At 63.6% G+C, this 111341-nt stretch carries 116 protein-coding genes and 6 pseudogenes (1 of these 122 running past the window's edge); 74 read left to right on the forward strand and 48 right to left on the reverse strand.

From position 1 onward, the window contains the following. From ACUCV3_RS14015 to ACUCV3_RS14025, 3 genes are all read left to right on the forward strand, one after another. On the forward strand, nucleotides 1–1203 hold a 1203-nt coding region (locus tag ACUCV3_RS14015; protein ID WP_482240692.1), incomplete at its 5' end, for an AAA family ATPase. 47 nt (nucleotides 1204–1250) lie between these two features. Beyond that, entirely contained in the window at nucleotides 1251–2264 is a 1014-nt protein-coding gene (locus tag ACUCV3_RS14020) for a ParB/RepB/Spo0J family partition protein (protein ID WP_284114506.1), read from the forward strand. Between the two features lie 64 nt (nucleotides 2265–2328). Continuing rightward, nucleotides 2329–2679 (forward strand): hypothetical protein, encoded by a 351-nt coding sequence (locus ACUCV3_RS14025; RefSeq protein WP_017183653.1) that lies wholly within the window; start codon nucleotides 2329–2331, stop codon nucleotides 2677–2679. 44 nt (nucleotides 2680–2723) lie between these two features. On the opposite strand, the gene ACUCV3_RS14030 is transcribed toward ACUCV3_RS14025, so the two are convergent. The 3 genes from ACUCV3_RS14030 to ACUCV3_RS14040 form a co-directional block, all read right to left on the reverse strand. Beyond that, the gene (locus tag ACUCV3_RS14030) at nucleotides 2724–3407 is read right to left on the reverse strand and encodes an RES family NAD+ phosphorylase (RefSeq protein WP_284114387.1); all 684 of its coding nucleotides are present in this window, start codon (nucleotides 3405–3407) and stop codon (nucleotides 2724–2726) included. After that, on the reverse strand, nucleotides 3407–3805 hold the full coding sequence (locus tag ACUCV3_RS14035; RefSeq protein WP_017183655.1) for an antitoxin Xre-like helix-turn-helix domain-containing protein: 399 nt from the start codon (nucleotides 3803–3805) through the stop codon (nucleotides 3407–3409). Before ACUCV3_RS14035 ends, ACUCV3_RS14030 begins: the two co-directional genes overlap by 1 nt. A 96-nt stretch (nucleotides 3806–3901) precedes the next feature. Beyond that, the gene (locus ACUCV3_RS14040; protein ID WP_284114386.1) at nucleotides 3902–5068 is read right to left on the reverse strand and encodes a hypothetical protein; all 1167 of its coding nucleotides are present in this window, start codon (nucleotides 5066–5068) and stop codon (nucleotides 3902–3904) included. A gap of 151 nt (nucleotides 5069–5219) precedes the next feature. Here ACUCV3_RS14040 and ACUCV3_RS14045 point away from each other — a divergent pair, with 151 nt between their 5' ends. Both ACUCV3_RS14045 and ACUCV3_RS14050 read left to right on the forward strand, forming a co-directional pair. Further along, on the forward strand, nucleotides 5220–6467 hold the full coding sequence (locus ACUCV3_RS14045) for a hypothetical protein (RefSeq protein ID WP_188084253.1): 1248 nt from the start codon (nucleotides 5220–5222) through the stop codon (nucleotides 6465–6467). A gap of 2 nt (nucleotides 6468–6469) precedes the next feature. Further along, complete coding sequence (locus ACUCV3_RS14050; protein ID WP_313326435.1) at nucleotides 6470–7702, forward strand: tyrosine-type recombinase/integrase; 1233 nt, start codon at nucleotides 6470–6472, stop codon at nucleotides 7700–7702. Between the two features lie 175 nt (nucleotides 7703–7877). Here the strand turns inward: ACUCV3_RS14050 and ACUCV3_RS14055 are convergent, their stop codons facing one another. Next, a complete protein-coding gene (locus tag ACUCV3_RS14055) occupies nucleotides 7878–8111 on the reverse strand; it encodes a GDCCVxC domain-containing (seleno)protein (RefSeq protein ID WP_465270290.1) in 234 nt (77 codons plus the stop codon). Beyond that, nucleotides 8098–8466 carry a mercuric reductase gene (locus ACUCV3_RS14060; protein WP_188084251.1) on the reverse strand — a complete coding sequence of 123 codons (369 nt, stop codon included), beginning with the start codon at nucleotides 8464–8466 and terminating at the stop codon, nucleotides 8098–8100. The genes ACUCV3_RS14055 and ACUCV3_RS14060 overlap by 14 nt, the downstream gene beginning before the upstream one ends. Nucleotides 8467–8539: 73 nt before the next feature. On the opposite strand from ACUCV3_RS14060, the gene ACUCV3_RS14065 reads away from it, so the two are divergent. After that, nucleotides 8540–8956, forward strand: a complete 417-nt coding sequence (locus tag ACUCV3_RS14065) for a MerR family transcriptional regulator (protein WP_188084250.1) — start codon at nucleotides 8540–8542, stop codon at nucleotides 8954–8956. A gap of 23 nt (nucleotides 8957–8979) precedes the next feature. On the opposite strand, the gene arsH is transcribed toward ACUCV3_RS14065, so the two are convergent. From arsH to ACUCV3_RS14095, 6 genes are read right to left on the reverse strand one after another with little or no spacing between them, the layout of a single operon-like run. Next, the gene (arsH, locus tag ACUCV3_RS14070; protein ID WP_188084249.1) at nucleotides 8980–9720 is read right to left on the reverse strand and encodes an arsenical resistance protein ArsH; all 741 of its coding nucleotides are present in this window, start codon (nucleotides 9718–9720) and stop codon (nucleotides 8980–8982) included. Further along, on the reverse strand, nucleotides 9720–10151 hold the full coding sequence (gene arsN2 / locus ACUCV3_RS14075; RefSeq protein WP_188084248.1) for an arsenic resistance N-acetyltransferase ArsN2: 432 nt from the start codon (nucleotides 10149–10151) through the stop codon (nucleotides 9720–9722). Before arsN2 ends, arsH begins: the two co-directional genes overlap by 1 nt. Next, nucleotides 10148–11224: an ACR3 family arsenite efflux transporter gene (gene arsB / locus ACUCV3_RS14080; RefSeq protein WP_188084247.1), complete on the reverse strand. Its 1077-nt coding sequence runs from the start codon at nucleotides 11222–11224 to the stop codon at nucleotides 10148–10150. The genes arsN2 and arsB overlap by 4 nt, the downstream gene beginning before the upstream one ends. Next, complete coding sequence (gene arsC, locus ACUCV3_RS14085) at nucleotides 11221–11652, reverse strand: arsenate reductase (glutaredoxin) (protein WP_188084246.1); 432 nt, start codon at nucleotides 11650–11652, stop codon at nucleotides 11221–11223. Before arsC ends, arsB begins: the two co-directional genes overlap by 4 nt. Next, nucleotides 11652–12179 (reverse strand): arsenate reductase ArsC, encoded by a 528-nt coding sequence (locus tag ACUCV3_RS14090; protein ID WP_237366402.1) that lies wholly within the window; start codon nucleotides 12177–12179, stop codon nucleotides 11652–11654. The genes arsC and ACUCV3_RS14090 overlap by 1 nt, the downstream gene beginning before the upstream one ends. An 11-nt stretch (nucleotides 12180–12190) precedes the next feature. Then, nucleotides 12191–12523, reverse strand: coding sequence for an ArsR/SmtB family transcription factor (locus ACUCV3_RS14095; RefSeq protein ID WP_237366403.1), 333 nt, complete (start codon nucleotides 12521–12523; stop codon nucleotides 12191–12193). 107 nt (nucleotides 12524–12630) lie between these two features. On the opposite strand from ACUCV3_RS14095, the pseudogene ACUCV3_RS14100 reads away from it, so the two are divergent. The 4 genes and pseudogenes from ACUCV3_RS14100 to ACUCV3_RS14115 all read left to right on the forward strand — a co-directional run bounded on the left by ACUCV3_RS14100 (nucleotide 12631) and on the right by ACUCV3_RS14115 (nucleotide 14619). Continuing rightward, nucleotides 12631–12907: pseudogene (locus ACUCV3_RS14100) on the forward strand (metal/formaldehyde-sensitive transcriptional repressor). Between the two features lie 10 nt (nucleotides 12908–12917). After that, a complete protein-coding gene (dmeF, locus tag ACUCV3_RS14105; protein ID WP_188084242.1) occupies nucleotides 12918–13838 on the forward strand; it encodes a CDF family Co(II)/Ni(II) efflux transporter DmeF in 921 nt (306 codons plus the stop codon). A 10-nt stretch (nucleotides 13839–13848) separates the two neighbouring features. Beyond that, on the forward strand, nucleotides 13849–14031 hold the full coding sequence (locus ACUCV3_RS14110) for a DUF1289 domain-containing protein (RefSeq protein ID WP_188084241.1): 183 nt from the start codon (nucleotides 13849–13851) through the stop codon (nucleotides 14029–14031). A 183-nt stretch (nucleotides 14032–14214) separates the two neighbouring features. Continuing rightward, entirely contained in the window at nucleotides 14215–14619 is a 405-nt protein-coding gene (locus tag ACUCV3_RS14115) for a MerR family transcriptional regulator (protein WP_188084240.1), read from the forward strand. 70 nt (nucleotides 14620–14689) lie between these two features. Here the strand turns inward: ACUCV3_RS14115 and ACUCV3_RS14120 are convergent, their stop codons facing one another. From ACUCV3_RS14120 to ACUCV3_RS14140, 5 genes are all read right to left on the reverse strand, one after another. After that, nucleotides 14690–17923, reverse strand: a complete 3234-nt coding sequence (locus tag ACUCV3_RS14120) for an efflux RND transporter permease subunit (protein ID WP_313326442.1) — start codon at nucleotides 17921–17923, stop codon at nucleotides 14690–14692. A 3-nt stretch (nucleotides 17924–17926) separates the two neighbouring features. Further along, on the reverse strand, nucleotides 17927–19090 hold the full coding sequence (locus ACUCV3_RS14125) for an efflux RND transporter periplasmic adaptor subunit (protein WP_188084238.1): 1164 nt from the start codon (nucleotides 19088–19090) through the stop codon (nucleotides 17927–17929). Between the two features lie 4 nt (nucleotides 19091–19094). Further along, nucleotides 19095–20348, reverse strand: coding sequence for a TolC family protein (locus ACUCV3_RS14130; RefSeq protein ID WP_188084237.1), 1254 nt, complete (start codon nucleotides 20346–20348; stop codon nucleotides 19095–19097). A gap of 68 nt (nucleotides 20349–20416) precedes the next feature. After that, on the reverse strand, nucleotides 20417–20758 hold the full coding sequence (locus ACUCV3_RS14135) for a hypothetical protein (protein WP_188084236.1): 342 nt from the start codon (nucleotides 20756–20758) through the stop codon (nucleotides 20417–20419). Between the two features lie 83 nt (nucleotides 20759–20841). Continuing rightward, on the reverse strand, nucleotides 20842–21501 hold the full coding sequence (locus ACUCV3_RS14140) for a cation diffusion facilitator family transporter (protein WP_188084235.1): 660 nt from the start codon (nucleotides 21499–21501) through the stop codon (nucleotides 20842–20844). 75 nt (nucleotides 21502–21576) lie between these two features. On the opposite strand from ACUCV3_RS14140, the gene ACUCV3_RS14145 reads away from it, so the two are divergent. From ACUCV3_RS14145 to ACUCV3_RS14160, 4 genes are read left to right on the forward strand one after another with little or no spacing between them, the layout of a single operon-like run. Further along, nucleotides 21577–21975 carry a MerR family transcriptional regulator gene (locus ACUCV3_RS14145; protein ID WP_188084234.1) on the forward strand — a complete coding sequence of 133 codons (399 nt, stop codon included), beginning with the start codon at nucleotides 21577–21579 and terminating at the stop codon, nucleotides 21973–21975. Nucleotides 21976–22030: 55 nt separating this feature from the next. Then, nucleotides 22031–22666: a cation efflux transmembrane domain-containing protein gene (locus tag ACUCV3_RS14150; RefSeq protein ID WP_188084233.1), complete on the forward strand. Its 636-nt coding sequence runs from the start codon at nucleotides 22031–22033 to the stop codon at nucleotides 22664–22666. Then, nucleotides 22663–23307 carry a class I SAM-dependent methyltransferase gene (locus ACUCV3_RS14155; protein WP_188084232.1) on the forward strand — a complete coding sequence of 215 codons (645 nt, stop codon included), beginning with the start codon at nucleotides 22663–22665 and terminating at the stop codon, nucleotides 23305–23307. Before ACUCV3_RS14150 ends, ACUCV3_RS14155 begins: the two co-directional genes overlap by 4 nt. Before the next feature lie 12 nt (nucleotides 23308–23319). After that, entirely contained in the window at nucleotides 23320–23865 is a 546-nt protein-coding gene (locus ACUCV3_RS14160; protein WP_188084231.1) for an MAPEG family protein, read from the forward strand. Here ACUCV3_RS14160 and ACUCV3_RS14165 read toward each other — a convergent pair. Further along, nucleotides 23851–25728: an FTR1 family protein gene (locus ACUCV3_RS14165; protein ID WP_482240693.1), complete on the reverse strand. Its 1878-nt coding sequence runs from the start codon at nucleotides 25726–25728 to the stop codon at nucleotides 23851–23853. The genes ACUCV3_RS14160 and ACUCV3_RS14165 overlap by 15 nt on opposite strands. A 231-nt stretch (nucleotides 25729–25959) precedes the next feature. Here ACUCV3_RS14165 and ACUCV3_RS14170 point away from each other — a divergent pair, with 231 nt between their 5' ends. Next, on the forward strand, nucleotides 25960–26430 hold the full coding sequence (locus ACUCV3_RS14170) for a hypothetical protein (protein WP_313326448.1): 471 nt from the start codon (nucleotides 25960–25962) through the stop codon (nucleotides 26428–26430). 102 nt (nucleotides 26431–26532) lie between these two features. After that, on the forward strand, nucleotides 26533–26871 hold the full coding sequence (locus tag ACUCV3_RS14175; RefSeq protein ID WP_482240694.1) for a hypothetical protein: 339 nt from the start codon (nucleotides 26533–26535) through the stop codon (nucleotides 26869–26871). Between the two features lie 313 nt (nucleotides 26872–27184). On the opposite strand, the gene ACUCV3_RS14180 is transcribed toward ACUCV3_RS14175, so the two are convergent. The 3 genes from ACUCV3_RS14180 to ACUCV3_RS14190 all read right to left on the reverse strand — a co-directional run bounded on the left by ACUCV3_RS14180 (nucleotide 27185) and on the right by ACUCV3_RS14190 (nucleotide 30929). Next, complete coding sequence (locus tag ACUCV3_RS14180; protein ID WP_026109405.1) at nucleotides 27185–27571, reverse strand: MerR family transcriptional regulator; 387 nt, start codon at nucleotides 27569–27571, stop codon at nucleotides 27185–27187. Next, on the reverse strand, nucleotides 27568–29937 hold the full coding sequence (locus tag ACUCV3_RS14185; RefSeq protein ID WP_482240695.1) for a heavy metal translocating P-type ATPase: 2370 nt from the start codon (nucleotides 29935–29937) through the stop codon (nucleotides 27568–27570). Before ACUCV3_RS14185 ends, ACUCV3_RS14180 begins: the two co-directional genes overlap by 4 nt. A gap of 104 nt (nucleotides 29938–30041) precedes the next feature. Next, nucleotides 30042–30929: an NAD(P)/FAD-dependent oxidoreductase gene (locus tag ACUCV3_RS14190; RefSeq protein ID WP_026109407.1), complete on the reverse strand. Its 888-nt coding sequence runs from the start codon at nucleotides 30927–30929 to the stop codon at nucleotides 30042–30044. A 241-nt stretch (nucleotides 30930–31170) separates the two neighbouring features. On the opposite strand from ACUCV3_RS14190, the gene ACUCV3_RS14195 reads away from it, so the two are divergent. Further along, nucleotides 31171–31515, forward strand: a complete 345-nt coding sequence (locus ACUCV3_RS14195) for a flagellar biosynthetic protein FliQ (RefSeq protein WP_017502270.1) — start codon at nucleotides 31171–31173, stop codon at nucleotides 31513–31515. A gap of 85 nt (nucleotides 31516–31600) precedes the next feature. Beyond that, nucleotides 31601–32899, forward strand: coding sequence for a hypothetical protein (locus tag ACUCV3_RS14200; RefSeq protein ID WP_037522285.1), 1299 nt, complete (start codon nucleotides 31601–31603; stop codon nucleotides 32897–32899). A 7-nt stretch (nucleotides 32900–32906) separates the two neighbouring features. On the opposite strand, the gene copD (ACUCV3_RS14205) is transcribed toward ACUCV3_RS14200, so the two are convergent. Beyond that, entirely contained in the window at nucleotides 32907–33842 is a 936-nt protein-coding gene (gene copD / locus ACUCV3_RS14205) for a copper homeostasis membrane protein CopD (RefSeq protein WP_017502271.1), read from the reverse strand. Nucleotides 33843–33846: 4 nt separating this feature from the next. Beyond that, nucleotides 33847–34239 (reverse strand): copper homeostasis periplasmic binding protein CopC, encoded by a 393-nt coding sequence (copC, locus tag ACUCV3_RS14210; RefSeq protein WP_051035789.1) that lies wholly within the window; start codon nucleotides 34237–34239, stop codon nucleotides 33847–33849. 211 nt (nucleotides 34240–34450) lie between these two features. Between copC (ACUCV3_RS14210) and ACUCV3_RS14215 the strand changes: the two genes are divergently transcribed. From ACUCV3_RS14215 to ACUCV3_RS14340, 26 genes are all read left to right on the forward strand, one after another. After that, nucleotides 34451–35047, forward strand: a complete 597-nt coding sequence (locus ACUCV3_RS14215) for a c-type cytochrome (protein ID WP_017502273.1) — start codon at nucleotides 34451–34453, stop codon at nucleotides 35045–35047. A gap of 135 nt (nucleotides 35048–35182) precedes the next feature. Beyond that, nucleotides 35183–35464: a hypothetical protein gene (locus ACUCV3_RS14220; protein ID WP_017502274.1), complete on the forward strand. Its 282-nt coding sequence runs from the start codon at nucleotides 35183–35185 to the stop codon at nucleotides 35462–35464. Next, the gene (locus ACUCV3_RS14225; RefSeq protein ID WP_017502275.1) at nucleotides 35461–35898 is read left to right on the forward strand and encodes a periplasmic heavy metal sensor; all 438 of its coding nucleotides are present in this window, start codon (nucleotides 35461–35463) and stop codon (nucleotides 35896–35898) included. The genes ACUCV3_RS14220 and ACUCV3_RS14225 overlap by 4 nt, the downstream gene beginning before the upstream one ends. Continuing rightward, nucleotides 35895–36467, forward strand: a complete 573-nt coding sequence (locus tag ACUCV3_RS14230) for an RNA polymerase sigma factor (protein WP_021243451.1) — start codon at nucleotides 35895–35897, stop codon at nucleotides 36465–36467. Before ACUCV3_RS14225 ends, ACUCV3_RS14230 begins: the two co-directional genes overlap by 4 nt. Before the next feature lie 93 nt (nucleotides 36468–36560). Next, nucleotides 36561–38456 (forward strand): copper resistance system multicopper oxidase, encoded by a 1896-nt coding sequence (locus ACUCV3_RS14235; protein WP_021243450.1) that lies wholly within the window; start codon nucleotides 36561–36563, stop codon nucleotides 38454–38456. Further along, nucleotides 38453–39718 (forward strand): copper resistance protein B, encoded by a 1266-nt coding sequence (locus tag ACUCV3_RS14240; RefSeq protein ID WP_482240696.1) that lies wholly within the window; start codon nucleotides 38453–38455, stop codon nucleotides 39716–39718. Before ACUCV3_RS14235 ends, ACUCV3_RS14240 begins: the two co-directional genes overlap by 4 nt. A 23-nt stretch (nucleotides 39719–39741) precedes the next feature. Next, the gene (locus tag ACUCV3_RS14245; RefSeq protein WP_026109409.1) at nucleotides 39742–40434 is read left to right on the forward strand and encodes a PepSY domain-containing protein; all 693 of its coding nucleotides are present in this window, start codon (nucleotides 39742–39744) and stop codon (nucleotides 40432–40434) included. A 42-nt stretch (nucleotides 40435–40476) separates the two neighbouring features. Next, a complete protein-coding gene (locus tag ACUCV3_RS14250) occupies nucleotides 40477–40923 on the forward strand; it encodes a DUF305 domain-containing protein (protein ID WP_017502281.1) in 447 nt (148 codons plus the stop codon). 71 nt (nucleotides 40924–40994) lie between these two features. Then, nucleotides 40995–41390, forward strand: coding sequence for a DUF305 domain-containing protein (locus ACUCV3_RS14255; RefSeq protein WP_017502282.1), 396 nt, complete (start codon nucleotides 40995–40997; stop codon nucleotides 41388–41390). A gap of 45 nt (nucleotides 41391–41435) precedes the next feature. Next, entirely contained in the window at nucleotides 41436–41879 is a 444-nt protein-coding gene (locus tag ACUCV3_RS14260; protein ID WP_017502283.1) for a DUF411 domain-containing protein, read from the forward strand. A 193-nt stretch (nucleotides 41880–42072) separates the two neighbouring features. Next, nucleotides 42073–42300: a hypothetical protein gene (locus ACUCV3_RS14265; RefSeq protein WP_234781450.1), complete on the forward strand. Its 228-nt coding sequence runs from the start codon at nucleotides 42073–42075 to the stop codon at nucleotides 42298–42300. Between the two features lie 523 nt (nucleotides 42301–42823). Beyond that, entirely contained in the window at nucleotides 42824–44053 is a 1230-nt protein-coding gene (locus ACUCV3_RS14270; protein ID WP_017502287.1) for a TolC family protein, read from the forward strand. Beyond that, a complete protein-coding gene (locus ACUCV3_RS14275; RefSeq protein WP_017502288.1) occupies nucleotides 44050–45543 on the forward strand; it encodes an efflux RND transporter periplasmic adaptor subunit in 1494 nt (497 codons plus the stop codon). Before ACUCV3_RS14270 ends, ACUCV3_RS14275 begins: the two co-directional genes overlap by 4 nt. Beyond that, nucleotides 45540–48680, forward strand: a complete 3141-nt coding sequence (locus tag ACUCV3_RS14280; RefSeq protein ID WP_017502289.1) for an efflux RND transporter permease subunit — start codon at nucleotides 45540–45542, stop codon at nucleotides 48678–48680. The genes ACUCV3_RS14275 and ACUCV3_RS14280 overlap by 4 nt, the downstream gene beginning before the upstream one ends. Before the next feature lie 11 nt (nucleotides 48681–48691). Further along, entirely contained in the window at nucleotides 48692–49084 is a 393-nt protein-coding gene (locus tag ACUCV3_RS14285) for a copper-binding protein (RefSeq protein ID WP_017502290.1), read from the forward strand. Nucleotides 49085–49209: 125 nt separating this feature from the next. Next, nucleotides 49210–49425, forward strand: a complete 216-nt coding sequence (locus ACUCV3_RS14290; protein WP_017502291.1) for a YgjV family protein — start codon at nucleotides 49210–49212, stop codon at nucleotides 49423–49425. Then, on the forward strand, nucleotides 49377–49784 hold the full coding sequence (locus ACUCV3_RS14295; RefSeq protein ID WP_009824019.1) for a YgjV family protein: 408 nt from the start codon (nucleotides 49377–49379) through the stop codon (nucleotides 49782–49784). Before ACUCV3_RS14290 ends, ACUCV3_RS14295 begins: the two co-directional genes overlap by 49 nt. A 791-nt stretch (nucleotides 49785–50575) precedes the next feature. Next, a complete protein-coding gene (locus ACUCV3_RS14300; protein ID WP_009824018.1) occupies nucleotides 50576–50935 on the forward strand; it encodes a hypothetical protein in 360 nt (119 codons plus the stop codon). Between the two features lie 138 nt (nucleotides 50936–51073). Further along, nucleotides 51074–51553, forward strand: coding sequence for a heavy metal-responsive transcriptional regulator (locus ACUCV3_RS14305; protein WP_004213016.1), 480 nt, complete (start codon nucleotides 51074–51076; stop codon nucleotides 51551–51553). After that, complete coding sequence (locus ACUCV3_RS14310; RefSeq protein ID WP_004212658.1) at nucleotides 51550–51771, forward strand: hypothetical protein; 222 nt, start codon at nucleotides 51550–51552, stop codon at nucleotides 51769–51771. The genes ACUCV3_RS14305 and ACUCV3_RS14310 overlap by 4 nt, the downstream gene beginning before the upstream one ends. A 60-nt stretch (nucleotides 51772–51831) precedes the next feature. Further along, nucleotides 51832–52152: a hypothetical protein gene (locus tag ACUCV3_RS14315; RefSeq protein WP_009824017.1), complete on the forward strand. Its 321-nt coding sequence runs from the start codon at nucleotides 51832–51834 to the stop codon at nucleotides 52150–52152. A gap of 23 nt (nucleotides 52153–52175) precedes the next feature. Continuing rightward, a complete protein-coding gene (locus ACUCV3_RS14320) occupies nucleotides 52176–54086 on the forward strand; it encodes a 2Fe-2S iron-sulfur cluster-binding protein (RefSeq protein WP_004213019.1) in 1911 nt (636 codons plus the stop codon). Further along, entirely contained in the window at nucleotides 54086–54814 is a 729-nt protein-coding gene (locus tag ACUCV3_RS14325) for a hypothetical protein (RefSeq protein WP_017503491.1), read from the forward strand. Before ACUCV3_RS14320 ends, ACUCV3_RS14325 begins: the two co-directional genes overlap by 1 nt. Next, the gene (locus ACUCV3_RS14330) at nucleotides 54811–55533 is read left to right on the forward strand and encodes a hypothetical protein (protein ID WP_004212662.1); all 723 of its coding nucleotides are present in this window, start codon (nucleotides 54811–54813) and stop codon (nucleotides 55531–55533) included. Before ACUCV3_RS14325 ends, ACUCV3_RS14330 begins: the two co-directional genes overlap by 4 nt. After that, nucleotides 55520–55963 (forward strand): DUF1622 domain-containing protein, encoded by a 444-nt coding sequence (locus ACUCV3_RS14335; protein ID WP_004212663.1) that lies wholly within the window; start codon nucleotides 55520–55522, stop codon nucleotides 55961–55963. The genes ACUCV3_RS14330 and ACUCV3_RS14335 overlap by 14 nt, the downstream gene beginning before the upstream one ends. Before the next feature lie 14 nt (nucleotides 55964–55977). Further along, nucleotides 55978–56418: a four-helix bundle copper-binding protein gene (locus ACUCV3_RS14340; protein ID WP_026109687.1), complete on the forward strand. Its 441-nt coding sequence runs from the start codon at nucleotides 55978–55980 to the stop codon at nucleotides 56416–56418. Between the two features lie 146 nt (nucleotides 56419–56564). Here the strand turns inward: ACUCV3_RS14340 and ACUCV3_RS14345 are convergent, their stop codons facing one another. The 4 genes from ACUCV3_RS14345 to ACUCV3_RS14360 form a co-directional block, all read right to left on the reverse strand. Then, a complete protein-coding gene (locus ACUCV3_RS14345; RefSeq protein ID WP_004213020.1) occupies nucleotides 56565–57311 on the reverse strand; it encodes an HAD-IIB family hydrolase in 747 nt (248 codons plus the stop codon). Further along, the gene (locus ACUCV3_RS14350; protein ID WP_231729621.1) at nucleotides 57308–57454 is read right to left on the reverse strand and encodes an HAD hydrolase family protein; all 147 of its coding nucleotides are present in this window, start codon (nucleotides 57452–57454) and stop codon (nucleotides 57308–57310) included. Before ACUCV3_RS14350 ends, ACUCV3_RS14345 begins: the two co-directional genes overlap by 4 nt. Nucleotides 57455–57704: 250 nt before the next feature. After that, nucleotides 57705–59171, reverse strand: coding sequence for a multicopper oxidase family protein (locus ACUCV3_RS14355; RefSeq protein WP_482240697.1), 1467 nt, complete (start codon nucleotides 59169–59171; stop codon nucleotides 57705–57707). Nucleotides 59172–59793: 622 nt separating this feature from the next. Continuing rightward, a complete protein-coding gene (locus ACUCV3_RS14360) occupies nucleotides 59794–60015 on the reverse strand; it encodes a hypothetical protein (protein ID WP_169863481.1) in 222 nt (73 codons plus the stop codon). Nucleotides 60016–60413: 398 nt separating this feature from the next. Here ACUCV3_RS14360 and ACUCV3_RS14365 point away from each other — a divergent pair, with 398 nt between their 5' ends. Next, nucleotides 60414–60815 carry a hypothetical protein gene (locus ACUCV3_RS14365; RefSeq protein ID WP_017501289.1) on the forward strand — a complete coding sequence of 134 codons (402 nt, stop codon included), beginning with the start codon at nucleotides 60414–60416 and terminating at the stop codon, nucleotides 60813–60815. A 156-nt stretch (nucleotides 60816–60971) separates the two neighbouring features. Here ACUCV3_RS14365 and ACUCV3_RS14370 read toward each other — a convergent pair whose 3' ends face one another. Beyond that, entirely contained in the window at nucleotides 60972–61217 is a 246-nt protein-coding gene (locus ACUCV3_RS14370; protein WP_482240698.1) for a hypothetical protein, read from the reverse strand. A gap of 326 nt (nucleotides 61218–61543) precedes the next feature. Here ACUCV3_RS14370 and ACUCV3_RS14375 point away from each other — a divergent pair, with 326 nt between their 5' ends. The 7 genes from ACUCV3_RS14375 (at nucleotide 61544) to hutC (ending at nucleotide 69453) form a co-directional block, all read left to right on the forward strand. After that, a complete protein-coding gene (locus ACUCV3_RS14375; RefSeq protein WP_017501291.1) occupies nucleotides 61544–63064 on the forward strand; it encodes an aldehyde dehydrogenase family protein in 1521 nt (506 codons plus the stop codon). 26 nt (nucleotides 63065–63090) lie between these two features. Further along, nucleotides 63091–64116, forward strand: coding sequence for an alcohol dehydrogenase AdhP (gene adhP / locus ACUCV3_RS14380; protein WP_017501292.1), 1026 nt, complete (start codon nucleotides 63091–63093; stop codon nucleotides 64114–64116). Nucleotides 64117–64141: 25 nt separating this feature from the next. Further along, nucleotides 64142–65848, forward strand: a complete 1707-nt coding sequence (locus ACUCV3_RS14385) for a copper resistance system multicopper oxidase (RefSeq protein ID WP_017501293.1) — start codon at nucleotides 64142–64144, stop codon at nucleotides 65846–65848. Beyond that, on the forward strand, nucleotides 65845–66831 hold the full coding sequence (locus tag ACUCV3_RS14390) for a copper resistance protein B (RefSeq protein WP_026109204.1): 987 nt from the start codon (nucleotides 65845–65847) through the stop codon (nucleotides 66829–66831). Before ACUCV3_RS14385 ends, ACUCV3_RS14390 begins: the two co-directional genes overlap by 4 nt. Then, on the forward strand, nucleotides 66825–68066 hold the full coding sequence (locus ACUCV3_RS14395; protein WP_017501295.1) for an MFS transporter: 1242 nt from the start codon (nucleotides 66825–66827) through the stop codon (nucleotides 68064–68066). The genes ACUCV3_RS14390 and ACUCV3_RS14395 overlap by 7 nt, the downstream gene beginning before the upstream one ends. Before the next feature lie 68 nt (nucleotides 68067–68134). Then, on the forward strand, nucleotides 68135–68572 hold the full coding sequence (locus tag ACUCV3_RS14400) for a DUF411 domain-containing protein (RefSeq protein ID WP_017501296.1): 438 nt from the start codon (nucleotides 68135–68137) through the stop codon (nucleotides 68570–68572). Between the two features lie 191 nt (nucleotides 68573–68763). Further along, complete coding sequence (hutC, locus tag ACUCV3_RS14405; RefSeq protein ID WP_230588639.1) at nucleotides 68764–69453, forward strand: histidine utilization transcriptional repressor HutC; 690 nt, start codon at nucleotides 68764–68766, stop codon at nucleotides 69451–69453. 3 nt (nucleotides 69454–69456) lie between these two features. Here the strand turns inward: hutC and ACUCV3_RS14410 are convergent, their stop codons facing one another. From ACUCV3_RS14410 to ACUCV3_RS14420, 3 genes are all read right to left on the reverse strand, one after another. Further along, entirely contained in the window at nucleotides 69457–70191 is a 735-nt protein-coding gene (locus ACUCV3_RS14410; protein WP_004213137.1) for a PepSY domain-containing protein, read from the reverse strand. Beyond that, nucleotides 70188–70892, reverse strand: a complete 705-nt coding sequence (locus tag ACUCV3_RS14415) for a PepSY domain-containing protein (protein WP_004213138.1) — start codon at nucleotides 70890–70892, stop codon at nucleotides 70188–70190. The genes ACUCV3_RS14410 and ACUCV3_RS14415 overlap by 4 nt, the downstream gene beginning before the upstream one ends. Nucleotides 70893–70955: 63 nt before the next feature. Then, nucleotides 70956–73604, reverse strand: coding sequence for a TonB-dependent receptor plug domain-containing protein (locus tag ACUCV3_RS14420; RefSeq protein WP_482240699.1), 2649 nt, complete (start codon nucleotides 73602–73604; stop codon nucleotides 70956–70958). Nucleotides 73605–73821: 217 nt separating this feature from the next. On the opposite strand from ACUCV3_RS14420, the pseudogene ACUCV3_RS14425 reads away from it, so the two are divergent. From ACUCV3_RS14425 to ACUCV3_RS14435, 3 genes and pseudogenes are all read left to right on the forward strand, one after another. Continuing rightward, a pseudogene (locus tag ACUCV3_RS14425) lies at nucleotides 73822–74031 on the forward strand (MFS transporter); the annotation flags it as partial. A 96-nt stretch (nucleotides 74032–74127) separates the two neighbouring features. Next, nucleotides 74128–74565 carry a DUF411 domain-containing protein gene (locus ACUCV3_RS14430; protein WP_185706855.1) on the forward strand — a complete coding sequence of 146 codons (438 nt, stop codon included), beginning with the start codon at nucleotides 74128–74130 and terminating at the stop codon, nucleotides 74563–74565. A 418-nt stretch (nucleotides 74566–74983) separates the two neighbouring features. Beyond that, nucleotides 74984–75670, forward strand: coding sequence for a magnesium and cobalt transport protein CorA (locus tag ACUCV3_RS14435; protein ID WP_482240700.1), 687 nt, complete (start codon nucleotides 74984–74986; stop codon nucleotides 75668–75670). 61 nt (nucleotides 75671–75731) lie between these two features. Here ACUCV3_RS14435 and ACUCV3_RS14440 read toward each other — a convergent pair whose 3' ends face one another. The 9 genes from ACUCV3_RS14440 to ACUCV3_RS14480 all read right to left on the reverse strand — a co-directional run bounded on the left by ACUCV3_RS14440 (nucleotide 75732) and on the right by ACUCV3_RS14480 (nucleotide 83406). Continuing rightward, nucleotides 75732–76139 (reverse strand): response regulator, encoded by a 408-nt coding sequence (locus ACUCV3_RS14440; protein ID WP_482240701.1) that lies wholly within the window; start codon nucleotides 76137–76139, stop codon nucleotides 75732–75734. A gap of 81 nt (nucleotides 76140–76220) precedes the next feature. Further along, nucleotides 76221–76844, reverse strand: coding sequence for a response regulator transcription factor (locus tag ACUCV3_RS14445; RefSeq protein WP_185706857.1), 624 nt, complete (start codon nucleotides 76842–76844; stop codon nucleotides 76221–76223). Further along, nucleotides 76834–78369 (reverse strand): PAS domain-containing sensor histidine kinase, encoded by a 1536-nt coding sequence (locus ACUCV3_RS14450; protein WP_482240702.1) that lies wholly within the window; start codon nucleotides 78367–78369, stop codon nucleotides 76834–76836. Before ACUCV3_RS14450 ends, ACUCV3_RS14445 begins: the two co-directional genes overlap by 11 nt. 59 nt (nucleotides 78370–78428) lie before the next feature. Continuing rightward, entirely contained in the window at nucleotides 78429–78902 is a 474-nt protein-coding gene (locus tag ACUCV3_RS14455) for a DUF305 domain-containing protein (protein ID WP_026109206.1), read from the reverse strand. A gap of 90 nt (nucleotides 78903–78992) precedes the next feature. Beyond that, nucleotides 78993–80141 (reverse strand): copper resistance protein B, encoded by a 1149-nt coding sequence (locus ACUCV3_RS14460; RefSeq protein WP_017501303.1) that lies wholly within the window; start codon nucleotides 80139–80141, stop codon nucleotides 78993–78995. Beyond that, the gene (locus tag ACUCV3_RS14465) at nucleotides 80141–82066 is read right to left on the reverse strand and encodes a copper resistance system multicopper oxidase (protein WP_482240703.1); all 1926 of its coding nucleotides are present in this window, start codon (nucleotides 82064–82066) and stop codon (nucleotides 80141–80143) included. Before ACUCV3_RS14465 ends, ACUCV3_RS14460 begins: the two co-directional genes overlap by 1 nt. A 67-nt stretch (nucleotides 82067–82133) precedes the next feature. Then, the gene (locus tag ACUCV3_RS14470; RefSeq protein ID WP_482240704.1) at nucleotides 82134–82700 is read right to left on the reverse strand and encodes an RNA polymerase sigma factor; all 567 of its coding nucleotides are present in this window, start codon (nucleotides 82698–82700) and stop codon (nucleotides 82134–82136) included. Then, nucleotides 82697–83134: a periplasmic heavy metal sensor gene (locus ACUCV3_RS14475; RefSeq protein WP_029547545.1), complete on the reverse strand. Its 438-nt coding sequence runs from the start codon at nucleotides 83132–83134 to the stop codon at nucleotides 82697–82699. Before ACUCV3_RS14475 ends, ACUCV3_RS14470 begins: the two co-directional genes overlap by 4 nt. After that, entirely contained in the window at nucleotides 83134–83406 is a 273-nt protein-coding gene (locus ACUCV3_RS14480; RefSeq protein WP_482240705.1) for a hypothetical protein, read from the reverse strand. Before ACUCV3_RS14480 ends, ACUCV3_RS14475 begins: the two co-directional genes overlap by 1 nt. A gap of 132 nt (nucleotides 83407–83538) precedes the next feature. On the opposite strand from ACUCV3_RS14480, the gene copC (ACUCV3_RS14485) reads away from it, so the two are divergent. The 5 genes from copC (ACUCV3_RS14485) (at nucleotide 83539) to ACUCV3_RS14505 (ending at nucleotide 88454) form a co-directional block, all read left to right on the forward strand. Then, a complete protein-coding gene (gene copC / locus ACUCV3_RS14485) occupies nucleotides 83539–83916 on the forward strand; it encodes a copper homeostasis periplasmic binding protein CopC (RefSeq protein ID WP_007406420.1) in 378 nt (125 codons plus the stop codon). 4 nt (nucleotides 83917–83920) lie between these two features. Next, nucleotides 83921–84865 carry a copper homeostasis membrane protein CopD gene (gene copD, locus ACUCV3_RS14490; RefSeq protein ID WP_007406374.1) on the forward strand — a complete coding sequence of 315 codons (945 nt, stop codon included), beginning with the start codon at nucleotides 83921–83923 and terminating at the stop codon, nucleotides 84863–84865. Nucleotides 84866–84901: 36 nt separating this feature from the next. Beyond that, nucleotides 84902–85576 carry a class I SAM-dependent methyltransferase gene (locus ACUCV3_RS14495; protein ID WP_482240706.1) on the forward strand — a complete coding sequence of 225 codons (675 nt, stop codon included), beginning with the start codon at nucleotides 84902–84904 and terminating at the stop codon, nucleotides 85574–85576. A gap of 107 nt (nucleotides 85577–85683) precedes the next feature. Then, nucleotides 85684–88041, forward strand: a complete 2358-nt coding sequence (locus ACUCV3_RS14500) for a heavy metal translocating P-type ATPase (protein WP_004206948.1) — start codon at nucleotides 85684–85686, stop codon at nucleotides 88039–88041. Next, nucleotides 88038–88454, forward strand: coding sequence for a MerR family transcriptional regulator (locus ACUCV3_RS14505; protein WP_010336581.1), 417 nt, complete (start codon nucleotides 88038–88040; stop codon nucleotides 88452–88454). Before ACUCV3_RS14500 ends, ACUCV3_RS14505 begins: the two co-directional genes overlap by 4 nt. Nucleotides 88455–88695: 241 nt before the next feature. Here the strand turns inward: ACUCV3_RS14505 and ACUCV3_RS14510 are convergent, their stop codons facing one another. Then, nucleotides 88696–89811 carry an IS110 family RNA-guided transposase gene (locus ACUCV3_RS14510; protein ID WP_004206949.1) on the reverse strand — a complete coding sequence of 372 codons (1116 nt, stop codon included), beginning with the start codon at nucleotides 89809–89811 and terminating at the stop codon, nucleotides 88696–88698. A gap of 738 nt (nucleotides 89812–90549) precedes the next feature. On the opposite strand from ACUCV3_RS14510, the pseudogene ACUCV3_RS14515 reads away from it, so the two are divergent. Next, nucleotides 90550–90705: pseudogene (locus ACUCV3_RS14515) on the forward strand (recombinase family protein); the annotation flags it as partial. A 63-nt stretch (nucleotides 90706–90768) separates the two neighbouring features. Next, nucleotides 90769–91574: pseudogene (locus ACUCV3_RS14520) on the forward strand (transposase); the annotation flags it as partial. Nucleotides 91575–91784: 210 nt separating this feature from the next. Here ACUCV3_RS14520 and ACUCV3_RS14525 read toward each other — a convergent pair. After that, nucleotides 91785–93081: pseudogene (locus tag ACUCV3_RS14525) on the reverse strand (IS110 family RNA-guided transposase). Nucleotides 93082–93234: 153 nt separating this feature from the next. On the opposite strand from ACUCV3_RS14525, the pseudogene ACUCV3_RS14530 reads away from it, so the two are divergent. Together ACUCV3_RS14530 and ACUCV3_RS14535 are read left to right on the forward strand one after the other, a co-directional pair. Continuing rightward, nucleotides 93235–93582: pseudogene (locus ACUCV3_RS14530) on the forward strand (integrase core domain-containing protein); the annotation flags it as partial. Between the two features lie 58 nt (nucleotides 93583–93640). After that, a complete protein-coding gene (locus ACUCV3_RS14535; protein ID WP_482240707.1) occupies nucleotides 93641–93925 on the forward strand; it encodes a recombinase family protein in 285 nt (94 codons plus the stop codon). Between the two features lie 59 nt (nucleotides 93926–93984). Here ACUCV3_RS14535 and ACUCV3_RS14540 read toward each other — a convergent pair whose 3' ends face one another. From ACUCV3_RS14540 to ACUCV3_RS14560, 5 genes are all read right to left on the reverse strand, one after another. After that, nucleotides 93985–94455, reverse strand: a complete 471-nt coding sequence (locus ACUCV3_RS14540) for a MerR family transcriptional regulator (protein WP_017503287.1) — start codon at nucleotides 94453–94455, stop codon at nucleotides 93985–93987. An 81-nt stretch (nucleotides 94456–94536) separates the two neighbouring features. Continuing rightward, complete coding sequence (locus ACUCV3_RS14545; RefSeq protein WP_284114337.1) at nucleotides 94537–96198, reverse strand: long-chain-fatty-acid--CoA ligase; 1662 nt, start codon at nucleotides 96196–96198, stop codon at nucleotides 94537–94539. 14 nt (nucleotides 96199–96212) lie between these two features. After that, complete coding sequence (locus tag ACUCV3_RS14550) at nucleotides 96213–97520, reverse strand: OmpP1/FadL family transporter (protein WP_036526777.1); 1308 nt, start codon at nucleotides 97518–97520, stop codon at nucleotides 96213–96215. Nucleotides 97521–97552: 32 nt separating this feature from the next. Continuing rightward, nucleotides 97553–97957, reverse strand: coding sequence for a DUF2147 domain-containing protein (locus ACUCV3_RS14555; RefSeq protein ID WP_026109759.1), 405 nt, complete (start codon nucleotides 97955–97957; stop codon nucleotides 97553–97555). Nucleotides 97958–98168: 211 nt separating this feature from the next. Beyond that, nucleotides 98169–98813 carry a DUF3422 family protein gene (locus ACUCV3_RS14560; protein ID WP_099233883.1) on the reverse strand — a complete coding sequence of 215 codons (645 nt, stop codon included), beginning with the start codon at nucleotides 98811–98813 and terminating at the stop codon, nucleotides 98169–98171. 282 nt (nucleotides 98814–99095) lie between these two features. Here ACUCV3_RS14560 and ACUCV3_RS14565 point away from each other — a divergent pair, with 282 nt between their 5' ends. The 10 genes from ACUCV3_RS14565 to ACUCV3_RS14610 all read left to right on the forward strand — a co-directional run bounded on the left by ACUCV3_RS14565 (nucleotide 99096) and on the right by ACUCV3_RS14610 (nucleotide 109413). Then, nucleotides 99096–100232 (forward strand): thiolase family protein, encoded by a 1137-nt coding sequence (locus ACUCV3_RS14565; RefSeq protein ID WP_004206969.1) that lies wholly within the window; start codon nucleotides 99096–99098, stop codon nucleotides 100230–100232. Continuing rightward, nucleotides 100229–102580 (forward strand): 3-hydroxyacyl-CoA dehydrogenase/enoyl-CoA hydratase family protein, encoded by a 2352-nt coding sequence (locus ACUCV3_RS14570; RefSeq protein WP_025290591.1) that lies wholly within the window; start codon nucleotides 100229–100231, stop codon nucleotides 102578–102580. Before ACUCV3_RS14565 ends, ACUCV3_RS14570 begins: the two co-directional genes overlap by 4 nt. A 45-nt stretch (nucleotides 102581–102625) precedes the next feature. Next, complete coding sequence (locus ACUCV3_RS14575) at nucleotides 102626–104416, forward strand: acyl-CoA dehydrogenase C-terminal domain-containing protein (RefSeq protein ID WP_025290592.1); 1791 nt, start codon at nucleotides 102626–102628, stop codon at nucleotides 104414–104416. Then, on the forward strand, nucleotides 104413–105321 hold the full coding sequence (locus ACUCV3_RS14580; protein ID WP_025290593.1) for an NAD(P)H-dependent flavin oxidoreductase: 909 nt from the start codon (nucleotides 104413–104415) through the stop codon (nucleotides 105319–105321). Before ACUCV3_RS14575 ends, ACUCV3_RS14580 begins: the two co-directional genes overlap by 4 nt. A gap of 9 nt (nucleotides 105322–105330) precedes the next feature. Further along, nucleotides 105331–106074: an electron transfer flavoprotein subunit beta/FixA family protein gene (locus ACUCV3_RS14585; RefSeq protein WP_004206977.1), complete on the forward strand. Its 744-nt coding sequence runs from the start codon at nucleotides 105331–105333 to the stop codon at nucleotides 106072–106074. A gap of 115 nt (nucleotides 106075–106189) precedes the next feature. Beyond that, nucleotides 106190–107116 (forward strand): electron transfer flavoprotein subunit alpha/FixB family protein, encoded by a 927-nt coding sequence (locus ACUCV3_RS14590; RefSeq protein WP_004206978.1) that lies wholly within the window; start codon nucleotides 106190–106192, stop codon nucleotides 107114–107116. Nucleotides 107117–107124: 8 nt separating this feature from the next. Then, complete coding sequence (locus ACUCV3_RS14595; RefSeq protein ID WP_004206979.1) at nucleotides 107125–107550, forward strand: PaaI family thioesterase; 426 nt, start codon at nucleotides 107125–107127, stop codon at nucleotides 107548–107550. A gap of 14 nt (nucleotides 107551–107564) precedes the next feature. Beyond that, the gene (locus tag ACUCV3_RS14600; RefSeq protein WP_004206980.1) at nucleotides 107565–107864 is read left to right on the forward strand and encodes a polyhydroxyalkanoic acid system family protein; all 300 of its coding nucleotides are present in this window, start codon (nucleotides 107565–107567) and stop codon (nucleotides 107862–107864) included. Between the two features lie 102 nt (nucleotides 107865–107966). After that, entirely contained in the window at nucleotides 107967–108206 is a 240-nt protein-coding gene (acpP, locus tag ACUCV3_RS14605; protein ID WP_004206981.1) for an acyl carrier protein, read from the forward strand. 478 nt (nucleotides 108207–108684) lie between these two features. Beyond that, nucleotides 108685–109413, forward strand: a complete 729-nt coding sequence (locus ACUCV3_RS14610; protein ID WP_482240708.1) for an alpha/beta hydrolase family protein — start codon at nucleotides 108685–108687, stop codon at nucleotides 109411–109413. A 163-nt stretch (nucleotides 109414–109576) separates the two neighbouring features. Here ACUCV3_RS14610 and ACUCV3_RS14615 read toward each other — a convergent pair whose 3' ends face one another. Both ACUCV3_RS14615 and ACUCV3_RS14620 read right to left on the reverse strand, forming a co-directional pair. Next, nucleotides 109577–110707, reverse strand: a complete 1131-nt coding sequence (locus tag ACUCV3_RS14615; RefSeq protein WP_004206985.1) for an ABC transporter permease — start codon at nucleotides 110705–110707, stop codon at nucleotides 109577–109579. After that, nucleotides 110704–111341: the 3' portion of an ABC transporter permease gene (locus ACUCV3_RS14620; protein WP_482240709.1), read on the reverse strand. It continues 526 nt past the right edge of the window; 638 of the gene's 1164 nt are visible here — the last part of the coding sequence; its start codon lies off the right edge, out of view — the gene reads right to left on this strand; it ends in the stop codon at nucleotides 110704–110706. Before ACUCV3_RS14620 ends, ACUCV3_RS14615 begins: the two co-directional genes overlap by 4 nt.

The raw sequence follows: 111341 nt of genomic DNA on the forward strand, positions 1-111341 counted from the left end.
TTGGCTGCATCACTCGATATTGAGGGCACGCAGGATCTGCTGTCCGTCTCAACGCTTGCACAACGGACCAGCTCTGTTCTCGAGCGGCTTCGCGACTCTGCGCGTAGCGCCCGGGCGGACGAACGGCGCGAGCCCACCTTCCCGATCGGTAAAGCGGCCGAACTGGTCGGCCGGACCGCGGCGGCCATTCGCGAGGCCGAGAAGGACGGCCGCTTGCCGCCGCCTCCGCGAACCGAAAATAATCGGCGCGTCGGTTATACCCTGGCTCAGCTCAACGACATGCGGGGATTGTTCGGCACCCGGCCCTGGCGGGCTGCCAACGACCCCTGCTGCGTCATCGCGGTGCAGAACTTCAAGGGCGGGGTCGGGAAATCGACCCTGTCGGTGCATCTGGCCCAATATCTCGCGATCAAGGGTTACCGGGTGGCCCTCATAGATTGCGACAGCCAGGCGTCGGCAACGACCCTGTTCGGCTATGTTCCCGACCTCGACCTAACCGAGGAGGACACGCTCTATCCGTTCCTGCGGCACGACGACATGGAGTCGCTCGATTACGCCCTGCGCAAGACTCACTTCGACGGCCTCGAGCTTGTCCCGGCTAATCTGCGGCTCTTCCAGTCGGAATATGAAATCGCGGCGCGTATGGCGCGCGGGCAGGGGAACCTGATCGACCGCATGGCACAAGGCATTGCGAGCATAGCCGATCGGTTCGATGTCGTCGTTCTCGACCCGCCGCCGGCGCTCGGCGCGATCTCGCTTTCGGTGCTGCGTGCGGCCAATGCGCTGGTCGTGCCGGTCCCGCCGACGGTGATGGACTTCTCGTCGACTGCAGCCTTCCTCGCCATGCTCGACGAGACCATCGAGACGCTGGCCGATCGCGGCTTGGCCCCGTCGCTGCAGTTTCTGCGCTTCGTCGCCTCCAAGGTTGACGAGAACAAGTCGATGCAGAAGGAATTGCTGAACCTGATGCGGACCCTTTTCGGCCACGCGATCGTGCGCACACCGCTCAAGGATTCGGCGGAAATCGACAATGCGACGGCGCGGCTAATGACCGTCTATGAGCTTGACGGACCTGTCACCAGTTCGGCGGTGCGCAACCGCTGCCTCGCCTATCTCGACGGCGTGAACAGTGAAATCGAGGTCGACATCCGGTCGATGTGGCCCAGCCATCTGGCGCGTTTGCGCAAGGAGGGCCTCGCCTGATGCGAGCAAAATTGCACCGGTGCAATTCTGGGTAGAAGGGGTGGATGATGAGCAAGAAAAACGCCAACTTCGCGGCTGATCTGGTCGCCGGAATCGACCCGGGGGCGCAAGCCCCAGCGGCGCGGCGCCCTGGCATCGGTGCGAGCGTCCTGGCGGGTCGAGAAAGCCGACTTGCCGAATTGGCGACGGGCAGTGTCGTCTCACGCACACATGAACTCGTTGATCCGGCACGCTGCCGGATGTGGGTCGGCCATAACCGCGAATATGCGCTGCTTAACGAGGAGCGGTGCGCCGATCTCATCGAGAGCATCAAGGCGCAGGGTAAACAGGAAATGCCCGCCATCGTTCGCCGCGTGAAGGACGACCCTGCCTTCGATTTCGAGGTGATTTGTGGCGCGCGCCGGCATTGGACGATCAGTTGGCTGCGCGCCCACAACTATCCGGATTTCCGCTTTCTCGTCGATATCCGCAGCCTTACCGACGAAGAGGCTTTCCGGCTTGCGGACCTGGAAAACCGGGCGCGCGACGACCTTAGCGATCTGGAGCGCGCGCGCGATTATCTGCGCGCGCTCGACGCCTATTATGAAGGTCGCCAGAAGGTCATGGCCGAGCGGATCAACGTCACGGAAAGCTGGCTCAGCCGCTATCTCGACCTTGCCCGACTGCCGGCAGAACTGATGGCGGCCTTTGCCATCCCACAGGATCTCAGGATCAAGCATGTCACCGCGATCAAGCCTCTCTTGAAACCGGAGGACCGGCGGCAGCGTGTGTTCGCGGAAGCGGGACGTCTCGCTCAGGTGCAGTCCGACCGCGCAGCACCGATGCCGGTTCCCGATATCATACGCGCTCTCGCTCTGGCCGCCGATCCCCCCAAGAGGTCAGGATCCCCCAAGAAGTCAGGAAAGCCAGAAACGATCGTGTCCGAAGGGGGGAAACCATTGCTGAAAGTGGAGGGGGTGGATCGCAAGGGGCTCAAACTGACCTTGCTCCCGCATGCCGGTGGTACGCGGGCTGAAGCGGAGGCCGCGTTGAAAGCCCTGCTCGATCAGCATTGGAGCTAGGACAATCTTCAGCGGTTCTGAGATGTGAGAGTTTTGTCTTCACATGTTGAATATGGACTGCCCAATGACTGCAGCCTTCCAGGATGACATTCGCGAGAATGAGATCATCGCGCCCCGTCGTCTGGCGGAGCGCCTGCGCTTCTCCATGGCGCATTTGGCTCGCGTTGCTCGCCTGGATCGTAAGGCCATGACTCTGTATCCCTCCGCCCCGACCGTGCAGATTAAACTGGAGGAAATAGCCCGAGTTATAACGCGAGCGGCAGAGCTCGCAGGCGAAGAAGGCAAGGCGGTTATCTGGTTCAAGCATCAACCCCTTTCTGGAGTTGGGAAAACGGCTGCGGAATTGGTTGCGAATGGCGATATCGATATCGTCATGGAAGATCTCGATCGTATGGCTGCCGGGGTCTATTCCTGACAGGCGTCACTCGATGCCGAAAGGCTAGCTTGTCCACAGGATCTTTAGGTGAATGTCTTCTTCTCGTAGACGGTGACAATCGCCTGGCCATCCCAAACGTAGCACAGGTGCCGCTCCTGTCGGCAGTTTGCGAGTAGGCGAGGGCGGAACACCGCGGCGCACTCGCCGTCGGTGTCGCGCACGCTTTGGTATACGATGCCATCCGAACCTTGCTCACGCAGGTGTCGGCCAAGCGCCTGGCCGGCGGCATAACTGTCCGGGGCGTAGAGGGCAGGGCGTTCATCGCGCAGGCCGCGAATATCGTGGAGCATGGCTTCCAAGTCGACCGCGTAGACGCGCATGTCGAGTTCCTGCGCCGGTTCGTGGGTGTACGCCATGAAGCGGGTTCGGTGATGGCTCGTCTCGGCAACCGCTGTCTCGATGGTGTTGGCAGCATAGAACAACCCGAAACTGCCGTCACAGAATCGGCTGCCATCTGGATTGAGGTGGGTGAAGGCTGCCATGATTGCCGATGTCCCGGGTCCCGATACGCGGTCCTCCGATGGGACGAGCGCGAGGTCCCCGACCTCGTCGCGAAGCCGGTCGTTGGTCATCGCCTCGATCGCATAGACCGCTTCTAAATCGGCCGGATCCGCTACGTCTTCAAACAGCGATATGGGCGGGAACCGGCTTGCGACGATCCGATAGCACGGTTGCCACCGCACTTGCGTCGTCGCAATAGCATCCATCAGCCGCGCTGCGCGTCGATATATTGGCGCACCACGTAGAGATCGGCGACATTGCCCGAGGCCATCCGCTCGATCGCCGGGCGTCCGGCGAACAGCGGCGCCTCATTGGGTTTGCGTACCCATTCGTTGGCGGTACGGGGCAGGAGCATCTTCAGCCCCTTGTAGATCCCCATGACATAGGAGATGCGCTCCAGCGCATCCTTGGGAATCGCCGCGACGGCGCCGCGCTTCCAGGTCTGGAAGGTCGAGCGGCTTTCGAGCCCGAGAAGCTTCATCTGCTCGGCTTCCTTAAGGCCCCAGGCGTCGGCAATGCGGAAAAAGGTGCGCAGCGCCGGACCGCTCAGATCCTTGCGGCTAGGCGCTTTGGCGGGGACGCCGGAATGTGCAGCTGTGGCCATTGGCCATCTCCTTCTTTCTCTGTCTATGTATGATATCTGTACATAACGTCAAGAGGAGATCAGTTTTCATACACGCCTAATGCGCGCGAGGCCGCGTCAGGGATGGCCAGAACTGCCGGCGAGCAACCGGTCGATCTCGCCCATCGCCGCGTCGAACTCGGCGAGGGCCGGATGGGGGAGCGCGAGAGCGTGGTCCAGGGGTGCCGACAACCGATCCCTTCGCGGCGCTTCGGCGACCAGCAGAACCTTGCCCTTGATGCTCGCGCGCCGCGCGAGGCCCGCTGTGACTAGCGCGTCGCCGATCGCATAGGTGCCGCGCCGGCTGATCCCGAACGCCGAGGTCATCTGATCGAGCCCGAGCGGCGCAAAACCAGCGAGCAGGATCCACACCTGCGGTGCCCGCGCGCTCGAGCGCAGGTGCCCCAGCTGCTCGCGCATCAGCGCCGCGCGCCGTCGCGCTTTCGCGACCAGCTCTGCAAGCCGGGTAGCGCTGGCGTGGAGAGTCCGCGCTGAGACAATGGCGCGTTCGCCCGGCCAGAGCTGCGGCTGAAGCGTTTCGGCGGTCACCGCGCCGGGGCAGGGGAGGGCAAGCTGCCACGCGCCGCACGCGGTCAGCAGCCGCCCCAGCGAGGCATCGACCGCCCAGAGCGGTGTGCGCGGGGCGGCCTGCTCGATCGCCACCGCGCGGTTCCCAAGCGAACGGATGTGCACGGTGCGCTCCAGCAGCGCGAACAGCGGATCGGCGCGCAGCAGCGCGTACAGGTGGCCCAGACGCGCGAAGGGCAGGGGGGTCTCGTCATCCGCGCCGGCCTGTTTCACCAGCGTGATCGCTCTGCCGATCGCCTCCTCCGCCAGCGCATCTTCGGCTTGGATCGGGCGATCGGCCCCGAAGCGAGCGGCCAGAGCGATGGTCTGCGCGGCGTCGGCAAGCGGTTCCCACGGATGATGGCTGAGTTCGCCCAGAAGGGCGCGGACCACGGCATAGGCGGAGCAGGCGGTGAGGGGCGTCTCTTGGGGGCCGCGATCGAGCCCGGCGAACCAGGCGTTGAACCGGTGTTCGGCGTCAGCAAATCCCGCCTGCGCCAAGGCCGAGAGGAGCACCTCGCGCAGCAGCCCTACGCAGAACAGCCGCTTCTCGGTATCGGTGAGGCCGGTGAGGAGCCCGTCGAGCCGGCCGAGCGCCAGCGCGCATTCGCCTTGCGCGAGCGCCAGCTCTTCGGGTGGGGCGTCGGTGTCGGCGGCGAGGGGATGGAAGCGCTCCATGCCGAATGTGTAGTGAATGTCAAAACACTGCACAACTGCTCGGATGGTTGGTAAATCAACATGTGATAATTGCAGTTATCACATGTCCATGTTTGACGCCTCTCTATAAGGTCGGCTATGAAGCGTCGCGAGAAATGAAGGGCGATCACGCGTGGAAAAGACGGTTTTCTGGTCATGGCAGAGCGATCTCGACGGGCGCGTCACTAGAGAAGTTGTCCGCTTTGCGCTCGATGCTGCGATCACGATGCTCGCGGCCGACGTCGAGGAAGCCGATCGGCCGAGCCTGACCTCCGACACGCAGGGTGTCGCCGGCACACCGGACATTGTTGCGACTATTCTCCGCAAGATCGATGAAGCCGCTGTGTTCGTCGGCGACGTGACGCCAATCGCGGTGTCCGCCAGCGGCAAGGCCTGCGCGAACCCCAACGTCCTGCTCGAGATGGGGTATGCCAACCGGGCACTGAGCGAGCACCGCGTCATCCAGGTCTGGAATACGGCGTTCGAGGGCGCGACGCTCGAGAAGCTGCCGTTCGATATGCGCGGACGGCGCGGGCCGATCGGCTTCTGTCTTCCCGTCGGCGCGGATACCGCCGAGCTGCGCCGCGTACGCGGCGAGCTGGCCAAGCAGCTGGCGGCCGCCCTGAAGCTGTCGCTGGAACAGCTCCCGGCGCCGCTCCCCGAGGCGGTGCATTGGCAGCCGCATTTTCCCGGCGACGCCGATCTCTGGTTCGATCGGGCCGAGCCGCAGATCGTTACCCACCCCAGTCATGGATCGAGCAGATACCGCTGGAAGGATCACTTCCCGGGCTACGCGCGTCTGATCCCGTCCAAATGGACGGCCAATGCGGATGCGAAGCGGTCGCTTGCGAGTAGTGAGGGGCATCCCGACCTGATGGCGGACGCCCGATCACTCGGCTTTGGTACAAGCCGGGGCGGCACTGCGATTTACTGGCCGGGCACGGAGGAGGAAGGCGTTGCGCCGACCGTTGCCGTTACCCAGTGGTTCGAGAAGACCGGCGAGTTCTGGGGCGTTGCGGGCGGATTCCTGTTCGATCGGGATAGCCGGATCACGCTCGCGACCGGATATTTCTTCCAGCACTGGCTGGATTTTCTGAAGCGCAACACGACGCTCGCGCTCGATCATGGCGGCGCGCTGCCGATCCATATGCGATTGGGGGTCAACGGTCTGGCCGGCTCGTGGTGGCCGCCTGGGACGTTCGATTTCGGTGAGGATGGTTTCGCCGCGGTTGAGCCGTCCTACCAATTTGAAGCGACATTGACCTCGGTCGAGACAGAGGTGCTGCAGCAGGTCGCCGTCGACGCCTTCAACGGGTTGGCGAGCGTCTATGGCCACGAGCCTTTCACGCTCGCCGAAATTCTAGAGATGGCGAAGCGGTAGCCATGACCGAGGATGCAGGAACACCGTTGCCTGTGCCGCCTCCGTCGGAGACGTCACTTCCGGCTGTGGCCGACGCTGTCGATCTCGCGTGGACGGTCGTGCAGATGCGCGCGGGCGAGCGCATCGTCATCAATGAGTCGCTGATCGCCGCCTACCAGGCGGCCTCCTCGCCCCACAGCCTCCGCGCGCTGAAATCAGATATCGAGGCGTTTGATGCGTGGTGCCGGCGGACGCATCGGATCGCGCTGCCGGCGACGCCCGAAGTGGTCGCCGATTATCTTGACGCGCGGGCAGGAAAGGGTAGCAAACCGGCCTCGCTCGGCCGCTACAAGGCGTCGATCGCCAAAATCCATCAGCTGCTCGATCTGAAAGATCCGACGTCGGCGTCGCTGGTGAAGCTGCGCCTGCAGGCGATCCGTCGCCGCCTCGGCACCGCGCAGAAGCAGGCGCGGCCGCTGCGCTTCAAGGGGCCGGTGCGCAATGTCGAGCGCGACGAACCCCGCGGGCTCAATGTGCGAGCGCTGCTTGAGAGCTGCGCTGAAGATCTGCCAGGCCTGCGCGATCGTGCGCTACTCTCGGCAGGGTATGACACTGGACTGCGCGCCTCCGAGCTGGTGGCGATCGAGGTCGAGCATATCGTCGAGGCGATCGATCCCGACGCGCGGCTGCTCAGCATTCCGCGCAGCAAGGGCGATCAGGAGGGGGAGGGGGCGACCGCGTTTCTGAGCCCGCGCACCGTGCGGGCCATCGCGGCGTGGCTGGAAGCCGCCGGCATCAAGGCAGGACCAGTGTTCCGCCGGGTGAATGTGCGGCGCTACAAGGCGCGGGCTGCGCTGCGCGGGCGTAAGATCGACAGCATTTCGGGCCGCGAGACGTGGGATTTGCGCAAAACACTGTCGACACCTGCCGTGCCGGCTCGGGTCGAGTATGATGTGGGGGAGGGGGCTCTCCATCCCGCCTCGGTTGGCCCGATCTACCGGTCGATGATCCAGCGGGCATTCGACCGTGCCGCGCTGGTCGATCTGACGGCGGACGATCTTGCCCGGCTGCTCAAGGGAATCAGCGCGCACTCGACGCGGGTTGGCCTCAACCAGGACCTGTTCGCGAGCGGCGAAGATCTCGCCGGGATCATGGACGCGCTACGCTGGAAGAGCCCGCGTATGCCACTCGCCTACAACCGCAATCTCGCCGCTGAGGCGGGCGCGGCTGGAAGGCTGATGGGCAAGCTGGGATGACCAGATTGCCCCCCCGTGCGGTCAAGACCGGGGGTACCGCGTACCCCTGAAATCGACTCAGCCACTTCTGACGCTCAGCGAAGTGTCTGGCTGCCACCTCGACACAAATTGCGTGCAGGCCGCTTCGCTTCGATCCTTTATTCTAATTAAACATCGTCCACGACAACACCGGAAACTAGCTGCAACAGCCTGCGCCCTTGCCTTCGATCTGGATCGGTGGACAAGGAACGGTTCCATACGAACAGAACACGCAGCAATCGCCGGGTTTGGGCCGGAGCACGGCGTTGCAGTCCGAACAATCATAGAAAAACTGGCAGGCGTTCGTTGGCATCTGCTCGGTCTTCACCGTGCCGCACTCTGGACAGGTGATCGTCGAACTTAGCTCCGGGGTGATGTCAGACATAGGCATAGCCCAGCCAGAGGAGCGCGGCACCGATCAGCAGGCCGGCAAGCGTGATGAGGCGCGTGGCGAGAGAGGTGCATAGGCCGCCCGGTGCGCAGCGGGCAGCGACGGCTTGCTGACGTATGAGAAGTGCGGCGCCTGCAACCAGGCATAATGCGCCTATCCCGAGCAGCGGCACGCGATAGGGTAGCGCGGTCATAGCGATTCCGGCGAGCCATGCCGATCCGATGCCAACCGAAGCCAGCAGCATTGGCAGGGCGCAGCACGCCGCGACGCCGAAACCGGCTGCGATCCCGCCGAGAGTGAGAGACGCGGTTCCCAATCCCTTCGGCGAACGGGGGGTGGCAGAAGGTTCAGACATGGCGACCCCTTGAGAGCTGTTGGATCTTGTCCTAGCGTCTGTAGCTACTACAGACTCAAGCGGTATTTTGAAGATGACGACATCTCGCACCACCATCCCGATTGGCGAACTGTCGCAGCGCACGGGCTGCAACATCGAGACGATCCGTTATTATGAGCGCATCAGCCTGCTTCCGGTGCCGCTGCGCCGTGGTCGATACCGCGCCTATGGACCGTCGGATGTGCGGCGCCTGTCGTTCGTGCGACGTGCGCGCGAACTGGGTTTCCCAATCGACTCGGTGCGGGCGCTGCTGGCGCTTGCCGACGGCGGCGCTGCCTCATGTGCGCAGGCGCGTGATCTGGCGAGCGAGCATCTGCGGGATGTCCGCGTGAAAATTGCCGACCTTCGCCGCATGGAGCAAGTGCTCGGCGACACCGTCGCCGCCTGCGAGGCGGACGACACCGTGAGCTGTCCCTTGCTGGAAACGCTTTGCACTTCGGAAGCGCGTTAGATCCGGAGGTTGTCGGGATTAGGTCAGGCGATCGATTGTGATGCCAGGTCGTGTGCGGCGTCGCGCTTGGCAGCCGCGGACTTGCGCTCGGAATAACGATCGACGAGCTGATCGGCGTGGCCACGGGTCAGCACGGTGAACCGGACCAGTTCCTCCATCACGTCGACGATGCGGTCATAATAGCTCGACGACTTCAACCTGCCGGCTTCGTCGAACTCCTTCCAGGCCATCGCAATGCTCGACTGGTTGGGGATCGTGAACATGCGCATCCAGCGGCCTAGCAGGCGTAGCGTGTTGACCGCGTTGAACGACTGTGAGCCGCCCGACACCTGCATGACTGCGAGCGTCCGACCCTGGGTCGGGCGCATGCCACCGAACTCCAGCGGCAGATGGTCGATCTGCGCCTTCATGATGCCGGTGATCTGGCCGTGCCGTTCCGGGCTGCACCAGACCATGCCTTCGGACCACAAGGCGTGCTGGCGCAATTCGTGGACGGCTGGATGATCGTCGCCCTTCACTTGATCGGGCAATGGCAGGTCGGAGGGATCGAATATACGCACTTCCGCACCGAAAAAGATCAGCAGCCGGGCCGCTTCCTCGACCGCGAGTCGGCTGAATGAACGCTCACGGAGCGAACCGTAGAGAAGAAGGATCCGGGGCGGATGGTCGAGCGAGCCAAGGCCGGCCGCCAGATCAGGGCGAACCACGTCGCGATCGAGCGCTGGCACATAATCGGGGTCGGCAAGGGTTCGAAGACGCGACATCAGGCAATCCGTTTGGAGAGAAGGGCCGCGCTCGCCAGGCAGAGCGTTCGAAACTCGGCCGACCGGGCGATCGCGGCGGGCGCATTGGCGCGCTCGGCGGTTTTATAGCCGTGCCGTCGGAAGAATGGTTCAGCCGTGGTGGTCAGCAGATAGAGGGCAGCGACACCGTTATCGGTTGCCGCCTGCTCGATCGCGCCGAGGATGGCAGCGCCCAAACCTGCGCCACGTCGCTCGGGCTTTACGACCAGGGATCGCAGCAGCCGGTCAGGCCCATCGCCTTCGATGCCGCCATAGCCAATGATGCCGGCGACGTCCTCGAATCGAAAGAAGCGACGATCTGGTTCGGCAAGATCGCTGGTCGGCAGGCCGGCGGCAGCAAGTTCGGCCGTCAGGTCGGATAGCGACTCTGCATTGAGCAAACTCGCGATCATTCCGGCACACGTTGCTCGTACCAGGGCCGGGTCGCCTTCACGATCTTGACGACCGACAGCATGACCGGAACCTCGACCAGGACGCCCACCACGGTCGCCAGTGCCGCGCCCGAGTTGAGCCCGAACAGACTGATCGCGGCAGCGACAGCCAGTTCGAAGAAGTTTGAGGCGCCGATCAGTGCCGCCGGCGCGGCCACGCACCAAGCGACACCGAACCGGCGGCTCAGCCAATAGGCAAGCCCGGCGTTGAAATAGACCTGAATAAGGATCGGCACCGCGATCAGCGCAATGACCAGCGGATGGGCGATGATCGCCTCCCCTTGGAAGCCGAACAGCAGGACGAGCGTCGTCAGCAGCGCGACCAGCGACACCGGGCCTAGCCGCGCCAGCAGCCGGTCAAGGGCTGACTGCCCGCCCGATGACAGCACCGCGCGGCGGATCAGTTGCGCGACGATCACCGGCACCACGATGTAGAGCAGCACCGAGATCAGCAGTGTGCCCCATGGGACAGTGATGGACGCGACGCCGAGCAGCAGGCCCACCAAGGGCGCAAAAGCGAACACCATGATGATGTCGTTCAGCGCGACTTGGCTGAGCGTATAGGTGGGGTCGCCGTCGCAGAGGTTGGACCAGACGAACACCATCGCGGTGCAGGGGGCGGCGGCCAGCAGAATCAGGCCGGCGATATAGGAGCTGACATCGGCCGCGGGCAGGAGCGGCCGAAACAGCCACCCGAGGAACAGCGTGCCGAGCAGCGCCATCGAGAAGGGCTTCACCGCCCAGTTGATGAACAGCGTCACCCCGACGCCCTTCCAGTGCTGCCTGACCGATCCGAGCGCGCCGAGATCGATCTTGAGCAGCATGGGGATGATCATGAGCCAGATCAGCACGGCGACCACGAGGTTGACCCTGGCGACCTCAGCGGATGCGATCACCGCGAACAGGCCGGGCAGCGCATAGCCGAGCGCGATGCCGACGACGATGCACAGCGCTACCCAAACGCTGAGATAGCGTTCGAATGTGCTGATCGCCGGCTTCGCCGGCGCCAACGCTTGACCAGTGGTGGCGTTCATGACGCGACCCGCTGGCCGCTGTCATCGACGACGCGCTCGCCGTCTTCCTTGGTGAATGCCCCGCGCTGTTCGCTCGGCAGCAAGTCGAGGACTTCTTCGGAAGGGCGGCAGAGCTTCACCCCGAGCGGTGAGACCACGATCGGCCGGTTGATCAGGATCGGATGCTCCATCATCGCATCGATGATCCGGTCGTCGCCGAGCGATGAATCACCCAGGCCAAGCTCCGCGAAGGGCGTCCCCTTTTCCCGCAGCAGCGCGCGCGGGCCGATCCCCATGCGTTCGATGAGGGACACCAGCATCGGCCGCGATGGCGGCGTCTTCAGATATTCGACGACATGCGGCTCGATCCCCGCATTGCGGATCATCGCCAGCGTGTTGCGCGACGTGCCGCATTCCGGGTTGTGGTAGATCACGATATCGACGGACATCAAGCGGCATCCCCCCGGCGGCTGCTCGCCCCTTCGCCATGGCCGATCTCGCGGACATGCGTGCGCAATGCCAAGGCGTCGAGCCGATCGAACGGCAGGGCGATGAAGAGTTTGATGCGGTTTTCGAGGTAACGGAGCGCAGTGACGAATGCCCGCTCGCGTTCAACCGGCGTGCCCTGGACGTGACTTGGATCCTCGATGCCGTAGTGCGCCGTCATCGGATGGCCCGGCCAGATGGGGCAGGTCTCGCCGGCGGCGTCGTCGCAGACCGTGAACACGAAATCCATGACCGGCGCGTCGGCTCCGGAAAACTCCTCCCAGCTCTTCGAGCGCAGGCCCTCGGTTGGATACTCGATCCGGTCGAGCAGCGCGATGGCGTCGGGATTGACCGCACCCTTGGGAAAGCTGCCGGCCGAAAAGGCGCGGAAGCGCCCGTCGCCGAGCTGGTTCAACGCACTTTCTGCGAGAATCGAGCGGGCCGAGTTACCGGTGCACAGGAAGAGAATATTGAAGATGCGATCGGACATGATGGGCTCCATCAGCAGCAGGGGACGAGTTCGGCGATCAGCGGTTCGCAAAGCTCCGCCTTGCCGCCGCAGCAATCCTTGACGAGGAACAGGGTAAGCGCCTTCAACTGGTCGAGATCGGCGCGATAGTTGATGATGCGGCTGCGCCGTTCCGAGCGAATGAGCCCGGCGCGCGCAAGCGTCGCGAGATGCACCGACATGGTGTTCTGGGGAACTCCCAACTGACGCGCAATTTCACCTGCGGCGAGACCGTGCGGCTCATGCCGCACCAACAGACGAAAGGCATCGAGCCTCGTTGTCTGGGCGAGCGCTCCCAGCGCCGTAATAGCTCTCTCTGATTCCATATATCCACTATGATAGATATGTAGGAAGAACACCAGGCAATTTTGATAGCCCAATCCAAGTCGATTACGGTGGTAGCGACGCGCTACATAGGGTAGGGGGGTATCCTATGGGACATTTGAATGAAGGCAATGACGAACTCCTGAAGCGGGTCCGCCGCATCGCAGGCCAAGTCGCGGCGATCGAAAAAGCGCTGACGGCCAATGCGGATTGCACGACGACGCTGCATCTCGTCGCAGCGACGCGCGGCGCCATCAATGGGCTGATGGACGAGATTATAGAAGAGCATGTCCGAGACCATGTGGCGGACCCCCGACCTTACGGCCGCAGAACGTGCCGCAGGAGCTGAAGAACTGATCGCGGTGATACGCCGCTACGCGAAATAGAGCCGAGATAATGACCACTTTACGCGATATTGACGATTTCACGCACGCCCATGTGTATCTGGGGGCCGCCCACGACGACAATGCACGCCGGACGTTGTGGGTGGTGGTGCTGACGGCTGTGATGATGACCGGCGAAATATTCGCCGGGTATGTCACCGGATCGATGGCACTCCTGGCCGATGGCTTCCATATGGCGACCCATGCCGGCGCGCTGGGTGTCGCGGCGATTGCGTATGCCTATGCCAAGCAGCGTGCATCGAGCCGGCGGTTTAGCTTCGGAACCGGCAAGGTCGGCGACCTGGCGGGCTTCGCCTCGGCGTTGGTGCTTGGCCTGATCGCCTTGGGGATCGGTGTTGAATCAATCCTGCGCCTATTCGAGCCCATCAAGGTTGCGTTCGGCGAGGCGACCCTGATTGCAGTGATCGGGCTAGGCGTGAACATCCTCAGCGCATTTTTGTTGTCGGGCAGCCACCACCATCACGGTCATGACGATCATGTACACGACCATCATGCCCATGGCGGCGACAACAACCTCCGCTCTGCCTATGTGCATGTGCTCGCCGACGCCCTGACTTCCGTGCTGGCGATCGCGGCCCTGCTGGCAGGTCGCTATCTTGGTTGGGTGTGGATGGACCCTGTCATGGGTATCGTCGGAGCTGTGGTGATCGCTCGCTGGTCCTGGAGCCTGATGCGAGATACCGCTTCAGTCCTCCTTGATTCGACCGACAATCACGTTGCCGAGGAAATACAGGATCTCGTTGAGGGACCGGGCGACGTGCGTATTGCCGATCTCCATGTGTGGCGCGTCGGCCCCGAAGCCCATGCCGCCATCGTCGGTGTTGTCGGCGGTGCGGGAATCCACGCTGGTGTCATCCGTGACCGGCTCGTCCCTGTCCATGAACTGAAGCACCTGACGATCGAATGCCATTGAAGGTGCCCACGTGAAGTCCCCGTGCATAGACTTGTGCAGATTCGACGGCTCGACCGGCTGGTGTCGGGGGTGCGGCAGATCCAAACTCGAATGTCGGGCATGGAAGAAGGCGCAACCTCAACAACAACGCAAGATCGCTGCCGACCTTCCGCGCCGACTCGCGAAGTTGGCAGGACGCGCTCCGCACGAGTGAGTGGGCTCGCTGCGCTCACAGCGATCTACTGGCCTGTGAGATCAGCTCAGGAAGCCAGACGTGCAAGTATCGGACATTCGGGCCGCTCATTGCCGTGGCAAGCTTTAGCCAGGTCCAGCAATGCATCGCGCATTGCGTTAAGCGCATCTGTAGTCACTACAGACTCAAGTGCTAATCGCGACCATGACTGCATCCAAGAGGATCCCGATCGGCGAGTTCTCGCGCCGCACTGGCTGCAACATCGAAACGATCCGCTACTATGAACGGATTGGCCTGTTGCCTGTACCGGAGCGCCGGGGCCGCTACCGTGCCTATGACCGCGACGACGTGCGGCGCCTCGCGTTCGTTCGGCGAGCGCGCGAGCTTGGGTTCTCCATCGAAACGGTGCGGGCTTTGCTCACGCTCGCCGCTGGAGGGTCAGCGTCATGTGCGCAGGCGCAAGCTTTCGCGGAGGCGCACCTGCGCGATGTGCGCGCGAAGATCGCCGACCTCGAGCGCATGGCGGACGTGCTCACGGACAGCGTCGCCGCCTGCGAGGCGGGCAGCCATGCCGGTTGCCCGCTGCTCGAAACCCTCGCAGCGCTGTGATCCGGACCAGTTCCTCCATCACCTTTAGCTTCCGGTCATTGTAGTTTGACGGCTACCCGACTTTCCCTCGTCATTCAGCGGGCAGCGGATCGCGCGGAAGCAGATCCTCGGCGTGCGCTACGTTCGAGGCCGCCAGCTCGCGTCGACCGAATCGGGCGTAGAGCGTCGGCAGCACGAACAGAGTCAGCAAGGTAGCCGAGATCAGCCCGCCGATCACCACGGTCGCGAGCGGCTTCTGGACCTCCGCTCCGGCGCCGTGCCCAAGCGCCATCGGCACGAACCCCAGGGAGGCGACCAGCGCGGTCATCGCCACGGGTCGCAAGCGGAGCAATGCTCCCTCGCGGCTGGCGCGGGCACGGTCCATGCCGGCCCGCATTAGGTCCTGGATCGAGGTGACCATGACCAGGCCGTTGAGCACCGCGATGCCGGAGAGCGCAATGAACCCGACCGCCGCCGAAATCGAGAACGGCATGCCGCGCAGCATCAGCGCAGCTACGCCGCCGACCAGCGCCAGCGGTATGCTGGTGAACACGATCGCGGCGTCGCGCGCGCTGCCGAGCGCGCCGTAGAGGAGCAGCAGAATCAGCGCGAAGCAGGCGGGCACGACGAGCATCAGACGATCACGCGCCGAGGCGAGATTCTCGAACTGACCGCCCCATTCTAGCCAGATGCCTGCGGGAAGGCGCACGTCCTTCGCGATCGCCGCCTGCGCATCGGCGACCACGCCGGCGACGTCGCGGCCGCGGACATTCGCCTGGACGACCACCCGGCGCTTGCCATTCTCGCGGCTGATCTGGTTGGGTCCGTCGGCGACGCCGATGTCGGCGACGCTGGCGAGCGGCACGAACGCGCCCGAGGGCGTCGGCACCGGAGTCTGTCCGAGCGTCGCGAAATTCGCGCGCTCGGTGTCTGAGAGGCGGATCACGATCGGGAACTTCCGGTCGCCCTCGAAGATCACGCCCGCCGGGCGGCCGCCGACCGCCGCGGCGACCACGTCCTGCACGTCCTTGGCGGTCACCCCGAGTCGCGCGGCCGCATCGCGGTTGAAGGCGATGTCGAGCATCGGCAGCCCTTCGGTCTGCTCGACCTTGACGTCCTCAGCGCCTTTCGTGCGCCGCAGCACCGCAGCGATCCTGTCGGCGGTATCGTTCATCTGCGCGAAGTCGTCGCCGAACACCTTGACCGCGACATCGCTGCGCACGCCGGCGATCAGTTCGTTGAACCGCATCTGGATCGGCTGGGTGATCTCGTAACTGTGCCCGGGTACTTGCGCTAGGCGCTGCTCGATGCGCTCGACGACATCGGCCTTGGTCTCGCCCGGATCGGGCCACTCGCCACGGGGCTTGAGCATCACGAACGTATCGGTGGCATTGGGCGGCATCGGATCAGACGCGAGCTCGGCCGTGCCGGTGCGCGAGAATACGACCCGGACCTCGGGTATGCCGGACAGCGCCTTCTCGATCTGGAACTGCATTCTCTGGCTCTGGTCGACCGAGGTGCCGGGCACCCGGAACGCCTGGACCAGGACATTGCCCTCGTCGAGCTGCGGCAGGAACTCCTGGCCGAGCGTCGCATAGCCGGCGCCGGCCAGCGCCAGCGCAGCGAGCGCAACGCCGAACGTGCGCCTCGGCGCCCGCAGTGCTTGATCGAGCCCCGGCTCGTAGCGACGACGCAGCCAGCCGACGATCCGGCCTTCCTTTTCCTCGACCGGCTTGCTCAACCAGACCGCGATCGCGGCGGGCACGAATGTCAGCGACAGGACGAACGCGAACAGCAGCGCCATGATGACGGTGAGCGCCATAGGCTCGAAGGTCTTGCCCTCGACGCCCGAGAGGGTGAGCAAGGGCACATAGACGAGGATGATGATCGCTTGGCCAAAGACCGACGGGCGGATCATCTCTCGGGCGGCCTGCGCCACCAGGGCGAGGCGTTCGCCGCGATCGAGCGGCCGGCCGAGATGGTGCTGGCGCTCCGCGATGCGCCGGAGCGCATTCTCGACGATGATCACCGCGCCATCGACAATCAGCCCGAAGTCGAGCGCGCCGAGACTCATGAGGTTGGCGGAGACACCGGCCTGGAGCATGCCGAACCCGGTCAGCAGCATGGTGATCGGGATCACCGCCGCCGCGATCAGCGCCGCGCGAAAGTTGCCGAGCAGCACGAACAGCACGACGATGACGAGCAGCGCGCCCTCGGCGAGGTTGCGGGCGACCGTCGAGATGGTGGCGTTGACGAGGTCGGTGCGGTCGAGCACCGGCTCGATGACGATATCCGGCGGCAGCGACGGGCTGATCCGTTCGAGCCTTTCGGCGACCCCCGTCGAGACGGTGCGGCTGTTCTCGCCGATCCGCATCACGGCGGTGCCGGTGACCACTTCATGCCCGGCCTCGGACGCCGATCCCAGGCGGATCGCCTGGCCTAACCGCACCGCAGCAACCTGCCCGAGCAGGATCGGCGTGCCTTCGCGCGTGGCAATGACAGTGTTGGTGAGCTGTGCGGTGCTAACGATGCGCGCATCGGCGCGCACCGCCAGGCCTTCGCCGTTGCGATCGACAATGCCGCCGCCGATTGCGCTGTTGTTGGCGTCGAGCGCGGTGGCGAGTTCGCTCAGGGACAGTTTGAGCGCGGCGAGTTTCTGCACGTCGGGAACGACGAGATATTCCTTGTCGTAGCCGCCGAGCGAATCCACCCCTGCGACCCCGGCGACCGACTTGACCTGCGGCGCCACGATCCATTCCTGCACGGTGTGGAGATAGGTCGCCTTGTCGGCCTCGCTCACCAGCCGGTCGCCCTCGGGGGTGATGTAGCTGCCGTCGGGCTGGGTGCCGGGCTCGCCCGGCTTATGTTGCTCGTGCCCGCGATCCTGATAGCGGACGGTCCACATATAGATGTCGCCGAGCCCGGTCGCGATCGCGCCCATCTCGGGCGTGACTCCGTCGGGCAACCGCTCCTTGGCGTCGTTGATGCGCTCGGCGACCTGTGCTCGCGCGAAATAGATGTCGGTCGCATCCGAGAACACCGCGGTGACCTGGGCGAACCCGTTGCGGCTCAGCGACCTTGTGCTCTCCAGCCCCTTGATGCCGGCCAGCGCGGTCTCGACGGGGAAGGTGACCTGCTTCTCGATCAGCTCAGGCGACAGCGCCGGCGCGCGGACGTTGATCTGGACCTGGTTGTTGGTGACGTCGGGCACCGCGTCGATCGGGAGCCGATAGAGCGAGGCGGCGCCGATGATGGCGGCGATGGCGGTGAGCAGCAGGACGAACCAGCGGCGCTCGACCGCAAGGGTGACGATGCGTTCGATCATGGCTCAGTCCTCGTCCCCGCCTTCGCCCTTGCCGAGTTCGGCCTTGAGGACAAAGCTGTTGGCGGCGGCGATCTGCTCGCGGCCGGTCAGGCCCCAGAGGACCATGACGGAAGCACCGCTGGCCTGGCCGAGGGTGACCGGCGCGGCCCGGAATCCATCCCCTGTGCGGACGAACACGACCGGCTTGTCGCCGATCGTCTGCACCGCGGTCGACGGCACGCTGACTGCGCTTCCGCCTCCATTTTCGTTGCCGCCGCCGCCGCCGAGCAGGATCGCGGCCTGCACGCTCTCGCCGACGCGCCACTGACCGCTGCGGTTATCGATCGCCGCGATCACCGGCACCAGCCGGGTCGTGGCGTCGAGCACCGGCGAGACGAAGGTGATGCGAGCCGTGGCTTGCCGGCCCGGCGCGCTTACCTCGACGGTGGCGCCCGGCCGGACACGGCCGGCATCGGCGGCCGACAGCGACAGGGTCAGCGACACCGTGGAGAGATTGGCGACCCGGAACAGTTCGGCATCGGCCGCGACGGTCTGGCCGAGCGTGACCGAGCGCGCGATCACCTGGCCGCCGATCGGCGCGCGAATCGCGAGACGGTTGAGCGATCCGCCGCCGCCGCCCGCGGCGGACACTTGTTGACGCGCGAGCCTGAGCGCGATCTCTGCTTCGCGCGCCGCGGTGCGGGCGGCGATCAGATCCTGCTCGGCCGACACGCGCTCGTTGAACAGCCGCTGTTCGCGACGGAGGTTCGACTGGGCGAGCGCGGCGCGCGCCTGCGCCGCCTCGACCTCGGCGTTGAGTTGGGCGGCTTCGCGGCTCTCGATGACCGCGAGCGTCTCGCCGCGACCGACCGACTGGCCGAGATTGCGGGTCAGCGCGACGACGCGCCCGCCGATCGCCGCCGACACCACCTGGGTGCCCTGGGGATCGCCTTCGATCGTCCCGGGCAGCTCGATCGCGCCCCCGCCGCCGACAGTCGGGCGGACGAGCTGGATACCGGCGGTCGCGATCTGCTGCGGGCTGAGCTTGATGACGCCTTGCGAGGGCGCTTCAGCGCCTTCCTTGGCTTCGGTTTCGGCCTTTTCTTCGGAGGGCTTGGTGCCGCCACACGCGGCGAGAGTCGCGATAAGCGCCAGGGGCAGCGTCGCCCGCAAAATCGTGATCTTCATGGGCTCAGTCTTTCGTGATCGTGGGAGCGGCGCCGGTGAGGCGCTGGAGGCGGGCGCGCGCGTCGTGCCAGGCGGCGAGCGCGTCGATCGCGGCGGCGCGGGTCTCCGCCAGCGTGCGCTCGGCGTCGAGCAGGTCGAGCTGGCCGAACTTGCCCTCGCGATAGCCGATCCGCGCGATGCGTGCGGTCTCGACCGCGGCGGCCAGCGCAGGCCCGGTCGCGTTGCGCGCATCGGCCGCCGCGTTTGCCACTTCGGCCTCGGCGGCAGAGATCGCCTGTTCGGCGTCGATTCGCGCCATGCGCCGTCGCGCGTCGGCCCGGTCGCGCTCGGCGCGCGCCTGGGCGACGCCAGCGCTGCCATTGTTGAACAAAGGCAGCGGGATCGACACGCCGAATACCGCGGCGGTGTCGTTGGTCGCTTCGAGCCGGCGTGCGCCAGCGCTCAGCGTCACGTCGGGAATGCGCTGCGAGCGGGCGAGCCCGACCTGCGCATCGGCGGTCGCGACTTCGGCATCGGCCGCGGCCAGCGCGAGCGTGCCGTCGACACCGGCTCGTGCCGAGGGACCATAGCCGTCGAGCCGATCGAACCAGGCAAGGTCGAGCCCGGCCATGACGGGGCGGCCGATCAGCCGGGCCAGCGTGTCGCGGACAACCACAGCGTCGCGCTCGGCGCGGGCGGCCGCCGCCTCGGCATTGATGCGGAGCACGTCGGCGCGTTGCTGCTCGATCGGCGAGGCGCGTCCCGCGCTCACGCGGATCCTGGCGGCGCGATAGGCCTCGGCGGCGATCCCCGCCTGCTCGCGGGCGATGCCGAGTCTGCGCTCGGCGGCCACGGCGGCGACATAGGCCTGGGTGACTCGCAGCGTGACATCGGCATCGGCGATCGCGGCATCGACCCGCGCCCGCACGCCCTGTGCGTCGGCGAGGCCGATCCGCGCCGAGCGCTTGCCGCCCAGTTCGATCGGCAGTGCGAACCCCACGGTGGTCTCTGCGCTGTCGATGCCGCGATAGGCGCCGCTGCCGGCGACATTCTCGGTTTGCGCCTCGAGCGAGGGATTGGGGCGCAGGCCGGCGACGGTGCGCGCCGCGCTGCTGGCGCGCAGGTCGGCGGATGCCGCTTCTAGCGCGGGCGAGGCTTGGCGGGCGGCGGCGAGCGCTTCATCGAGCGTGAGCGACACCGTGGCCGGCGGCGCGTCCTGCGCTGCGACCTGGGTGGAGCAGAGGGCCGCGGCGAGGACGGCCGCGAAGATACGGGACATGGGAAATGATCTCCTGACGAAAGGCTGGGAGTCCGCCGTGGCCTGCAGCCGCGTGGACGATCGGCGCGTCAGGCGATCGGTGGTCTCAGGTCGCGCGCGGCGGTTATCGCGTCGGGCTCGATCGCGGGATCGATCCTCAGCGTAGTCCGGGCAATTGGGGTGATCGTTGCCGGGCCGTCGACGGCGGGCATGCTCAGATGATGATTGTGGCAGCTGCCGTGGTGATGCGGCGCCGGATTGTCCGCGTCGCCCGGAACCTCGTCGCCATCGCAAGCGACATGGTCTCCGGCCCCGGCGGACAGCTCAAGGCAGCCGACGATCTCGGCCGCGTGCGCCGCCGACACCGAGAGACCCGTCCACAAAGAGAGGACGAGCATCAGGCCGGCGATCAGGGCGAGCGATTGTCGCATCGGCTGCTCTGCTAGCCGGACGGCACGGCCAAGCAAAGCGGCGGGGCGGGATCGCCTCCCATTCTCCTGTTTCGACGCCATATTTATTCCCCCTGAAGAATTGGCTGCGCGGGCGCCGCGTGCAATAGATGCGGCGCCCGCAGCTCGGCCGCCGCCTGGCGCATGATCTGGATGCCGCCGCTGATCCCGAGCGTGGCGAGGATCGCGGCAACGGTCAGGTCGGGCCATGCCGAGCCGGTGCCGAACACGCCGAACGCGGCGGCGACCACGGCAACATTGCCGATCGCGTCATTGCGCGAGCAGATCCATACCGAGCGCATGTTCGCCTCGCCGCTGCGAAAACGGTACAGGATGAAGGCGACCGCGACATTGGCCGCCAGCGCGAGACCACCGACAATCCTCATCGTCTCGGCCTGCGGAAGCGTGCCCGCGAACGCGGCATAGCCGGTGCTGCCGATCACCCAGACCCCGAGCGCAAACAGGGTGGCGCCCTTGAGCATCGCCGCGCGCGCACGCCAGGTGAGCACCATGCCTGCAACTCCGAGGCTGATCGCGTAGTTGGCACTGTCGCCGAGGAAGTCGAGCGCGTCAGCCTTGAGTGCGGCCGAGTGGGCGGTAACGCCCGCGAAAATCTCGACGCCGAACATCGTCGCGTTGATGATCAACGCAATCCAGACCGCGCGCCGCCAGCGCGGATCGTTGGATGGGTCCGGCTTCGCGGACGCGCAGCTGTTGCAGGCCATTTCATTACCTCGAACGACTCGATGTCATGCGCTATGTGCGGCCTGTAGCAACTATAGGGTCAAGCGGGATTTCTGATGCAGATTGGTGAACTGGCACGAACGACCTCGACCAAGGTCGAGACCATTCGTTTTTATGAGAAGATCGGATTGCTTCCCGAACCCGGGCGCACCGCGGGCAACTACCGCGACTATGGGGCCGCCCATCTGGCGCGGCTCTCCTTTATCCGCCGCGCGCGCGACCTTGGTTTTACACTCGATCAGGTGCGCGAGCTTCTTGCGCTTTCCGACGATCGCAGCCGCTCGTGCGGCGCCGTCGACAGCGTCGCGCGCGCGCATCTCGCGCAGATCGATCAGAAGATCGCCGATCTCCGCGCACTTCGACGCGAGCTTGACGAAGTGATCGGCCAGTGCAGCCAAGGCGCTATTTCCGACTGCCGGATCATCGAAGCGCTGGGACCCCACGCAAGGCATTGACCCTATAGCTGCTACAGGGTGCAGAACATGCTCGCGACTCGCGGCGGAGATGACGATGAGCGACTGCGAATGTGAGGCGGACACCAAGCGGGCAGGCGCTGATCCGGCCTATCGGCGGGCGCTGTGGATCGTGGTCATCCTCAACGTCGGGTTCGGCCTGTTCGAGCTGGTTGGCGGTTTCATTGCCGGTTCGCAGGCGCTGAAAGCAGATTCGCTGGATTTCATCGGTGACGGGTCGATCACGCTCGTCGGGCTGATCGCGCTCGGTTGGACTGCGGTCGCGCGAAGCCGCGTCGCGCTCGTGCAAGGCATCTTTCTCGCGAGCCTCGGGCTCGGCGTCATCGGGTTCGCAGCGTGGCGCGCATTCCATGCGGCCCCGCCCGAAGCCGAACTGATGGGCGTGATCGGTATCGCGGCGCTCGTCGTCAACGTATCGGCCGCCTTGATCCTCGCGCGGTTCCGGGACCAGGGAGATGCGACGTCTCGCGCCATCTGGCTGTTCTCGCGCAACGACGCGCTTGCCAATATCGCCGTGATCGCCGCTGCCGCGCTGGTTGCCTGGACGGGACAGGCCTGGCCTGATCTCGTCGTTGCCGGCGTGATCGCGCTGCTGTTCCTCCATTCCGCCTATGACATAATTCGCGACGCGCGCCGCGAGCTGGCGGAACATGCAACGAGGGCACGGGCATGAATGATAGCGCCTACACGCCGCCGCTCGGGATCGGCGACACCGCGGATTACGATCGCGCAATCCGGCGCTGGACCCGCGAGATGCGTTGGCGCAGCGCCATGATCGAGCTGCTCGCGCCGCGCCCCGGCGAGACCATCATCGATGTCGGGTGCGGCACGGGCAGCTTCGCGGTCATGCTCAAGGCGGCCGCGCCTGGCGTGCGCATCATCGGCATCGATCCCGACGAAGAAGCGCTGGCGATCGCTCGCGCCAAGGGCGACGCCGCGGGTGCGGACATCCATTGGGAGCGCGGCTTCGCGCGGGACATCGGTTCCCGCTCTGCCGACGCCGTGGTGTCGAGCCTGATGTTCCACCAGGTGCCGATGGCGGAAAAGCGGGCGGGCCTCGGGGCGATGCACGCGGCACTCCGCCCTGGCGGCAGGCTCGTGATCGCCGATTATGGGCGGCAATGGGGATTGATGCGGCTGCTGTTCCGCCTGACTATCCAGCGGCTCGACGGCGTGGCCGACACCCAGCCCAATGCCGACGGCGTGCTTCCGGAACTCGTGCGCGCGACGGGGTTCGACAATGTGCGCGAAGCAGCGCGCATCCACACGGTGACGGGCACGATCGCGCTGATCGCGGCGGATCGGCCGGGCTGACGGAGCGTGGCCATGACGGACCTCAAAGCGGAGCAGAAGGAGATCAGGAAGCAGTCGGGGCTGGCCTTTCTGCTTTGTGCCGCGATCTCGGTCGCGTGCGTCCTCTTTCTGCCCAAGCTGGTCACTTTCCCGTCTGTGATCGGCGCGCGGCTTGCCTTCGCGATCCAGACGAGCTTCGTCCATTTCGCCCTCGTCCTGCTCGCCGTCCGCCTGGTCTCGAGCGGGCGCTACCGGTCCGCCGCCGACATCGGCGGCGCGGCCAAGGGGCCGCCGAGCCCCGCGCTCGCGGTCAAGGCCGCGTTCCTGCAGAACACGCTGGAGCAGGCATTCCTCGGCGTCGGCGCGCATCTGCTGCTCGCCTCGGTCGCCGGCGGCCGCTGGCTGGGGCTGCTGGTCGCATCGTCCATGCTGTTCGCGGTCGGCCGCTGGAGCTTCTACCGCTGCTATCCCGATGGCGCCGGCGCGCGCGCCTTCGGGATGGCGACGACGGCGCTCGGGTCGCTGACCTGCTACCTGGTCGCGCTCGCGATGCTCCTCGGTCGCCTATTCGGCGGGTGATCCTGACGAGCGGGCCGTGGCCGCACTGCGCCCGCTGTACCAGAAGCCGGCGACGAGCACGACGATTGTCGCGGCCTGCGCAAGCACGGTCTCGGTCGTTGGAAACAGACCCAGAAACTCGATGCGCGGTATATTGGCCAGCGGCACCACGCCGAGGATGCCTGCCTCCTGCAGCCCGGCAATGCCCTTGCCCGCGAGGACGACCGCAAGAATCGCGATCAGGATCGAGCTCCACGAGAAGAATTGGGTGATCGGCAGCCGGGCGCTGAAGCGGAGCATGATCCAGGCGATCAGAGCGAGCAGTGCGGTCGCTGCGCCGGCTCCGGCCAGCATCGCCACGCCATTCCCTTCCCCCCACAGTGCCGCATAGAACAGGATCGTCTCGAACACCTCGCGGTAGACGACCACGAACGACAGCAGGAACAGGAACCAGCCCGACTGGCGCGACAGCGCGGCGGTCACCTTCGCCTTCACATAACGCTGCCAGGCTTCCGCGTTGCTCTTGCCGTGCATCCAGATGCCAACGGTGAGCAGGATGATCGCTGCGAACAGCGAGCCGAAGCCTTCGGTGAGCTCACGCGAAGCGCCGCTCACGCTGATGAAATAGGTCGCGACGAACCAGGTGGCGACACCAGCGGCGAGCGCGGCGATCCAGCCGCCATGGACGAAACCCAGCACTTCGGGGCGCTCGGTCTTCTTGAGGAACGCGATCATCGCGACGACGATTAGCAGCGCCTCGAGCCCTTCGCGCAGCAGCACGCCGAACGCGCCAAGAAAGCTCGACGCACTGCTCGCCCGCTCGGGCGCCAGGGCGGCTTCAGCCTCGGCGAACAGGCTGGCCAGCGAGCGGTTCGCCGCTTCGACTTCGCTTGCCGGACGCCCTTGTCCGATCGCCGCGCGAAGCTTCGCCATCGCCCCCTCGATCCGCGCCATCAGGGCCGCATCGCGCGCGGCAAGCACCGGCTCGACCGGCTCGAAGCCATCGAGATAGGCGGAAAGCGCGAGATCTGCTGCGGCCTTGCGGTCGCCGGCGCGATAGGCTGCCATACTCTGGTCGAGCCGTTCGCGCGTCAAGGCAAGCGAGCCATCGACGCGCACGGTCACCGCGGCGGGATGGCGGCGCAGAAAGGCGGTAAGCGCGGCCGCTTTTTCCGGGCCGATATCGGCCGCCAGCGCGGCCGGGGTGACGCCGACCAGCGCCGCGAGATTGGGATATTTGGCGCGGAGCGCGGCATCGCCGCGCCACAACCGCTCGCCGTCACGCGCGGCGGTCTCGGGATAGGCGAATTGACCGGCGTGAAAGGCCAGCGCCCAGCGATCGGCTTCGGGCAGCGCCGCGAAACTCTGCATCGCGGTGCCGTCCAGGCCCTGGCTGATGACCTGGTAGAGGCCGAACAGGCTGCGCTGATCGGCGCGCGCCTTGTCGGTGAACGCGATCGGCGGCGGATCGAGCTTGGCTGCGTCCGGGCCGTGGCCATCGCCGCTTGCGCCATGGCAGGCGGCGCAATTCTGCGCGTAGAGCGCGGCGGCTCGCGTCAAAGCCGGCGGCGAACTGGGCGCGAGCGGTACTGGATACGCCGCAAGCAGCGCTGCAGCGAGCGCTCGGGATTGTTCCGCCACCATCGCCGGCGGCGCCTTGGCGGCGATCGCATTGCGCAGCGTCCCCGACCGGCGAAGCAGATCCGCCTTGGCCGATGTTGGAGCCAGTGCCCGGACCCGAGTTTCGACCTGCCCGGCAAATTCGGACATCTCGGCATACTCGGCCGAACTTATCACTTTCCCGTTCGAGACAGCTCCCGCGTAGTCCACCCCGATATAATCGAGCAACCGCCAGCTGGTCTGCACGTCCGCATCGCTCGCCAAGGCTCGCCCTGGAAGCACGATCACGATCAGGGCGAATGCCAAGACAACAAGATTCGCTGTCGAGCACCATTTGAAGGCAAAAGCGGTGGAAGGGGCGGCAGGCAAACGGAGGTACATGTGCGAGTCTCTGCTAAGAATTATTCGCAACTTGCACCCTGTAGCAACTAGAGGGTCAAGAGGCATTGATCAGACCGCAGGGCTGGGCGGGGGGGAGACGTTGACAGCTGTTCGGTGCTGGCCTCGGTGATGGGGGGCCATGATGGCGCCACGGGCTTCGGAATAGTCGGTTTCCGGGCGCAGAACCTTGACTCGGTTCAGCAACAGGCAGAAAATGTGCTGATGAGACGAGCGCATAAAATAGCGCTGATCTTAGGCGTCCTACTCGGCCTGTTCGGACAGATAGTCACAGTTGCCGCAAGCCCAATTGTGGCAACTGCATTCAGCGCAACGGCGCCAGCGGTGATGCCCATCGACTGTGCCGGGATGATGCAAGACAAAGGCGAGAAATCGCTGCCCTGTCAGCGGATGACGCTCGCTTGCGTGGCCGGCATGGGTTGTCTTCCCCTATTTGCTCTCAATAGCCGGTCGCCCCTCGCGGCGGAAATGGTGAGCACGAATCCGCTTCTCATCTCACCGTCTTATCCGGCGCTACACGGACGATCGTCCCAGCCCGAACAGCATCCACCCAACACCTTGGCCTGACAACTCGCCAGGCGAACCCTCCCAAGCGCTGGACGGCGCCGTGCGCTGCCCGCCCCTCCGGGGCCGTTTGCCCAGAGCACTTTCAGTCCAAGGAGAGGAATCATGAAGACCTTGATATTCAGCGCTACGGTGGCCGCATTCACGATGCTCGCCGCCGCCCCAGTTCCGGCATTGGCACAGGCAGATGTCGAGAAACCGGCTACCATCAAGTGTGAGTGGCAACCCCAGGCTCCTGGTCCGCGTGCACCGCTAAGTGCACGGGTCTGCAGGAAGGTCGCCGACCAACGCGAGCAGTGGACAGGCAAAGGTGGACCGGAATGCGATCCGGCCTATACCGGCAAAACCGGCCGTTATGTGTGGCGGCACCGGCCGCAATATGGTCCGCGTGCGCCGTTGCAGGGACCGGTCCGCGTTTGGGTCGATGGGAGCGATGTCTGCTGATAGCGTGAAGTGACGGCGAGGCGCTAACTTCCCCTCGCCGTCGATCATGGATTGGCGAACATTGCCTGTTCCAAACTTGTCGGAGCTCTTCGGGAGGCTCTTTCATGGCTCCTCCCGAAGAGCTCAGCGACTGTCTATAGTATCCGGGTGGCCGTCACGTCGAACGCGACCTTGCCGCGACGGCAATGCCATCGAGCAGTGAAGGCTTGCCGTCGAACGCCATGTTCATCGCCGCCGACCGTCCGCGCCGGCTCGTGAAGCTGACGGGACGCGAATTGCAAAACTGAGAGTGCAGGCGTGTCGTTGAACATGTTCAAGATGCCAGGTGCGTCAGGATCGGACATTCCGGTCGGTTGTTGCCGTCACAGCTCTTCGCCAACCCCATCAGCGCTTCTCGCATCGCATTTAGCGCATCCGCCTTGCGGCCAAGGTCGGCCGCTCGGGCCTCTGCCAGCGCCTTGACCTCTGAACTGGCGCGTGCACGATCGGACCATAGATCAAGCAGCTTTTGGATTTCTTCGATCGGAAAGCCGAGATCGTGGGCATTGGCTATGAAGCGCAGGCGATGGACGTCGGCGTCGCTGTAATCGCGATAGCCACTATCCCGCCGCACAGCCGATGGGACCAGGCCGATCTTTTCGTAGTGGCGGATCATCCGCTGTGAGACCCCGCTCGCGCCCGACGCACCGCCTATGTTCATAGCGCCGCCCGATTAAGGCGCAGCGCGTTGGTGACCACGCTGACTGAGGACAATGCCATCGCTGCTGCAGCGATGATCGGCGAAAGCAGGATGCCGAAGATCGGATAGAGCAGCCCTGCCGCGATCGGGATCCCGGCGGCGTTGTAGATGAAGGCGAAGAACAGGTTCTGGCGGATGTTGGACATCGTCGCCTCGCTAAGCCGGCGCGCACGCACGATGCCGTTAAGGTCGCCCTTCAGCAGGGTCACGCCAGCGCTTTCGATCGCGACATCGGTGCCCGAACCCATCGCGATGCCGACATCGGCGGCGGCGAGCGCGGGCGCGTCGTTGACCCCGTCGCCAGCCATGGCGACGATGCGCCCTTCACTCTTCAATCGCGCGACCACCGCGCTTTTCCGATCCGGTAGCACTTCGGCTTCGACGTCGTCGATCCCGAGCTTTCGCCCGACCGCTTCGGCCGTGGTGCGATTGTCGCCGGTCAGCATCACGACCCGTATGCCCTCCTTGCGAAGCGCCGCGATGGCCTCGGCCGTCGTCGCCTTGATTGCATCGGCGATGGCCAGAATGCCGGCCGCCTGCTTGTCGATGCCGATGAAGATGGCGGTCGCGCCATCCTGGCGCAGTTCGTCCGCCTGGGGCTCGAGTGCGCTGACGTCGATCCCGTTTTCTGACAGGAAACGGGCGTTGCCCAGGGTGATGCGCTTGCCATCCACCGTGCCGATCGCGCCCTTGCCGGTCGGTGAATCAAAGTCCGCGACCTCGGGAAGCACGATTCCCCTGTCCTTGGCGGCGGCGATCACGGCGAGCGCCAGCGGATGTTCGGACGCCCGCTCCACGCCGGCGGCGAGCCGCAGCAGTTCGGTCTCTTCATAGCCTGTCGCCGGAATGATGCGGGTGACCGATGGTCGCCCCTCGGTCAGCGTACCTGTCTTGTCGACGACGAGCGTGTCGATCTTCTCCATCCGCTCCAGCGCTTCGGCATTCTTGATGAGCACGCCGAGCCCCGCGCCCCGGCCGATGCCGACCATGATCGACATTGGCGTCGCAAGCCCCAAGGCGCAGGGGCACGCGATGATAAGCACGGCGACGGCGGCGATCAGGCCATGGGCCAGACGGGGTTCTGGCCCCCAGATACCCCATACACCAAAGGCAATGAGCGCGATCAACAGGACGGCGGGCACGAACCATCCCGCGACCTGGTCGGCCAGGCGTTGGATAGGTGCTCGCGAACGCTGCGCGTCAGCGACCATCTGGACAATGCGCGCCAGCATCGTGTCGCGGCCCACCTTCTCGGCGCGCATGACGAGGGCACCGCTCTGATTCATCGTTCCGCCGATGACAGTGTCGCCGAGCGCCTTCGTGACGGGCATCGACTCACCCGTCACCATCGACTCGTCGAGCGAGGATCGGCCGTCTTCGACCTTGCCATCGACCGGTACTTTTTCGCCCGGCCTGACACGGAGGAGATCGCCGACGGCTACCTGGTCGAGCGATACCTCCTCGTCATTCCCGTCGGCGCCAATGCGGCGCGCGGTCTTGGGGGCGAGGTTGAGCAGCGCCTTGATGGCGCCTGAGGTCCGCTCGCGGGCGCGCAGTTCGAGCACCTGTCCCAGCAGCACCAGCACGGTGATGACGGCGGCGGCCTCGAAATAGATAGCGACTGTGCCGTCCATCATTCGAAACGCTGCGGGGAACACCCTCGGGGCGATGGTCGCGACCACGCTATAGGCCCAGGCCACGCCCGTCCCCATCGCGATCAGCGTGAACATGTTGAGGTTGCGCGTCCGGATGGACACCCATCCCCGTTCGAAAAATGGCCAGCCCGCCCAGAGTACGACCGGGGTTGCCAGTGCAAGCTGCAACCATCCGGACATGCGGGCCGGTACAAGATTGTGCAGTGCTGGGAACAGGTGGCTGCCCATTTCCAGGACAAAGACCGGGATGGTGAGCAGCACCGCGATCCAGAAACGCCGCGACATATCCAGGAGTTCGCCGCTTGGTCCGGTGTCTGCCGTCACAAGTTCCGGCTCGAGCGCCATGCCACAGATCGGGCATGGCCCGGGATGGTCTTGACGGACCTCCGGGTGCATGGGGCAGGTCCAGATCGCGCCTGGTTGAGCGACCATCGCCTCTTTGTCACCCGCGGACAAGTAGCGCACCGGCTCGGCGACAAACTTCGTGCGGCATCCGGCGCTGCAGAAATGATATTGCTCGCCATGATGCGAGGCATGATGAGGCGTTGCGGCCGGATCGACCATCATCCCGCAAACCGGATCCTTGGCCGTCTTCGCGTCCGTGCCGCCGCCGTGCTTGGCCGCGCAGCAGCTGTGCGCACCCGAATTGCTTGCAGGAACAGGGTCAGTCACAGGCTCGTCTCCTTATCGACGAAAAGCAATCTGGGGCCTGACATCGTGTCAGGGTCAAGCCCGACGAAAATATATTTTCGCGTGGCTGACTCTGCGCTGCCGCGTCAGCCGGACAACAGATTGTGGATGGCCGTCGCGGCCTTAGCCGCCTGACCTGCCGCAACGGCAATTTGATCCAGTCCTTCAACCATGTCGCCGGCCGCGAACAGGCCGCCGACTGTCGTTTGCTGGTGCGCATCGACGACGATGCCACCTCCCCGGCTCAGGCCAGCGCCAGCCATTCGCGCCAATTCCGAGCGAGGGGCGGTTCCGAGGGCAACATAAAGGGTGTCGAATTGGAGCAATTGGCCATCGGCCAAATGGGCGTGCAGGAATTCTCCATCGATCGACAAATCTCGAACCGGCGCGCGTTCGACGGCAATACCGCCTCGAGCCAGATCTGCCGTCTCGGCTACCGACAATTGCGAACTGTCTTGCGCGAGCAAGGTCACGGTGTCGCTATAGTGGCGAACGAACAAAGCCTCGGCCGCGCCATGGTCGGAGCAGCCCAGCACGGCCACTCGCTTGCCGCGGACCTCATAGCCGTCGCAGATCGGGCAATAACGTATCAATCCCTGGGCGACGCCTCGATCATGCGTTTCCTGCCTCATTCGGGGTCGATGATTTGTGACGCCTTGGGCAAGCAATATTGACCGGGCACTGAAAGTCTTGGCATCTGTATCGACGACGAAACCTGTCCTGACCCGGTCGATGCGATCGACGAGCCCAGGGACCAATTCGGCACCGTACTGGGCGGCATGTCGATGCATACGGACAAGCAGATTTTCGCCAGAGATACCGTCTGGAAAACCGAGGAGGTTATGTGTCGTCGGGATGCGGGTCGCGCGGCCATCGCCAGCATCGATGACCAGCGTAGAACGCAGAAACCGGGCTAGATAGGTGGCTGCTGTCAGCCCTGCGGGGCCGCCGCCGATGATGACGCAGTCGTACATGCGTGCCTTTCACTGAGCTCGGTCTTCACTGGTATTACGCGGAATGAGGCTTCTTCCCTCAAACGAGTGCGCGTTCTTCGAAAAAAAGGTCGGGTCGTGAGGGGTAAACCCCGTCGCTGCGTAAAATCAGATGAAGCCCATCGCCTAGCAGGATGGACAGCCGAGGTGCCCACGGGTCGCAGCGTGGCGCGGGGGCGAGCGGATGTGGGGAAGACGGATTGGAATAAACCGATCGCGCTCCATGTCGCTCGCCCCGCAACAACCACAGGCCGCAACGTCAGGGGGCGACGAAACCATCATCGTCGGGGGAGAGATGGAGACCTACAGCCCTTTTTCGGTTTCGATGGGCCAGGCGCTTTGGGTGATAATGGTTGTCGCTGGACCCCCGCTGATAATCATGCTGGTGGTCGGGCTCATTATCTCCATGATCCAGGCTGCGACTTCGATCAACGAACAGACTGTGAGCTTCGTCCCCAAGCTCCTGGCGTTCATTTTGTTCCTCGCGCTTTACGGGGCAACCGTTGGCGATCTCCTGATCGGCTACACCCGTGACCTGCTGACGCATATTCCGGACGATATCAGATGACGCGGGTCGCTTTTCGTCCTGGGCGGCCGCGCAAAAACTGTTCGTATACGGGGCGGAGTGTTAGCGTTGGAGAAGATCGACGCGAATGGGGGAACGGGGTTTGGCGGAATTTGAATTGCTGGCGCGGCAACTGATCCAACGATGGAGGGAAGATCCGAACGCGACGTATCAGAGCTGGTTTCTATGGGACGAGCGCATCAAGAATTTTCGTTCGATACGGCGTGGTCTCGCCCAGGTGGTCGCTGAAATCGAAGCCGGAAGGTTCGGCGTCGCCTATCGCGGATCTTCGCTGGAAACGGTCGTTCATTCAGTCGCAGAACAGAGGCAGATCTTCAAAGGCGCGGACCATGCGTTTCTCTGGAAGCCCAAATTGCGGATCCCCGACATCTATGAAAACCCGGCGAACCAGCGCGCCTTTGGCCGATTGCTCGATCACTGCGCCTGTTGCGACACCGCGGAAGAGATTATCGCAGGTATCCACACGATTGATCGCCTGAACATCAAGGGGCTGGGGCCTGCGGTCGCCAATCTCCTCTATTTCCTGCATCCGACCCTCGTGCCGCCGTTCAACACCGCGATCGTCAACGGCTATAACAAGCTGACCGGCGGCAAGGTGAAGCTCGGAAGCTGGCACCATTTTCTCGCCATGCGCTCGGGTGTGCTCGACCTGAACGAGCGGTTTCGCGATCTTCTGTCAAACGATCTGGGCGCTATTGGCGGCCTCCTGTTCGATATCGGCTCTGGCCGTTATCCGGCGCCGCCCCGCGACGAGGAAGACCAGACCCTGGGATCCTGGACCGCACGCCTCGAACAAGCTCGGGCGGAAGCACAAACGCTCAACAAAGCGCTGCAGAAGCAGGGCGAGAGTGATCGAACCCATTCGGAAATCCAGGCATGGCTGCGCGATATCGGTCTGGCCCTGGGGTATGACGTCTGGATCGCATCCAATGATCGGGGGCGACTGCATGACGGTGTGCGTTTGGGGGAGGGGTGCCTCGAGAGCTTGCCGGCTTCAATTTCGACGTCGACCGGAGCGGATGCTATCCGCCTCATTGATGTTTTGTGGCTGGAGCGGGGTGGTGACCGGGTCGCGGCAGCCTTCGAAGTCGAACATTCGACTTCCATCTATTCGGGGATCGTCCGGATGCTCGATCTTGCCCTGAGCGGCAGCGACCTGCATGCCACAGCCGGATTGTTCCTTGTCGCTCCAGATGCTCGCGAAAGCGAAGTGCGCGCGCAAATCGCAAGGCCGGCGTTCAGCCGGATCGCGGACCTGGAGATCGCCTATCTCCCTTATGGTGAGCTAGAACGGAACAAGGACGCGATTTCCCGGTTTGGCTCGGGCCTTAAAGCGATCAAAGCTATTTCGCGCGCGCTTCCATGAAGGCGGATTACATCCCCGATGCAGGTGGGGCCAGCAGTCCTAACCATGCAACGAGGGCTAGAATGACAAGAGCGCATCCGGTTTCAATGGCGAGGCTGCGACGAAGTGTTCCTATCGCCGAGGATGTATTGCCCGTTTCAATGGCTGCAGCGAGGGAGGGGGTCAGGAAGAAGCGATTGGCGGCGGCCAGCGTCAGCATGACGCCGAACAGTATCAGCTTTGCCCCCAGCAGAAGGCCGTAGAGACTGGCAAAAAGGGAACCGAGCCGGGATGGTCCGATCAGGATCCAACTGTTGATGAATCCCGACAGGATAAGCAGCCCTACGACTACCGATCCGACCTTTGCAAAGCCATCCAGCGCGCGGTGAGAAAGGTGGATATGATCGATCGCCATGCGAGCTGCAGGGCGGAAAATGAGAAGGCAAAGGGCGAATAATGCGCCTACCCAAATCCCCGCCGCCCAAAGATGGGTGATGTCGGCCCCAAGATGGACCCATCCCCGCAAGCCTTCGTCGGCAGCGCCATGCCCCGTCCAGGCCAAGGTCGCCAGAGCGACAGCGGCGGTCGCTGACAGCGACCACAGGGCGAAAGCGGGACGCCGCCAACCGACGATGGAAAAATAGAGCACGAGCAGGAGGGCCGCGACCCGTACCTGCCAGACCGTCCCGATCGCAGTGCCCGATATGAGAAGATTGACCGTGGCGCGGTCTACCTGATCGAGTGGCACGCCCCCCATCGAGGCCGCCAGGACCATCATGCCCAGGATAGATAATACGATACCGGCCAGCGCGATTGTCGCCAACACCGACCGGAAACGCAGGACCGAGCCGGATGCCCGCTCAGTCCCGCGCAACGTGTAGAGGCCGAACATCGGCAACCCGAAGAGGAGCATGAGATCGAGGAAAAGTCCCAGCCTCACTGCGATCGCTATGATGTCCGGCACGGTCTTACTGGACCTTGAAGGTGTAGCTGCCCTGGATGCGATGGGTGTCAGCAGAGACGACGTGATAGTCGACCTTGTAGGTTCCAACCGGCAACGGCTTGGCAAGCGTCGCGACGAGCGTCTTGCCATCGGCGCCCACGGTGGCCTTGACGCCGTTCATCTTCATCGGCGCCATCTTCATGCCTGGCATTTCGGTCATCGTCAGGTCGAGCCCGGAAAATTGTGCGACGAGCGCTTCAGAAAAGACGAGCTGAATTCTGGTCGGGGCGGCGACCACGGCATTTGCGGCAGGGGTGGCGGCATTGAGCTTAGGGTGAGCCTGCGCAGCGGTAGCGGTGAGGACAGACGCCGCCATGGCGACGGCAAAGATTGTTTTACGAAACATCGATTTCTCCATGGGCGGCGAGACTGCCGACACATCGAATTACCCACCACGCGGCGCCACCCCTCATCAGGCGCGCAAGAATTCTGCAAATCAGAACCCCGGCGGGATTTGCGAATGAGATCTGCGCGACAGATGAGGGATCGAAGCTTGCAGTGCGTATGGACAATTGGATGGGTGTGAGAACCACCCGGATCCAAGGGACGCTGCCGCTCGGGAGGAAGCTATGGAGAATGCTAGGACGACTTGGCTGCGCAGGCACTTTCCAAGTGTAGGTTTTATCGCTGCGACAGCGCTGGTCGGCGGCGCGCTAGCGGGGATCGTCGTCTATGTGGGTGCCTATGACATCGGGGCGGATTCGCCGCACACCAAACCGGTCTATTGGCTGATCGAGCAGCTCCGAGATCGTTCCATCGCCGTGCGATCTCGTGATGTGAATGTCCCGGCCAACCTTGGGGACGTGAAGCGGCTGCAGAGCGGGGCGGGGCTCTACACCGAGATGTGCAGCGGCTGCCATCTCGGGCCAGGACTGGAAAAGTCCGAAATCAGCCAGGGACTCTATCCGAGGGCGCCGGAGCTTTCCCGCGAGGAGCAAAGATCGCCAAAGGAGCAATTCTGGATCATCAAGCATGGGGTCAAGCTGACCGCGATGCCAGCTTGGGGTAAGACCCATAGCGACGAACTGATCTGGGATATGGTGGCTTTCGTAAGGCAACTTCCGCGTATGTCACCCGCCCAATATCAGGCGGCAATAGCCAGTGCGCCCGAAGACCATGACGCGATGATGAAGGATATGCCCGGCATGACGAAGACGGCGCCATAGCGTTGCGGCTGCTCCGTCGCTGTTGCTCAGATCTGCCCGCTATGTGCGATGCTTTGACGGACAGGCTGATAGAGGGGAAAGTAAAGAACACGTCCTGGGCCGTTGCCCCGGATTGATTGAGGATTGGACTTTTCGATGGATACCGACCTGGACCGGCTGCTGAGCCGCTTACGCAACGAACCGACGCATCCGGGGCTGATTGGTCTGGAGGATGCTGTGTTCCGACGCATAGCGGCATTGCCGCAGGTTTCGACCGCGTCTCAATTCCGCCTCGGTGCGGTCGCGGCTTTCGGAGCGGTACTGCTGGGTATCGCCAGCAATGGCTTTACGCCGCGTGCCGAGGCGTCGGTCACGCTATCGCCTTTCGGGCCATCAAATCCGCTTGCCCCTTCGACGCTGCTGGTAGGTTCTCAATGAAGCCCAAATTGCTCCTCCTCGTCGCCATCGTCGCCTTTGCATCGGCGGTTGCGGGCGTGTTCCTGGGCCGCTACTTTTTCCCGCGGCCCAAGGCAGCCGGCGTCGAGCTCCACGATGTCTTGCACAGCAAGCTCGATCTGGATGATCGTCAGAAGGCCAAGATCGAGCTGCTAGAGCAGGGTTTCGCCGTGCGTCGGCGCGCGCTGGAGCTTGAACTGCGATCGGACAATGCGCGTCTCGCAGCCGCGATCGAGGTCGAACATGGCGAAGGGCCGCGTGTGACCGCGGCCGTCGATCAGTCGCATCAGGCAATGGGCGAACTGCAAAAGGAAACGCTCGGGCACATCTTCGCCATGCGGCAAATCCTTCGCCCCGATCAGGCCAAGACCTTCGATCAGGCGGTGGTTCATGCGCTCACCGACGATGCACGGTGAGTCTGGATCTCCAGGCGTGTTCGGACGGTGAACTAGCGGCACTGACGCTTGCCGGTCGGCAGTCGGCTTTCGCCGAGATTATGCGTCGGCACCAGACAGCGATATTTCGACTGGTGCGCGGCCTGGTCGGGAATGCCGAGGAAGCACTTGATCTCACGCAGGACTGCTTTGTATCCGCGTTCAGCCATCTGCGGAAATATGATGGTGCGCGTCCGTTGCGCGCCTGGCTATCCCGGATCGCGATTAACAAATGTCGCGATTGGCGCCGCCGCCAGAGGGTGCGGCAGCTCTTCACATTTGGCTCCGCGCCGTCGGATGATGAGATTGAGCAAGTGCCGGATGACGCACCCTCCGCACATGCCAGTGCTGAATCGAAAATAGAGGTGGAGCGACTGTCGGCGGCGATCAGCGCATTGCCTGCCACGTTGCGTGAAGTCCTGATGCTCAGGACCGTCGAAGGGCTCAGTCAATCAGAGGCCGCCAAAGCGCTTTCCGTCAGTAGCAAGGCTGTGGAGACGCGCCTGTATCGCGCGCGCGCGCGCCTCGCAGAAATACTCGCTGAGGAATGAGGGGTGCGCGCTGCTCGCGCGTAAGGATAAAGAGATACCGCGCTTAAGCGTCTTTTCAGACCCAAAGTGCTGCACGTTGAACAAGGAGATATTATGTCCCCCGGATTGAACCGCCGCGACCTTTTCCGCGGCGCTGCGCTGGCCGGCGGTGGCCTCGCATTGTCGGCATGGCTGCCGGCATGGGCTCAACCCATTTCGTCCGGGATTGCCAAGCCACTGCCAACGGTCAGCGGGAACGATATCACGCTCAAGATCGCGCATCAGATGATGATGATCGACGGCCGACAAAGCCATGCCATCGGCATCAATGGCACTGTGCCTGCGCCCCTCATCCGTCTGCGTCAGGGCCAAAACGTCCGCCTGTCGGTGATCAACGATCTCGAGGAAGACAGCTCGATCCACTGGCACGGCCTGCTTTTGCCGTTCCAGTTCGACGGCGTGCCCGGCATCAGCTTCCCCGGCATCAAGCCCAAGTCGACCTTTGTCTATGAGTTCCCCATCGTCCAGGCTGGCACCTATTGGTATCATAGCCATTCGGGGCTGCAGGAGCAGTTAGGTCATTACGGACCGATTGTCATCGACCCGGAAGGCGAGGATCCGATTCAGTCGGATCGAGAGCATGTCATCGTGCTCTCCGACCATAGCCAGATGCATCCGCACGCAATTTTCCGGAAGCTCAAGCAGGTCGGCGGTGGCTATTTCAATTATCAGCGGCAAACGCTGGCCGGTTTGCTGGCCAAGGAAGACCAACCCCTCAAGGACCGACTTGACTGGGGCAATATGCGGATGGATCCGACCGACGTGTCCGATGTCACGGGCTCGACCTATACCTATCTCGTGAATGGGCATGGCCCACGGGACAACTGGACCGCGCTTTTCAAGCCAGGTGAGCGCGTTCGCCTGCGTTTCGTCAATGCCTCCGCGATGACGACGTTCAATGTCCGGATTCCCGGTCTCAAACTTACGGTTGTTCAGGCCGACGGGCTCAATGTCAGGCCGGTCGAGGTCGACGAGTTTCAGATCGCGGTTGCCGAGACCTATGATGTCATCGTTACTCCGACCGATGATCGCGCCTACACGCTGGTCGGTGAATCCGTTGATCGTTCGGGCATGGCACGCGCCACACTGGCTCCGCGTGAAGGCATGACGGCCGAAGTTCCGCCGCTCCGCAAGCGGCCCCTTGCCGATATGAAGGACATGGGCATGGGGGACATGGATATGAGCGGCATGTCCGGCATGGACCACGCAGCAATGGGGCATGACATGTCTGCCGGCGGAGCTGCCGCGGGCGGGATGGCAGGCATGGATATGGGGGCCGGCGCGTCGATGCCAAGCATGCAAAAACCGGCGGATAGTTCCATGGCCAACATGCCCGGAATGGGCAGCGGGTCCGGTGATACAATGGGCGGCATGGCGATGGGCGGAATGGGCGGCATGAACATGCGCGACGCCAGCAAAGCGCCGCAGGTTAAGATGGGACCGGGTGTCCAGACGATCTCGCCCATGCCGATGGATCGCACGGGAGAACCGGGACAGGGTCTCGAAGACGTTGGCCACCGGGTTCTTGTCTATCGCGATCTCATGGCGGTGGAGCGCAACCCCGATGTTCGCGCGCCAGACCGCGCGATGGAAATCCACCTGACCGGGAATATGGAACGCTATATGTGGTCGTTCGATGGGGTGAAGCTCAGTGACAAGCGCGAGCCCATTCCCTTTATCGAAAACGAAAGGGTCCGCGTCACGCTCGTCAATGACACGATGATGTCGCACCCGATCCATCTTCATGGGCATTTCTTCGAGCTGGTGACCGGGCATGGCGAGTATTCGCCGCGCAAACACACCGTCAATGTCGCACCAGGAGGCAAGGTAAGTTTCGACGTCACCGCAGACGCAGTCGGCGACTGGGCGTTTCACTGCCATATGCTCTATCACATGCATGCCGGGATGATGCGCGTCGTCTCCGTCCGTCCCCGGGGAGATGCCGCATGAAGTCGCTTCTCCTTCTGATCGGCGCGGCCCCGCTCGCCTTGGCGACCCCAGTCAGCGCGCAGTCGATGCAGAATATGCCGGGCATGAACATGCCTGCTGCTCAGCCAGCGGCGAAGAAAAAGCCGGTGGCCAAGCCAGCAAGCCAGCCCAGGCGCGCCGCTGCGCCCACGGCTAAGGGCAAGCCTGCCACCCCGAAGCGCCGGGCACCGGCAGCAAAACCCAAGTCGGCGCCGCACGACATGTCGGGCATGGGGGCTATGTCCGGCATGGAGATGCCCGGTGACAAGACGCCTCCAACGGCTGACCCGCATGCCGGCCACGACATGTCCGGCATGCCTGGCATGACCATGCCCGATGGGGCGGGCGGTACGATGAAACACGACATGCCCGGCATGGACATGCAGGCGGCACCCGGCGGTCAGCCGATGCAACACGATATGTCGTCGATGCCCGGCATGGCGATGGATGGGCCGATGGCAGCCCATGGCGCTGGTGGCACCAGTCTCATGCCCGGCAACGCCCCTGCACCCCAACCTCCTACCGACAACTATGCCGACCGCGTCTACAAAAACGGCGAGATGGCGGCTTCGCGTACCATGCTGCATAAGGAACATGGCGGCTCATCCAGCTCGATGATCCTGTTCAATCTGGCGGAATATCAGGTCCGTAACAGCCGCGACGGCTATCGGTGGGACGGGGAGGCGTGGTTCGGCAAGGATCTCGATCGGCTGGTGGTCAAGACAGAGGGTGAGGGCGTTCTTGCTGGCAGAAGCGGCACCTACATGGAGACCGCAGAAGTTCAGGCGCTCTACAGTCGTGCACTCGACCCTTATTGGAACCTCCAGGCGGGTGTCCGTTACGATTTCAAACCCAACCCATCCCGTACTTATGCGACGATCGGTATTGAGGGGGTGGCGCCTTACTGGTTTGAGACCGAGGCTGCCCTGTTTCTGTCGAACAAAGGCGAGGTGTTGGGGCGGATCGAGGGCTATTATGATCAGCGTATCACGCAACGCCTCATTCTCCAGCCGCGCCTGGAAGTGAACCTTTCAGCACAAAATGTCCCGGAGACGCGGATTGGAGCGGGCATCACGAACGCCGAATTGGGACTGCGTTTGCGTTACGAACTGCGCCGCGAATTTGCCCCCTACATCGGCGTTTCTTACGACCGAAAGTTCGGGCGGACGGCGGACTATGCACGCTCAGACGGAGGGGACGTGAAGGCGGCCAGCTTTGTAATCGGTGTTCGGACCTGGTTCTGAGAAGCGCCAAACTCCGCTTCCACATCGGGGCTAGCCGCGTTCATCGCTGGTTAGCCCTGGTTATCGGCGTCCAGCTGCTGCTTTGGTTTGCGAGCGGTCTTGTCATGAGCCTGTTGCCGATCGAGCGAGTCCGCGGTGAACATCTCGTCGAGCGATCGTCGCCGGCGATATTGGAACAGTCGAGATCGCGCGCGCCGTTGGACCTAGTGTTGCGCGCGGCGACCAGACCCGTGCGTGAAGTCCGATATCGCGCGCTGCTCGGCCGCGAGATTGCGGAGGTCGAGTCTATCGATGGGACGATCTCACTCCACGATGCAGAAACAGGTCGTCGACTTGGTCCCGTGAACGCTGCGATGGCTCGCGCGGTGGCGATACAGGCCTACCGTGGTACGTCGGAGCCGCCGAGCGTGCGCCTGGTTGTGGCGTCGACCCCAGAATTCAAGGGCGTCCTGCCGGCCTGGCGGGTGGACTTCCCTGACCGCGAAGCGACCCGCGTCTATGTTGCCCAGAATAGTGGTCGGATCGTCGCTGTGAGAAATGGAACGTGGCGCCTGTACGATTTCTTCTGGGCGCTCCACATCATGGATTGGAAAAACCACGAAAATTTCAACACGCCGTGGTTGATGGCGTTTGCCGCAGGTGGTCTCGCATTGGCGATCGCGGGTTCGGCACTTTTGTATCTTCGGTGGCCGCGAAAGCGACGCCGCACGGGTTGAATAGTCAAGCAGGATCGGGGCGGGGGCCAAAGGAGACGACCAATGATGAAAAATGCCTATGCGAGCCTCGCCCTGCAGACCTTGGTTGGCGGCGTCATCATGTATCTGGTGATGTTCGTCATGATCGACAGCTTGGGGAGCTTCTACAACAACCTGAATATGCTCTACATGACGCTAATGATGGTGGCGCCCATGGTGGTGCTGATGGTCCTCGCGATGGGCCATATGTTCCCGTCGAAAAAGGCAAACGCGGCCCTTATATTAGGGTCAGTTGCGATATTCGCCGGATCATTTGCCCTCATCCGCACGCAAACAACGATCGGCGATACAGCATTCCTCCGATCGATGATCCCGCATCATTCGGGCGCGATCCTGATGTGCCGCGAGGCCTCCTTGAAGGATCCGGAAATCGTTCGTCTGTGCAGCGGCATCGAGGAATCTCAGCGCCGCGAAATCGATGAAATGAAGGCTATTCTAGCCCGCAAGTAGGCTTCGCGCTCCCGTTCCCGTAAATTTTGTGCCGCCTCACGAGGGAAATGGCGCGCCCATGCGTATTATCAATGCGGGGCGCTGAGGAGAGAATTGTGAAGAAAATAGTCCCCATCATCATCGCTGGACTGGTGGCCGCGCCGGCGATCGCCCAAATGCAGGGCATGGACCATAGCAAGATGGACATGCGCCAGACCATGAACCCCACGCCAGCCAATCCTTACCCGCCTGCAGAAATGGAGATGCATCAGAAGATGATGTCCGCCACGGGCAGCGATGCAACGGAGACCTGGGTGCGCAAGATGATCGAGCATCATCGCGGTGCGATTGCGATGTCACGCATCGTTTTGCGCGACACCAAGGACGCGCAGGTCCGAATGATGGCGAACAAGTCAATCACCGAGCAAACGCGAGAAGTGGGCGAGCTTCAAGGCTGGCTGAGAGCCCACAACAAGCGCGCCCAATAGACCTTTCCTCCCCGCCCAGGGGCGGGGGAACCAATAAGGGATCGTATGACACTCAAATTTGCCCTCGCTGCGTTCATAGCAGCCTTCTCCGTCGCCAGCGCCGAAGCTGCCCCGATCATCATGCATCGTGACCCTGGTTGCGGTTGCTGCGAACAGTGGGCGGCCCAGGTGCGCAGACAATTTGGACAAAGCGTCAATATCGTCGACGACCAGCAACGCGGCCGCTTTCAACGCGCTCAAGGCGTGCCCGCTGCGCTGGCATCATGCCATACTGCAATTGTCGATGGCATGGTTTTCGAGGGCCACGTTCCCATTGCCGACATGAAGCGCGCGATCGCGAAGCGCCCGAAGGGCGTAAAGGGATTGGCCGTAGCGGGCATGCCGCTGGGTTCTCCGGGGATGGAAGTCCCCGGCCAAAAACCACAACCCTACTCTGTCATCGCCTTCGGATCGGCGGGTCAGACGGTATTTGCCCGACACGGCGGGTGACCATCTCGTTGATCTTTGATGCTACGAGGCGTAATAAATAACGGCTGTGAAACGCGTTTTGCAACTTCTTCTCCTTCTGGGAGCCATGGTTGGCTTGATTGGCCAAGCGGCGGCCTTTGCGTCCGCTCCGCCTGCGATGTCCGCCCCAATGGCCACGTCTGTGCAGGCCGTGGCTGGGATGTCGGAAGACTGCATGAAGATAATGGCACAGCAGCAACAACCTGCTCAGAAGCCTTGCAAGGGCATGACCCTGGAATGCATCGCGGCCATGGGCTGCGTCGTTCCGCTGGCCGTTCGTAATGACGCGCCTATGCTGGAAGCACGCGAAGCCAGTCCAGCTCTGCCCTTCTGGGCAACCATCACTGTCCTGCACGGCAGTGACCTCACTCCCGAACCGGAACCACCGACTCTCCTTGGCTGATCGACACCGGCTGCCAGGCTGACAGGATTCTTGCGTCTATCGCGCATCTGAAAATCCTGTCTGACCCGCGGCTACCACGATATTTTGCCCAAGGATTACAGTCATGAAGAACCGTGTTTTCTATGCCCTGCTGGGCATTGCGCTTGCCGCTCCCGTTGCCGCTTTCGCCGGCGAACCCAACACAAACTCGCAGTCTGGCCATTATGAATGGCGTTAATCGCCAAACTATGGCCCGCGTGCGCCATCTATGAGCCCCCGTCGCGTCTGGGTGCCCGATGCTCCGCAGATGGCGAACTGCAACTGCGACATGATGAAGATGAGCGCGGCGGACTGCATGAAGGAGATGCATAGCATGGCATCGCCTTCGTCGGCTCCCTCGGCCGGCTAGGCACAGCCTCTGGCCGTGTAAGGTCGCATAGACGGCCAGGCCAGCAGTGGCGGCGGGATTGCCCCCATCCCGCCGCCACTGACATGCCTGCCAGAGTGCGCGACGCCGGCCTGATCCTCCGATCAGGAGTTTTCCATGCGATTGTTTGTTTGTCTGCCGCTGCTCGCGGCGATCCCCGGCGTTGCATTCGCTGGTCCCCTCACTTTCGACGCTGCGCTCCAGCGCGCGCGGCAGGAAGCGCCGTCGATCAAGGCCAAGGCGCTCGCCGCCGAGGCCGCTCGTTCCGCTCGTGGCGGCGCCGGATCGCTACCTGATCCGACTTTGGCCGTTGGGCTCGACAGTTTCCCGATCTCGGGGCCATTGGCGTTTGCTCCCGGGCAGGACAATTTCACGATGGCGCGGGTGGGCGTGTCCCAGGATATTCCCAACCTCGCCAAGCGCCGTGCGCAACGCGCCCGCGCTGACAGCGATATCAAGGCTGCAGATGCCGACACCGCATTTGAGGCGCGTTCGGTTGAGGTCGGCACTGCGCTTGCCTGGATCAACCTTGCCTATGCCGAGCGCCGGCTGACCGCGCTTGATGATCTTCTAGCCCGTCTGGAGCGCGTGGTGCGGACAACGCCCAGTGCCGTCGCGTCGGGCAATGCCCGGCCTGCGCAGACTCTTGCCGGCCGACAGGCTATCGCCTCATTAGAAGATCGTCGCAGCGAACTGGTCTCAAACATAGCGCGGGCACGGGCTGCTCTGACGCGATGGACGGGTGACCCGGCGCCTGAAATTGCCGGATCTATTCCCGACTTCCCTGTCGATGGGGCCGAACTGCGCGCTGGCCTGGATCGCCTTCCCACCATGGCAATGATCGACGCCCAGTCCGGTCAGGCAATGGCCGATGTGCGTATGGCCGATGCCAACCGCCGTTCCGACTTCGGGGTGAACCTTGCCTATCAACGCCGCGACCCTCGTTTTGGAGATTATGTGTCAGCCGGTGTGACGGTCAGTCTGCCCTTCTTTACCCGCAGTCGACAGAATGCGGGCATTGCGGCGGCCCAGGAGAATGCCGGACGCATCCTGGCCGAACGCGACGCGGCCCTGCGGGCGCTGGCCGCTGATCTCGAAACCGATCTTGCGGACCATATCATGCATCATGAACAGTGGCTGCGCGCGCGGGACACATTGCTGCCACTCGCCGAGCAGCGGGTGACGTTGGAGACGGCAAGCTACGGGGCAGGTCGCGCCAATCTTGTCGATATCGCGGATGCCTATGCGGCCCTTGCCGACGTCACCCTCAACACTCTCGACCGTGAAGCCCTTGTCGCTGCTGACGGTGTTCGACTGAACCTTACGTATCGGAGCGAATCGCAATGAGCCATTTCACAATCCCTCGGGGCGGCCTTTTCGGTGCCGCGGCGCTGCTCGCGGTCGCCGCTGGCGGGGTCGGTTTCACCATCTCTGAATGGAGAGGAGGATCACCCGACGCTACGGCCGCCAAACCGCCGGCACGCAAGATCCTCTATTGGTATGACCCGATGATCCCCGCTGAGCATCATGACGGTCCAGGCCTGTCGTCGATGGGAATGCAAACAATCCCGCGCTATGCGGATGAGGTGGGGGCAAGCGCGGCACAGCCGGGAATATCGATCGACCCGTCCGCCTCCCAGGCGCTCGGGATGCGAACGGTGGCTGTGCGGCGCGGCGAATTGGCGAGCAGTCTCACCGCCACCGGCACGATCGACTTCAACCAGCGCGACGTTGCGATCGTTCAGGCGCGTGCAGGCGGCTTCGTTTCCCGTGTCTATGGCCGCGCACCTGGTGATGTGATCGGTGCAGGCGCGCCGCTTGCCGATGTTCTGGTGCCGGAATGGGGCGGCGCACAGACCGAGTTTCTGGCGGTCCGCCGCACCGGCAACGCCGCTCTGATCCAGGCCGCGCGTCAACGGCTCATGCTGCTCGGCATGCCCTCCGGCACGATCGCATCGGTCGAGCAAACCGGACGACCGCATAATGTGATCACCATCTCCACGCCCACGGGCGGCGTGATCAAGACGTTGAACGTGCGGGGCGGCATGACCTTGATGGCAGGCCAGACGCTTGCCGAGGTCAACGGGCTCGGCACGGTCTGGTTGAATGCCGCCGTGCCGGAAGCGGTCGCCGGTCCCTTGAAGCCTGGACAAGCGGTGCGAGCCGCGCTTGCAGCCTTCCCCGGCGAAACCATCTCCGGGCGCGTTTCGGCGATCCTCCCCGAGACACAGGCCGACAGCCGCACACTCACCGTTCGGATCGAGCTGCCCAATCGCGGCGGGCGACTGCGTCCCGGCATGTTTGCGACCGTCTCGTTTGGCGGGAGCGCGCAGCCGGCGTTGCTGGTGCCGTCCGAAGCCCTGATCCGCACTGGCAAGCGCACGTTGGTCATGCTCGCGCTCGACAAGGGGCGCTACCGCCCTGCCGAGGTGCAAACTGGGAGGGAAGCTGGCGATGATACGGAGATTCTGGCGGGCCTGAGCGAAGGCGAAAAGATCGTCGCTTCGGGTCAGTTCCTGATCGATTCCGAAGCAAGCCTCTCGGGCGTGGAAGCACGGCCGATCGGTGCTGACATGCCAAAGAGTCCTGCCAAACCTATGCCGACCGGCGCAGTCTATGAGACCGTCGGTACGATCGAAAAGATCACCGCCCAGTCGGTGACGCTGAGCCATCAAGCCGTGCCAGCCATTGGCTGGCCAGCGATGACGATGACGTTTCAGCTCACAGACCCGAAAGTCGCGCGCGGCTTAAAGACGGGCGACCGGGTCCGGTTCGGGTTCGATCAACCACCGAGTGGACCAACCGTGCGACGCATGGCGAAGGTAATGGGCCAGTGATCGCCCATCTCATCCGCTGGTCAGTCAGAAACCGCTTCTTCGTCATGATCGGGGTGCTGACGCTGATCGGCGTGGGCGTCTGGGCGGTGCGATCGACCGCGATCGATGCGTTGCCCGATCTCTCGGACACGCAGGTGATCATCCGCACCTCCTATCCCGGGCAGGCGCCGCAGATCGTCGAGAACCAAGTCACTTATCCGCTCACCACCACAATGCTCTCTGTGCCCGGCGCAAAGACCGTCCGCGGCTATTCCTTCTTCGGCGACAGCTTTGTCTATGTGATCTTCGAGGACGGCACCGATCTCTATTGGGCGCGCAGCCGCGTGCTCGAATATCTCAACCAGGTACAAGGCCGGCTGCCGGCCAGCGCCCGCAGCGCGCTGGGGCCGGATGCGACCGGGGTGGGCTGGGTCTATGAATATGCGCTGGTCGATCGCACTGGCCGCCACGATCTCTCGCAGCTTCGCGGGCTTCAGGACTGGTTCCTGCGCTACGAGCTGAAAACGGTAACGGGGGTCGCAGAGGTCGCCAGCATTGGCGGCATGGTGAAGCAATATCAGGTGCTGCTCGATCCGGTGAAGCTCGCCGCCTACGGCGTGACCCACGCCCAGACGGTCGATGCCATTCAGAAGGCCAATCAGGAGAGCGGCGGCTCGGTACTGGAGATGGCCGAGGCCGAATATATGGTCCGTGTCTCCGGCTATCTGAAGACGCTCGACGATTTCCGCGCCATTCCCTTAAGGACCGCAGCCGGCGGTGTGCCGGTGCGACTGGGCGACGTTGCCACGATCCAGGCCGGCCCCGAGATGCGGCGCGGGATTGCCGAACTGAACGGTGAGGGCGAGGTCGCGGGCGGCGTTGTGATCCTGCGCTCGGGCAAGAATGCGCGCGAGACAATCGCGGCGGTCAAGGACAAGCTCGCAGAGCTCAAGAAGGGCCTGCCACCCGGCGTCGATGTGGTTACGGTCTATGATCGCTCGCAGCTCATCGACCGCGCCGTTGAGAATCTGACCCACAAGCTGGTCGAGGAATTCATAGTCGTTGCGATCGTCTGCGGGCTCTTCCTTTGGCATGTCCGTTCGGCGCTCGTTGCAATTCTCACGCTTCCGCTTGGTGTGCTGGCAGCCTTCGTCGTCATGCGTTTCCAGGGGGTCAATGCCAACATCATGTCGTTGGGCGGCATCGCGATCGCCATCGGCGCGATGGTCGATGCCGCGGTCGTCATGATCGAGAATGCCCATAAGAAAATCGAGCGATGGGAGGAGGATCACCCGGACGAACATCTCGAGGGGGATACCCGATGGACCGTCATCACCGAAGCGGCAGCCGAAGTTGGGCCAGCGCTGTTCTTCAGCCTTCTGATCATCACCCTGTCGTTCATTCCGGTGTTCACGCTGGAAGGACAGGAAGGACGGCTGTTCGCACCGCTCGCTTTCACCAAGACCTATGCGATGGCGTCGGCGGCGATCCTGTCGGTGACCCTGGTGCCGGTGCTCATGGGTTTGCTGATCCGGGGCAAGATTCCGCCCGAGCAGTCCAACCCGGTCAATCGCTGGCTGACGAACATCTACCGGCCCGCGCTCGACTGGACGATGCGGCGGCCAAGGACCGTACTGCTGATCGCGGCGCTCGCTTTTGCAACAACCGCCTGGCCGCTCACCCAGCTTGGCGGCGAGTTCATGCCGAAGATGGAGGAGGGTGATCTGCTCTACATGCCCTCGGCGCTGCCGGGTCTCTCGGCGGCGAAGGCGTCGGACCTGCTCCAGCAGACCGACCGCCTGATCAAGACCGTGCCCGAGGTCGAGAGCGTGTTCGGCAAGGCCGGCCGCGCCGAGACTGCCACCGATCCTGCGCCGCTTGAGATGTTCGAGACGACGATCCAGTTCAAACCTCGCGACCAATGGCGACCGGGCATGACTCCGGACAAGCTGGTCGAGGAGCTTGATCGAACGGTAAAACTGCCCGGCCTCGCCAATGTGTGGGTGCCGCCCATTCGCAACCGGATCGACATGCTGGCGACCGGCATCAAGAGCCCGATCGGGGTCAAGGTGTCGGGTGCTGACCTCGCTGAGCTCGACCGCATCGCGCACGATGTCGAGACAGTTGCGAAAACCGTGCCTGGGGTCAGTTCGGCGCTCGCAGAGCGCTTGACGGGCGGGCGCTATGTCGATGTCGATGTCGATCGGGCCGCTGCCGCCCGATTTGGGCTCAATATTACGGACGTGCAGCGGATCGTCTCTGGCGCGATCGGCGGCGAGACGATCGGCGAGACGGTCGAGGGGCTGGCACGGTATCCGATCAGCGTCCGCTATCCGCGGGAGCTACGCGACAGTCTTGACGGAATACGGATGCTGCCGGTCCTGACCCCGTCCGGACAGCAGATCACGCTCGGCACCATTGCGCGCGTCTCGATCGCTGAGGGGCCCCCGATGCTCAAGACCGAAAACGCCCGCCCATCGACCTGGGTCTATGTCGACGTGCGCGGACGCGACCTTGCGTCGGTCGTGAGTGACCTGCAGCATGCGATCGCAAGACAGGTGACGCTCTCGCCAGGGGTTAGCGTCGCCTATTCGGGACAGTTCGAATATCTCCAGCGTGCCGTTGCCAAATTGAAGCTCGTCGTGCCGGCGACGCTGCTGATCATCTTCGTGCTGCTCTACATGATCTTCGGGCGGTTCGATGAAGCAGCTTTGATCATGGGGACGTTGCCGTTCGCGCTCACCGGCGGCATCTGGATCCTCTATCTGCTCGGCTTCAACCAGTCGGTCGCCACCGGGGTAGGTTTCATCGCGCTCGCTGGCGTCTCCGCCGAATTCGGCGTCGTGATGCTGATCTACCTGAAGAACGCCTTGGAAGAGCGCACCGATCCGGATGTCGCCGAGGTCGAGACGGCAGTGCGCGAAGGCGCACTGCTCCGCGTTCGGCCCAAGGCGATGACGGTCGCCGTGATCCTCGCTGCCCTCTTGCCGATCCTGCTGGGATCGGGCGCCGGATCCGAAGTCATGAGCCGGATCGCCGCGCCGATGATAGGCGGCATGCTGACCGCGCCGCTGTTGTCGATGTTCGTCCTGCCTGCCGCCTATCTGCTGCTTCGGCGGCCGAAGATGAAGCCCAATGACCAACACGTTTCATTATAAAGGAGAAGACCATGAACTACGGACGACTGACCTTTGCCCTCGGCCTCGCGGCACTGACCGTCGCTTGCGGGAAAAAAGCCGAACCGCCCGTTGCGGTCGAGACCAACAAGGCAGAACCCGCCGCCGCTATGAGCGGCAACATGGCAAATATGGCGATGGAGCCGTCGGCTGCCACTGCAATCAAGGTGAAGGGACACGGCACGGTCACCGCGATCGACAAGTCTGCGGGCACGATCACACTCGATCATGGCGCCATCCCCGAAGCCAAATGGCCGGCAATGACAATGGCGTTCAAGGCTGCCCCGGCGATCACAGATGCAGTGAAGGTTGGCGATAAGGTCGATTTTGACCTTATGTTGACGGGCAACGCCGGCGAGGTAACGGCGATCCAAAAGCAGCCGTAAATCCGCGCTACTACGGGCGTTCTTAAATCGTAATTAACCTTGTTCGTTCACGCTTGCACTATGAAGAAAGATAGAGCTGGGCGCGAAACGCAGGTCTTGAGCGAAACAACCGGGTGGCGGCAATCATGATTGCCACCGCGTTCGGCTGCGTCGCGCTTTTGTGCGTCATTAGCTGGCCGTTTTTCGACGACTATCGAACCGCGGTGAAAATCCAGAGCGCGGGTGCTGCCGCCTTCGCGCTCTATTTTTTGATGCTCGGCTCACCCACTGCGGCGATAGCGTGCCTCATTTCATGTTCGCAGCTCGCATTTCCGCGTCAGTGCGTGATCGCTATGTGGTGACGAGGCTTTACGGCGCTAGTCTGATTTTGATGGCTTTTCTGTCGGTTGTGACCTGGCACGGTCTCCCCTCAGCTCTGGCGTTCACGGGCAGTTCGTTGGGCAGCTTCGCACGGCTCCAAACCTCGACTACGCGGATGAAAGGCCTTTTTCTCGTAGGGGCCCCATTCTGGCTCGTCCACAATATGATGGTCGGAGCTTTGTTCGCCTTGGGCACTGATTTGGTATCCTTGGTCTCGAACCTCGCGAACCTGATGAAGTTCGTTGTCCGGAATCGAAATCCTTTGTTGTCGATCTCTGTTTGGAATACGCTGATCAGCACATTCATCCCGGCACCAACGCGTTTGAAGCGGACCGGATGACAGAGTTTCGCGCGACGATGGAATGAGGGTGGCTCCTTCCGGAAGTGAGCAAAACAGCGGATGGCGCCGCGCCGCAATTCGCGATTTCAACGAGGACGCCGAAGGCGTTCCGGATGTTGTTGATCGGGATCGATCCCGGGACCGGTCGCGCTACGCGTAGCCCCTGGCCGCCGCCTGACTTGGCTGGGGCCATGCCTAGATGCCATCAGTTCCGGTCGAGGTCGAAATGAAATTGTCAGCAGAGTGGGGCCTTTGCCAGGTCTGGTGGATTCCGGAAAGGCCGCCACAGTCTTTCGCTCCCGTTGATGATGGCGGGGCTTAGGGGTGCGGCAGGGAGCACTGGAGTAGGCTGGAAAGGCGCTTTCTCCGGAGCTGCAGGCACCGCCTGCTCCGCCTGCCCGGGTGGCATCTGTTGCGACCGAAATGGCAGCCCGCAAGGAATTGCTCGTGAGATACGAGGGAGATAGCGAAGCGTAAATTCGTCGGACGAACCTTCGACGACCTTCTTCTATCGCCAACGTAGCCGTTTTGCGCGGCCAGCTGGACGTAAAGCGCTTGTCCTCAGGGGTTAAGGCCTGGTTCCAGACTACGTTTCATAAACACGAAAGTCGTGCCCTGGATCGTTACGTACGAGTAAGCCCGGCCTTCAGACACCTTGCCCGAAAAACTTCGGCTGCGAACACTACGTATACCGAGCTTGGACCCGGGACCATAGTCCTGTGGGCGAAGAAACAAAATCTTCCCCTCGAGAAATCGAGCAGCAGTTCTCAACGCTCACTCAAGGAGTCAAGATGATGATGAAGAAGTCCATCATGGTGGCGCTGGCCGGAATCTCGATGCTCGGCGCCTCTCCGCTATTCGCGCAAGGTATCGGCCACACCTGGTTCATGCGCGGTTCGATCGTCGACACGGGCAGCAACGGCACGGTCGTCTGCATCGGAAAGGCCGATGGCGCCGAGGTCGGCCAGAAGCTCGAGGTCTATCGCGTCGTGACCCATCCGGGTCCGTCCAAAGGCGTGGCGCCGACTTATCACCGCCAGCTCATCGGCCATGTGACGATCGATCATATCTTCGATGATCACTTCGCGCACGTGTCCGTCGCCGACGGTACGCCTGCCAAGCACGACATCGTCGAGCTTCGCAAGAACTGACGAGCCGGTGGCCCGCCGGCACAAGCTGCCCGGATGCGAGACGTCGGGGCAGCGGGCTGCCGGCGGCAACGGACCGTTCGGGGTCAAAGCGAACCGCTTGACCCTGGACACAACCGGCATGATGATCGAGCGGATGACATGGGCAATTTCAAGATCGGCGAACTGGCCGCCGCTGCGGGCGTGGGCCGCGACACGATCCGCTATTATGAGCGGATGGGTTTGCTGCGCGAACCCGCGCGCACGGCAGCGGGCTACAGGCTCTACGACGCGACCGACCTCGAGCGCGTCAATTTCATCCGCTCGGCGCAGGAGCTTGGTTTCACACTCGAACAGGCCCGGCAGCTGCTGGCGCTCAGGGCGTCGGACACCGCGCATGCCCAGGCCGTGCTCGATATCACGCTTGCCAAGATCGCGGACGCCGAAGCCCGGCTCGAGCGCCTGTCGGATATCCGCGACATGCTGCGGATGCTCGCCGACGAATGCCCGGGCGAAGTGCCCGTCTCCGATTGCCCGATCCTCGCCTTCCTGACGGCGCGGCGGAAAGACCAACAGCATAACAAGAAACATCAGGCAGCGCAGGACGAACGATCATCACTAGCGAAAGGGCTTTTGTCATGAAGAAAATGCGTTTGATCGCCGTCCTCACGCCGGCGCTGCTTCTAGGCGCCTGTGTAACCACGCGGCCGACCTCGGCGCAGGTCGAGAGTTGCCGGGCGATGGAGGGCAATATGGGTCTCCAGACGCCGCATGATCATGGCGAGATGAAGGGGCAGGGGCGCAACCCGATGAACCTCTCGCACGACCGGTGCCTTCAGATCCTGCGCAGCGCGCAATGAGCCGGTCCGGGCGCCATCCCCGGCGCCCGGGACCACAGTTTTCAAGCCAAGGAGCAAGCTATGATCGACCATGCGAAAAAAGCCCTTCCGCTTGTCGGCGGAAGCCTGTTGCTGGCGCTCGCGCTTTCGGGCTGCGACCGCCAGGCCGACCAGACGGTGCCGCCCGCGGCGAACAGCGTCGCCGCCACCCCGGTCCTGACCGACAGCGGCAACGCTGCAGACGCGGCGTCGATGGACGCGATGAGCAACCAGGCCGAGATGGAGCGGCATCACCGTCAGGCGATGGACCATGACGCGATGCGCGCCGGGGCCGGCAACCAGACCGCGCCGGCACCCGATCCCGCGCCGGGCAATTCGGCGATGCCGATGAAGGATATGTAAGCGCGCTGAAAAAGGGGATGAGGATGTCCAGGCGGATCAGCCTTCGACGCTTGAGCCTCGGCTGCGCAATCGCTCTCAGCCTGTCCGCGGGCGCGGGCGCGCAGGAGGGCGAGGATCATGCCGCGCATCATGGCGCAGGCATGCCGGCCGGCGGGGGCATGTCCGCACCGGCATCGTCGGGGTCGTCGGACATGGCGAAGATGATGAACCCCATGATGGATCGCATGATCAATGGGGAAGGGGAGAATGAGCACGGCCACGAATCGCGCCGGACCGGCTTCATCTCGCAACTGCTCGCCTTTCCCGCGCTCGACGAAGCGGCAAGGCAGCGGGTCGCTGCGCAGGCTGGCGAACGGGTAAGCACGGGCCTAGCGATGATCAACGCCGCCTCGGCCGACGGCGCGCGTGCAACCACGGTCTCGGCCCGGCTCGATGCGGCGCGCCGCCTGCGCGAGGGAACCGACCTGTTCCGGTCCGGCACCGCCGCGCAGGGCGCGATCGGCGGCTTGCAGCCGCCCCGGGAGGTCGGGCTTGCCTGGCTGCGCGATCAGCTCGACATCGACCAGGCCGCGCCCGGCCATGCCGACCACTGGTTCGGCATCTCGCCCTCACACCTCCTTCTCATGCTCTTCCTGGGGCTGGTGAGCGCCACGCTGATCGCGCTGCAGATCTTCCGCCTCCGGCGGATCGGGGCGATCGCCGGCGGTGTCGCCACCGCCAAGACCTCGGAAAAGCCGGAGCCGAAGGCTGTCCCGCCCGCTGCGAAGTTCGCGCCCGCACCTGCCCCCGTTGCCGGCAGCGCCGGGCTCGCCTCGAGCAATGCGGCCGCGCCCGCGGGAGCTTCGCTGCGCAAGCCCAAAAGCTGGGCGGGGCAGCTGCGCGTGGTCCAGATCGTGCGAGAGACGCCGAGCGTGCTGACCTTCCGGCTCGCGGACCCGGCCGCCGACCGGCTGCCGTTCGACTTCCTGCCGGGCCAGTTCCTGCAGGTCGAGGTAGAGCCCGAAGCGGGCAAGACCGCGCGCCGTTCCTACACGATCGCCTCTTCGCCGACCCAGCGGGCCTATGTCGAACTGACGGTCAAGCGCGAGGAGCAGGGCGTGGTCTCGCGATACCTGCACGACAAGGTCGTCGCCGACGATCTGCTGAAGGTCAGCGGACCGTTCGGCGCCTTCACCTTCACGGGAACGGATGCCCAGAGCATCGTGCTGATCGCGGGCGGGGTCGGCATCACCCCGATGATGTCGGTGCTGCGCTATCTCACCGACACCGCGTGGAAGGGTGATATCTTCTTCTTCTACGGCGCACGGTCGACCGAGGAATTCGTGTTCCGCGACGAGCTCGAACGGCTCGAACGCCGTTTTCCCAACCTCCATGTCGTCGCCGCGATGCAGCGCGCGCCCGGCACCGTCTGGATGGGCCCCGAAGGGCCGATCACCCGCGAGATGATCCTGGCCGCGGTGCCGGAGATCGCGAGCCGGCGGATCCATATGTGCGGCCCGCCGGCGATGATGGGCGCGATGCGCGGCGTGCTGGCGGAACTCGGCGTCCCCGAAGCGCAGCTGCACACCGAGGCGTTCGGTCCGGCCTCGCTGCCGGCCGACCACGAGGATCTCGAGGTCAAGCCCGCGCCCGCGCCAGCAGCTAAGCCGGCCCCGAGCGCCGAGGTGGCACCGAGCACGGTGACCTTCTCCGTGTCGGGGGTGTCGGCGGCTTTGCCCGCGGACGAGACCGTGCTCGAGGCGGCCGAGGGCGCGGGCGTCGAGATCCCCTATGCCTGCCGTGCGGGCACATGCGGCGCCTGCGTCGTCAAGCTGCTGCAGGGCGAGGTGACGATGGAGGTCGAGTCCGGCCTCGCGCCCGCCGACAAGGCGCAGGGCTATGTGCTCGCGTGCCAGGCGAAGGGCACGGGCACGCCGCTCGTGGTCGAAGCCTGATGCGCGAACGCAGCGACATCGCCGTCGGCCTGCTGGTCGCGTTCCTGCTGCTGTTCCCGTTCGGCTACCTCGTGCATGTGTCACCGCGCTTTCCGGGCAGCCTGGCCGGCGGGATCATCGGGATCGCAGCGCTCGTGCTGATGCTGCTGACGCTTCCCTATGTCGCGGCCAAGCATATCGCCTGGGTCGACAAGGCGCTCTCCCGGCTCGTCAGCAAGCCGACCCTGCTCGCCATCCACATCTATGCCGGCGTGCTGGCGCCGATCCTGGGTCTGGTCCACGCCGCGCACAAGCTCGAAAGCCCGGTCGGACTGCTTCTGACCATCCTTCTGCTGATGACGGTCATCACCGGCTTCATCGGCCGCTACCTGCTTGCCCAGCTTGGTCGGGCGCTGCGCGGACGCAGGTCGGAACTGGCTTCGCTTCGCGCCGCCTTCCTCGAGGAGCCGGCCGCGCCGACGCAGGCCGATACCGCAGCCGCGCCGCTGTCGGGCTGGAGGCGCTATCTGTTCGTCGCCGGGGATGCGCCCGCGGGCCAGCACCCCCAGGACAAGGCGGGGATCGCCGCGGCGCTGGCCGATACCGAATTCGCGATCCGCGCCGAAGAGGCGACCAACACCCTGTTCGCGCGATGGCGGTTCCTGCACATCCTGCTGGGCTGTCTCATCTTCGCGCTGCTCGCGCTCCACGTCGGCGCGGCGATCTATTACGGGCTGCGCTGGCTATGAGCTGGCAGCGTCTTTCCTACGCCGTCTTCATCGCGGCCCTGCTGGTGATGGTCGCCGCGGTCGCGATCCGGATGCGATCGGACGCGCCGAGGGATGCCGGCCTGGTGGCGCAGCTCGTAGCGCCCGGCCCGCTCTCGAGCGCCCACCAGTCCTTCGCCGGCCAATGCACGGCCTGCCACACGCCGGGCAAGGGCGTCGAAACCCGGACCTGTCTCACCTGCCATGCGGGCACGGATTTCGGGACGAAGCAGTCGACGCAGTTCCACGCGAAAGCGACGCAGTGCACCTCCTGCCACGTCGAACATGAGGGAGAGCGCGGCATCATCCGCATGGATCACGCCGCCTTGCTCGACATGGCAAAGTGGCGGCAGCCTTTGGCGGGCATGTCGACAAACACTCGAAGCCTGACCCCCGAGACCGCGCTCAATTGCGCGAGCTGCCATGCGTTCCGCGATCCGCACCAGGGCCTGTTCGGCACCGACTGCGCGAGCTGTCACAAGACCGACAGCTGGAAGATCGCCAATTACCGCCATCCATCGGTCAATTCGACGCAGTGCGCCGAGTGCCACAAGGCGCCGCCCAGTCACTTCATGGAGCATTTCAGCATGGTCTCGCAGCGCGCAGCCGGGTCGAAGGCGCGCGTCGACCAATGCTATGCCTGTCACGCTACCGACAGCTTCAACAATATCCGCAAGCGAGGCTGGTATGATCACCATTGAGGCCGACTGGCTGAGCGCCTTCTTCCGGCTCGCGGTGATCGGCCTGGAACTGGCGGGCACGCTGACCATCCTGGTCGGCGCGGGGCTCGCAACCTTTCTGTTTGCGCGGCGGGCGAGGGCGGGCGACCGAACCGAGGCCTATAGCGCGTTCCGATCGGCGCTCGGCCGCAGCATCCTGCTCGGCCTGGAATTTCTGGTCGCCGGCGACATCGTCAAGTCGCTGGTGATCAACCCGACGCTCGACGATCTCATCGTGCTGGCCGGGCTTGTGCTGGTGCGGACCTTCCTGAGCATCTCGCTCGGGGTCGAGATCAACGGCCACTGGCCCTGGGAGGAAACGCGGATGGCGCGGGAGAAGGCGCGTGCGGCGTCGGATGGGTCGCCGGCTACGGCTGAGGCCGCCGGATGCGGCACAGCGCTCAAGCGATAGCAGATGGAAGGCGCATCATGATCGAGAGACGCGAATTGCTGATGGCGGGCGCCGGCCTTGCCGCCGCCGGAACGCTGGCTGCGCCGGCGGCGGCGCAGCAGCATCGAATGGAAGGGATGGCGATGTCGATGACGGACTGCATCGACGATTGCGTGGCGTCTCACCGCATGTGCCTGGAAACCGCCGCCTGGCTGACGAAGCAAGGCGGCGCGTCAGCCACGGCGTCGCTGATCGCCATGCTGAACGACTGTGCGGAACTGTGCCAGGCGACCGCCAACTCGATGCTGCGCGAATCCCCGCTCCATACCATCCTGTGTCGCGCCTGCGCTGACGCCTGCGAACGATGTGCGCGGGAATGCCTGAGCCACGTCGTGGACGAGCGGATGAAGCGTTGCTCGGCTACCTGCAAGGACTGCGCCGCCAGCTGTCGGATGATGGCGGACATGGCGAGCTGAGTTTCCTCGAACGCGCCCAGGCGTAGTGAGGTCAAGCAGCTCCAGCACCATTGAAGCGATCCGTCGGCTCTACAATGTGGGACCGCTGCGAAGCTGGGTCGTATGGGTGCGAAAGCGGGACTGGTTAAGGATCGGCGGTAGCGCTTCTAGACCAGCCAGGCAGCGATCGCGCCAACCACCGACTTGGTTTCGGCAACGTCGCGGACTCGCACGGTATCCAGCCCGAGATGCTTGGCCGGATAATCATTTCCGCCCGGGAAGATCGCGTCACCGAAGAAGATCATCTCGTCGAGTGCGACGCCGGTCTGCTCGGAAAGGCGCTTAAGGCCATAGGCCTTGTCTATCCCTTCGCGGGTGATGTCGATCGATGTCGCCCCGCCGATATTGATGGCAAAGCCTGGCAGCAACGGCTGGAGCAGGGCCTGCAATTTCTTGCGCTTGGCGTGATCGGGATCCCACGTGTCCTTGGCCTCGAGCGGCGCCTGCTGACCGAGCGCGGAGAATGTGATCTGGCTGCCGCGATCCTCGATCTGCTCGCCCCAGATGTTCTCGTTTGCATAGCCCGCCTGCTCGACCGCCTTGGTCAGTGCTTCGCGGATGCGCTGGCTTTCGTCGCCGGTGAACAGATCGGCATAGATACGCGTCCATTGGCCGTCGGCGTGACGATATAGCTTGGTGCCCGTGGTCGGCTGGATGATAAAATTGTCGAGCCGCGCACGGGCGGGCATGCGCGACACCACCTGTTTCTCGAATTGCGGCCAGTCGCCTCCGGAGATGATCGCTACCATCGTCACGTCGAGCAGGCGGGTAAGCAGATCCGCCATTTCATCGTCGAGCGGCTGCTTGTTGAGCGCGAGCGTTCCATCGAGGTCGAAAGCGGCCAGTCGCTTCATGATGATCCTCCCACAAGCGGCAGCAGAAATGCGTCGATGGCATCGGCGATGCCATCTTTGTCGTCGCTGGTTGAAATGTAGTGCGCTGCGCTACGGATCTCCTCAGGCGCCTTGCCCATGGCGATCGATAGGCCGGTGCGCACGAGCAAAGGGCAGGTCATTGGGCATGTGGCCGAGCGCCCGCGCCAGGGCATCGACGCCAGCTCGCTTGTTGGCATAGGGTGATGCACAAGTGTCCGGGATGATCGAATGCCTTCGATCGAGATGTGCGAAACGTTCTGGCCCAAGCCCGAAAAGGGAACAAAAACGAGAGTGGAGTTCGAAGTCACACGTCGAGCATTGCCCCCTTATTGGCAGATGCAGGATCGGATTTCGCTTCTTGAGTTGTTCCCACTACGTCACGGAAAACTGACCCATCATGCCTTCGTCCTCGTGCTCCAGGATATGGCAATGGAACAGGAAGGGCGCTTTTGAAGCAGGCTGGTCGAAGCGGATTAATAATTCGACCGGTTCGTCCACGACGATGGTGTCACGTGGCCCCTGATCAAGAAGATCTGGCTCCTCGCCATCGCGACTTAGCACGTCGAAGTGCACTCCATGAATGTGGAAGGGATGGGCCATTTTCTGCCCGGAGACTTTCCATATCTCGACGGCGCCAAGCTCGACCTCCTCATCGATTCGATCCATATCGAATCGCCTGTGGTTGATCGTTAGCGGCTCTTCGTCGCTATCCATCATGCCTCCCAGCCTCATGTTGAGCACCAGACGTCGCCGTGCGACGACCGTAGCCGGATCTGGCACCGCGCGGGACGCCAGGAGGAGGGGAAGCGTGGTGCTACCTCGCTTACTCGATGCCAAGCGCGGTGAGAATGTGAGGACAGTTTCATTGCCTGCGTTGTTTTCGCTAGCCTCGTGCCGATGCATCATGCTCATGCCATGCATCCTCAGGGTGCTTTGGTCTGGAGCCGAGACCAACGAGACCGGTCTGCCATCGCTGAAGTCCACCAAAATCTCAGCCCGCTGACCGGAGGCCAGAGGGAGGGACTGCAATTCAACGGACTTTTCCAAAAGGCCGCCCTCGGTGCCGATCCAATAAAAGGCTCGTCCGTCGCTGAACGAAAGATCGTAAGTCCGGGCATTCGAACCATTTACAAGCCGCAGCCGCACTAAGCTTCTGGGAACGTCTGCTCGCGGGTTGTACGCGCCGTTTACGAGAATAACGTTGCCCCGCCTCCCGTCCAGCGCCACCATCATGCCCGCCGGTAACACCAGACGGCCATCCACGAACTGCCGATCCTGGATCAAGATTGGTAGATCGTCGACGCCATAATCCGAAGGCAAACCGAGACCTTGCTCTTCCTCGTCGGTGACGAAGAGCAATCCCGCTAGGCCTGCATAGACCTGCTGCGCCGTTTGGCCATGTGCATGCGAATGATAAAAGAGAGTGGCCGCCGGCTGACGGATCGGCAGCGTCGGACGCCAAGTCTCGCCTGGACTAATGGTCTGGTGGGGGCTGCCGTCCAGCTCTCCCGGTACGAGCAGCCCGTGCCAGTGAACCGTGGTATCAGCAGACAGATTGTTGCTGACTGTCACCGTCACGTCGTCCCCGCGATGTACCCGCAGAGTCGGGCCGAGATAGCTGCCGTTGTATCCCATGGTGGCGCTCCGCCGCCCTGGGAAGAAAGTGGTTTCCCCTTCCTGCGCCCTCAGTCCAATTCTCTGCCCATGGTCGCGTGCATCTAACAGGCGAGGAATGGGCAGCGTGCCTGCTTGGTCCGGCGTCGCAAATCTGCGCGTGCATGCCGCCCCCAGCAGGAGGCCTCCGCCCGCCAAGAGAGTTCGCCGATTCAGAAAAGTCATTTCGAAGCCCCTCCTGAGCAATCGTGAAACTGACGCAAGCGCGCTTTTCTCGATCCCGATGAGATCCACCGAGGCGAAGCGCCGCTCTTCCCTTAAAGGGCGCGCGGGAGGGCAATATCCGTAATACCCGAACCGATCGCTTTTGTGCCCGCCCCCTCTGGGAAGACAAAATTGCCCTTCTAAGCTGGTCGCGGCCCTCGCCAGTTGATCAATCATCAGCCAGGCGAGCGTTCAATCACTGCGGCACCGATCCGAGCGAGCGTCTATTCCGACAATTTAGCCTGGGCCAGTCCGAGTGGCTGGTTCGGCGGTGGGCCTTGCCACGATCGCGCCGAAGCAAAAGCGGCGTGCGATTTACGTTTCGCTGTTCGCCACTGCAGCAGGCGGCGTCGCTTTCCAGTGCTCGGGCTAGGCGGAGGCTTTGATGGCCGCCGTCTTCGGTCATCCGCGCCCAGCTTTTGCTAGCAGCCGAACTAAAGCGGACATTGCAGGCTGACCGCCAGCTTCGCAAATTACGTATACTGCCGCCTCCAGGCCGACACCATCTCAACGGCAAGCTCCCTGGGGAGCGAGAATCGACCGGGCATGTGTCCGGTCGAACTGAAACTCAGACTTGAAGGAATCATATTTGCGCAAGAAAGCAGCGATTATCGCGTCGCTCGCAGCCTTTGGCGTCCTTGCCGTCGGCGCCGGGCCAGTTCTCGCCGATGGGATGCCGCCGGGCATGCCGGACCTTGAGCAGACGCTCAAGGCGAAGCCGGCGCCGGCTCGGTCCGAGACGGCCCAGATGCAAGGAATGCGACACCGCGAAGTGCGGATGCACGGTGAGATGATGCAGGACCATCGGATCGCTATGCGGGAGATGGGAACCCAGGACGGAGCCTCCCGCATGTTGCGTAGGTCGCGGGGCGGTTGCTGACCCTGCACTTAAGCCAGCTCCGATCACGAGGCGGGGTGGCCAACGACCGTGGCCTGGTTCAACTGCAGCTTTGGCCCGCCGTTCTCCCACGGCGGGCCAATTGGTTTTTGCACTTCGCTGTCGGCCGCCATCAAGCGGGATCATGAATTCGCTTGACCTTGGACCATGGTCCACCCCGCACGATCCCGCGCATGCTAGTCGCGATCCAAAGCGGATTCGTAAGTTACGTATACAGACTGCGTCTCGCTAGCAGCATTGAAGCTTCGGAATTGCCGGGATCGGAACGTCGATCGGGCAACAGGACGAACACTCGGAGACCCTCAATGCGACAGACGACACTTCTAGCGGCGACCGTCAGCCTCTTCGCGACGCTAACCTTCGCCGCCGGCACCGCTCTCGCCCAGTCGACGCCCGCGCCCGCACAGACTGCGCCGGCCCATGCCCACCAGCAGGGCATGGATCATGGCGGGCAGCAGATGCACGATCAGATGATGAAGGATCATCAGGCCGGCGCGCAGAAGCAGCAGGGGCAACCGGCCCAGCAGGATCAACAGGGCATGTCGGGGATGGCCGGCATGTCCGGCGGGTCGCCTGCATCGAACGGCTCGGGCATGGCCGGTAAGGCGAAGAGTGGCTGCTGCAAGATGCCGATGAAGAAGGCCAAGCCGGCCGCGAAGAAGAAGACCGCCAAGCCCATGGCCGACAAGCCGATGAGCGACATGTGAAGTTTCCAGCCCCGATAAAACACCCCCCGGGGCTGAGGGCCCGCCGCCGCCCCCGCGGCGGGCCAGTTCTTTGACGATGCCCAGCGTCGCCCGTGCTCCCGGCCTTCAAAACCGGGTCCGAGCGTCTGACGTGACAGAGGAAACAGCGATGCGAAATCATCTTGGCGTCGGTGCTGCTATTGGCTTTCTGTTCTTTGCAGCACGCCGCTCCTCGCACAGGGTATCGGCCATAGCTTGTTCATGCGCGGCAAGATCGTCCGTATGGATGCGGGCGGCACAGTGGCCTGCCTGGGCAAGGCCGATGGCGCGCACATCGGGCAGATACTCGAAGTCTATCACGCAACGCCGCGACACCGCCGCCTTGTCGGTCATGTCGAAGTCGACCAGATTTTCGACGACCATTACGCTCATTTTCGCGTGAGGGACGGGACGCTTCAGAAAGGCGATTGGGTGAGCCTAAAGCGCGTCCGGGCGTAACGCCAGAATTGGAATGCCAAGCGCCGCCCTCCCCAAAAGAAGAATCAGCCGAGTAGCGTGTCTCGGCATAATTCCGATCATGCGTGCGCGAATAGGTTCGGGAGTCGATGAATACTCATCGGCTCCGTTGGCGTGTCTGACCCTCAAAGACCGCGACACCGATACCAAACTACCTTCTGCGGAACTTACTTATAGGCCGCCCGGGCAAAGAGATTACTCCGTCAGGCCATCGATAGAGATGGAGTCAGGTTATGTTCGAGAAGGCGATCGGGACCATCAATGCGGCGGCCTCCTTCCGACACCGCTATGATAATTTCATCGGTGGTCGATGGAACGCTCCTGCGAGCGGCGAGTATTTCGCCGACAAGAGCCCGATCAATGGTGCCCAGATCGCAGAGTTCGCGCTGTCGACGCCGGAAGATGTCGAGCGCGCGCTCGATGCGGCGCACGCCGCCAAGGATCAATGGGCAAGAATCGCCCCCGCCGAGCGCGCCAGGATTCTCAATCGCGTCGCCGACCGGCTCGAGGATAATCTGGAGCTGCTGGCGCTTGCCGAGACGATCGACAATGGCAAGCCGATCCGCGAGACGCGTGCTGCCGACGTTCCGCTTGCGATCGACCATTTCCGCTACTTCGCCGGCTGCATCCGGGCGGAGGAAGGCGGCATCTCGACGATCGATGCGGACACCATCGCCTATCATTTCCGCGAGCCGCTCGGCGTCGTCGGCCAGATCATCCCGTGGAACTTCCCGCTGCTGATGGCGGCGTGGAAGATCGCGCCGGCGCTGGCGGCCGGCAACTGCACCGTCATCAAACCCGCATCCCAGACGCCGCTCACCTTGCTGATGTTCGCCGAGCTCACCGCCGACATCCTGCCGCCCGGCGTGCTCAATGTCGTCACCGGCCCGGGACGGACCGTTGGCCAGGCGATCGCCGCCAATCCGCGCATCGCCAAGGTCTCGTTCACCGGCGAGACCGTCACCGGCAAGCAGATCATGCACGCCGCGGCGGACCATCTGATCCCCCAGACGATGGAGCTTGGCGGCAAGTCGCCCAACATCTTCATGGCGGACGTGCTCGACGAGGACGATGCCTTCTTCGACAAGGCGCTCGAAGGCTTTACTTTGTTCGCCTTCAACAAGGGCGAGGTCTGTACCTGCCCGTCGCGCGCCCTGATCCATGAGTCGATCTTCGACCGCTTCATCGAGCGCGCCGTGGCGCGCGTCGCCGCGATCCGCCAGGGCGATCCGCTCGACCCGTCGGTCCAGGTCGGCGCGCAGGCGTCGGAGGACCAGCTCCACAAGATCCTGGGCTATATCGATATCGGCAAGGCCGAGGGCGCGCAGTGTCTGGTCGGTGGCGCCAGGGCGCTGCCGGGCGGTGCGCTCGACCAGGGCTATTTCGTGCAGCCGACCGTGTTCGTGGGTCAGAACCACATGCGCATCTTCCAGGAGGAGATCTTCGGTCCCGTCCTGTCGGTCACCACGTTCAAGACGGTCGAGGAGGCGATCGCACTTGCCAATGACACCGCCTACGGTCTTGGCGCGGGCGTCTGGACCCGGAGCGGCAACACCGCCTACCGGCTCGGCCGCGCGATCGAGGCCGGGCGGGTCTGGACCAACTGCTATCATCAGTACCCCGCCCATGCCGCCTTCGGCGGATACAAGGCATCGGGCTTCGGGCGTGAAAACCACCGGATGATGCTCGATCATTATCAGCAGACCAAGAATCTGCTCGTCTCCTATGACGAGCACGCGCTCGGCCTATTCTGACCCCCCGCTTAAAAGGAGAAACGGACATGGCGAAAACCATGAAGGCGGCGGTCGTCCGCGAATTTGGCAAGCCCCTGGTCATCGAGGACGCGCCGATCCCGACGGTCGGCCCCGGGCAGGTCCTGGTCAAGATTGCGGCAACCGGCGTGTGCCATACCGACCTGCACGCGGCAGAAGGGGACTGGCCGGTCAAGCCCAACCCGCCCTTCATTCCCGGCCATGAGGGCGTCGGGCATGTCGCCGCCGTTGGTGCCGGCGTCACCCATGTGAAGGAAGGCGACCGGGTCGGTGTGCCCTGGCTCTACACCGCCTGCGGGCACTGCGTGCATTGCCTGGGTGGCTGGGAGACGCTTTGCCACGAACAGCAGAACACCGGCTATTCGGTCAATGGCAGCTTTGCCGAATATGTCCTCGCCGATCCCAACTATGTTGGTCACCTTCCCGACAATGTCGACTTCCTCGACATTGCGCCGATCCTCTGCGCGGGCGTCACCGTCTACAAGGGACTGAAGGCCACCGAGGCCCGGCCCGGCGAGTGGGTGGTCGTCTCCGGGATTGGCGGGCTCGGCCACATGGCGGTGCAATATGCCCGAGCCATGGGTCTCAATGTGGCCGCGGTCGACATCGACGATAGCAAGCTCGACCTCGCTACACGCCTTGGCGCCACACTGACGGTCAACGCGCGCAGCGAGGACCCTTCGGCAGCGCTCAAGAAAGCCATTGGCGGCGCGCACGGGGCGCTGGTGACCGCTGTTTCGCCCAAGGCGTTCCAGCAGGCGCTCGGCATGGTCCGGCGCGGCGGCACGGTCGCGCTCAATGGCCTGCCGCCGGGCGACTTCCCGTTGTCGATCTTCGACACCGTGCTGAACGGCATTACCGTGCGCGGCTCGATCGTCGGCACGCGGCTCGATCTGCTCGAGGCACTCGCTTTTGCCGGCGAGGGCAAGGTCAAGGCCACGGTCCATGCGGACAGGCTCGAGAACATCAACGACGTCTTCTCCCGCATGCATCATGGCGACATCGAGGGCCGGATCGTCCTCGACCTCGCCTGAACCCGACTTCGCGAAAGTACAGTTCATGTCTCCCTTACATATCCGCCCGATCGCGCGGCGCCGTTTCGTCCAGGGGCTGGCGATCGGCGGCGCGGTCGCCGGTTTCGCCCCGGCGCTTCTCGCGCGATCCGCCCCAGTCTCGCCCGCTGAGCTGAGCGGGACCGAGTTCGACCTCGAGATCGCCGAGCTGCCGGTCAACTTCACCGGCAAGCGCCGTATTGCGACCGCCGTGAACGGCAGCGTGCCCGCGCCGGTCCTGCGTCTGCGCGAAGGCGACACGGTCACGCTGCGCGTGCGCAACGGCCTCAAGGAGATGTCGAGCATCCATTGGCACGGCATCATCGTGCCGGCGGAGATGGACGGCGTGCCCGGCATCAGCTTTGCCGGCATCGCGCCGGGCGAGACCTTCACCTATCGCTTCGAGGTCCGCCAGAGCGGAACCTACTGGTATCACGCTCACACGCTCGCCGAGCAGACGGGACTCTATGGAGCGATCATCGTGGAGCCGAAACAGGCGCCGACGGCGCGGGCGCCCGATCGCGACTATTGCATCGTGCTCAGCGATTGGTCGGACGAGCCGCCGCTGCAGATCTTCCTCAATCTCAAGAAGCAGAGCAGCTACTATAATTTTGCGCAGCCGACCGCCGGCGATTTCCTCAAGGATGCCGGCGCCATGGGCCTTGGCAGGGCGCTCGAGCGCCGGCGGATGTGGAACAGCTCGCGGATGAACCCGACCGACTACAGCGATGTCTCTGCCGCGACCTATACCTATCTGATGAACGGCGCGCCGCCCGCCGGCAACTGGACCGGTATCGCCGCGCCCGGCGAGCGCGTGCGCCTGCGCTTCGTCGGGGCGGGGACGGCGACGTTCTTCGACGTGCGGATCCCGGGGGTCGAGCTGACGGTCGTATCGACCGACGGGCAGCCGGTCGAACCGGTCACGGTCGAGGAATTTCGGATCGGCCCGGGCGAGACCTACGACGTCGAGTTCACCATGCCCGAGGGCGGCGCCCGCACCATCTTCGCGCAGGCTATCGATCGGAGCGGCTATGCCCGTGGTACGATCGCACCAGCCCCGGGCATGGCGGCAGCCGTGCCGCCGCTCGATGCCCGGACCTGGCTCGAGCCGGTCGACATGATGGGCGCGATGGCGACGATGGGCGCAATGGGAGGCGACGCGCATGCCGGGCACGGCATGATCGAGATGCCGGCCAGGGCACAGCACGCCCGCACCGAATATGGCGCCAATACCGACATGCGCGTCGACTATCCGCGCACCAATCTCGACGATCCGGGCGCGGGCCTGCGCGGGCGCGACTGGCGCGTGCTGACGCTGGCCGACCTGCGCACGCCGGGCGGCGATCCCGACCCGCGCGAGCCCGAGCGCGATATCGAGCTGCATCTGACGGGCAATATGGAACGGTTCATCTGGTCGCTCGACGGCCTCAAGCTCAACGATTCCCGGCCGCTCCATTTCAGGCCGAACGAGCGGCTGCGCGTAACCTTCGTCAACGACACGATGATGGCGCATCCGATGCATCTGCACGGCATGTGGAGCGATGTCGAAGGCCCGGACGGCGCCTTCCAGGTCCGCAAGCATACAGTCGTGGTCCAGCCCGCCCAACGGGTGAGCTTCCGCGTCACCGCCGACGCCTTGGGTCGATGGGCCTTTCACTGCCATCTGCTCTATCACATGGCGGCCGGCATGTTCCGGGAGGTGGTGGTCGCATGATCCGGATTTTCCCCTCGCGCGGCATCGCTCTTGGCGCTGCCCTCTTCCTGGCGCCGGCGATCACGGCTCCCGCTCTCGCGCAGGATGCCTCGCCCCCGTCGCCCGCCACCACCCCTGCCCAAACGGCCACTCCCGCTCCGCACGCCCCTTCCGCGCAAGGCTCTCAGGACCATGCGGGCATGGGCATGCCGGGCATGGATATGACCGACACGAAGGCGTCCGGTAACGGCGCCACGATGGACATGGGCTCGATGCAGGGTGGCAAGGCCCCGCCGGACGCGCGCAACTCGGACGATTATGCCGACGGCTACCGCAACTCGACGCTGCCGGGCTATGAGATGGCCGACAAGCTCTCGATCCCCAAGATACTTGTCGATGAGCTCGAGTTCACCAGCGGCAACGAGGGGCAGGGCGTGGGCTGGACCGTGCTCGTCACCAAGGGTCAGGACAATGACAAGCTCTGGCTGCGCAGCCAGGGGCTCAAGAACTCCCGCGACCAACGTCTCGATCCGGAAAGCAGCGTCGAGGCGCTGTGGTGGCACAGCAAGAACCCGTTCTGGGGCACGCTGCTCGGGGTCAGGCAGGATCTCGGCAAGGGCGCGACGACGTGGCTGGCCGCCGGCGTCGAGGGACTGGCGCCTTATTGGTTCGACGTCCAGTTCACCGGCTATGTAGGAACCGATGGGCGTCTCGCGGCGCGCGCCAAAGCCTCCTATGAGGTCCTGTTCACCAATCGGTTGATCCTTACGCCGCAGGTGGAGACCAATATCTATTCGAAGCGGTCGGGCGATCGGCAGCTCGGCAGCGGCTTCAGCAATGTTGAGCTGAGCGGACGGTTGCGCTACGAGGTGTCGCGCAAGTTCGCGCCCTATATCGGCTTCGTCTGGGAGCGCGCATTTGACGGCACGGCCGATTTCCGTCGCCTGCGCGGGGAAGGGCCTTCCGAACACAGGCTGGTGATCGGCTTGCGCGCCTGGTGGTGATCCGGGGATGGCGACTTGAGGGATCGACCGCGAACGCGCCGCGTTACAAGGCTGGATCGCAAGCCAACGGTCGCTGGCCGGCCTCTTTTTTCGTCTTGCTGCTCGCGGCGGCTGCGGCGTCGGCGGGACAGACGGCCATTCTCGCCTTCCTTCCGACACTGGTCGACCCGGCTCGTGGCGCGCTATCGTCAAGCGCTCATGATTTTCATGTCGCGAGCCTGACCGCGGTCCACCCCCTGGCTGCCTTGCTGGCGGCGCCGCTCTGGGGCTGGATCGCGGACCGGGTCGACTATCGGGCGATGTTGCGCGCAGCGCTGGTCATCCTCGCGCTGGTGACCGCGCCGATCGGCCTCGTCGGGCTGCCTGAGCTTTATGCATTGCGCCTGGTGGCGGGGATGGCGGCGGCCGCCATCATACCGCTGGGATTGCTCTGCGCGAGCTTTGCCGCAAACGGGCGCGCGGACCAGGCGCGGCGCTTCACCTGGCTGACCGCCTTCGTGTTTCTGGGCGATCTCGCCGGTCCGCTGGTGGCGGAGGTCTCGGCCGCGATCCTGCCCCGCGCTCCCCTCATGATCCTCGCTCTCGGCATCGGTGCCGTCGGGGCGGCGCTTTGCGCCGTTCGTCTGCCGCGCTGGTGTGCACCTTGCATCGATGGCGGAGACCTGCCCGCGCCGACGCTCGGCGCGACGCTGATCCTGCTTTTCGTCACGATCGTCGCGGGCGGCGGGCTGGCGGCGATGCATGTCAATCTCCTGGTGACGCGGAGCGTCATTTCGCTGAGCCGCGAAGAGATCGCCTGGATGCTCAGTCTCTGCGGATTGGGCATGCTGGCAGCACAGATCTTCCATGCGAGGCTCGATTGGCTGGTGACCATGCCGAGGCGGCTTGCGGGGCTGACGCTCGGCCTGCTGGCTGCGGCGCTCTTCCTGTTCCCTGTCGCCGCGAGCATGGCCGAACTCAGTGGGATCATCGTTGCTGCCGGCTGGAGCTCGGCAACCCTTCGATTGGTCACCAGCTTCTGGATCAGCGGTGCGGCAGCCCCTTCGGGTCTGAAGCTCGGTCTCCAGCATTCCGCCGCCAGCATCGGGCAGGCGCTCGCGCCGCTGGCGATCGCCGTCGTCGCTCCCGGGGCGCAGCACTTAGTCTTGTGGGGGATTGGTGGTCTGTCGCTGGCGCTGCTTGTGTCCTTGCCGCTCGCCTGGAGGCCGCGCGCCATCGTGAAATCTTCAGCGTGATGAGGGGTAGGGGGCATCAATGCGTATAGATCATTAGGAACCCTATCGCATGCTTCCGGGAGCCGTTCATGAAGACCCGTCTTTCTGCCGCCTTGCTGTTCCTCGCCCTGCCCGGCGCAGCGCTTGCGGCGAATGATGTCGTCGTCCACCGGGACCCGGGTTGTGGATGCTGTGAGAAGTGGGCCCAGGCGCTTCGCGCGAAGCTGGGCCGCACGGTCGTCATGCGCGACGATGCGTCGCGCGGGGCGCTTCAGCGGAGGGCCGGCATGCCGGGCACGCTGGCATCCTGCCACAGCGCGATGGTTGATGGCTATCTGATCGAGGGCCATGTCCCGCTCGCCGATATCAAGCGCCTGCTGGCAACCCGTCCCGTAGGCGTCAGAGGCATTGCGGTGGCGGGGATGCCGATCGGCTCGGAGGGCATGGAAGTGGCAGGCGCCGCCCGCCAACCCTATGCGGTGGTGTCGTTCGGCAGTTCGGGCCAGAAGGTCTTCGCGCGGCATTGATCACGCACGCCTCGGCTCTCGCTGGTGATTTCCTGTTTGAATGACTGGGACTTGCTCGCCCCCACCTGTATAGTCATTTGATGCATGCTCCCGCTCGCCCCCATAGCCGCGCATCCGCTCCCCGGACGAAAGCTGCTTCTGTGGGCGAACCCGCGGTCGACGCTGCCGGTGCGGAGAAGCAACCTCGCTATGTGGCGATCAAAGACAGCATTTTCGAGGACATCCGGGAAGGTCGCCTGAAGCCCGGCGACCAGACGCCGTCAGAGGCCGAGCTCGTCGAGACGTTCAAAGTCTCGCGCATGACCGCAAACCGGGCGTTGCGGGAACTGCAATCGGCCGGTGTCGTGGTACGGCGGGCGGGGCGGGGCAGCTTTGTCGCCGAGCCCCGGCCGATCGGGCAGCTGATCGAGATCCGCAACATCGCGGAGGAGGTGCGCGGCAGGGGCCACGCCTATCGCGCGCGCGTCATTTATAATATCGAGATACGGGCTGATGCGGAAAGGGCAGCTCTGCTGGAAGTCGGCTTGGGCACGCGCCTCTTCCATTCGCTTATCGTCCATCACGAGACCGAATTCCCAATTCAGGTCGAGGAGCGCTTTGTGCTGGCATCTGCTGCGCCACGCTACGGAGAGAGGGATTTCAGCGCCTCGACGCCGAATGAATATCTGACACGTGTTGCCCCGCTCGAGCGAGTAGAGCACCGGGTGTGCGCGGCGATGCCGGATACAGCCATGCGAACAATGCTGGGCCTCGCTGAAGGAGAACCAGTGCTAATGATGACGCGCAGAACCTGGAGTCGCGGACGTCTCGTATCGCACGCTTGGCTCACGCACCCGGGCAATCGGTTCGAGCTATCGGCGGCTTTTTCTGTTGGGACCTAGCGATCAGCCCGCGCCCAACTTGACGGCCGATTTGCGCCTGCGCCGCAACCATCGCACGTCGGCGCGACTGAAGCTCTTAAACAGCAGGTAGAAGCCCGTCCCCGACAGCCACAAAGTACCGAACGCAACGAAGACGATCAGCGGGTGATTGAAGCTGGTGCGGTTCACATAGTCCATATTGTGGAGCATCCAGAAGAAATCCCAGGTGCGCCATGTGTCGCCGCGCATGACCAGGAATCGGCCGGTGTCGGCGGAGATGTAGGCGCTGCTGTTCTCTGCGTCCGCGAAATCCAGTCGCCACATGGTGCCTTCGTGCTCGCGCGCTTCCACATTCGGTTCGGCGAGCAACGTTGCCTTGCGGATCGGTGCTTCATTCACCATCGTCGCGACGTCGCGCGCGACCTGCTCGTCGACCCGAACCGGGGCGCCGCTCGTCGCGTCGATTAGCCGCGTGCCCGTGGTGGATCGAAGCTCGTAGACGGGGCGTGTGGCAAGGGACCGCAAGGCGATGCCGAGCACGGGACCATCAAGAGCGAGCTTTGCCGGCGCAATATAGTCACCGGCAGGTAGGGCGTGCTGATGGCTGGCCTGCGCACTGTGTCCGCCGACCTTCTCCTGATCGAGCAAGGCCATCATCGAGCCGCTCAGAGCCCAAAGGAGAAACTGCACGCCCAGGATCAGGCCGACCCATTTGTGGATGCGCCGAAAAAAGAGCGGGGTGAACCGGATTTTCTTCATGCCTTCTTCTTCCTGCGCCGCGGGAACGACCAAAGCAGCAGCCAAGCCCCGGCCAGCGCCATGGCAAGGGCACTCCAGGTCGCCACGCGCAGCAGCGGATTGTTGACGTCGGAGCGATCGTCATAGTCCATGATGTGCAGCATCCACGCGAAATCGAACACGCGCCACAGCGCATGGCGGCGCGAGATCAGCTCACCGGTCTGCGGAGAGAGATACAGGGTTGGCCGGTTCCAGGCATCGAATTCGACCTGCCAATAGGGAGGCTTGCGCGCCTGCATTTCCAGTGGCGCCGTCGTCAGCAGCCGGGCTGCGACGATGTCCCCGGTGCCGCTGTAGATGCGCCGAGCGGCGGCGCGGATTTGTGCCTCGCTCAAATCGGGGATGGGCTGTCCCGAACCTGCATCGAAGAGTCTTGGACCACCCGGGGTTTGCGCGCGCCAGACGGGCTGATCCATGAACCGTTGCAGGCGGATCTCGGACGCGTCGGGAGCCGATTGAACAATCCGCGCCGGCGGGACGAAGCTCGCAAGGTCGATGGGGGCGACGACCGGTGGGCGGACCAGATCGTCGCCATGGATGATGTCGATATGGACGGCCACCATATAGAAGCCGGTCAGCGTCCAGAGCAGAACCTGGACGCCGACGATCAGGGCCAGCCACTTGTGCGTCCGGCGGATGACCAAAGGCCAGCGAATTGCCATGTGCTGCCCTTCAGAACGCGGTTCGGAAGCCGGCGTAGAAGCGCCGTCCGAGCAGATCATAGGTCATCGTGTCGGTGTTGGCATCGGTGAAGCTCTGGATATAGGGCGCCTTGCGTCGAACAGATTATCGGCCCCGATCTGGAAACGTGTCTTCTCGTCGATCGCGAAGGCAAGCTGAAGATTGTGGTAGAAGACGTTCGGCGTGCGGTAGCCGATGTCGCCGGCCGATGCGTTGAAGTCGGTCGCCTTGCCGATCCATTGTGTCGACCAGGTCGCGCTGATGCCGTCCTTTTCCGCCGTCAGCACGCCATAACCACGCCATTTCGGATAGCCGCCATTGCCGCCCCCGATAAACCCGTCGAAATAGATCGGCGCGCCGCCGGGGAAGGGGTTTACGACATATTTGTTGAGATAGGTCATGTTGAGATCCAAGGAGATCTTCACCTCGCCCACCGCACCACTGTACACCAGACCCAGATCGAGACCATTCATCTCCTCGCGGCCGGTGTTGATGGGCTGGGCGGAGAGGTAAGTGACCTCGCCGGTCAGCGCGCTGCGCGTAAAGTCGCTGCAGAACGGGTGCGACAGGTTCTGGCTCGCATAGCAGACTGCGAGCTTGGTCGAGCCGGGAATGGCCCGGATCGCGTCCTTGATCTTGATGTCGAACCAGTCTGCCGTCAGCGACAACCCTGGGATGATGCCGCGCGGCGATATCACCGTACCAACGGTCCAGGTCGTGGAGCTTTCGGGCCGAAGGCTCTGGTTACCGCCCACTGTGGTGAGGATCGTGGTGCCGAGCTGCGTATAGTTGGCCGGCACACCGGACGCCTGACAATTGGCGATCAAGGTCACGTTGCCGCTGGAGGTGTAGCGCGAGCAGGGATCGGTCGTGGTCAGATTGCCTTCCGAGACGCCGCCGAAAAGCTCCGGCACGTTGGGAATGCGAAAGCCCGTCCCATAAGTGCCGCGCAGACGGATGCTGTCATTGACTACCCAGTCGGCACTGAGCTTGTAATTCCAGTCGCTCCCGAAGAGATTATAGTCTGAGTAGCGGACTGCGCCATCGAGCGTGAGCGCCTTGGCGAAAGCTGTGTTGGCAAGCACCGGCACCGATAGCTCGAGATAGGCTTCCTTGGCGGTGCTCGAGCCCGAAATAGGATCCTGCTGATTGACGTTCGCCACGCCGAGCACCGTCAACGGGTCGGGATCGCGCCAGCCTTTTTCGCGCCGATAGACCACGCCGGTGGCGAAGGACACCGCGCCGGCTGGAAGGGAGAAGAGATCGCCGTTGAGGTCAGCCGTGACCGTGCCGAGTTCGTTGCCTCCGCGATCGCGCGAGGTGAACAGAATATAATCCAGAACCTGAGGTGTCAGGTCTCCGAACCCAAGATAGTCACCGCAGGGGATGGCCGCGCCCGCCGTGCTGGAGCATTTGCTCCTGTCGAGCGTGTTCGCGACGCGCTCGAGATTGGCGATGTTGGTCGAGCCGTCGACGGCCGTGTTACGCCCGAAGCTGCCCGCGACTTCCCAGGCCCAGTCGTTCGCCAGCTTGCCGCGCAGCCCGAAGGTGCCTTGCCAGGTATCGGTCTCCTGGAAGAAGTGGCGCGCGCCGGGTTCGGCGAGGCGGCGCTGGGCCAGGACCAGGTTCTGGCCGGTCGGATTGGTCGGATTGCTGGCTGGTATCGAGAGATTGCGCAGCGTGCCGGGTGTCGCGATCTGATTCGACTTGCGGAACGTATAGAGGAACTCGCCGAACGCCTGGATACCGTCGGTCAGCGCATAGTCCGCGAAGAAGGCCGTGCTGACGCGCTCGACTGGGCTGACCGCATTGAGAAACGGGTTCGAGTTGAAGTTGTGCTTGGCGGGACTGTAAGGCTCGTAGAAGTTCCCGTTCCCTCCGGGTACCTGGTTGAAGTTGATCTGTTGGCCGTTGGGCAGCACCGCGCGTCCGCCGATCGTCGAGGCGCTGTTGACGCAGCTCAGCGAGCCCGGCGTCGTTTCAGCGAGCGAGCAGGGCGCACGCGAGGCCATGTTGACGGCGCTGGTCTTCTGGTAGGTGACTGCTGCCATGAACCCGCCACGATCGTTGCGAATGCCCCAAAGTAGGTCCGCGGTGAGATCGGAGCCGTCGCCGCGCTCGGTAATGCCTTGTCGGACGCTGAGACCCAGGCCTTCATAATCGGTGCGCGTGACAAGGTTGACCACGCCGGCCATGGCATCGGCCCCGTAGATAGCGGACGCGCCATCCTTGAGGACATCGGTGCGTGCCAGCGCCACGACCGGGATCATGTTGAGATCGGGTGAGGAATTGGCGCCGGTGCCGCCCGCGACGAGGCGTCGGCCGTTGAGGAGCACGAGTGTGCGCTTGATGCCGAGGCCGCGCAGATTGACCTGAGCAGTGCCATAACCGTTGTTGGTCCAGTAGGCCGATGTCTGGTTGCCCGCGAAGCCGGCATTGGCCGGCAAACGCTGCAAGGCGGTTTCGATATTGACGATGCCGGTATTTTGGATCTGCTCGGCGGTGACCACGGTGGCCGGTCCAACCCCGGCCAGATCCTGCCGACGGATTCGTGAGCCGGTAACGACGATGTCGCTGGCATCCTCCGGGACTTGTGCCTTTGGCTGGGGTGTCGGATCGGCCTGAGCGAGAGCCGGCGCGGCGTAGCCCGCGACGATGGCGGCGCTGCCGAGCAGGGCCATCCTGATGGTCATGTGCAATCCCCCTGATGTTTTAGAACAGCCACAGACAACATCAGTTGTATATACAGGTCAACAGTATTTTTCCTGTTTTTCCAACAGCTTAGTCTCGTGAAATTTAGATAGAGATATAGCTGTAATACGCACGCCAGACGTCGAACCCTCATGACTGAAGAGATATTTTTGCGAGCGCTCATTTGCGAAAGCTTTTGAAAGAAGAGGATAGAATATCATACCTTTCGTCGCGGGCGGCGGGCTGACGGCGATGCATGTCAATCTCCTGGTGACGCGGAGCGCCATTTCGCTGAGCCGCGAGGAGATTGCCTGGATGCTCAGTCTCTGCGGATTGGGCATGCTGGCGGCACAGATCTTCCATGCGAGGCTCGATTGGCTGGTGACCATGCCGAGGCGGCTTGCGGGACTGACGCTCGGCCTGCTGGCCGCCCACAATCGTGAAAACATCTGCGTGATGAGGGGTAGGGGGCATCGATGCGTATAGATCATTAGGATCCCTATCGCCTGCTTCCGGGAGCCGTTCATGAAGACCCGTCTATCCGCCCTCTTGCTGTTCCTCGCCCTGCCCGGCGCAGCGCTTGCGGCGAATGATGTCGTCGTCCACCGGGACCCGGGCTGTGGATGCTGTGAGAAGTGGGCCCAGGCGCTTCGCGCGAAACTGGGCCGCAAGGTTGTCATGCGCGACGATGCGTCGCGCGGGGCGCTTCAGCGGAGGGCCGGCATGCCGGGCACGCTGGCATCCTGCCACAGCGCGATGGTTGATGGCTATCTGATCGAGGGGCATGTCCCGGTCGCCGATATCAAGCGCCTGCTGGCAACCCGTCCCGTAGGCGTCAGAGGCATTGCGGTGGCGGGGATGCCGATCGGCTCGGAGGGCATGGAAGTGGCGGGGGCTGCCCGCCAACCCTATACGGTGGTGTCGTTCGGCAGCACCGGGCAGCATGTTTTCGCGCGGCACTGATGCTGAGCAAGCTCTCGATAATCCGAAATCCTACTTCGCCTGGCCGAACGATGTCGAGACCAGGAGCGGCGCACGGCGCTTGCCCGACGCCGACCTTGCGTGGGCGTACTGCTGCCCTCAAGAGCGATGAAATATCATCTCAATTTAGTGATCTAATATCCGGTGTCGTAGGGACGTCGGGGGCAATGACCCGTGGCGCGGATTGAGTCATCCATGTCACCGGGGTCGCGACACCTGCGCATCACAAGCGCGTCGCATCGCGAGCATCGCTCAATTCGATGGACGGCGAACACGCTGTTCTCGCTCGCGATGCTTGTCGTGTTCTGCTGGCACGGCATCCTTGTCCAGACGCATTTTCACACCAACGTCTGGCCGCTGTCCGCAGCGTCCGAATTGGCTTCGAGCAACGGTCTTACACATGGGCTCCACCGCGATATTCCTGGGCGAGAATTTCCTCATCACCGTTCGGCAGGGTTCGGCACGTTCGCACAGCGAGCTTCGCGCGCATCTCGAAATCACGCCGGAGCTGCTGCGCGAGGGTCCGGACTATGTGCTCCACGCCATTCTCGACTTCATCGTCGATGGCTATTTCCCGATCGTCGAGGCGATCGAGGAGGACGTGCTCAAGATGGAGCAGCGGATGCTTGCGGCCTTCCTCACCCGCGAGGAGGTGACCCGGATTTTCACGCTGCGGCGTGTGCTGGTCCGCTTCCAGCGCGTGCTCGGTCCCATGCTCGAGGTCGGTCGCAAGCTGGTGAACCTGCAGCTTCCGCGGCTTGATGAGGCCTCCAAACCCTATTTCCGTGATCTGCTCGATCACATGCTCCGGGTTGAGAGCGCCATCACCGGCATCCGCGACATCCTGATCTCGGTGTTCGAGGCGAGTCACCTGCTCGAACAGCAGCGCCAGGGTGCGATCACGCGTCAGCTTGCCGCCTGGGCCGCGATCCTCGCGGTGCCTACCGCGATTGCCGGAATCTACGGCATGAACTTCGAGAATATGCCCGAACTGAAGACGCAGTGGGGATATTTCGTCATCCTCGGCGTCATCGCCGCAGTCTGCATCGGACTCTACATCCGGTTCAAACGCAACCACTGGCTTTGACGTCGCTGACCGCTTGCCACATCGCGCGAGGTTGAGGCCGCCGGGGGCAGGTTGCCACAATTCAATGCTTTCGAAGCGTCTCGGCGCGGTGCCGGTCCAACGCATCGAGCAAAGCCCTGCCGATCAAAGGCTTTGCGAGAACGTGATCGAAGCCTGCCTCGGCGGCCCGCGAGGCCAGCAGCGTGTCGTGAAAGCCTGAGATCATGATGGCGCGTCCCGACCATCCGATCTCGCGAAGGTGACTCAGCATCGCGAATCCGTCGATGTCGGGCATGCGATAGTCGAGGATGACGCAGTCTGCTTCCTTCGCGCGGGGGTCGGCCAACAGCGCGTGGCCGGTCGTATATCCCCACACGGCATAGCCGCGCGATCTTAGCAGCAGCTGGAGGACACGCCGCACGCCGGGATCGTCGTCGGAGACGAGGATGGTGTATCTGCCATCATGCTGGGTGGAACGGACCGATGGCATTGCGAGAAGCGGACACCCGTGTGACGATTGCACCATCGATCGCATATCGCGCCTCGTCCCGTCGCTACGTAGAGGTCGCAGTCATTTCGGCTTGCGGCCCATGCCAGCGGCAAAGGCGATCCGCAGGGCTTCGGACAGATTGCGAACCTCGAGCTTGGACATCAGGCTCGCGCGATGGACCTCGACCGTTCGCGACGAACAGCCCAGGTCATAGGCGATTGTCTTGTTAGGCAGGCCGTTAGTCAGCCCTTCGAGCACTTCCCGCTCCCGGGGCGTCAGTGCAGCGACCCGCACCCCTGCTTCGGACGTTTCCAGGGTACGAAGGTCGACATCGTCGAGACGCGCGAACGCGCGGCTGACGGCGCCGAGCAGGGCGGCTTTCTCGAAGGGCTTCTCGAGAAAGTCAATCGCGCCGCCTTTCATAGCCTGCACAGCTACCGACACATCGCCGTGGCCGGTCAGGACGATGACCGGCATGTTGATCCCACGCGCAGCCATAGTGGTCTGGACTTGGAGACCGTCCATTTCAGGCATCCGCACATCCAAGATAACGCAGCCTACTTCAGCGGACTTCGCTGTCCTGAGAAATTCCACTCCGGAGGTGTAGGCGATGACATCATAGCCCGCGGTTTTGAGCGCGAAGCTTGCCGCCTTGCGGATGCTCTCCTCGTCGTCGACCAGATGAATGATGCGTCTATCCCCCATGTTCCTCCTTCGCCCGCGCGTGGATCAGCGTGAAGTGAAAGCACGTGCCGCCGCGGTCGGGGCGCTCCATCCAGATACGGCCGCCATGCGCTTCGATGATGGTCCGGCAGATCGAGAGGCCGAGGCCCATGCCGTCGGCCTTTGTCGAGTTGAACGCCGTGAAGAGCTGCTCGCGGACCTCGTCGGCGATGCCGGGGCCGGTATCCTCCACGGTCACCTCGATCAGCCCGTCAGGGCGCAACCTGGTCGCCACCTTGAGGTCGCGAACCGGACACTCCGCCATCGCCTCGATGGCATTGCGCATCAGGTTGACCAGCACCTGCTGGATCTGCACCCTGTCGACGAGGACCGGCGTCGCGGCGGGATCGACCGCGAAAAAGCTGCGTATGCCGCGCTCGCGTGCGCCGACCAGCGCGAGCTGGCTCGCCTCGGCGATGACCTGCGGCAGCTCGTGGAGGCTCTTGTCGACCTCGCCGCGGGCGACGAAATCGCGCAGGCGCCGGACGATATGGCCGGCCCGCAGCGTTTCCTGTGCCGCATCATCCATCACCGACCGTAGCGACACGAAGGGTTCGTCGTCCCGCTCGTCGAGCATGTCGCGGATCGTCTCGAGATAGAGCGCGACTGCGGCAAGCGGCTGGTTGAGTTCGTGGGCGAGGGTCGAGGCCATCGTGCCCATCGCGCTCAGCCGGGAGACATGGACCAGCTCCGCCTGCAGTTCCTTGAGCCTGAGCTCATCCTGCTCCTTGGCGGTGAGATCCTGGATGAACCCTGTGAAAAGCCGCTGGCCCTCTTCACCGGCCTCGCCGACCGACAACTGCATCGGGAAGGTCGAGCCGTCGCGGCGCTGGCCGACCACGACGCGACCGAGGCCAATGATCCGGCGCTCGCCGGTCTGCAGATAATGCGCGAGATATTCGTCATGCCGGTCGCGATCGGGCTGGGGCATGAGGCAGGAGACGTTGCGGCCGACGAGCTCGGCTTCGCTGTAGCCGAACAGGCGTTGTGCCGCTGCGCTGAACGACGTGATGGCGCCGGTCTCGTCGATGATGATCATCGCATCCGGCACCGTCGCCAGAATCGATTGGAGATGCTGCTCGCGGGTCTCGATCGATGCGCGGACCGCCGCCTCGTCGGTGACATCGCGGCTGATGCAGGCGAAGCCTCGATGTGTGTCGCCTTCGAACAGGGCGCTGATCGTCAGGCGCGCGAGATACTCCGCTCCGTTCTCGCAGACCCGCCACGCTTCGCGCTCCAGCGTGCCCTCGTGAAGGGCGGCCGCCAGGTCTGCGCGTGGACGACCCGCCGCAATCTCGTCGGGCGGGTAGAACAGGTCATGGGGCTGTCCCAGGACGCGATCGAGGGGCCAGCATTCGGCACGCTCGCCTTCTTCATTATAGCTCAGCACGATCCCGGCAGGATCGAGCAGCGTCAGGACATGGCCGCCAGCCTGTCGCAGGAACAACGGCGCAAGCCGCACCACCTCCCTGGCAATCTCGTCCGGCCCGCGCCTCGTGTCGACCATCGTCCCGGCTCACATGCCTGGCCGGGCGCACGTATCCGGGCGTAGCCCGACCGTGCCACTCAGCGCCGCGCGAGTATGGCCTTCATCTCGTCGATTTCCTGCCGCTGCGAGCGCTTGATCGCTTCGCAAAGCCGGATGACTTCCGGATCGCTGAGCTTTGCTTCCTGGCACATCAGGATCGCCCCGGAATGATGCGGGATCATCGAGCGCAGAAAGGCCGTGTCGCCGATCGTGGTCTGGGTGCGGATGAGTGCAAAGCTGCCGAAGAAGGCGACCAGCGACGCGGCGATCAGCGCGATGTTGGCAGCTTTCGACGCGAACATGTGTCGCATGGCGAGGATCATCAGCACCACCATCGGTGCGACCATCATCAGCGTCATGTAGAGCATGTTGAGGTTGTTGTAGAAGCTGTCGAGCCCGTCGATCATGACGAACATCACCAGATACATGATGACGCCGCTGATGACGGTCTGAACGGCAAGGCTCCAATAGGCACCCATCTTCCGGGTGTTCATGTGGGACGAATGGTCCATGGCGTATCTCCTTCGCTCGGCGCCGGCCGACCTGGGTATGAGTGTAACGCCCCGCTCTCCTGTTCGCCCCCGCCATCAGCTGTCCCGATCCTAGAACCAGAAGCGGATGCCGGCGACGAAGCTGGTGGCATGGACGTCCTCGCCCGCAAGCCTCGACAGCCGCGCCGTGTCTCCGGCTTTGCGCAGATAGGAAACGCCGATGTAAGGTGCGAACTGGCGGCTGAATTCGTAGCGCAGGCGCGCGCCGAGCTCTATGTTGACCAGCCCCGAACCGATGTCGTTCTCCGGAATATCCTGCGCGGCGAAATTGACCTCGGCGCGCGGCTGCAAGATCAGGCGCTGGGTGATGCGCTGGTCGTAATAGCCCTCGACCCGGCCCAGAAGGTCGCCCTTGGTCGAGAGGAACAGCGCGCCTTCGACCTCGAACATGCCAGGAGCCAGGCCCTCGACGCCGATCGTCGCGTAGGTGCGGTCGGGCCCGCGGCCGAAGTCCTGGCGGATACCGCCCTGAAGATTGAAATAGGGGTCGATGGCCCGGCTGTAGAGCACCTGCACCTCGGCGCTGTCGATGCCGCGGCCGAACTCGCCTTCGCCCTCGCTCTTGAGCCAGAGCCGGTTGATATCGCCGCCGTAAAAGCCTTCGCCATCCCAGCGATAGCCATCGCGACCGCTATGCGCTTGATACTCGAACAGGTTGAGCAGCACCTGCCCGAAATTGTTGCCGCCGCTGTCCTTCATCATGATGTCGCGTGAGCGCGCCATCTCGGCGCCGGGAAAATCACGATCGGCGAAGTGGTCGCTGGGGGGAGGCGGCGGGGGCGCATTGCCGGCCGGAAGCGCCGTGCCGGTCATTTGCATGCCGGGCATGGCGGTCTGGCCATGCTGCGAATGGTCCATCCCGGGCATGTCCGGCATCGCGCCGTCCTGATGCTGGGAGTGGTCCATGCCCGGCATGTCCGGCATCGCGGGAGACGCGGGTTGCGGCTGACCGGCCGCATCTCCCTGCGGCGCAGGACTGGCCTGGTGCTGCGAATGGTCCATCGCCGAGGTGGCGTCTGGCGCTGGTGTCTGAGCGCGCGGCCTGGCGGCGGCCTTGTCCTTCTTCTTCTCCTGCGCCGGCGGCACCTCGCCCGGCGGCGCCATGCCGGGCATGCCGTGCATTGAATGATCCTGGGCAAAGGCGGGCGCGGCAGCGAAAAGGGCGATCGCGCTCACCAGCGGCGTGAGGATGCGGGTCATTACGCGTCTCCCTTCGGACGGACGCTCACGACCCGCATCATCCCGGCATGCATGTGGTAGAGGAGATGACAGTGGAAGGCCCAGTCGCCGACCGCGTCGGCGGTGAAGTCCCAGGTCACCTTGCCGCCGGGCTGGACGATTACCGTATGCTTGCGTGGCGCATGATCGCCATGCCCCGTCACCAGCTCGAAAAAATGCCCGTGAATATGGATCGGATGCCCCATCATCGTGTCGTTGATGAGATTGACGCGCACCCGCTCGCCTTCGATGAAGGAGATCGGCTCGTGATGGTCCGACATTTTTTCGCCGTCGAACGACCACATGAACCGCTCCATGTTGCCGGTGAGTTGAATGTCGATGCTGCGGCTCGGCGCGCGCACGTCCGGATTGCGATCGAGCGCCATCAGGTCCCTGTAGACAAGCACCTTGTGGCCGACGTCGGCGAGGCCCTGGCCGGGCTCGCCGGTGCGGTCGACGGGCATCGGCGAGATGGTCTGGACGCTCGGGTCGCGCTTCACCTGCGGCGCGTTCGAGAAGTCGCGCATCTTCATCGACCCCATCGCGTGCCCGCCATGGTCCATGCCCGCCATCTGGCCATCGGCGCCCATCGCGCCGTGGTCCATCCCGCTCATCGCGGAATGATCCATCCCCGAATGATCCATGCCTGCCATGGCGCTATTGTCCATGGTCGCCATCGCTGCCGCCGCGCCGGTCGCGAGGCGCGCGGACGCGTTCTTCTCGGCCGTCGGATCGACGCCCCGCATAGCGCCGCCCGACATGTCCATGCCTTCCATGCCCGGCATCGAGGACATGTCCATGCCCATGTCCTTCATGTCGGCGAGCGGCCGTTTGCGTAAGGGGGGAACCTCGCCGGCCATGCCGGCGCGCGGCGCGAGCGTGGCACGCGCCATGCCCGAGCGGTCGATCGCCTCGCCGACAAGGGTGTAGGCCTTGTCATCGCCTGGGCTGACAACGACGTCGTAGGTCTCGGCAACACCAATCTGGAACTCGTCGACGGTGACCGGCACCACATTCTGCCCGTCGGCCTGGACGATGGTCAGCGGCAGGCCGGGGATGCGGACGTTGAAGGTGGTCATCGCCGACGCATTGATGACCCGCAGCCGCACCCGTTCGCCCGGGGTGAAGAGCGCGGTCCAGTTGTCCATCGGACCATGGCCGTTGACGAGATAGGTGTAGGTGGATCCGGTCACATCGGAGATGTCGGCCGGGTCCATCCGCATCTGGCCCCAGTCGAGCCGGTCCTTGAGCGGCTGATCCTTGCCCGACAGGAGCCCGGCCAGGGTCTGGCGCTGGAAATTGAAATGGCCGGGGTTGACCTTGAGGCGCCGGAAGATCGCCTGCGGCGAGAGCGCGCTGTGATCGGCGAGCACGATGACATGCTCGCGGTCATAGGCGACCGGATCGGCACCGGCGGGATCGATGATGATCGGGCCGTAATGGCCTTCCTGTTCCTGCAGGCCTGAATGGCTGTGATACCAGTAGGTGCCGCTTTGCACGACGGGGAACTGGTAGAGGTAGTTCGATCCCGGCTTGATGCCCGGAAAAGACACGCCCGGCACGCCGTCCATATTGGCCGGCAGGATCAGCCCGTGCCAGTGGATCGAGCTGTCCTCCTCGAGTTGATTGACGACGTTGAGCCGCACGCGCTGGCCTTCGCGCAGCCGGATCAGCGGGGCGGGGACCGTGCCGTTGAGACCGATTGCGCGGAACTTGCGCCCGTCGATGGTCATCGACTGCCGGGCGATGGTCAGCGTGATGTCTTCGCCCGACACGGTCGGTAGCGTCGGTCGCATCCCCGGCGAGATGGTCTGCGCCCAGGCAGGCAGCCAGGCTGATAATGCGGCGCCACCACCGGCGAGGGCCGCGCCGCGAAGGAACTGGCGGCGGTCGAGGGCAGAAATCATTCGGTTTGTCTCAGCTTGCGGAAAGAGGGCGGACCTATTGGAAATACGCAGCCCACCCGCCTGCCCCTCAAACTTTCTTCAAACTTTCCGCGAGGCGCGCCCGGGCGCGGTAGAGGCGGGTCTCGACGGCCTTCTGGGAGATGCCGAGGATCTCGGCGGTTTCGGCTTCCGATTTCTCGTCGATCGTCCGCAGGATGAGCGTGTCCTTGAGCGAGGCGGGCAGGGCGGCGATCGCCGTCATCGCCTCGGCGAGTTGCTGTTCGGCATCCAGGGCGCGGTCGGCCGAGGGGGCGTCGTCGACGATATGTTCGGCTTCGCCCAGAGGAAGGGCGAAGGAAAAGAAATTGCGGACCGCACGGCGACGGCGCCAGTCGTGGCATTTGTTGATGACGATCCGCGACATCCAGACCGGGAAGGGCCGCGTCCCATCATAGCGGCTGAGCGCGGAAAAGGCGGCCACGAAGCTCGCCTGAGTGACGTCGAGCGCCTCGTCGGGGCTACCGACATGGCTGCGCACGAGACGGTGTACCCAGCCCTGATGCCGGCGGACCAGCTCGCCATAGGCCGCTTGCCGGCCTGCAAGCGCCAGAGCCGCAAGCTCCCCGTCCGAGCAGTCGGGGAGGTGGAGCGTCATTTTTTCTCGGCCGTCAGCGCTTTCACCACGGCGTCGTCGAACTTGTCCGTCTGATCCGGGCGCAGCACGGCCCGCATCGCGAAGATATGCTCGAGTGTTTCCTTCTGCAGCGCGCCCATCGCCTGGTGCGAGCGATCCACCGCCCCTGCAACCCGAGGACCATAGCCATGCTCCGCCTCGATCGCCTCGGCGAGCCGCGCGTTATCGGCGCGCAGTTCGGCCTCCAGTGCCTGACGCCGGATCGCATAGTTCTTCTCGATCGTCTCGAGACGGCTATGTTGCGCGGTGTCCAGCTTCAGATCGCGATGGAGCAGGTCGTGCAACTCATTTTCGACCGGGCGCACCGGAACCACATAGACGCGGCCGATGACCACACCGGCGATCGCCGCGGCAAAGGTCAGCAGGACGAGGAGCAGGAGCCGGCGGTCGCGCATCATTGTGAACTCAGCAGCGTCGAAGGAGCGAGCGCGGGCCGCGCGTCAAAGGGCGATATCGGCCCGGCTTCGGTCGACCGCACAGGCACGGCCGAGCCGGCAATTCCCAGGAACAAGGCTGCTGCCGCGGCGATACCGAATGTCGTGGCGCTCAGGCGGCGCATGGCCTGGAGCCGGGCGATCTCGGCCATGACGCGGCTGTCCAGCCCGGCAAGCCGGGGATCGAGCGGCGCTTCCCGCAACCGGCTGAGCATGTCGTCGAGGTGGTCCATGATGTTTCTCCGTCTTCACTTCTCAATACGCAGGATGGTCCGGCAACCCTTGTCCGGGAACAAAAAGAAAATTGCGAGGGGTGCAGGTCGCGGCTGCGTATTCTCTCATGTCACTGACAGGAGAATGTCCAAATGCGCTTCTTTTCGCCGCTCGCAGCCATCGCCGCCGTCGGCCTGAGTGTTTCGGCTCCGGCCTACGCCCATCCCAAGCTCGTGTCCTCGACGCCCGCCGCCAACGCCAGCGTCCCGGCGCCGTCGCGTATAACGCTCACCTTCAGTGAAGGTCTGATGCCGAAGCTGTCGGGCGCCGAGATCGTGATGACCGGCATGCCCGGCATGCCCAACCACCGCATGGCGGTAACCGGCTTCAAGACGTCCGTCGAAGGCGACAAGACGCTCGTGCTGACGCTCGCCAAGCCGCTCATGGCGGGCAGCTATCAGGTCGCCTGGCACGTCGTCTCGACCGACACGCACCGCATCCAGGGCAATCTCGCCTTTACCGTCAAGTGACGCCATGAACGACGTGGCACTCGTCGCCGTCCGCTGGGCGCTCTACGTCGATCTCGGCCTGTTGTTCGGCCTGCCGCTGTTCGCGCTCTATGCGCCCGGCGGCGGCCGGATGGTACAGCGGCATCTGCCGATGGTAGCAATGGTGGCCGGTCTCGCCTGTCTCGCCCTCCTGCTGTCGGCGCTGGGGTTCGCGTTGCAGGCAGCGGCCATGACCGGGCTGCCGCTCACCCAGCCTGATCTTTCCATGGTCGCAGAGCTGTTCAACGGCACGTCCATGGGAACGGCGCTGAAGGCGCGCCTCGTCGCGCTCCTCGTTCTTCTGCTCTCCATCCCCTTCTATCGCCGGCAATCCCGTCCTGCCTTCATCGCCTCCACTCTGGCAGGCGCGGTCGCACTCGCGACCCTCGCCTGGAGTGGGCATGGCGCGGCTGGCGAAGGCGAGGCGGGCTGGCTGCAACTGGGGGCCGATCTCATCCATCTGCTCGCCGCCGGCGCCTGGGTCGGCGCGCTTGCCGCATTCCTCGCGCTGGTACTTCCCAGGCTCGCAACCGACGATCTCGCCGCTCAAGACATGGACCGGGTCACGCTCGCCGAGGAAGCGTTGCGGGGCTTCTCCCTCGTCGGCACGATCATCGTCGCCCTGCTGATCCTGACCGGGACGGTGAACGGCTGGTTCCTCGTCGGTCCGGGCAACATCGCCTCGCTCGGGCAGTCGACCTACGGCCTGCTGCTCATCGCCAAGCTGCTGCTGTTCGCCGGCATGCTGGGCCTGGCCGCGCTCAACCGTTATCGCCTGACCCCGGCACTTGCGCAGGCGATCGAGGAAGAGGACGCGCCACGGGCGCAGGCGCTGCTGCGCGCGAGCCTCGTCGTCGAAGGCGGTCTTGCGATCGTCATTCTCGGGCTCGTCGCCTGGCTGGGGACACTATCGCCGCCCATGTCGATGTAGCTTATCGTTTCGGACGCCTCGCGTTGGGAGAAGCCAATGCAATCCTACACCCCGCCCCTCGGGACCGGATCGACGAAAGACTATGATCGCGCGATCCGCCTGTGGACGCGGGAGAAGCGGTGGCGTGCCGCCATGCTCGCCGCCCTGGCGCCCAAAGCCGGTGAGACGGTCGTCGACGTCGGCTGTGGCACCGGCAGCTTCGCGCTGATGCTCAAGCAAGCCGAGCCCAGGACGCAGGTGATCGGTCTCGATCCCGATGCCGAGGCGCTCGACATCGCGCGGCACAAGGCCGCTGTGCGGCGGGCCGATATCGACTGGTGTCAGGGATTTGCCAGGGACGTGGCCCCGGGTACCGCCGACGCTGTCGTGTCGAGTCTCGTGCTGCATCAGATGCCGGTCAGGGAGAAGGCGGCAACCCTGCGCGCCATGTTCGCCATGCTGCGCCCGGGTGGGCGCCTGGTGATCGCCGATTATGGCCGCCAGCAGGGTTTCATGCGGCTTGCCTTCCGCCTGACCGTGCAGCGGCTCGATGGCATCGATGATACCCGGCCCAATGCCGACGGCGTGCTCCCCGGCCTGATCGCGGCGGCCGGCTTCAGGCATGTGGCCGAGACGTTTCGGCTTTTGACCATCACCGGCGCGATCGACTTGTTTACGGCGCATCGACCGGCGCAGGACCACGGCCTTACGGTTGCCAATGACCTTGGCTGATGGCGGCCAGGCGAACGGGCCCGCCGATTTGTCCGCTTAGGCGATTACGTATTGACCCTGACACGGTGTCAGACCCTAGATCGTCAGGCGTCGAAAGGAGCAAGGCGATGAACGAGACACATGGAGCGGCGCATGGCGGCGGTTGCTGCGGCGGCCACAGCGCCGCGAAAGCGGCGACCGGCGTCAAGGACCCGGTCTGCGGCATGACCGTCGACCCGGCGACCACGGCGCATCAAGCCGAGCATGGCGGTGAACGCTATCATTTCTGTAGCGCGGGCTGCCGGACCAAATTCATCGCCGATCCCGAGCGCTATCTCGGCCCGCCAGCGCCGCCGGTCGCGGCGCCCGAAGGCACGATCTGGACCTGCCCGATGCATCCAGAGATCCGGCAGGACCATCCCGGATCCTGTCCGATCTGCGGCATGGCGCTCGAGCCCGCGACCGTGACTGCCGACAGCGGCCCCAGCCATGAGCTGGTCGATTTCACACGGCGCTTCCGGGTCGGCCTGATGCTGGCCCTCCCGGTGCTGATCCTCGAGATGGGCGCGCATCTCTTTCCCGCGATCCATCGCCTCGTGCCGATGTCGATCTCGGTATGGATCCAGTTCGTGCTGGCGACACCCGTCGTGCTCTGGGCGGGCTGGCCCTTCTTCGAGCGTGGCTGGGCCTCGCTCAAGACCCGCAACCTCAACATGTTCACCCTGATCGCGATGGGGACCGGGGTCGCCTGGATCTACAGCGTCGTCGCGACGCTCGCGCCCCAGCTGTTCCCGCCCGCCTTCCGCGGAGAGGACGGCATGGTTGCCGTCTATTTCGAGGCGGCCGCGGTGATCACTGTCCTCGTGCTGCTCGGCCAGATGCTCGAACTGCGCGCGCGCGAGCGGACCTCGGGCGCGATCAAGGCGCTGCTTAACCTTGCTCCAAAGACCGCGCGCCGGATCGGTTCCGATGGCAGTGAAGAGGAAATCAGCCTCGATCTCGTTGCGGTCGGCGACCGCCTGCGTGTGCGTCCCGGCGAGAAGGTGCCGGTCGATGGCGTGGTCGAGGACGGCCGTTCCTCGCTCGACGAGTCGATGGTCACCGGTGAGTCCATGCCCGTCACCAAGGCCAAGGCCGACACGGTGATCGGCGGCACGCTCAACCAGACCGGCGCGCTCGTTATCGTCGCCGACAAGGTTGGCCGGGACACCATGCTGGCGCGCATCGTCCAGATGGTCGCCGAGGCGCAGCGCTCGCGCGCGCCGATCCAGCGCATGGCCGATCAGGTGTCGGGCTGGTTCGTGCCCGTGGTCATCGCGGTCGCGGTGGTCGCGTTCATCGCCTGGGGCATCTGGGGCCCCGAGCCGCGCTTCGCCTACGGGCTGGTTGCGGCGGTCGCCGTGCTGATCATCGCCTGTCCCTGCGCACTGGGTCTCGCCACGCCGATGTCGATCATGGTCGGGGTTGGCCGCGGCGCCGGGCTCGGCGTCCTCATCAAGAATGCCGAAGCGCTCGAGCATATGGAAAAAGTCGACACGCTCGTCGTCGACAAGACCGGCACGCTGACCGAAGGCCGGCCTGCCGTCACCCAGATCGTGCCGGCGCCCGGCTTCGACGAAGCCGAACTGCTGCGGCTTGCCGCCTCGGTCGAGCGGGCCTCCGAGCATCCGCTCGCGCTGGCGATCGTCGAGGCCGCCAAGGATCGCGGCATCCCCACGAGCGACGTCACCGACTTCGATTCCCCCACCGGACGCGGCGCGCTCGGCACCGTCGACGGCCGCCGGATCGTGCTCGGTAATGCGCGGTTCCTCTCGGAAGAGGGCATAGCAACCGACGCGCTGGCGGAGCAGGCCGACGCCCTGCGCCGGGATGGCGCCACCGCGATCTTCATCGGCGTCGACGGCACCGTCGGCGGCGCCTTTGCAATCGCCGATCCCGTGAAGCAGACGACGCCGGAGGCCCTGGCCGCACTCAAGGCCGAAGGCATTCGCGTGGTGATGTTGACCGGCGACAACCGCACCACAGCAGAGGCGGTGGCAAGGCGGCTCGGCATTGACGATGTCGAAGCCGAGGTACTGCCCGACCAGAAGAGTGCCGTCGTCGCGCGGTTGAAGAGCGAGGGACGCGTGGTGGCGATGGCCGGCGACGGGGTCAACGACGCCCCCGCACTGGCTGCCGCCGATGTCGGCATCGCAATGGGATCGGGCACCGACGTCGCGATCGAGAGCGCGGGCGTGACGCTGCTCAAGGGCGATCTCATGGGCATTGTGCGGGCACGGCGGCTGAGCCAGGCGACCATGTCCAACATCCGCCAGAACCTGGTCTTCGCCTTCATCTACAATGTCGCCGGGGTGCCGGTGGCGGCGGGCGCGCTCTATCCGCTGTTCGGCATCCTGCTCTCGCCGATCATCGCGGCCGCCGCCATGGCGCTCTCCTCGGTCAGCGTGGTCACCAACGCGCTGCGCCTCAACCGGAAAGCGCTGTGAACATCGGGGAGGCGTCGAAGCAAAGCGGGGTCTCGGAGCGGATGATCCGCCATTATGAGAAGATCGGCCTCATCCCGGCGCCGCCACGCCGGGGTGCGGGCTATCGCGACTATGGCGCGCGCGATCTCCATCGCCTGCGGTTCATCGCAAATGCCCGCGATCTCGGTTTCCCGATCGAGGAGATCCGCACGCTGTTGGGCCTTTGGGCAGATATTGGACGGGCAAGTTCGGAGGTGAAGACCCTCGCATTGGCTCGGGCTGAAGAGCTTCAACGCAAGGCCGAAGCCTTGACCAGTTTGCGCAACACGGGGGCGTCACATAAAACGGGCACAGATATACGCTCTCATGACTGCCATCCGAGACGCTGGCCGAGTTTACTCCTTCGCTGGCCTCGAGACCAGCGGTCGCATTGACCTTGGCGGGTGTGCCGCGGGCGCCTGATCGACGACGATTGATCATGCTCTCATCCGCGGGTTGATTACCGCACTACCCGTATCCGTCGCTGGGCCTATCCTCCGTCTAAGTTCGGGCGTCGGACGAACCTGCCCCACCGTACACCGTGGATTGCCCATCACAGTCGGGTGCCCGCGGCACGCCGGCCAAGGCTATGCAGTTGGCGCGCTGGCGCCTCCTCTCGTTAATGTCGTGGGTGGATCAGCCGGCTATCGCCGGCGACACCCGACGGGCGATGTCCCAGGCATAGCCGACCAGTTCACGCGCGATCGCGGTGGTCACCTTGGGCTGAGGCTTGCCCGTGGCCGCCAGGCGACGGTAGCGCTGGCACAGGCGAACCTGCGCTTTCCACCCGATCGCCTGGATGTCCTCGGACAAGTCGATGACCCGCTCACGGTAGCGTCGTTCCTCGCGAGCGGGCAGTCGATACGACCAGCCCGCCTCAATCAGCATGGTTCGTGCCTGCGCGTTGCCCGCGCGGGTGATCCGGCCCCGTTTGGTCCGAGCGCCGCTGGAGTGCTCGGACGGCACCAAGCCGACATACGCCATCAGTTGCTTGGGATTGTCGAAGCGGGTGAGATCGCCTACTTCAGCGACCAGCGTCGCAGCGCTGACCAGCCTGATACCGCGCAGGACCTGTAGATTGCGGACCAGCGGCGCAAAACACCATGCGTCCACCGCTTCAGTCAGCGCCGCTTCTAAGCGCCCAACCCGTGCCTGCGCCTCCAGCACCCGCTTCTGCATTTCCTCGAATGCCAGCTGTTGGTGGGGAAAATCGAACCGCTGCTCGGACAACCACCGCCAGTACATTTTCGTCCAGGCCGCCTTGCCGCCGAAACGACGATCATGACGCAACAGGAAGCTGCGCACTGTCTGCTTGGCTCCGATGGCATCATCTTGCGCGCTGCGTCGCGCGCGGATGAGATCGCGTACCGCCTCGTGCGCTTCGTCCGGTATCCAGATTGCGGTGAGTTCGCCAGCGCGTAGCAGCCGCGCCAGGGTCATCGCGTCACGCCGGTCCGTCTTTACATGGTCACCCGGGCGCCGCGGCATCATCGAGGGGGCGATGACGATGCAATTCTGTCCCAGCTTCGTCAGCAGCCGATGCAAGCCATACCCGCAGGGACCAGCTTCGTAGCAGACGTTCAACGTCACGCCCGGTCCAGTCAGCCGCTTGACCAGCTTCCTGATCGCATCGTCCTCGTTGGCGACCGTGCCGACGAAACGCACCTCGCCTCCGCGTTCCCCATCGGCAACCGCGACCGCAATGGTTTCCTTATGAACGTCCAGACCAACGTATTTCACCGTCTCCGTCATGACTCGTCTCCGCTGCTGACAAATCCATCATCAGCATCTCAGATTCGAGCCTCCGAGGCTCTGGCAGTCATGGGGTCTGAGGCCTGAGGGCGTCGGAAAACACCTGATTTTCGGTGCTGACTGCCCTGCAGTGGACGTGGTCGGTCGATATTATGAGGCTAACCATCGCTCGCTGTTGGGCGACGTCGCACATTTTCTGCATATTGAATTTTGATTATCGGGAGAACCATATGAGGTGTCTTGCCACAAGCAGCGCGGTGAGCGCCGCTCTGCTTCTTTTCAATCAGTCGGCACAGGCTCAATATGCGCCCGTCGATCCAATGCCGATGGGGCAAACGGCGACCAGTACGATGGCGAATAAACTGTCTGGCGACATCGCCAACGGGAACTCGCGGTCCAATTCGGTATCGGCCCGATGTCTTGCTGATTCTGGTCCGGGACCGGAGAGGCGCGCGATGGAAGCCGAATATAAGCGCCGGTTAGCTGCAAAGGGAACCGCGAATGCGAATGCATGGCGGGCCGAACATGGTCGCCGCTATCGTGCGGCTCTCGTTGCAGCAGGGAAGTGCAAATAGTTAACCGAGTTTGCCTGCTATTCCGGTAGGCGGCAATCACATGTTTTCCGACAGGGTAGCATCGCAACCAGGCTACGCCTCGACAACCATGGTTGATTTTGCACGACAAACCCTGTCGCTTTGATCTAGTGCGCGACAACATCAATTTCAGGGTTTGTCGCACATGCTCATCGGGTACATGCGTGTCTCATCGGTCGATGACCGTCAGTCGGTTGACCTTCAACGCGATGCCCTCCTCGCCGCAGGTGTCGATGAGCGCCATCTCTATTCCGACAAGGCATCGGGCGCCCGGGATGATCGTCCCGGCCTGAAGGCTTGTGACCTGCCCCCCGAAGGATCCCTCATTCTGATGTAGAGTCTGCCCACGAGAAGGAGCAGACGCATGAGGAAGAGCCGTTTTACCGAGGCGCAGATCATCGGGATGATCAAGGAACAGGAGGCCGGACTTCCGACGGTGGAGGTTTGCCGCAAGCACGGCCTGAGCACGGCGACCTTTTACAAGCTGAAGGCGAAGTACGGTGGCATGGAGGTATCGGACGCCCACCGGTTGCGGCAGTTGGAGGACGAAAACGGCAAGCTGAAGCGGCTCCTGGCCGACAGCATGCTGGACAACGCGATCCTGAAGGACCTGCTGGGAAAAGGCTGACGACGCCGGGCCAGCGGCGCGACGTGGCGCTCGGCGTGATGCGGGACTACCAGGTCTCACAGCGTCGGGCCTGCGTGCTGATTGGCGTCGATCCCAAGACGGTCAGGCGCGAACGCCCGCCGGACCACGGAGCGATCCGCGAAGCCATGCGGGAGATCGCAGGGCAGCGCCGTCGGTTCGGCTATCGCCGGATCGGCGTCATGCTGGAGCGCAAGGGCATGAGCATGAACCACAAGAAGCTCTACCGGCTATATCGGGAAGAAGGCTTGTCTATACGCCGACGACGCGGCCGCAAGCGCGCCCGAGGCAGCCGGACGCCGGTGCCGGGAGCACTTCGTCCTGGTGACCGCTGGTCGATGGACTTTGTCGCCGATACGTTTGGTGCGTCGCGCAAGTTCAGGATTCTGGCGATCAACGATGATTGCTGCCGGGAGAACCTGTGCTTGGCCGCGGACACCAGCATCTCGGGAGCTCGGGTGGCGCGCGAACTGGATGCGCTGGTTCGCCTGCACGGGAAACCTGCTTGCATTGTCAGTGACAACGTCCTATGTAGGGAAGCAGCAGCGGGCAAAGGCCAGCAGGTCTCGTTGCGCCGAGTGTAATCGGCGCTGATGATTTTTATGATCCAGATGGCTTCCATCGTCAAGGAATGCGCTCTCGGCCATAGCAAACACAGGATCCAGCAGCCGCGTGGGTCGTGGTCCTCACCGTCCTTAAAATGAGATACGGATGCCAGATGGAAGGCCCGAACATTATCTACAGGGTCGCGGTAGCGCCCTCACGGCTGCACAGAGAGGGGTCCTTCCATCTGGTGTCCGCCCGTTCGACGAACGGACGGTACTCGGTTCCCGTCTTGATGACGGCATGCGCAACGCGCGCCATTTTGGCGGTGAGCGCGGTCATCGCCTTGCGACGGCGATCGGGGTCGTTGGGATACCCGGCGACATAGCGCCCCAGCTTATCGCGGAAGCTGTTGTCGCGCTGGCGGATCGCGACCTGCGTCGCCATCCAGAATGTACGCCGCAACCGGGCATTGCCATACTTTGACAGCTTGGTCCGACCGCGGAACATACCGGACTGACAGGTAGCGAGGTCGAGGCCACAGAACTTGAGAAACTGGCGATGATGGCTGAAGCGGCGCAGATCACCGGCCTCGGCAAGGATCGTCAGGGCATTGATCGGTCCGATGCCTGGGATCATCCGCAGAAGCTGATAATCGCGGTTCGCGGCCAGCGCGTCATGGGCGATCCGCTCAATCTCATTGCGTTGTTGGATCAGGGTACGAGCCTGAGCGACGACCATGCGGAACATCGTGATCGCAGTGGAATCCTCGTCAATCGGCAGCGCGATCGATGCAGAGGCGGTCTCATAGATATCGTTGACTACCCGGGCCTTGGAGACCTTGCGACCGATCAACGGCCAGGCCTGTTCAGTGAAGGCTTCGCGGCCGATCGAGATGATGCTCCCCGGCGTCGGGAAACGTTCGATCAGCGCCAGGAACCAGTCAGACCGGCTGTTGCCGGCGAAACGCTCGATCTCCGGGAAATACAGCGGCAGGTAGTGGGTCAGGATCCTATGCCAGGCCTGGGTCTTCGCCTTTGATATGGCTTCATGCGTCTTCGACATCTCCTGCAGGTCGTTGATCCCGGCGGCGAGCGGATCGACGTATCGCTGGGTGGCGCCAATCCGCAGCATGTGCAGGATCACTTGCGCATCCTTGGAATCGTTCTTGTCCCAGCCATTGTGCAGAGCCTCGCGCGTTCGAGCCAAGGCAACGGACGAGATCAAGCGCAACTCGAAGCCGGCGGACAGCAGGCGATGCGCCAGCGTGCGATGGTAGTTACCAGTAGCCTCGAAGCCGACGATGATCGGACGCCCGATGTCGCTAAGATCCGTGGCCAGGCGATCATAATCTGCCTTTGTCGCCATCACCGTCATGCGACGTCGGGGTCCGCCTTCTGGACGTTCGATCAGGACCTCCTGGCGGTGTTTGGACATATCGATGGCTACCAGCACGGCGTCGGTGGGATTAGAGCTACGCTTGGTCATGGTCGGTCTGTCTCCAAAGGGTTGAGTCGACAACTTCACTTTAGAGACCTGCGGGCCGATCATGACCGCCTTGATGAAGCCTGCGGGCGCTACGCGCCCTTGCCTTCATCAAGGCAGTGCGCCCCTTCGAGGGGCCGCTTCCCAATGTGCTATGGCACTGAATTTACGAGCCGGGCGATCCTGCAATGGGCCAGCCAGAACAAGGTCGAGTGGCATTACATCGATCCCGGTAAGCCCCAGCAGAACGGCTTCATCGAGAGCTTCAACGGCTCATTGCGCGATGAGCTGCTCAACGAGGAGCTGTTCGACAGCTTGGCTGACGCCCGCCGGAAGCTGGCCATCTGGCGCTACGACTACAACCATGTTCGCCCCCACTCATCGTTGGGAAATCGAACGCCTGCACAAGCGCGTCGGACGTTCGTGCAGGACGATAGCATCACGCCCGGCGCGCTTGTGCAGGCGAGCATACCGGAATATTCAACCGCAAGACTCTCGTTATGATCGAGGGACCGCCGGGGGGCAGGTCACTTGCCTCGAATTCCTGAAGGCCGGCGACACCTTGGTCGTTTGGAAACTCGACCGTCTCGGGCGATCATTGACCAATCTTCTGGCGATCATAACCGATCTGAAAAATCGAGGTGTGGCCTTCCGATCGCTAACGGAGCAGATGGACACAAGCACGCCCCATGGTGAATTGCTGTTTTCGCTCTTCGGCGCGCTCGCCCAATATGAACGCGCGCTCACGCGTGAGCGGGTGATGGCAGGCTTGGTCGCAGCTCGACGACGGGGCCGGTTCTGGGGCGGCCTTAGCGATCGGCGCGGCGCTCGTCGCTTGACGGCTTAATTGGATCGGGGGCGCCGCGATCAAGCGTTACCGCTCGGTTAGAGAATGGGATGACCAAATTATCGCTGCAACTTTGCCATCGCTTCCACTTCGATGGTTGTAAGCTCGTCGATTGTCAGGTCGAGCGCAGAGCGCTGCGTCTTCAAGTCGACCAACCTTTCCCGGATGCGGGCAATCAATCGCTCCATTTGCTCCTTATGCTCGGGATCGGCATCGTAGAGATCGAGAAACTCCTTGATTTCCTTGATGGAGAAGCCAAGGCGTTTGCCGCGCAAAATCAGCTGTATGCGTCCGATCTCACGCCTGGAATATGCCCGGGTACTGCCTACCCGTTGAGGGGCGATAAGCCCCTCCTTTTCGTAGAAGCGTAGCGTGCGAAGTGTCAGTCCGAGTTCCTGAGCGACATCCTGGATGCCGTACACTTGTAAATCCGCATCCTTTGCGCGGGTTCTCCCCTTGTGCGTGGGGTTGTCGCGATCCGCGTCCTTAAGCGTTTCATCGTCCTCGGCGAGGTGGAGCGAGTTCCCCATGCCATCCACTCCCTGTCCTCCAATCACGGCTACCCTACCACTCAAGCGCATAAGCCTCGTAGCTTGACAGGGGATAGAGGCTCAGGCGAGCTTTTTGTTCTCCTCCTCGATCAAATCCTTCTTCGAAAGTTTGCCGATCAACGTCTTGGGCAGGCTGTCCCGGAATGCGAAGGCCTTGGGCATCTCGATCTTGCTGAGGCGATCCTGCAAAAAGACCTTGAGTTCATCGACGGTCAGGTTCGATCCCTCGTGCAGCGCGATGAACAACTTGGGAGATTGACCTCTGTAGGCGTCAGGAATCGCGATTGCGATCGCCTCCTTTACCGCCGGGTGCTGGTAGGCCGCATCCTCGATGATCCGGGGATATACATTATATCCGCCACAGAAGATGATGTCCTTGATGCGGTCGACGAGGAAGAGATAGCCATCCTCATCAAAATAGCCGATATCGCCGGTTCGTAGCGCGCCATCGACGAAGACAGCACTGGTTTCTGCAGGGCGCTGCCAATAGCCCTTCATCACCTGAGGGCCGCGGGCGCACACTTCTCCGCGTTCTCCCTGGGGAAGAACCCGCGAGGGATTCTCCGGATCTCGGATCTCGATGATGGTGCCGGGGAAACTTGGGCCGCAGCTATTGTCCTTCACCGTCCCAAACAACGGGTTGCAGGCGATGATCGGGGCGGTTTCGGAGAGCCCATATCCTTCCACGACCCTGGCACGCGTGCGTGCCTCGAACTCCTCGCGTACCTCGAGCGGGAGCGGTGCGCCGCCGGATATACAGGCGCGCACGGCCGAGAGATCGGGTATCTCGTCGTCCGGAAGCGCGTTCAGGGCAACATAGATCGTAGGCACGCCGAAGAACTGTGTCGGCGGCTTGCGCTTCATCGTCCTGAGAACCTGCTTCATCTCAAACCGTGGCAGCAGGACGATTTCGGCGCCGATTTCGACTGAGAAGTTGAGCACCGTCGTGAGTGCGAAGACGTGAAACATGGGCAGGACGCCGAGAGTTCTCTCCTGCTGCGGGCGAAGTCCTCCCACATGCACCACCATCTGGGCGCTGTTCGCCGTGAGGTTGGCGTGGGTCAGCATTGCGCCCTTGGGCACGCCGGTTGTGCCTCCGGTATATTGAAGGACCGCGACATCATCAGGGTGACGTTCTACCGCGTCAGGTTCGGCATCATGGGCGAGAAGCGCCTTGAGCCGGACATGAAGGCCTTCGTCGAGTATCCGCGCGTGGTCTTTTCGCTTGAATAGCGCAAAGCCCAGGCCTTGCAGCCAGGGCAGCATATCCCTCATGCCGCACAACACGATCTTGTCCAGCCCGGCACGTGGCGCGACGGCTTGCACTTTCTCGTGGATTATCCGGACGTCCGGTACCGCCATCATGCGCGTTCCCGAGTCCCGGATCTGATGCTCCAGTTCGCGCTCCGTGTAGAGCGGGTTGAAGTTGACCACGATCGCACCCACGCGCAGCGCGGCGAAGTACAATATCACGAAATAGGGGCAGTTCGGCAGGCACAGGCCGAACCGATCGCCCTTGCGCAGCCCCTGATCCTGCAATCCACGTGCTGCACGACGAACGAGTTGCCCCACCTGCGCATAAGTCCAGGTTCGCCCGAGAAAGTCGATGGCGACGCGTTCGGGATAAAGGTTCAACGCATTGTCGAGGAGGTCGGTCAGGAGCCGTGGCGGAATTGCCGGTTCCGGTATCGACGGGAAGGCGCTGATGGCGGGCTGGGGCATGGCGATCTCCAGCATCAGAAGTGGAAACGTCCGCCGAGCGACAGCACGACGGCGTGCGCGTCCTCGAGCTTGCCGTCCATCAGGATCGGCGTCTGCACGGCCGTGCCGGCATAGGCCGCTGTCGTGCGATCAATAGTCGTATCCTTGAACGTAATATACGCTGCGCCCGCATCGAGCGTGAACCGGGAAGACACGGCATAGCTTGTGCCGGCAGCGAAATTCCAACGGTTGCTGTCAGGCACTCGAGCGTCCCGATTGCCGTTGCGCGTCGGGGTCTGGGCGTGTTGAACGCCGGCACGAACGGTCCAGGCTGGTGTGACCGCGTAATCGATGCCGCCTGCGAAGCTCCAAGTGTCCCGGTAATTTTCCGGGATTGAAACGTTGAGCGGCGCGCCGAGCCGGATAGCGTCGAATTTCGACCAACCCATGCGGGTCACCTGACCGTTGAGGGTGACCTTGGGCGACACCGCCACGCGCGCTCCGAAGATCGCCTGCCAGGGGGTCTCGAACGTGGCGTTTGCATTCACTACGCTGTTTTGCCCGGCGAGCGGACCAAGAAGACCGGTCGTCGTCACCGAACCGTCGAGATTATGCTTCACGCTCGACTTGTAGCTGGCGCCCAGTTGCATGGGGCCGGCGCGATATTGCAGCCCGGCCGACCAGCCAAGATCCCAACCATTGCCTTTCAGCTCCTGGTGGCCGTCGGCGAGAAGAGGCGATAGGTTCGGCAGATAGTTGGACAATGATGCGTCGGCATATTCGATATTAAGCGCGGCGCCGATGCTGAGATTTGGCGTAACGAGGTAGGCGATCGATGGCTGGATGTCGTATGTTCGCAGCTTGGTCTTGTCGGCGCTATACCGTGCCCAGCTGTCGGCATCATAATTGGTTGTGAAGCTATAAGGGGAGGCGACGGTCAGCCCCAAAGCGAGCCGTGATGTCAGGCCGACGGCTATCGCGCCGGAGGGTAGTACGCCATTATTGATCGGATCACGAGAGCGTTGGCTCCCGCCTACAGCCGCAGCCGACTGCCCGGGACGGACAATGAGCGTGTTGACATTGTCAACCGACCCTTTGGGAAGGATTACGCTTACGGCCTGGTGGGCATCGACTCCTTCCATGCCTGCGATCGCAGCCGGATTCCACCAGAGGGACTGTACGCCCTGGTCGGCGACCTCGCCCGAAAAGGCTCGTCCGGCACCTCTGGACGATTGTTCCTGAAGGTAAAAGGCCTGCGCGCTCGCGGCTTGCGGCGCGAGCAATCCAGCCGCCACGGCCGATGTTGCGATCCCAACTTTCCAATTTTTGCCTGCCACGCCCATCTCCCCTTTCGTGATTGTCAAATTCCTCGTGCTTATCGGAGGCGCGTCCATGTCTGCGTCTTGCACAGGGGCCAGACGATGCAGCCCTTGAGGCGCAAATGATCCCGATCGGCTAACGTGACCGTCGCGCTGTATGTACCGCCATCCTCAGCGTTGTAGATGGAACCACCCGACCAACTGCCCGACTTCCACGTAAAACCCTGCAGAATCTGCAATCCACGAAGCGGACGACCGCGCAACGCAGCGGTCTTGTTCTTTTCGTCACGTAGTTCGGGGTTGGCTTTGATCCCGTCGGAACTGATCAAGGCACCGCAGATCGATTGCCCGCAGCGGGTGATTTCCACGACGCCATGACGGCTCTCGGTTTGCCAGCGACCGACAACGGTGTCGGCGGGCAATGCAGTGCTCGAAGCCAGTAGTGTCAGAATGATCGACATTGTTCCTCTCCGCGCGCCTTCAGGCGACCGTCTGTTTCACGTCTGGAGCCAATATGCGGCAAATCAGCGTCCCATAACCATCTAGATGACGTATAGGTAAGTCAATAGCTCAATGCGTCATCAAAATGCCTATTAGGTTGTGTGCGAATTGGAGGGGTCAGGCGCTGCTGGCCCCGTCGTCAGGGTTCGGGCGTGTTCGTGTGTGACGCCGTCAAGCTATTGATCTGTGCGTGCCTTCAAGAAAGGAAAGATTGCGATAATTGCCCAGTTCCTGAATGCGCTGGATGGAACGCGACACTTCGCCGTCAGCCGCCCCGTTCGCGGCAACGACCAGGCGCCCGTAGCCGCCGGCGTGAATGCGAAAGTCGCTCCAGATCCGGACGCTATCCCCGATGATGCAGGAGACGAGATGGCCCGGATGGAAGTCGGCCCGATCGACAACCGGCTCGGCGTAGCTATCGTTCGCCACAACGACGATGTGGGTTGCGCGGATGACCAGGCCCGGCAGCGTTTCCATCCACTGCAAGGTATCACTGAAGGGGCCGACGTTGGGAGCAGACCAGAACTGCGCGTCCGCGCTGACCGAGGTTGACGTTAGCGTCGTGGTGACCGCTTCACTGTGCCTTTCCCAGGCCAGCCGCCCGTTGGCGGACCACTCCGTTTCCAGGTGGCGCAGGTTGCGATCGAGTCCAGAGGCACATCGCTGCTCCAGGATCAGCCATTCCTTCTCCCGGTCATTCTCATCGACCAGGCGAACCGTCTGAAATGCCATGGCGGGCAATTCGAGTGCAGGAAAACGGCGCAGATGCATTTCGCCGACGATCTGACGCCGGAGGGGATGCTCAGAAAATCGCATGTGTGCGCCTTCGAAAACAGGTGCAGTGGCGCTTGGGGAGAGGCGCAGCCGTCGATAAGACGGGCGCGAGCATCATCGCCGGGATGAGAGTGCGCGGTTTTTCACTGGCGAGCATCCGTACGTTCCTCGGCCAAGACCTCCGATATCAAGCCTCCCGGGAACCGGTGCATGACGATTCCCTCGACGGCGTGAGAAGGGTGCCAAAGATTTTAGTTGACGTAAACGTCATTTCACGCACCATTAGGTAATCAGATGTCCGATTCCCTGGAGAGGCTATCATCGATGCGTAATGTGGTTGTTGCGGGCTATGCCCGGTCCCCCTTTCACCTGGCAGGCAAGGGCGCGCTGGCGCGCGTCCGCCCTGACGATCTGGCCGCTCAGGTCATTCGCGGACTGATTCAGCAGACCGGCGTGAAGGCCGAAGATATCGAGGATATCGTGCTGGGCTGCGCTTTTCCTGAAGGCGAGCAGGGCTTCAACATCGCGCGCCTTATCGGTCTTCTCGCCGACCTGCCGCTCTCTGTCGGCGGCATGACCGTTAATCGCTTCTGCGGATCGTCGATGAGCTCGGTCCACATCGCTGCGGGCCAGATTCAGCTTGGCGCCGGCGAGGCCTTCATCTGCGCGGGCGTGGAGTCGATGAGCCGCGTGCCGATGATGGGGTTCAATCCGCTGCCGAACCCCGAGCTCGCGAAGAAGAGCGCCGCCTATATGGGCATGGGCGACACGGCGGAGAATGTCGCGACCAAATATCAGATCACCCGTGCCCAGCAGGAAGCCTTTGCGGTCGCCAGTCAGGACAAGGCGGCCGCGGCTATCGCGGCCGGCAAGCTCGAGGCCGAGATCGTGCCGATCACGACCAAGGCGGGCGTGGTCGACAAGGATGGCACGCCGCGTGCCGGCACGACGACGGAAACCCTCGCCGGGCTGAAGCCGGCCTTCAGCCAGGACGGCACGGTAACGGCGGGAACGTCCTCGCCGCTGACCGATGGCGCAAGCGCAATCCTGGTCACGAGCGAGGATTATGCGCGCGCGCATGGACTGCCGATCCTTGCCCGCATCAAGTCGGTTGCTGTCTCTGGCTGCCAGCCGGAGATCATGGGCATCGGACCGGTCGAGGCCTCGCGCAAGGCGCTGCAGCGGGCGGGGCTCAGTGTGGACCAGCTTGACGTTGTCGAGCTCAACGAAGCCTTTGCGAGCCAGTCACTGGCCTGCATCAGCGACCTGGGGCTTGACCAGTCGAAGGTCAATCTGGACGGCGGCGCCATCGCGATAGGCCACCCTCTGGGGGCGACCGGTGCGCGGATCGTGGGCAAGGCCGCGGCTCTGCTGAAGCGCGAAGGCGGCAGCTATGCGCTTGCCACCCAGTGCATCGGCGGCGGTCAGGGCATCGCCACCGTGCTGGAGGCGGCGGAATGAGCGAGCAGGCCATCAAGCCAGTCGGCGCCCCGCCGGAAACCATCAAAAAGGTCTGCGTGATCGGCGCAGGCGTCATGGGCGCCGGCATCGCAGCGCAGGTCGCCAATGCCGGCGTGCCGGTGCTGCTGCTCGATATCGTGCCCAAGGAGGGCGGCGATCGTGACGCCGTGGCGAAGGGTGCGGTCGCGAAGATGCTGAAGACCGATCCGGCGCCCTTCATGTCGAAGGCTGCGGCGAAGCTCGTTGAAACGGGCAATATCGACGACCATCTCGAGCGGGTGGCCGAATGCGACTGGATCGTCGAGGCGATCGTCGAACGGCTCGACATCAAGCAGGCGCTCTACGCCAAGCTCGAGCAGCTCAAGCGTCCGGGCACGGCGGTATCGTCCAATACCTCGACGATTCCGCTTGGCCATCTGGTCGAGGGGCGGGACGATCAGTTCAAACAGGACTTCCTGATCACCCATTTCTTCAATCCGCCGCGCTACATGCGGCTCATCGAAATCGTGACCGGCCCCGACACTGATACGGCTGTGGCGAGGCGCGTCTCGGATTTCGTCGATCGAAAGCTCGGCAAGCGCATCGTGCCGGCGCGGGACACGCCGGGCTTCATCGCCAATCGCATCGGTACCTACTGGCTGGCCGTCGCGATCAATGCCGCGATGGACCAGGGGCTGACGGTGGAGGAAGCCGACCAGATCGGCGGAAAGCCGATGGGCGTGCCCAAGACCGGCATTTTCGGCCTTGTCGATCTCGTTGGCGTCGACCTCATGCCGCTGCTCACGAAGAGCCTGTCCTCGACGCTGCCGGCAGGTGACGCCTATTTCGACACGGTGAGGCCGATGCCGCTCGTCGACAGGATGATCGCGGAAGGCTTTACCGGGCGGAAGGGCAAGGGCGGTTTCTACGCGTTCGACAAGGCGACGAAGACCAAGAAAGCGCTCGATCTCGCGACCGGCGAATATCGCGTATCGGTGAAGCCGGCTTCCTTGCCGGGCCGGGCCGAGAAGGACCTGGCAGCATTGGTTGCTGCGCCCGGCAAGGTCGGGGCCTATGCCTGGGAAATTCTCGGCAAGGTTCTTTCCTATGCCGCGAGTCTGGTCGGTGAAGCTGCGGACAACATCGTCGGCATCGATGACGCGATGAAGCTCGGCTACAACTGGAAGTTCGGGCCGTTCGAACTGATCGATCGCCTCGGGCCGGGCAAGCTCGCCGAACGGCTGGCGGCCGAGGGGCGGGATGTTCCCGCGATCCTCAAGGTAGCCGGAGATCGGCCATTCTACCGGGTGCAGGACGGCCGTCGGCAATATCTCGATGCCGCCGGCGACTATCATGATGTCGTGCGGCCCGAGGGCGTGCTGCTGCTGGAAGACATCAAGCTTCATAGCCAGCCGATCCTCAAAAATGGCTCGGCGGCACTCTGGGATGTCGGCGACGGCGTTGCCTGCCTTGAGTTCACCGGCAAGATGAACGCGCTCGACGGCGATGTGATGAAGCTGATCGGTCAGGCGATCCCGGTCGTGCAGGACAAGTTCAAGGCGCTCGTCGTCTATAATGAGGGCAGCAATTTCTCTGCCGGCGCCAATCTCGGCCTTGCCCTGTTCGCGCTGAACATCGCGGCATGGGGCGAGATCGAAAAGCTCGTCGCGGGCGGGCAGCAGGCCTACAAGGCGCTCAAATATGCGCCGTTCCCGGTCGTGAGCGCGCCGGCCGGCATGGCGTTGGGCGGTGGTTGCGAGATCCTGCTCAACAGTGATGCCGTGCAGGCCCATGCCGAAAGCTATGTGGGTCTGGTCGAGTGCGGCGTGGGCCTGATCCCTGGCTGGGGCGGATGCGGTGAAATGATCGATCGCTGGCGCTCCAGTCCCGGCATGCCCAAGGGGCCGATGCCGGCCGTTGCCAAGGTGTTCGAGACGGTATCGACGGCCACTGTGGCAAAGTCGGCCGCCGAGGCGAAGGAGCATGGCTTCCTGCGTCCGTCGGACGGCATCACGATGAACCGCGACCGCCTGCTGGCGGATGCCAAGGCGAAGGCACTGGAACTGGCGGACGGTTACAAACCGCCCGTGGCTCCGGAATTCCGCTTGCCTGGCGCGGGAGGCAAGTCCGCTCTTTCGATGGCTGTCGAAGGCTTCCAGGCCCGTGGCCTCGCAACCTCCTACGATGGTGTCGTGTCCGGCGCGCTCGCCGACGTCCTGACGGGCGGCGAGAAGGATCTGATCGACATCGTGACCGAAGAGGATCTGCTGGCGCTCGAGCGCAAGGCCTTCATGCAACTGGTGCGCGACCCGCGGACCCAGGCGCGCGTCGAGCAGATGCTCGTCACCGGCAAGCCGCTGCGTAACTGATTGGCGGCCGGCGGCCCGAGGGCCGACTGGTCAGGAGATATAAATATGCAAGTCTATGACGCCCCGTTGCGCGATATGCGCTTCGTGCTCAACGAACTCCATGCCGATGACGGCTTCGGGGACATTCCCGCGCTGGCGGAGTTCACGCCGGATCTGACCGATGCCATCCTCGAGGAGGCGGCGCGCTTCTGTCGCGACGTGCTCTTGCCGATCAATCGGTCGGGCGACGAGGAAGGATGCCATCTGGAAAACGGCGTTGTGCGGACGCCGGCGGGGTTCGCGCAAGCCTATAAGCAATTCGCCGAAGGTGGCTGGACCGCGCTCGCATCCGATCCAGAATGGGGTGGGCAAGGGCTGCCGGAAGCGGTCAACAAGCTGGTCGAAGAGATGATCTGCTCGTCCAACCTTTCCTTCGGCCTCTATCCGGGCCTCACCCATGGTGCGACCACTGCGATCGAGGGCCATGGGAGCGACGCGCTCAAGCAGGCCTACCTGCCCAAGATGGTAAGCGGTCAATGGTCCGGCACGATGTGCCTGACAGAGCCTCATTGCGGTACCGATCTCGGGCTCCTGCGCAGCCGCGCGGTCCCGCAGGGCGATGGCAGCTACAAGGTCACCGGCTCCAAGATCTTCATCTCCGCCGGTGAGCATGACCTGACCGAGAATATCATCCATCTCGTGCTCGCCCGCCTGCCCGACGCCCCCAAGGGCGTAAAGGGCATCAGCCTGTTCCTCGTTCCCAAATATCTTCCCAAGGAGGACGGCACTCCCGGTCAATCGAACGGCGTCGCCTGCGCCGCGATCGAGCACAAGATGGGTCTCAAGGCGTCGGCGACCTGCCAGATGAACTTCGACGATTCGACCGGTTGGCTGGTCGGCGAGCCGGGCAAGGGCATGGCCGCCATGTTCACGATGATGAACACTGAGCGCGTCTCTGTCGGCATTCAGGGCCTCGGTGTCGGTGAAGCCGCGTATCAGGCGGCCGCCTGGTATGCGAAGGACCGTATTCAGGGCCGGGCGCTCTCGGGCCCCAAATATCCCGAACAGGCTGCCGATCCGATCATCGTCCATCCCGATGTTCGCCGCATGTTGATGACGATGCGGGCCTATAATGAGGGGTGCCGGGCGCTCTCGGCCTGGGTCTCGCGCGCGCTGGACGCGGAAAAACATTCTCCCGAACCCGAAGTGCGCCAGCGTGCGAGTGACTTCATCGCGCTCATGACCCCCGTCGTCAAAGCGCTCTTCACCGACCTTGCGTTCGACAGTGCGAACCTCGCTGTCCAATGCTATGGCGGCCACGGCTACATCCGCGAAAGCGGCGTCGAGCAATATGCCCGTGATGCCCGGATCACCATGATCTATGAGGGGACGAACGGCGTTCAGGCGCTCGATCTCGTCGGCCGCAAGCTCGGCGCCCATATGGGCCGCTATCTGCGCAGCTTCTTCCATCCGGTGTCGGCTTTCATCGAGGAAAACAACGTCGACGGACCGATGAAGCCGATGGTCGAGGCGCTCGCCAAGGCGTTCGGGGCGCTGCAGCTTTCGACGGCCACGGTCGCGCAGCGGGCACTCAAGGATCCCGAAGAGGCGGGCGCGGCGTCGGCGGACTATCTGCGTCTGATGGGCCTGGTGGCCATGGGCTATTGCTTTGCCAAGGCGACCAAGATTGCAGGCTTGCAGCTCTTCTTCGGCAGCGAGGACAAGCGCTTCTACGATGCCAAGATCAAGACGGCGACGTTCTTCTTCGAGCGCATCCTGCCGCAGGCGACGGCCAGCTTCCTGGCGATCAAGGCGGGCAAGAAGTCGCTGATGGCGCTGGAAGACGACGTGTTTTGACGCTTCCGGCAAGCCTCGAAAAGCGGCTGGCCATTCCAGCCATCGTTGCGCCGATGTTCCTTGTGTCGGGACCGGACCTTGTCGTCAGTTGCTGCGAGGCGGGACTGCTTGGCACGTTCCCGGCGCTCAATCAGCGGACCAGCGAAGGTTTCGGTGAATGGCTGGATGAAATCGAGGAGCGGCTGGCTCCCATGCCGGGAGCGGCGCCCTTCGGCGTCAACCTCATCGTCCATAAGAGCAATCCGAGGCTCGACGCCGATCTGGAACTGATCGTTCGGCACCATGTGCCATTGGTCATCACCTCGCTCGGCGCCGTCGCGGATCTTGTCCAGGTGGTTCAGGGCTATGGCGGGCTGGTCTTTCACGACGTGACGAACGTGCGTCATGCGGAAAAGGCGCTCGAAGCTGGCGTCGACGGTCTGATCGCGGTCGCTGCCGGCGCGGGGGGACATGCCGGCACGATGAGCCCGTTCGCACTGGTTGACGAGATACGGCGCTTCTTCCAGGGGCCGCTGGCGCTTTCCGGCGCCATCACGCGCGGCCACCAGATCGCGGCCGCGCAGATGATGGGGGCCGATCTTGCCTATATCGGATCCCACTTCATCGCGTCGGAAGAGAGTCTCGCCTCGCCGGCACAGAAAGACATGGTGATCGGGGCCGGACCAGCGGATATCGTCTATACGGACCGGGTCACCGGCGTCGGGGCCAATTTTCTCCGGCCCTCGCTGGAAGCCGCGACTCTCCCTGAGCCACATGGCGCGCTTTCGGTTTCGGAGGAGGCCAAGGCCTGGAAGACGATCTGGTCGGCAGGCCACGGTGTCGGCGCTACCACTGCCGTCCAACCGGCCCGATCCATCTGTGAGAGACTCATTGCCGAATATCAGGCGGCATTACAATCAGAGTAGGATTGATCCATGAAGGTGCTTGTGCCCGTCAAGCGGGTTATCGATTATAATGTGAAACCGCGCGTGAAGGCGGATGGGACGGGCGTCGATTTGGCGAACGTGAAAATGTCGATGAACCCGTTCGACGAGATCGCCGTCGAAGAGGCTATCCGCCTCAAGGAAAAGGGAGTCGCGACCGAAATCGTGGTGGTGTCGATCGGCGTCGCCAAGGCGCAGGAAACGCTGCGCACCGCGCTCGCCATGGGGGCCGACCGCGCGATCCTCGTCCAGACTGACGATGAGGTCGAGCCGCTCGCCGTCGCCAAGATCCTGAAGGCCATCGCCACCGAGGAGGCTCCGGGCCTGGTGATCCTCGGCAAGCAGGCCATCGACGATGATGCCAATCAGACCGGCCAGATGCTGGCAGCCCTTCTCGGTTGGGGGCAGGGCACATTCGCCAGCAAGGTCGAAGTATCGGGCGAGACTGTCGCGGTGACCCGTGAGGTGGATGGCGGTCTGGAGACCGTAAGCCTCAAACTGCCGGCGATCGTGACGACCGATCTGCGTCTCAACGAACCGCGCTATGCGAGCCTGCCCAATATCATGAAGGCCAAATCCAAGCCGCTGGCGACGAAGACGCCGGCCGATCTCGGTGTTGAGATCGCCTCGCGCCTCAAGACGCTCAAGGTGACCGAACCCCCCAAGCGCTCGGCGGGCATCAAGGTGGCCGACGTCGATGAATTGGTCGCCAGGCTCAAGGAAATGGCGATTTGATAAACTTTCAAACGCGCCGAACTTGCCGAACCTCTCCCATGCAAGTGACGGCGCACCCCGCTTCATCCTGTGCGCACAGAGATGAAGCGGGGGCGGATTTCTCGGAGAATAAGTTATGAATACGCTCGTCTGGGTTGAACATGACAATGCGTCGGTCAAGGATGCGACGCTATCGGCCGTCACCGCCGCTGCCAAACTTGGTGAGGTCCATCTGCTGGTTGCCGGTGCGGGCATCGGCGGCGTGGCCGAGGCTGCTGCGAAGGTCGCGGGTGTCGCCAAAGTCGTAACGTTCGACGATGCGGCGTTCAAACACGCTTTGCCCGAGAATGTCGCGCCGGCCGTCGCGGACCTGATGCGCGGCTATGACGCGTTCGTGGCGCCTTCCACTTCGAATGGCAAGAACATCGCGCCGCGCGTGGCGGCCTTGCTTGATGTGATGCAGGTCAGCGACATCCTGTCGGTGGAAAGCGCTGACACGTTCACGCGTCCCATCTACGCGGGAAATGCGATCGCGACGGTCCAGTCGTCTGATGCAAAGAAGGTTATCACGGTGCGTGGCACAGCCTTCGAGAAGGCGGCCCGCGAGGGTGGCTCGGCCAGTATCGAGGCTGCGACGGGCACGGATGCGGGACTTTCCAGCTTCGTGGGTGCCGAGATCGCCCAGTCCGAGCGCCCGGAACTCACCTCGGCCAAAATCATCGTCTCGGGCGGGCGAGCGCTGGGCTCGGCCGGGCAGTTTCATGGCGTGATCGATCCGCTGGCCGACAAGCTGGGCGCGGGTGTGGGCGCAAGCCGCGCGGCGGTCGATGCTGGCTATGCGCCCAACGATTTTCAGGTCGGCCAGACCGGCAAGATCGTGGCGCCGGAAGTCTATGTCGCCGTCGGCATATCGGGTGCGATTCAGCACCTTGCTGGCATGAAGGATAGCAAGACCATCATCGCGATCAACAAGGATGAGGACGCGCCCATCTTCCAGGTCGCCGATATCGGCCTGGTCGGCGACCTCTTCAAGATCGTTCCTGAACTGACCGAAAAGCTTTGAGGTAAGCGATGACCGGTCTGGAAGAGATCGAACAGTTCATGGCGGCCGGCACCCGGCCGCCCATGATGGACCTGTTCGACATCGATCTGCTTGAGGCGGAGGAGGGGAAGGTCGTCTTTGTCGCGACGCCCACCTCGCAGACCTACAATTTCATGGGCATCGCCCATGGTGGCTATGCCGCGACGCTGCTGGATTCGGCCTGCGGCATCGCGGCGAACTCCGCGGCCCAAGTGCCCATCAACTGCGTCACGCTCGAACTCAAGGTCGCCTATCATGCGCCCTTGACCGACAGGGTCGGGATGGTCCGTGCAATCGGCCAGGTGGTGTCGATGGGCAAGAGGGTGGCGCATACCGAGGCGCGTCTGATCGACATGGCCGGCAAACTCTATGCCTCCGCGACATCGACCTTGCTGCTCGTCGATCGGGCGGCCTGAACAGGAAAGAAGATATGGAAGTCGTTATCCCGCACAGCCTTGGTAAAATCGAAGCGAAGAGCAGGATCGAGGCCGGCCTGCCCAAGCTGGCAGCGCATATCCCGGGAGGCGGTTCGCTCAGTTCCGAGTGGGTATCGGACTACGCACTACACTTGGTCATCGGGGCGATGGGGCAGAATATCCCGGTGCAACTCGACATTGAGGATAGCGAGATTCGCGGCGACGTCAGCGTACCGCTGTTCCTCAAAATGATGTCAGGACAGATTTCGGATTTTGTGAAAACGAGCGCCGAGAAAATGCTCAGCAAGGCATGATGAATTTACTGGCCGCAGGACAATATCGTTGCTCTGCGATGATTGAGTTTACGAGAATCTGCCCTGTTTCCTAGCCGATAGTGTCCGCGCGAGGGCTTTGTGATGGAAGAAATCGCTCCCCGAGTTTTCAGGATCATTAGCCGTCAGCTCGGCGTCTATCCGGATCAGATTGCCCTTGCTTCGTCTTTCTACGATGACATCGGCGTGGATAGTCTCGATGTGCTGGAAGTTGTGATGGCGCTTGAAGACGAATTCGGACTCACTATCCCGGATGAAGCCGCCGGTGAGGTCAAAACAGTAGAGGATGCGGTCAAGCTGGTCGAAGCATGGATAGCCAAGTGAGATAAAACCCACGATCCTCTGAAACCGCAATTCACGACGACAATGAAATCTAGATAGCTCTTTGGTCGCCTGACGTATCACTTCCATGATCAAGGCTACCGTGATCGCGCATAGCCGCCATATGCTTTGCGCCAGAAACGGGATTTCATCTATCGCTTTGCCCACTCGATGACGGAATGGTGTTTCCGAAAAGAATATAGCGAACCATGTTATCTAATGACGAATCGCTGTCTTCTCACATTTGACGAACTGGCTGGTAACGTCGGAGCGGGAAGATGCATGAAAGAGGTAGATCATGCGATACCGTTCATTAGGCCTGGCTACAGTCTTGATTGTCACGAGCACCGCTTGGGCGTAGACGCCGTCGGATAACCAACATGCGCTGATCGGACCGCCCCAACTCCACGCCCTTCCCGTCACCGCTCCGACGCTCGTCGAGGCCTATGGTCCTGATCCTCTGCAGATCGGTGAACTGCGCTTGCCTGCAGGTCCTGGCCCGTTTCCCGTCGTCATGGTCATTCACGGTGGCTGCTGGACCAAAGGCTATGAGACACTGGCAGGCACGGCGCCGTTGGCGAGCGCCTTGACGGACAAGGGCGTGGCGACATGGAATATAGAGTATCGACAGGTTGGTGACACCCGCGGCGGGTGGCCTGGGACCTTCCAGGATTGGGGAGCGGCGCTCGATCACTTGAGGGTGCTGGCACGAACCCAGCCTCTGGACCTGAAGCATGTGGTGACGGTGGGACATTCGGCCGGCGCCCACGCTGCCCTGTGGCTGGCGGCCCGTCCCAGATTGCCTGCCGACAGCGAGGTCCGCGGCGCTGATCCACTGAAGGTTTCCGCCGCGGTCGCCATCGACGGCCCAGGCGACCTGCGAACCCTGTACGGGTTCGACAAGGATATTTGCGGCCGCCCGATCTTCGTCAACCTGTTCGGGGGCGCTCCTGACGCACAGGCGGGCCGCTACCGTCAGGCAAATCCGATCGAATGGCTGCCTCTGGCCGTGCCTCAATTCATGGTGGCTTCCGTCGTGCTGGAGCCTTCAGCCGCGCAAGCCTATGCAGCAGCCGCACAGTCGGCCGGCGATAAGGCCACGGTGATCACCCTGGAGAATGCGGGCCACTTCAACATGCTTTCGCCTGCGGACCCCACCTGGGCGCCGGTAGAGGCCGCGATCCTCGCGGCGGCGAAAGCAGAGCAATAGTCGAGGCAGCCTCCGGTTTATCCCCATCTCGGTGATCTCTATCTGATGAAGCCCTGCAGAGGTCCGCTTCGAACACCTCCCCCTGGGTTGCGCCAAGGTCGCGTCGGCCGGGGCGAGAGGGTTGCACTTGGGGTGCCCCTGACGATCTCGTTCCATTGAGGCGTCAGTCAGGCTTGAGAGGCTGAAGGTCCGGCGCGGAAATCTTCGTGAAGCGCCACCAGGCCAGGCCTCCGTAGACCAGAATGAGGATGGCGAGGTTGAGCACCTCCCGCGTCTGCTCGGCAAGGCTCGCGCCCATCTGATTGAGCCCGACCATGAGATGAATGCCCGCGGTGGTTGGCAGGAGGCGCGCGAGGAGCGCCAGCCAGGCCGGCGTCGCCTCCGCCGGCCAGGAGAGACCCGCGAGGAAGAAGATGGCGAGCGACGTGCCCATCCACAGTTGCAGGGGTCGTTCCCGTGTCCGGAAGAGGCTGGCCAGCGCAAGCGCCGCCGCCACAGTCGCGCCCACGAACAAACTGCCGCCCACGATCAAGGCGCCAGGAGAGCCGGCGGCGCGGGGATAGTCCTGAAACCAGAACACAAAACCCGCATAATAGGCCACGTCGGCCCAGCCGATCACGAAGAAGGCCAGGGCAATTCCGATAAGGGTGCGCGAGGGCAGACGAAAGCGTCCCAGTGTCTCGCGCAGGGTGGCGGCGAGCATCGTCAGGCCCATCAGCAGGGTCTGGTGAATGATGAGGAAGCCGACCCCGGGGAACACCGTGCTGCCATAGCCTTCGCGCGTGTTGAACAGCGGGCGCTGAACGAGCGACAGGGCAGGGCGGGCGGGTGCGCCCTGCGCCATGGCCTGATCGCTCGCCGCCTCGCCGGCGATCGTGGTGACCGCCAGGCCGATGCCTGACAGCGCCGTGCTGCTGCGCAGCAGATAGGCGCCGTTGCCGTAGAGCGCGACCGTGCCCTGGGCGCCGTTCAGAATATGTCGCTCGAACCCCTCGGGGATGATGACCACGGCCCCTGCGCCGGTCGTCTCGAGCCAGAGCCGGGCGGCTCCTGGAGAGGCCGGGCGCGCGGCAAGATCGGCCTGCTGGAGCGCTGCGATCCGGCGCACGAGACTGCGGCTTGCGCCGCTGTCGTCGAGATCGACGACGGCCACCGGAATGCGGACCGCGACCTCCCCGGAATAGGCTGAAGGGTAGAAGAAGGAATAGAGGATCGTCGACACGACGATCAGCATGAAGGCGGAGCGGTCGGAGAGAACGGCGCGGAAGGTAGCGAGGAAGGCGCGGCCGATCATCGTCGTCCCCAGACCTCCGGGCTCATCCGCGCCGAGACATAGCGCGGCAGCCCGGCGCCCGAGCCGACGACGAGAAAGACAAACAGCGCCAGGATCGATCCAAGAGATGCGAGCACGGGTGCGCCGATCATCCATTGCTCCGCGACCAGCCGCGCGAAGCGGGTAAAAGGCAGCAGCGCGCTCCATAGCCGGGCGAAGGCGGAGGCCGACTCGATCGGGAAGATCGCCCCGGCGAAGGCGAAGGAAGCGCCCGCATAGAGGGCGGTCATCGACAGCGCCTGCCCCATGGAAAGGGTGGCCCCGACGATGAACAAGGCCATGCCCGCATAGGCGAGATAGAGGGCGAGATAGCCGCCCATCAGCATCGCCACGCTCCCTTGCACGGGCCAGCCCCGGTAGACCGCGAGATAGCCGGTCGCAAGCGCCCCCCAGAGCAGGAAGATGAGGATATAGGGCGCGATCTTGCCGGCGACGGCGGCGACCGCCTCGCCTCGAGGCCCTGCAAGCCATGCTCCGATGGTCCCGTCCCGCAGCTCGCGACCGAGCGCGCTCACGACCGCGATCATGAACAGCAGGTGCAGGAGTGCGGGGTGGATCAGGGCGACGAGTTGCAGCTCGTAACTGGCCTGCGGGT

This window comes from Sphingobium sp. VMM, assembly GCF_056790315.1.

Coding starts and splice junctions, on each gene's coding strand:
- ACUCV3_RS14020 (WP_284114506.1), top strand. CDS start 1,251: ATGAGCAAGAAAAACGCCAACTTCGCGGCTGATCTGGTCGCCGGAATC.
- ACUCV3_RS14025 (WP_017183653.1), top strand. CDS start 2,329: ATGACTGCAGCCTTCCAGGATGACATTCGCGAGAATGAGATCATCGCG.
- ACUCV3_RS14030 (WP_284114387.1), bottom strand. CDS start 3,407: ATGGATGCTATTGCGACGACGCAAGTGCGGTGGCAACCGTGCTATCGG.
- ACUCV3_RS14035 (WP_017183655.1), bottom strand. CDS start 3,805: ATGGCCACAGCTGCACATTCCGGCGTCCCCGCCAAAGCGCCTAGCCGC.
- ACUCV3_RS14040 (WP_284114386.1), bottom strand. CDS start 5,068: ATGGAGCGCTTCCATCCCCTCGCCGCCGACACCGACGCCCCACCCGAA.
- ACUCV3_RS14050 (WP_313326435.1), top strand. CDS start 6,470: ATGACCGAGGATGCAGGAACACCGTTGCCTGTGCCGCCTCCGTCGGAG.
- ACUCV3_RS14055 (WP_465270290.1), bottom strand. CDS start 8,111: ATGCCTATGTCTGACATCACCCCGGAGCTAAGTTCGACGATCACCTGT.
- ACUCV3_RS14060 (WP_188084251.1), bottom strand. CDS start 8,466: ATGTCTGAACCTTCTGCCACCCCCCGTTCGCCGAAGGGATTGGGAACC.
- ACUCV3_RS14065 (WP_188084250.1), top strand. CDS start 8,540: ATGACGACATCTCGCACCACCATCCCGATTGGCGAACTGTCGCAGCGC.
- arsH (WP_188084249.1), bottom strand. CDS start 9,720: ATGTCGCGTCTTCGAACCCTTGCCGACCCCGATTATGTGCCAGCGCTC.
- arsN2 (WP_188084248.1), bottom strand. CDS start 10,151: ATGATCGCGAGTTTGCTCAATGCAGAGTCGCTATCCGACCTGACGGCC.
- arsB (WP_188084247.1), bottom strand. CDS start 11,224: ATGAACGCCACCACTGGTCAAGCGTTGGCGCCGGCGAAGCCGGCGATC.
- arsC (WP_188084246.1), bottom strand. CDS start 11,652: ATGTCCGTCGATATCGTGATCTACCACAACCCGGAATGCGGCACGTCG.
- ACUCV3_RS14090 (WP_237366402.1), bottom strand. CDS start 12,179: ATGTCCGATCGCATCTTCAATATTCTCTTCCTGTGCACCGGTAACTCG.
- ACUCV3_RS14095 (WP_237366403.1), bottom strand. CDS start 12,523: ATGGAATCAGAGAGAGCTATTACGGCGCTGGGAGCGCTCGCCCAGACA.
- dmeF (WP_188084242.1), top strand. CDS start 12,918: ATGACCACTTTACGCGATATTGACGATTTCACGCACGCCCATGTGTAT.
- ACUCV3_RS14115 (WP_188084240.1), top strand. CDS start 14,215: ATGACTGCATCCAAGAGGATCCCGATCGGCGAGTTCTCGCGCCGCACT.
- ACUCV3_RS14120 (WP_313326442.1), bottom strand. CDS start 17,923: ATGATCGAACGCATCGTCACCCTTGCGGTCGAGCGCCGCTGGTTCGTC.
- ACUCV3_RS14125 (WP_188084238.1), bottom strand. CDS start 19,090: ATGAAGATCACGATTTTGCGGGCGACGCTGCCCCTGGCGCTTATCGCG.
- ACUCV3_RS14130 (WP_188084237.1), bottom strand. CDS start 20,348: ATGTCCCGTATCTTCGCGGCCGTCCTCGCCGCGGCCCTCTGCTCCACC.
- ACUCV3_RS14135 (WP_188084236.1), bottom strand. CDS start 20,758: ATGCGACAATCGCTCGCCCTGATCGCCGGCCTGATGCTCGTCCTCTCT.
- ACUCV3_RS14140 (WP_188084235.1), bottom strand. CDS start 21,501: ATGGCCTGCAACAGCTGCGCGTCCGCGAAGCCGGACCCATCCAACGAT.
- ACUCV3_RS14145 (WP_188084234.1), top strand. CDS start 21,577: ATGCAGATTGGTGAACTGGCACGAACGACCTCGACCAAGGTCGAGACC.
- ACUCV3_RS14150 (WP_188084233.1), top strand. CDS start 22,031: ATGAGCGACTGCGAATGTGAGGCGGACACCAAGCGGGCAGGCGCTGAT.
- ACUCV3_RS14155 (WP_188084232.1), top strand. CDS start 22,663: ATGAATGATAGCGCCTACACGCCGCCGCTCGGGATCGGCGACACCGCG.
- ACUCV3_RS14160 (WP_188084231.1), top strand. CDS start 23,320: ATGACGGACCTCAAAGCGGAGCAGAAGGAGATCAGGAAGCAGTCGGGG.
- ACUCV3_RS14175 (WP_482240694.1), top strand. CDS start 26,533: ATGAAGACCTTGATATTCAGCGCTACGGTGGCCGCATTCACGATGCTC.
- ACUCV3_RS14180 (WP_026109405.1), bottom strand. CDS start 27,571: ATGAACATAGGCGGTGCGTCGGGCGCGAGCGGGGTCTCACAGCGGATG.
- ACUCV3_RS14190 (WP_026109407.1), bottom strand. CDS start 30,929: ATGTACGACTGCGTCATCATCGGCGGCGGCCCCGCAGGGCTGACAGCA.
- ACUCV3_RS14195 (WP_017502270.1), top strand. CDS start 31,171: ATGTCGCTCGCCCCGCAACAACCACAGGCCGCAACGTCAGGGGGCGAC.
- ACUCV3_RS14200 (WP_037522285.1), top strand. CDS start 31,601: ATGGGGGAACGGGGTTTGGCGGAATTTGAATTGCTGGCGCGGCAACTG.
- copC (WP_051035789.1), bottom strand. CDS start 34,239: ATGGAGAAATCGATGTTTCGTAAAACAATCTTTGCCGTCGCCATGGCG.
- ACUCV3_RS14215 (WP_017502273.1), top strand. CDS start 34,451: ATGGAGAATGCTAGGACGACTTGGCTGCGCAGGCACTTTCCAAGTGTA.
- ACUCV3_RS14220 (WP_017502274.1), top strand. CDS start 35,183: ATGGATACCGACCTGGACCGGCTGCTGAGCCGCTTACGCAACGAACCG.
- ACUCV3_RS14225 (WP_017502275.1), top strand. CDS start 35,461: ATGAAGCCCAAATTGCTCCTCCTCGTCGCCATCGTCGCCTTTGCATCG.
- ACUCV3_RS14235 (WP_021243450.1), top strand. CDS start 36,561: ATGTCCCCCGGATTGAACCGCCGCGACCTTTTCCGCGGCGCTGCGCTG.
- ACUCV3_RS14240 (WP_482240696.1), top strand. CDS start 38,453: ATGAAGTCGCTTCTCCTTCTGATCGGCGCGGCCCCGCTCGCCTTGGCG.
- ACUCV3_RS14250 (WP_017502281.1), top strand. CDS start 40,477: ATGATGAAAAATGCCTATGCGAGCCTCGCCCTGCAGACCTTGGTTGGC.
- ACUCV3_RS14255 (WP_017502282.1), top strand. CDS start 40,995: ATGCGGGGCGCTGAGGAGAGAATTGTGAAGAAAATAGTCCCCATCATC.
- ACUCV3_RS14260 (WP_017502283.1), top strand. CDS start 41,436: ATGACACTCAAATTTGCCCTCGCTGCGTTCATAGCAGCCTTCTCCGTC.
- ACUCV3_RS14265 (WP_234781450.1), top strand. CDS start 42,073: ATGAAGATAATGGCACAGCAGCAACAACCTGCTCAGAAGCCTTGCAAG.
- ACUCV3_RS14270 (WP_017502287.1), top strand. CDS start 42,824: ATGCGATTGTTTGTTTGTCTGCCGCTGCTCGCGGCGATCCCCGGCGTT.
- ACUCV3_RS14275 (WP_017502288.1), top strand. CDS start 44,050: ATGAGCCATTTCACAATCCCTCGGGGCGGCCTTTTCGGTGCCGCGGCG.
- ACUCV3_RS14285 (WP_017502290.1), top strand. CDS start 48,692: ATGAACTACGGACGACTGACCTTTGCCCTCGGCCTCGCGGCACTGACC.
- ACUCV3_RS14290 (WP_017502291.1), top strand. CDS start 49,210: ATGATTGCCACCGCGTTCGGCTGCGTCGCGCTTTTGTGCGTCATTAGC.
- ACUCV3_RS14295 (WP_009824019.1), top strand. CDS start 49,377: ATGTTCGCAGCTCGCATTTCCGCGTCAGTGCGTGATCGCTATGTGGTG.
- ACUCV3_RS14300 (WP_009824018.1), top strand. CDS start 50,576: ATGATGATGAAGAAGTCCATCATGGTGGCGCTGGCCGGAATCTCGATG.
- ACUCV3_RS14305 (WP_004213016.1), top strand. CDS start 51,074: ATGGGCAATTTCAAGATCGGCGAACTGGCCGCCGCTGCGGGCGTGGGC.
- ACUCV3_RS14310 (WP_004212658.1), top strand. CDS start 51,550: ATGAAGAAAATGCGTTTGATCGCCGTCCTCACGCCGGCGCTGCTTCTA.
- ACUCV3_RS14315 (WP_009824017.1), top strand. CDS start 51,832: ATGATCGACCATGCGAAAAAAGCCCTTCCGCTTGTCGGCGGAAGCCTG.
- ACUCV3_RS14320 (WP_004213019.1), top strand. CDS start 52,176: ATGTCCAGGCGGATCAGCCTTCGACGCTTGAGCCTCGGCTGCGCAATC.
- ACUCV3_RS14325 (WP_017503491.1), top strand. CDS start 54,086: ATGCGCGAACGCAGCGACATCGCCGTCGGCCTGCTGGTCGCGTTCCTG.
- ACUCV3_RS14330 (WP_004212662.1), top strand. CDS start 54,811: ATGAGCTGGCAGCGTCTTTCCTACGCCGTCTTCATCGCGGCCCTGCTG.
- ACUCV3_RS14335 (WP_004212663.1), top strand. CDS start 55,520: ATGATCACCATTGAGGCCGACTGGCTGAGCGCCTTCTTCCGGCTCGCG.
- ACUCV3_RS14345 (WP_004213020.1), bottom strand. CDS start 57,311: ATGAAGCGACTGGCCGCTTTCGACCTCGATGGAACGCTCGCGCTCAAC.
- ACUCV3_RS14355 (WP_482240697.1), bottom strand. CDS start 59,171: ATGACTTTTCTGAATCGGCGAACTCTCTTGGCGGGCGGAGGCCTCCTG.
- ACUCV3_RS14360 (WP_169863481.1), bottom strand. CDS start 60,015: ATGGTCCTGCATCATCTCACCGTGCATCCGCACTTCGCGGTGTCGCAT.
- ACUCV3_RS14365 (WP_017501289.1), top strand. CDS start 60,414: ATGCGACAGACGACACTTCTAGCGGCGACCGTCAGCCTCTTCGCGACG.
- ACUCV3_RS14370 (WP_482240698.1), bottom strand. CDS start 61,217: ATGGTCGTCGAAAATCTGGTCGACTTCGACATGACCGACAAGGCGGCG.
- ACUCV3_RS14375 (WP_017501291.1), top strand. CDS start 61,544: ATGTTCGAGAAGGCGATCGGGACCATCAATGCGGCGGCCTCCTTCCGA.
- adhP (WP_017501292.1), top strand. CDS start 63,091: ATGGCGAAAACCATGAAGGCGGCGGTCGTCCGCGAATTTGGCAAGCCC.
- ACUCV3_RS14385 (WP_017501293.1), top strand. CDS start 64,142: ATGTCTCCCTTACATATCCGCCCGATCGCGCGGCGCCGTTTCGTCCAG.
- ACUCV3_RS14390 (WP_026109204.1), top strand. CDS start 65,845: ATGATCCGGATTTTCCCCTCGCGCGGCATCGCTCTTGGCGCTGCCCTC.
- ACUCV3_RS14400 (WP_017501296.1), top strand. CDS start 68,135: ATGAAGACCCGTCTTTCTGCCGCCTTGCTGTTCCTCGCCCTGCCCGGC.
- ACUCV3_RS14410 (WP_004213137.1), bottom strand. CDS start 70,191: ATGAAGAAAATCCGGTTCACCCCGCTCTTTTTTCGGCGCATCCACAAA.
- ACUCV3_RS14415 (WP_004213138.1), bottom strand. CDS start 70,892: ATGGCAATTCGCTGGCCTTTGGTCATCCGCCGGACGCACAAGTGGCTG.
- ACUCV3_RS14420 (WP_482240699.1), bottom strand. CDS start 73,604: ATGACCATCAGGATGGCCCTGCTCGGCAGCGCCGCCATCGTCGCGGGC.
- ACUCV3_RS14430 (WP_185706855.1), top strand. CDS start 74,128: ATGAAGACCCGTCTATCCGCCCTCTTGCTGTTCCTCGCCCTGCCCGGC.
- ACUCV3_RS14435 (WP_482240700.1), top strand. CDS start 74,984: ATGGGCTCCACCGCGATATTCCTGGGCGAGAATTTCCTCATCACCGTT.
- ACUCV3_RS14440 (WP_482240701.1), bottom strand. CDS start 76,139: ATGCCATCGGTCCGTTCCACCCAGCATGATGGCAGATACACCATCCTC.
- ACUCV3_RS14445 (WP_185706857.1), bottom strand. CDS start 76,844: ATGGGGGATAGACGCATCATTCATCTGGTCGACGACGAGGAGAGCATC.
- ACUCV3_RS14450 (WP_482240702.1), bottom strand. CDS start 78,369: ATGGTCGACACGAGGCGCGGGCCGGACGAGATTGCCAGGGAGGTGGTG.
- ACUCV3_RS14455 (WP_026109206.1), bottom strand. CDS start 78,902: ATGGACCATTCGTCCCACATGAACACCCGGAAGATGGGTGCCTATTGG.
- ACUCV3_RS14460 (WP_017501303.1), bottom strand. CDS start 80,141: ATGACCCGCATCCTCACGCCGCTGGTGAGCGCGATCGCCCTTTTCGCT.
- ACUCV3_RS14465 (WP_482240703.1), bottom strand. CDS start 82,066: ATGATTTCTGCCCTCGACCGCCGCCAGTTCCTTCGCGGCGCGGCCCTC.
- ACUCV3_RS14470 (WP_482240704.1), bottom strand. CDS start 82,700: ATGACGCTCCACCTCCCCGACTGCTCGGACGGGGAGCTTGCGGCTCTG.
- ACUCV3_RS14475 (WP_029547545.1), bottom strand. CDS start 83,134: ATGCGCGACCGCCGGCTCCTGCTCCTCGTCCTGCTGACCTTTGCCGCG.
- ACUCV3_RS14480 (WP_482240705.1), bottom strand. CDS start 83,406: ATGGACCACCTCGACGACATGCTCAGCCGGTTGCGGGAAGCGCCGCTC.
- copC (WP_007406420.1), top strand. CDS start 83,539: ATGCGCTTCTTTTCGCCGCTCGCAGCCATCGCCGCCGTCGGCCTGAGT.
- copD (WP_007406374.1), top strand. CDS start 83,921: ATGAACGACGTGGCACTCGTCGCCGTCCGCTGGGCGCTCTACGTCGAT.
- ACUCV3_RS14495 (WP_482240706.1), top strand. CDS start 84,902: ATGCAATCCTACACCCCGCCCCTCGGGACCGGATCGACGAAAGACTAT.
- ACUCV3_RS14500 (WP_004206948.1), top strand. CDS start 85,684: ATGAACGAGACACATGGAGCGGCGCATGGCGGCGGTTGCTGCGGCGGC.
- ACUCV3_RS14510 (WP_004206949.1), bottom strand. CDS start 89,811: ATGACGGAGACGGTGAAATACGTTGGTCTGGACGTTCATAAGGAAACC.
- ACUCV3_RS14540 (WP_017503287.1), bottom strand. CDS start 94,455: ATGGGGAACTCGCTCCACCTCGCCGAGGACGATGAAACGCTTAAGGAC.
- ACUCV3_RS14545 (WP_284114337.1), bottom strand. CDS start 96,198: ATGCCCCAGCCCGCCATCAGCGCCTTCCCGTCGATACCGGAACCGGCA.
- ACUCV3_RS14550 (WP_036526777.1), bottom strand. CDS start 97,520: ATGGGCGTGGCAGGCAAAAATTGGAAAGTTGGGATCGCAACATCGGCC.
- ACUCV3_RS14555 (WP_026109759.1), bottom strand. CDS start 97,957: ATGTCGATCATTCTGACACTACTGGCTTCGAGCACTGCATTGCCCGCC.
- ACUCV3_RS14560 (WP_099233883.1), bottom strand. CDS start 98,813: ATGCGATTTTCTGAGCATCCCCTCCGGCGTCAGATCGTCGGCGAAATG.
- ACUCV3_RS14565 (WP_004206969.1), top strand. CDS start 99,096: ATGCGTAATGTGGTTGTTGCGGGCTATGCCCGGTCCCCCTTTCACCTG.
- ACUCV3_RS14570 (WP_025290591.1), top strand. CDS start 100,229: ATGAGCGAGCAGGCCATCAAGCCAGTCGGCGCCCCGCCGGAAACCATC.
- ACUCV3_RS14575 (WP_025290592.1), top strand. CDS start 102,626: ATGCAAGTCTATGACGCCCCGTTGCGCGATATGCGCTTCGTGCTCAAC.
- ACUCV3_RS14585 (WP_004206977.1), top strand. CDS start 105,331: ATGAAGGTGCTTGTGCCCGTCAAGCGGGTTATCGATTATAATGTGAAA.
- ACUCV3_RS14590 (WP_004206978.1), top strand. CDS start 106,190: ATGAATACGCTCGTCTGGGTTGAACATGACAATGCGTCGGTCAAGGAT.
- ACUCV3_RS14595 (WP_004206979.1), top strand. CDS start 107,125: ATGACCGGTCTGGAAGAGATCGAACAGTTCATGGCGGCCGGCACCCGG.
- ACUCV3_RS14600 (WP_004206980.1), top strand. CDS start 107,565: ATGGAAGTCGTTATCCCGCACAGCCTTGGTAAAATCGAAGCGAAGAGC.
- acpP (WP_004206981.1), top strand. CDS start 107,967: ATGGAAGAAATCGCTCCCCGAGTTTTCAGGATCATTAGCCGTCAGCTC.
- ACUCV3_RS14615 (WP_004206985.1), bottom strand. CDS start 110,707: ATGATCGGCCGCGCCTTCCTCGCTACCTTCCGCGCCGTTCTCTCCGAC.